This window comes from Tateyamaria sp. syn59 (genome assembly GCF_007995245.1).
In the GTDB taxonomy this organism is placed as follows: Bacteria; Pseudomonadota; Alphaproteobacteria; order Rhodobacterales; family Rhodobacteraceae; genus Tateyamaria.
This window is the reverse complement of sequence record NZ_VCBA01000007.1, coordinates 1-113438: the sequence shown is the minus strand read 5'-3', so window position 1 is coordinate 113438 and position 113438 is coordinate 1. Positions and strand designations below refer to the sequence as shown.

General features: G+C 61.2%; 111 protein-coding genes and 2 tRNA genes (1 of these 113 running past the window's edge). 41 read left to right on the top strand and 72 right to left on the bottom strand.

Annotation, left to right across the window (positions count from 1 at the left end; translation table 11 throughout):
• Window positions 1–483, top strand: the 3' portion of a protein-coding gene (locus FD715_RS14710; RefSeq protein WP_147111200.1) for an SCO family protein. 81 nt of this gene lie to the left of the window's left edge; only the last 483 of its 564 coding nucleotides appear in the window; its start codon lies beyond the left edge, outside the window; its stop codon occupies window positions 481–483.
• Window positions 484–486: 3 nt separating this feature from the next.
• Here the strand turns inward: FD715_RS14710 and FD715_RS14705 are convergent, their stop codons facing one another.
• Window positions 487–1248, bottom strand: coding sequence for an NAD kinase (locus tag FD715_RS14705; RefSeq protein ID WP_147111196.1), 762 nt, complete (start codon window positions 1246–1248; stop codon window positions 487–489).
• 182 nt (window positions 1249–1430) lie between these two features.
• Between FD715_RS14705 and glyA the strand changes: the two genes are divergently transcribed.
• Entirely contained in the window at window positions 1431–2726 is a 1296-nt protein-coding gene (gene glyA / locus FD715_RS14700; protein ID WP_147111192.1) for a serine hydroxymethyltransferase, read from the top strand.
• Between the two features lie 18 nt (window positions 2727–2744).
• Here the strand turns inward: glyA and FD715_RS14695 are convergent, their stop codons facing one another.
• Window positions 2745–3701, bottom strand: a complete 957-nt coding sequence (locus FD715_RS14695; protein WP_147111579.1) for an NAD(P)H-binding protein — start codon at window positions 3699–3701, stop codon at window positions 2745–2747.
• A gap of 51 nt (window positions 3702–3752) precedes the next feature.
• On the bottom strand, window positions 3753–4127 hold the full coding sequence (locus FD715_RS14690; protein WP_147111190.1) for a hypothetical protein: 375 nt from the start codon (window positions 4125–4127) through the stop codon (window positions 3753–3755).
• A 76-nt stretch (window positions 4128–4203) separates the two neighbouring features.
• Between FD715_RS14690 and FD715_RS14685 the strand changes: the two genes are divergently transcribed.
• Together FD715_RS14685 and FD715_RS14680 are read left to right on the top strand one after the other, a co-directional pair.
• On the top strand, window positions 4204–4968 hold the full coding sequence (locus FD715_RS14685; protein WP_147111187.1) for an alpha/beta fold hydrolase: 765 nt from the start codon (window positions 4204–4206) through the stop codon (window positions 4966–4968).
• Between the two features lie 65 nt (window positions 4969–5033).
• Complete coding sequence (locus tag FD715_RS14680; RefSeq protein WP_147111184.1) at window positions 5034–6278, top strand: cyclopropane-fatty-acyl-phospholipid synthase family protein; 1245 nt, start codon at window positions 5034–5036, stop codon at window positions 6276–6278.
• Here FD715_RS14680 and FD715_RS14675 read toward each other — a convergent pair.
• Entirely contained in the window at window positions 6275–6946 is a 672-nt protein-coding gene (locus FD715_RS14675; protein WP_147111180.1) for an HAD-IA family hydrolase, read from the bottom strand. The two genes, FD715_RS14680 and FD715_RS14675, sit on opposite strands and share 4 nt — an antisense overlap.
• A gap of 173 nt (window positions 6947–7119) precedes the next feature.
• On the opposite strand from FD715_RS14675, the gene carB reads away from it, so the two are divergent.
• On the top strand, window positions 7120–10452 hold the full coding sequence (gene carB, locus FD715_RS14670; RefSeq protein WP_147111177.1) for a carbamoyl-phosphate synthase large subunit: 3333 nt from the start codon (window positions 7120–7122) through the stop codon (window positions 10450–10452).
• A gap of 3 nt (window positions 10453–10455) precedes the next feature.
• On the opposite strand, the gene FD715_RS14665 is transcribed toward carB, so the two are convergent.
• Window positions 10456–11247 carry a hypothetical protein gene (locus tag FD715_RS14665; RefSeq protein WP_147111174.1) on the bottom strand — a complete coding sequence of 264 codons (792 nt, stop codon included), beginning with the start codon at window positions 11245–11247 and terminating at the stop codon, window positions 10456–10458.
• Between the two features lie 131 nt (window positions 11248–11378).
• Here FD715_RS14665 and FD715_RS14660 point away from each other — a divergent pair.
• Together FD715_RS14660 and FD715_RS14655 are read left to right on the top strand one after the other, a co-directional pair.
• Window positions 11379–11454 (top strand) — tRNA-Thr (locus FD715_RS14660).
• 261 nt (window positions 11455–11715) lie between these two features.
• Window positions 11716–12645, top strand: a complete 930-nt coding sequence (locus FD715_RS14655) for a 3-keto-5-aminohexanoate cleavage protein (RefSeq protein ID WP_147111171.1) — start codon at window positions 11716–11718, stop codon at window positions 12643–12645.
• Here the strand turns inward: FD715_RS14655 and ccoS are convergent.
• The 10 genes from ccoS to fnrL all read right to left on the bottom strand — a co-directional run bounded on the left by ccoS (window position 12642) and on the right by fnrL (window position 21822).
• Window positions 12642–12782, bottom strand: coding sequence for a cbb3-type cytochrome oxidase assembly protein CcoS (gene ccoS / locus FD715_RS14650; protein ID WP_076626637.1), 141 nt, complete (start codon window positions 12780–12782; stop codon window positions 12642–12644). The two genes, FD715_RS14655 and ccoS, sit on opposite strands and share 4 nt — an antisense overlap.
• Complete coding sequence (locus FD715_RS14645) at window positions 12779–14911, bottom strand: heavy metal translocating P-type ATPase (protein WP_147111168.1); 2133 nt, start codon at window positions 14909–14911, stop codon at window positions 12779–12781. Before FD715_RS14645 ends, ccoS begins: the two co-directional genes overlap by 4 nt.
• Entirely contained in the window at window positions 14908–15363 is a 456-nt protein-coding gene (locus FD715_RS14640; protein ID WP_147111165.1) for a FixH family protein, read from the bottom strand. Before FD715_RS14640 ends, FD715_RS14645 begins: the two co-directional genes overlap by 4 nt.
• A 3-nt stretch (window positions 15364–15366) precedes the next feature.
• Window positions 15367–16800, bottom strand: coding sequence for a cytochrome c oxidase accessory protein CcoG (gene ccoG, locus FD715_RS14635; RefSeq protein WP_147111162.1), 1434 nt, complete (start codon window positions 16798–16800; stop codon window positions 15367–15369).
• 189 nt (window positions 16801–16989) lie between these two features.
• Window positions 16990–17862 (bottom strand): cytochrome-c oxidase, cbb3-type subunit III, encoded by an 873-nt coding sequence (ccoP, locus tag FD715_RS14630; RefSeq protein ID WP_147111159.1) that lies wholly within the window; start codon window positions 17860–17862, stop codon window positions 16990–16992.
• Entirely contained in the window at window positions 17855–18058 is a 204-nt protein-coding gene (locus tag FD715_RS14625; protein WP_147111156.1) for a cbb3-type cytochrome c oxidase subunit 3, read from the bottom strand. The genes ccoP and FD715_RS14625 overlap by 8 nt, the downstream gene beginning before the upstream one ends.
• A 9-nt stretch (window positions 18059–18067) precedes the next feature.
• Window positions 18068–18799: a cytochrome-c oxidase, cbb3-type subunit II gene (ccoO, locus tag FD715_RS14620; RefSeq protein ID WP_147111152.1), complete on the bottom strand. Its 732-nt coding sequence runs from the start codon at window positions 18797–18799 to the stop codon at window positions 18068–18070.
• A gap of 12 nt (window positions 18800–18811) precedes the next feature.
• Complete coding sequence (ccoN, locus tag FD715_RS14615) at window positions 18812–20437, bottom strand: cytochrome-c oxidase, cbb3-type subunit I (protein ID WP_147111150.1); 1626 nt, start codon at window positions 20435–20437, stop codon at window positions 18812–18814.
• Between the two features lie 155 nt (window positions 20438–20592).
• Window positions 20593–21000, bottom strand: coding sequence for a universal stress protein (locus FD715_RS14610; protein ID WP_147111147.1), 408 nt, complete (start codon window positions 20998–21000; stop codon window positions 20593–20595).
• Between the two features lie 81 nt (window positions 21001–21081).
• Window positions 21082–21822: a transcriptional regulator FnrL gene (gene fnrL / locus FD715_RS14605; RefSeq protein ID WP_147111144.1), complete on the bottom strand. Its 741-nt coding sequence runs from the start codon at window positions 21820–21822 to the stop codon at window positions 21082–21084.
• 59 nt (window positions 21823–21881) lie between these two features.
• Between fnrL and hemN the strand changes: the two genes are divergently transcribed.
• The gene (gene hemN, locus FD715_RS14600; protein ID WP_147111141.1) at window positions 21882–23234 is read left to right on the top strand and encodes an oxygen-independent coproporphyrinogen III oxidase; all 1353 of its coding nucleotides are present in this window, start codon (window positions 21882–21884) and stop codon (window positions 23232–23234) included.
• Here the strand turns inward: hemN and iolG are convergent.
• The 5 genes from iolG to iolD form a co-directional block, all read right to left on the bottom strand.
• A complete protein-coding gene (gene iolG, locus FD715_RS14595) occupies window positions 23231–24226 on the bottom strand; it encodes an inositol 2-dehydrogenase (protein ID WP_147111138.1) in 996 nt (331 codons plus the stop codon). The two genes, hemN and iolG, sit on opposite strands and share 4 nt — an antisense overlap.
• A 4-nt stretch (window positions 24227–24230) precedes the next feature.
• Complete coding sequence (locus FD715_RS14590) at window positions 24231–25058, bottom strand: class II fructose-bisphosphate aldolase (RefSeq protein WP_147111135.1); 828 nt, start codon at window positions 25056–25058, stop codon at window positions 24231–24233.
• A gap of 124 nt (window positions 25059–25182) precedes the next feature.
• On the bottom strand, window positions 25183–26037 hold the full coding sequence (locus FD715_RS14585) for a 5-deoxy-glucuronate isomerase (protein ID WP_147111132.1): 855 nt from the start codon (window positions 26035–26037) through the stop codon (window positions 25183–25185).
• 13 nt (window positions 26038–26050) lie between these two features.
• On the bottom strand, window positions 26051–27031 hold the full coding sequence (gene iolC, locus FD715_RS14580) for a 5-dehydro-2-deoxygluconokinase (RefSeq protein ID WP_147111128.1): 981 nt from the start codon (window positions 27029–27031) through the stop codon (window positions 26051–26053).
• 4 nt (window positions 27032–27035) lie between these two features.
• The gene (gene iolD / locus FD715_RS14575; protein WP_147111125.1) at window positions 27036–28904 is read right to left on the bottom strand and encodes a 3D-(3,5/4)-trihydroxycyclohexane-1,2-dione acylhydrolase (decyclizing); all 1869 of its coding nucleotides are present in this window, start codon (window positions 28902–28904) and stop codon (window positions 27036–27038) included.
• A 119-nt stretch (window positions 28905–29023) separates the two neighbouring features.
• Here iolD and FD715_RS14570 point away from each other — a divergent pair, with 119 nt between their 5' ends.
• Genes FD715_RS14570 through FD715_RS14560 form a run of 3 tightly spaced genes read left to right on the top strand, consistent with a single transcriptional unit; the run spans window position 29024 to window position 32205 of the window.
• Window positions 29024–30139, top strand: a complete 1116-nt coding sequence (locus FD715_RS14570) for a Gfo/Idh/MocA family protein (RefSeq protein WP_147111122.1) — start codon at window positions 29024–29026, stop codon at window positions 30137–30139.
• Between the two features lie 12 nt (window positions 30140–30151).
• Window positions 30152–31048: a TIM barrel protein gene (locus FD715_RS14565; protein WP_147111120.1), complete on the top strand. Its 897-nt coding sequence runs from the start codon at window positions 30152–30154 to the stop codon at window positions 31046–31048.
• A gap of 2 nt (window positions 31049–31050) precedes the next feature.
• On the top strand, window positions 31051–32205 hold the full coding sequence (locus FD715_RS14560; RefSeq protein WP_147111117.1) for a Gfo/Idh/MocA family protein: 1155 nt from the start codon (window positions 31051–31053) through the stop codon (window positions 32203–32205).
• A 74-nt stretch (window positions 32206–32279) separates the two neighbouring features.
• On the opposite strand, the gene FD715_RS14555 is transcribed toward FD715_RS14560, so the two are convergent.
• The 6 genes from FD715_RS14555 to FD715_RS14530 all read right to left on the bottom strand — a co-directional run bounded on the left by FD715_RS14555 (window position 32280) and on the right by FD715_RS14530 (window position 36966).
• The gene (locus FD715_RS14555) at window positions 32280–32801 is read right to left on the bottom strand and encodes a GNAT family N-acetyltransferase (RefSeq protein ID WP_147111114.1); all 522 of its coding nucleotides are present in this window, start codon (window positions 32799–32801) and stop codon (window positions 32280–32282) included.
• Between the two features lie 56 nt (window positions 32802–32857).
• A complete protein-coding gene (locus tag FD715_RS14550; RefSeq protein WP_147111111.1) occupies window positions 32858–33859 on the bottom strand; it encodes a LacI family DNA-binding transcriptional regulator in 1002 nt (333 codons plus the stop codon).
• Window positions 33860–33862: 3 nt separating this feature from the next.
• Window positions 33863–34057 (bottom strand): hypothetical protein, encoded by a 195-nt coding sequence (locus tag FD715_RS14545; RefSeq protein ID WP_147111108.1) that lies wholly within the window; start codon window positions 34055–34057, stop codon window positions 33863–33865.
• 11 nt (window positions 34058–34068) lie between these two features.
• On the bottom strand, window positions 34069–34845 hold the full coding sequence (locus tag FD715_RS14540) for an ATP-binding cassette domain-containing protein (RefSeq protein ID WP_147111105.1): 777 nt from the start codon (window positions 34843–34845) through the stop codon (window positions 34069–34071).
• An 11-nt stretch (window positions 34846–34856) separates the two neighbouring features.
• On the bottom strand, window positions 34857–35939 hold the full coding sequence (locus tag FD715_RS14535) for an ABC transporter permease (RefSeq protein ID WP_147111102.1): 1083 nt from the start codon (window positions 35937–35939) through the stop codon (window positions 34857–34859).
• 88 nt (window positions 35940–36027) lie between these two features.
• Window positions 36028–36966, bottom strand: coding sequence for a sugar ABC transporter substrate-binding protein (locus FD715_RS14530; RefSeq protein WP_147111099.1), 939 nt, complete (start codon window positions 36964–36966; stop codon window positions 36028–36030).
• A 351-nt stretch (window positions 36967–37317) separates the two neighbouring features.
• On the opposite strand from FD715_RS14530, the gene FD715_RS14525 reads away from it, so the two are divergent.
• The 7 genes from FD715_RS14525 (at window position 37318) to FD715_RS14495 (ending at window position 45037) form a co-directional block, all read left to right on the top strand.
• Window positions 37318–38349 carry a LacI family DNA-binding transcriptional regulator gene (locus FD715_RS14525; protein WP_147111096.1) on the top strand — a complete coding sequence of 344 codons (1032 nt, stop codon included), beginning with the start codon at window positions 37318–37320 and terminating at the stop codon, window positions 38347–38349.
• Window positions 38350–38464: 115 nt separating this feature from the next.
• Entirely contained in the window at window positions 38465–39760 is a 1296-nt protein-coding gene (locus FD715_RS14520; RefSeq protein ID WP_147111093.1) for a sugar ABC transporter substrate-binding protein, read from the top strand.
• Window positions 39761–39927: 167 nt separating this feature from the next.
• On the top strand, window positions 39928–40866 hold the full coding sequence (locus tag FD715_RS14515) for a carbohydrate ABC transporter permease (protein WP_147111089.1): 939 nt from the start codon (window positions 39928–39930) through the stop codon (window positions 40864–40866).
• A 5-nt stretch (window positions 40867–40871) separates the two neighbouring features.
• A complete protein-coding gene (locus FD715_RS14510; protein WP_147111086.1) occupies window positions 40872–41705 on the top strand; it encodes a carbohydrate ABC transporter permease in 834 nt (277 codons plus the stop codon).
• Between the two features lie 49 nt (window positions 41706–41754).
• Window positions 41755–42759: an ABC transporter ATP-binding protein gene (locus FD715_RS14505; RefSeq protein WP_147111083.1), complete on the top strand. Its 1005-nt coding sequence runs from the start codon at window positions 41755–41757 to the stop codon at window positions 42757–42759.
• Complete coding sequence (locus tag FD715_RS14500; protein WP_147111079.1) at window positions 42756–43535, top strand: L-iditol 2-dehydrogenase; 780 nt, start codon at window positions 42756–42758, stop codon at window positions 43533–43535. Before FD715_RS14505 ends, FD715_RS14500 begins: the two co-directional genes overlap by 4 nt.
• On the top strand, window positions 43535–45037 hold the full coding sequence (locus tag FD715_RS14495; protein ID WP_147111076.1) for a mannitol dehydrogenase family protein: 1503 nt from the start codon (window positions 43535–43537) through the stop codon (window positions 45035–45037). Before FD715_RS14500 ends, FD715_RS14495 begins: the two co-directional genes overlap by 1 nt.
• Before the next feature lie 15 nt (window positions 45038–45052).
• On the opposite strand, the gene FD715_RS14490 is transcribed toward FD715_RS14495, so the two are convergent.
• The 7 genes from FD715_RS14490 to FD715_RS14460 form a co-directional block, all read right to left on the bottom strand.
• Window positions 45053–46177: a Gfo/Idh/MocA family protein gene (locus FD715_RS14490; protein ID WP_147111073.1), complete on the bottom strand. Its 1125-nt coding sequence runs from the start codon at window positions 46175–46177 to the stop codon at window positions 45053–45055.
• Window positions 46178–46188: 11 nt separating this feature from the next.
• Window positions 46189–46944, bottom strand: a complete 756-nt coding sequence (locus FD715_RS14485) for a sugar phosphate isomerase/epimerase (RefSeq protein ID WP_147111070.1) — start codon at window positions 46942–46944, stop codon at window positions 46189–46191.
• An 11-nt stretch (window positions 46945–46955) separates the two neighbouring features.
• Window positions 46956–49346, bottom strand: coding sequence for a glycoside hydrolase family 2 protein (locus FD715_RS14480; protein ID WP_147111067.1), 2391 nt, complete (start codon window positions 49344–49346; stop codon window positions 46956–46958).
• Between the two features lie 5 nt (window positions 49347–49351).
• Window positions 49352–50425 (bottom strand): ABC transporter ATP-binding protein, encoded by a 1074-nt coding sequence (locus tag FD715_RS14475; RefSeq protein WP_147111064.1) that lies wholly within the window; start codon window positions 50423–50425, stop codon window positions 49352–49354.
• 3 nt (window positions 50426–50428) lie between these two features.
• Window positions 50429–51319 carry a carbohydrate ABC transporter permease gene (locus FD715_RS14470; protein ID WP_223274895.1) on the bottom strand — a complete coding sequence of 297 codons (891 nt, stop codon included), beginning with the start codon at window positions 51317–51319 and terminating at the stop codon, window positions 50429–50431.
• Complete coding sequence (locus FD715_RS14465) at window positions 51312–52214, bottom strand: carbohydrate ABC transporter permease (protein ID WP_147111061.1); 903 nt, start codon at window positions 52212–52214, stop codon at window positions 51312–51314. The genes FD715_RS14470 and FD715_RS14465 overlap by 8 nt, the downstream gene beginning before the upstream one ends.
• A gap of 70 nt (window positions 52215–52284) precedes the next feature.
• A complete protein-coding gene (locus FD715_RS14460; RefSeq protein ID WP_147111058.1) occupies window positions 52285–53511 on the bottom strand; it encodes an ABC transporter substrate-binding protein in 1227 nt (408 codons plus the stop codon).
• 187 nt (window positions 53512–53698) lie between these two features.
• Here FD715_RS14460 and FD715_RS14455 point away from each other — a divergent pair, with 187 nt between their 5' ends.
• Window positions 53699–54754 (top strand): LacI family transcriptional regulator, encoded by a 1056-nt coding sequence (locus FD715_RS14455; RefSeq protein ID WP_147111056.1) that lies wholly within the window; start codon window positions 53699–53701, stop codon window positions 54752–54754.
• Window positions 54755–54757: 3 nt separating this feature from the next.
• Here FD715_RS14455 and FD715_RS14450 read toward each other — a convergent pair whose 3' ends face one another.
• From FD715_RS14450 to FD715_RS14415, 8 genes are all read right to left on the bottom strand, one after another.
• Window positions 54758–55903, bottom strand: coding sequence for a M56 family metallopeptidase (locus FD715_RS14450; RefSeq protein ID WP_147111053.1), 1146 nt, complete (start codon window positions 55901–55903; stop codon window positions 54758–54760).
• Window positions 55890–56285: a BlaI/MecI/CopY family transcriptional regulator gene (locus FD715_RS14445; RefSeq protein WP_039683054.1), complete on the bottom strand. Its 396-nt coding sequence runs from the start codon at window positions 56283–56285 to the stop codon at window positions 55890–55892. The genes FD715_RS14450 and FD715_RS14445 overlap by 14 nt, the downstream gene beginning before the upstream one ends.
• 81 nt (window positions 56286–56366) lie before the next feature.
• Window positions 56367–56636: a DUF2160 domain-containing protein gene (locus tag FD715_RS14440; RefSeq protein ID WP_370455411.1), complete on the bottom strand. Its 270-nt coding sequence runs from the start codon at window positions 56634–56636 to the stop codon at window positions 56367–56369.
• A 128-nt stretch (window positions 56637–56764) separates the two neighbouring features.
• Entirely contained in the window at window positions 56765–57562 is a 798-nt protein-coding gene (locus FD715_RS14435; RefSeq protein WP_039683056.1) for a carbohydrate ABC transporter permease, read from the bottom strand.
• On the bottom strand, window positions 57559–58422 hold the full coding sequence (locus FD715_RS14430) for a carbohydrate ABC transporter permease (protein ID WP_039683058.1): 864 nt from the start codon (window positions 58420–58422) through the stop codon (window positions 57559–57561). Before FD715_RS14430 ends, FD715_RS14435 begins: the two co-directional genes overlap by 4 nt.
• Window positions 58419–59501 (bottom strand): ABC transporter ATP-binding protein, encoded by a 1083-nt coding sequence (locus FD715_RS14425; RefSeq protein WP_147111047.1) that lies wholly within the window; start codon window positions 59499–59501, stop codon window positions 58419–58421. Before FD715_RS14425 ends, FD715_RS14430 begins: the two co-directional genes overlap by 4 nt.
• The gene (locus FD715_RS14420; RefSeq protein WP_147111044.1) at window positions 59501–60565 is read right to left on the bottom strand and encodes an ABC transporter ATP-binding protein; all 1065 of its coding nucleotides are present in this window, start codon (window positions 60563–60565) and stop codon (window positions 59501–59503) included. Before FD715_RS14420 ends, FD715_RS14425 begins: the two co-directional genes overlap by 1 nt.
• 96 nt (window positions 60566–60661) lie before the next feature.
• Complete coding sequence (locus FD715_RS14415) at window positions 60662–62395, bottom strand: ABC transporter substrate-binding protein (protein WP_147111040.1); 1734 nt, start codon at window positions 62393–62395, stop codon at window positions 60662–60664.
• A 394-nt stretch (window positions 62396–62789) separates the two neighbouring features.
• On the opposite strand from FD715_RS14415, the gene FD715_RS14410 reads away from it, so the two are divergent.
• Genes FD715_RS14410 through FD715_RS14400 form a run of 3 tightly spaced genes read left to right on the top strand, consistent with a single transcriptional unit; the run spans window position 62790 to window position 65401 of the window.
• Window positions 62790–63536: an ABC transporter substrate-binding protein gene (locus tag FD715_RS14410; RefSeq protein WP_147111037.1), complete on the top strand. Its 747-nt coding sequence runs from the start codon at window positions 62790–62792 to the stop codon at window positions 63534–63536.
• Between the two features lie 3 nt (window positions 63537–63539).
• Window positions 63540–65012: an ATP-binding protein gene (locus FD715_RS14405; protein ID WP_147111034.1), complete on the top strand. Its 1473-nt coding sequence runs from the start codon at window positions 63540–63542 to the stop codon at window positions 65010–65012.
• Window positions 65009–65401, top strand: coding sequence for a response regulator (locus tag FD715_RS14400; protein ID WP_147111032.1), 393 nt, complete (start codon window positions 65009–65011; stop codon window positions 65399–65401). Before FD715_RS14405 ends, FD715_RS14400 begins: the two co-directional genes overlap by 4 nt.
• Window positions 65402–65407: 6 nt before the next feature.
• Here the strand turns inward: FD715_RS14400 and urtE are convergent, their stop codons facing one another.
• Genes urtE through urtA form a run of 5 tightly spaced genes read right to left on the bottom strand, consistent with a single transcriptional unit; the run spans window position 65408 to window position 71411 of the window.
• Entirely contained in the window at window positions 65408–66115 is a 708-nt protein-coding gene (gene urtE, locus FD715_RS14395; protein WP_147111029.1) for an urea ABC transporter ATP-binding subunit UrtE, read from the bottom strand.
• Window positions 66105–66845 carry an urea ABC transporter ATP-binding protein UrtD gene (gene urtD, locus FD715_RS14390; protein ID WP_147111026.1) on the bottom strand — a complete coding sequence of 247 codons (741 nt, stop codon included), beginning with the start codon at window positions 66843–66845 and terminating at the stop codon, window positions 66105–66107. Before urtD ends, urtE begins: the two co-directional genes overlap by 11 nt.
• Window positions 66842–68098, bottom strand: a complete 1257-nt coding sequence (gene urtC, locus FD715_RS14385; RefSeq protein ID WP_147111023.1) for an urea ABC transporter permease subunit UrtC — start codon at window positions 68096–68098, stop codon at window positions 66842–66844. Before urtC ends, urtD begins: the two co-directional genes overlap by 4 nt.
• Window positions 68099–68101: 3 nt before the next feature.
• On the bottom strand, window positions 68102–70081 hold the full coding sequence (gene urtB / locus FD715_RS14380; RefSeq protein WP_147111020.1) for an urea ABC transporter permease subunit UrtB: 1980 nt from the start codon (window positions 70079–70081) through the stop codon (window positions 68102–68104).
• A gap of 52 nt (window positions 70082–70133) precedes the next feature.
• On the bottom strand, window positions 70134–71411 hold the full coding sequence (gene urtA, locus FD715_RS14375) for an urea ABC transporter substrate-binding protein (protein ID WP_147111017.1): 1278 nt from the start codon (window positions 71409–71411) through the stop codon (window positions 70134–70136).
• A gap of 197 nt (window positions 71412–71608) precedes the next feature.
• Here urtA and FD715_RS22545 point away from each other — a divergent pair, with 197 nt between their 5' ends.
• Window positions 71609–71770, top strand: a complete 162-nt coding sequence (locus tag FD715_RS22545) for a hypothetical protein (protein WP_189799503.1) — start codon at window positions 71609–71611, stop codon at window positions 71768–71770.
• A 15-nt stretch (window positions 71771–71785) separates the two neighbouring features.
• On the opposite strand, the gene FD715_RS14370 is transcribed toward FD715_RS22545, so the two are convergent.
• The 5 genes from FD715_RS14370 to FD715_RS14350 all read right to left on the bottom strand — a co-directional run bounded on the left by FD715_RS14370 (window position 71786) and on the right by FD715_RS14350 (window position 76711).
• Complete coding sequence (locus FD715_RS14370) at window positions 71786–73387, bottom strand: ABC transporter transmembrane domain-containing protein (RefSeq protein ID WP_147111014.1); 1602 nt, start codon at window positions 73385–73387, stop codon at window positions 71786–71788.
• Complete coding sequence (locus FD715_RS14365; protein WP_147111012.1) at window positions 73384–74448, bottom strand: DUF1611 domain-containing protein; 1065 nt, start codon at window positions 74446–74448, stop codon at window positions 73384–73386. Before FD715_RS14365 ends, FD715_RS14370 begins: the two co-directional genes overlap by 4 nt.
• Window positions 74445–75272, bottom strand: a complete 828-nt coding sequence (locus tag FD715_RS14360) for an alpha/beta fold hydrolase (RefSeq protein WP_147111008.1) — start codon at window positions 75270–75272, stop codon at window positions 74445–74447. The genes FD715_RS14365 and FD715_RS14360 overlap by 4 nt, the downstream gene beginning before the upstream one ends.
• Before the next feature lie 3 nt (window positions 75273–75275).
• The gene (locus FD715_RS14355) at window positions 75276–75878 is read right to left on the bottom strand and encodes an aspartyl/asparaginyl beta-hydroxylase domain-containing protein (RefSeq protein ID WP_189799502.1); all 603 of its coding nucleotides are present in this window, start codon (window positions 75876–75878) and stop codon (window positions 75276–75278) included.
• 757 nt (window positions 75879–76635) lie between these two features.
• A tRNA-Thr gene (locus FD715_RS14350) sits at window positions 76636–76711 on the bottom strand.
• 133 nt (window positions 76712–76844) lie between these two features.
• On the opposite strand from FD715_RS14350, the gene FD715_RS14345 reads away from it, so the two are divergent.
• A complete protein-coding gene (locus tag FD715_RS14345; RefSeq protein WP_147111002.1) occupies window positions 76845–77720 on the top strand; it encodes a hypothetical protein in 876 nt (291 codons plus the stop codon).
• Here the strand turns inward: FD715_RS14345 and FD715_RS14340 are convergent.
• Window positions 77717–78133 carry a GFA family protein gene (locus FD715_RS14340; RefSeq protein ID WP_147111000.1) on the bottom strand — a complete coding sequence of 139 codons (417 nt, stop codon included), beginning with the start codon at window positions 78131–78133 and terminating at the stop codon, window positions 77717–77719. The two genes, FD715_RS14345 and FD715_RS14340, sit on opposite strands and share 4 nt — an antisense overlap.
• A 57-nt stretch (window positions 78134–78190) precedes the next feature.
• Here FD715_RS14340 and FD715_RS14335 point away from each other — a divergent pair, with 57 nt between their 5' ends.
• Complete coding sequence (locus FD715_RS14335; RefSeq protein WP_147110997.1) at window positions 78191–78658, top strand: helix-turn-helix domain-containing protein; 468 nt, start codon at window positions 78191–78193, stop codon at window positions 78656–78658.
• Window positions 78659–78681: 23 nt separating this feature from the next.
• Here FD715_RS14335 and FD715_RS14330 read toward each other — a convergent pair whose 3' ends face one another.
• Window positions 78682–78945 carry a DUF2312 domain-containing protein gene (locus FD715_RS14330; protein WP_147110994.1) on the bottom strand — a complete coding sequence of 88 codons (264 nt, stop codon included), beginning with the start codon at window positions 78943–78945 and terminating at the stop codon, window positions 78682–78684.
• Between the two features lie 106 nt (window positions 78946–79051).
• Here FD715_RS14330 and FD715_RS14325 point away from each other — a divergent pair, with 106 nt between their 5' ends.
• The 4 genes from FD715_RS14325 to FD715_RS14310 are packed head-to-tail and all read left to right on the top strand — an operon-like array spanning window position 79052 to window position 80601.
• Complete coding sequence (locus FD715_RS14325) at window positions 79052–79294, top strand: hypothetical protein (RefSeq protein WP_147110991.1); 243 nt, start codon at window positions 79052–79054, stop codon at window positions 79292–79294.
• A gap of 12 nt (window positions 79295–79306) precedes the next feature.
• Entirely contained in the window at window positions 79307–79726 is a 420-nt protein-coding gene (locus FD715_RS14320) for a YeeE/YedE family protein (RefSeq protein WP_147110988.1), read from the top strand.
• Entirely contained in the window at window positions 79726–80157 is a 432-nt protein-coding gene (locus FD715_RS14315) for a DUF6691 family protein (protein WP_147110985.1), read from the top strand. Before FD715_RS14320 ends, FD715_RS14315 begins: the two co-directional genes overlap by 1 nt.
• A gap of 9 nt (window positions 80158–80166) precedes the next feature.
• Window positions 80167–80601 carry a TIGR01244 family sulfur transferase gene (locus tag FD715_RS14310; protein ID WP_147110982.1) on the top strand — a complete coding sequence of 145 codons (435 nt, stop codon included), beginning with the start codon at window positions 80167–80169 and terminating at the stop codon, window positions 80599–80601.
• On the opposite strand, the gene FD715_RS14305 is transcribed toward FD715_RS14310, so the two are convergent.
• The 5 genes from FD715_RS14305 to FD715_RS14285 all read right to left on the bottom strand — a co-directional run bounded on the left by FD715_RS14305 (window position 80598) and on the right by FD715_RS14285 (window position 86635).
• Window positions 80598–81845 (bottom strand): FliM/FliN family flagellar motor switch protein, encoded by a 1248-nt coding sequence (locus FD715_RS14305; protein WP_147110979.1) that lies wholly within the window; start codon window positions 81843–81845, stop codon window positions 80598–80600. The genes FD715_RS14310 and FD715_RS14305 overlap by 4 nt on opposite strands.
• A 61-nt stretch (window positions 81846–81906) precedes the next feature.
• The gene (locus FD715_RS14300) at window positions 81907–84588 is read right to left on the bottom strand and encodes a sensor histidine kinase (protein WP_147110977.1); all 2682 of its coding nucleotides are present in this window, start codon (window positions 84586–84588) and stop codon (window positions 81907–81909) included.
• Window positions 84585–84866: a hypothetical protein gene (locus FD715_RS14295; protein ID WP_147110974.1), complete on the bottom strand. Its 282-nt coding sequence runs from the start codon at window positions 84864–84866 to the stop codon at window positions 84585–84587. The genes FD715_RS14300 and FD715_RS14295 overlap by 4 nt, the downstream gene beginning before the upstream one ends.
• Window positions 84863–85237, bottom strand: a complete 375-nt coding sequence (locus FD715_RS14290; protein ID WP_147110971.1) for a response regulator transcription factor — start codon at window positions 85235–85237, stop codon at window positions 84863–84865. The genes FD715_RS14295 and FD715_RS14290 overlap by 4 nt, the downstream gene beginning before the upstream one ends.
• Before the next feature lie 90 nt (window positions 85238–85327).
• Entirely contained in the window at window positions 85328–86635 is a 1308-nt protein-coding gene (locus FD715_RS14285) for a helix-turn-helix transcriptional regulator (RefSeq protein WP_147110968.1), read from the bottom strand.
• 229 nt (window positions 86636–86864) lie between these two features.
• Here FD715_RS14285 and FD715_RS14280 point away from each other — a divergent pair, with 229 nt between their 5' ends.
• From FD715_RS14280 to aat, 9 genes are all read left to right on the top strand, one after another.
• The gene (locus FD715_RS14280; protein WP_147110965.1) at window positions 86865–88202 is read left to right on the top strand and encodes a substrate-binding protein; all 1338 of its coding nucleotides are present in this window, start codon (window positions 86865–86867) and stop codon (window positions 88200–88202) included.
• Window positions 88203–88329: 127 nt separating this feature from the next.
• A complete protein-coding gene (locus FD715_RS14275; protein WP_147110962.1) occupies window positions 88330–89361 on the top strand; it encodes a branched-chain amino acid ABC transporter permease in 1032 nt (343 codons plus the stop codon).
• Window positions 89362–89364: 3 nt separating this feature from the next.
• Window positions 89365–90564: a branched-chain amino acid ABC transporter permease gene (locus tag FD715_RS14270; RefSeq protein WP_147110959.1), complete on the top strand. Its 1200-nt coding sequence runs from the start codon at window positions 89365–89367 to the stop codon at window positions 90562–90564.
• 12 nt (window positions 90565–90576) lie between these two features.
• Window positions 90577–91341, top strand: coding sequence for an ABC transporter ATP-binding protein (locus FD715_RS14265; RefSeq protein ID WP_147110956.1), 765 nt, complete (start codon window positions 90577–90579; stop codon window positions 91339–91341).
• Window positions 91342–91353: 12 nt separating this feature from the next.
• Window positions 91354–92109 (top strand): ABC transporter ATP-binding protein, encoded by a 756-nt coding sequence (locus FD715_RS14260; protein WP_147110952.1) that lies wholly within the window; start codon window positions 91354–91356, stop codon window positions 92107–92109.
• A gap of 166 nt (window positions 92110–92275) precedes the next feature.
• Window positions 92276–93466, top strand: coding sequence for a calcium-binding protein (locus tag FD715_RS14255; protein WP_189799501.1), 1191 nt, complete (start codon window positions 92276–92278; stop codon window positions 93464–93466).
• A 172-nt stretch (window positions 93467–93638) separates the two neighbouring features.
• A complete protein-coding gene (gene accB / locus FD715_RS14250) occupies window positions 93639–94136 on the top strand; it encodes an acetyl-CoA carboxylase biotin carboxyl carrier protein (protein ID WP_147110946.1) in 498 nt (165 codons plus the stop codon).
• Window positions 94137–94148: 12 nt separating this feature from the next.
• Entirely contained in the window at window positions 94149–95495 is a 1347-nt protein-coding gene (gene accC, locus FD715_RS14245; protein ID WP_147110943.1) for an acetyl-CoA carboxylase biotin carboxylase subunit, read from the top strand.
• A 108-nt stretch (window positions 95496–95603) separates the two neighbouring features.
• A complete protein-coding gene (gene aat / locus FD715_RS14240; protein WP_147111571.1) occupies window positions 95604–96239 on the top strand; it encodes a leucyl/phenylalanyl-tRNA--protein transferase in 636 nt (211 codons plus the stop codon).
• On the opposite strand, the gene FD715_RS14235 is transcribed toward aat, so the two are convergent.
• From FD715_RS14235 to FD715_RS14210, 6 genes are all read right to left on the bottom strand, one after another.
• On the bottom strand, window positions 96203–96571 hold the full coding sequence (locus FD715_RS14235) for a DUF2155 domain-containing protein (RefSeq protein ID WP_370455407.1): 369 nt from the start codon (window positions 96569–96571) through the stop codon (window positions 96203–96205). The two genes, aat and FD715_RS14235, sit on opposite strands and share 37 nt — an antisense overlap.
• Window positions 96568–97020 (bottom strand): outer membrane lipid asymmetry maintenance protein MlaD, encoded by a 453-nt coding sequence (gene mlaD / locus FD715_RS14230; protein WP_147110940.1) that lies wholly within the window; start codon window positions 97018–97020, stop codon window positions 96568–96570. The genes FD715_RS14235 and mlaD overlap by 4 nt, the downstream gene beginning before the upstream one ends.
• 1 nt (window position 97021) lies before the next feature.
• Entirely contained in the window at window positions 97022–97405 is a 384-nt protein-coding gene (locus tag FD715_RS14225) for an NADH:ubiquinone oxidoreductase subunit NDUFA12 (protein WP_039683162.1), read from the bottom strand.
• 94 nt (window positions 97406–97499) lie between these two features.
• Window positions 97500–97862: a RidA family protein gene (locus FD715_RS14220; RefSeq protein ID WP_147110937.1), complete on the bottom strand. Its 363-nt coding sequence runs from the start codon at window positions 97860–97862 to the stop codon at window positions 97500–97502.
• A 112-nt stretch (window positions 97863–97974) separates the two neighbouring features.
• The gene (clpX, locus tag FD715_RS14215; RefSeq protein WP_147110934.1) at window positions 97975–99240 is read right to left on the bottom strand and encodes an ATP-dependent Clp protease ATP-binding subunit ClpX; all 1266 of its coding nucleotides are present in this window, start codon (window positions 99238–99240) and stop codon (window positions 97975–97977) included.
• A gap of 162 nt (window positions 99241–99402) precedes the next feature.
• Window positions 99403–100044 (bottom strand): ATP-dependent Clp protease proteolytic subunit, encoded by a 642-nt coding sequence (locus FD715_RS14210; protein ID WP_147110931.1) that lies wholly within the window; start codon window positions 100042–100044, stop codon window positions 99403–99405.
• Between the two features lie 132 nt (window positions 100045–100176).
• Between FD715_RS14210 and FD715_RS14205 the strand changes: the two genes are divergently transcribed.
• Entirely contained in the window at window positions 100177–101403 is a 1227-nt protein-coding gene (locus tag FD715_RS14205) for an FAD-binding domain-containing protein (RefSeq protein ID WP_147110928.1), read from the top strand.
• 15 nt (window positions 101404–101418) lie between these two features.
• On the opposite strand, the gene FD715_RS14200 is transcribed toward FD715_RS14205, so the two are convergent.
• From FD715_RS14200 to FD715_RS14165, 8 genes are all read right to left on the bottom strand, one after another.
• Window positions 101419–102108: an ABC transporter ATP-binding protein gene (locus tag FD715_RS14200; RefSeq protein WP_147110925.1), complete on the bottom strand. Its 690-nt coding sequence runs from the start codon at window positions 102106–102108 to the stop codon at window positions 101419–101421.
• On the bottom strand, window positions 102105–102860 hold the full coding sequence (locus tag FD715_RS14195) for an ABC transporter ATP-binding protein (RefSeq protein WP_147110922.1): 756 nt from the start codon (window positions 102858–102860) through the stop codon (window positions 102105–102107). The genes FD715_RS14200 and FD715_RS14195 overlap by 4 nt, the downstream gene beginning before the upstream one ends.
• Window positions 102853–103836 carry a branched-chain amino acid ABC transporter permease gene (locus FD715_RS14190; protein ID WP_147111569.1) on the bottom strand — a complete coding sequence of 328 codons (984 nt, stop codon included), beginning with the start codon at window positions 103834–103836 and terminating at the stop codon, window positions 102853–102855. The genes FD715_RS14195 and FD715_RS14190 overlap by 8 nt, the downstream gene beginning before the upstream one ends.
• Window positions 103836–104753 (bottom strand): branched-chain amino acid ABC transporter permease, encoded by a 918-nt coding sequence (locus FD715_RS14185; RefSeq protein WP_147110919.1) that lies wholly within the window; start codon window positions 104751–104753, stop codon window positions 103836–103838. The genes FD715_RS14190 and FD715_RS14185 overlap by 1 nt, the downstream gene beginning before the upstream one ends.
• 85 nt (window positions 104754–104838) lie before the next feature.
• Window positions 104839–105966: an ABC transporter substrate-binding protein gene (locus FD715_RS14180; RefSeq protein WP_147110916.1), complete on the bottom strand. Its 1128-nt coding sequence runs from the start codon at window positions 105964–105966 to the stop codon at window positions 104839–104841.
• A gap of 84 nt (window positions 105967–106050) precedes the next feature.
• Window positions 106051–107235, bottom strand: a complete 1185-nt coding sequence (gene kynU / locus FD715_RS14175) for a kynureninase (protein WP_147110913.1) — start codon at window positions 107233–107235, stop codon at window positions 106051–106053.
• A complete protein-coding gene (locus tag FD715_RS14170) occupies window positions 107236–108072 on the bottom strand; it encodes a tryptophan 2,3-dioxygenase (RefSeq protein WP_147111566.1) in 837 nt (278 codons plus the stop codon).
• Between the two features lie 116 nt (window positions 108073–108188).
• Window positions 108189–108809: a TetR/AcrR family transcriptional regulator gene (locus FD715_RS14165; protein WP_147110910.1), complete on the bottom strand. Its 621-nt coding sequence runs from the start codon at window positions 108807–108809 to the stop codon at window positions 108189–108191.
• 115 nt (window positions 108810–108924) lie between these two features.
• On the opposite strand from FD715_RS14165, the gene FD715_RS14160 reads away from it, so the two are divergent.
• Both FD715_RS14160 and FD715_RS14155 read left to right on the top strand, forming a co-directional pair.
• Window positions 108925–109959 carry an efflux RND transporter periplasmic adaptor subunit gene (locus FD715_RS14160; protein ID WP_189799500.1) on the top strand — a complete coding sequence of 345 codons (1035 nt, stop codon included), beginning with the start codon at window positions 108925–108927 and terminating at the stop codon, window positions 109957–109959.
• Between the two features lie 3 nt (window positions 109960–109962).
• Entirely contained in the window at window positions 109963–113109 is a 3147-nt protein-coding gene (locus FD715_RS14155; RefSeq protein ID WP_147111563.1) for an efflux RND transporter permease subunit, read from the top strand.
• Window positions 113110–113438 lie beyond the last annotated feature (329 nt).

Below are 113438 nucleotides of genomic sequence, written 5' to 3'. Positions count from 1 at the left end.
GGCGGGCCCTATGAACTGCTGGACCAGTTTGGTGAGGTGAGGACGGAAGCCGACCCCGACGGTAAGTACCAGCTTGTGTTCTTTGGATACGCCAACTGCCTGAACATCTGTTCGGCAGCGATGCCCCTGATGGCACAGGTGGTCGATGATCTGGGGCAGGACGGGATCGCTGTCACCCCGGTGATGATCACGGTGGCCCCTGATCAGGACCGGGTGGAGACGATGGGTGCGCCGCTGGGCGAAATACATCCGGATTTCATCGGCCTGACCGGCGATGCAGACGCTTTGCAGGCTGCCTATGACGCCTTCAAGGTCGAGGTTGAGCCGCTTTTTGAGGATCCGGAATACGGGTGGATCTATTCGCATGGCAGCTTTGTGCATCTGCTGAACGCGGATGGCGCGCTGCTGACGCTGTTGCCGCCCGTGCTGGACGTCGGTCAGGTCACCAAGATTGCAAAAACATACATAAGCCCGCAGGACTAAGGCTCAGTTGAATTGTTCCGAGATCAGCCGCTCTTCCAGCCCGTGACCGGGGTCGAAAAGGATGCGGTGCACGATGGAGGGGTCGGATTCGATCTCGACCGACGACACGTTCGCGAAGGAGCGCGAGTCCGCCTCGGCCATCACCGGGCGCTTGTCGCCTTCGAGCACGTCGAAGCGAACCTTGGCCATCTTGGGCAGCAATGCGCCACGCCAGCGCCGGGGGCGGAAGGCGGCCACGGCCGTGAGGGCCAGCACGTCCGATCCGATGGGCAGGACCGGCCCGTGGGCCGAATAGTTGTAGGCGGTTGAGCCCGCAGGCGTTGAGACCAGCGCACCGTCACATACCAATTCATCCATGCGCAGCCGTCCGTCGACGGTGATCCGCAACTTGGCCGCTTGCGGACCCGCGCGCAGGAGGGAGACCTCATTGATCGCAAGCGCCTTGTGGCTTTGTCCTTCGGGTGTGCTGGCCGTCATTGAGAGTGGGTTCAACTCCGCCTCTTCCGCAGCTTCCAGTCGGGTGACCAGGTCCGACTCGCCGTATTCGTTCATCAGAAAGCCGATCGTGCCGCGGTTCATGCCATAGACTGGGGCATTGAGGTGCTGGCTGCTGTGCAGGGTCTGCAACATGAACCCGTCCCCGCCCAGCGCCACGATTACGTCGGCCTGGGCCGGGTCCGCATCGCCATAGCGCCCGATCAGCGCGGCCCGCGCGGTCTGTGCCACCGGCGCGCGGCTGGCGGCAAAGGCGATCTTGAGGGACATTTCAGTTTCCTATGGCGTGCGTTCTGCGCCGAAAGAACCATATCTTTTCGCCCCTTACCAGCGCGCAGGACGCTTTGTCGCTGGCGGCGCGCGTTTGGTCGGGATACATCCTTTGATCAAAGAGCCGGTTTCCGATAGGAAACGGCAACCCAAATCGACTCAGTCCATGCAGGAGAGTTCATATGAATGCGCCCCATCGCACCGACGGCTTTTTCACCCAATCCCTCGCCGACCGTGATCCCGAGCTGTTCGGCTCGATCCGGGATGAGCTGGGCCGCCAGCGGGACGAGATCGAACTGATCGCCTCCGAAAACATCGTCTCTGCCGCCGTGCTGGAGGCGCAGGGCTCGGTGATGACCAACAAATACGCCGAGGGCTATCCGGGTCGCCGCTACTACGGCGGTTGCCACTTTGTTGACGTGGCCGAGAACCTGGCCATCGAGCGCGCCAAGCAACTCTTCAACTGCGGCTTTGCCAATGTGCAGCCGAACTCCGGGAGCCAAGCGAACCAGGGTGTGTTCCAGGCGCTGCTACAACCGGGCGACACGATCCTCGGCATGTCGCTGGATGCCGGTGGCCACCTGACCCACGGGGCCAAGCCCAACCAGTCGGGCAAGTGGTTCAATGCGGTCCAGTACGGCGTGCGCCGCGACACGTTGGACATCGACTATGACCAGATCGAAGCGCTGGCGTTGGAGCACAAGCCACAGATGATCATTGCCGGTGGTTCCGCCATCCCGCGCGTCATCGACTTTGCCCGCATTCGCGAGATCGCCGACAAGGTCAGCGCATGGGTGCTGGCCGACGTCGCTCACTTTGCCGGACTTATTGCAGCCGGTGAGTACCCCAACCCGTTCCCGCATGTGCATGTGGCAACGACCACCACACACAAAACCCTGCGCGGCCCGCGCGGCGGCATGATCCTGACGAATGACGAAGCGCTCGCCAAGAAATTCAACTCGGCCATCTTCCCCGGCATCCAGGGCGGTCCGCTCATGCATGTGATTGCCGCCAAAGCCGTGGCCTTTGGCGAAGCGCTCGACCCGTCCTTCAAACTGTACCAACAACAAGTGATCAAGAACGCACAGGCGCTGGCAGATCAACTGCACAAAGGCGGGCTCGACACCGTGACCCACGGCACCGACACCCATGTGATGCTGGTGGACCTGCGGCCCAAGGGCGTGAAGGGCAACGCAACCGAGAAGGCCCTGGGCCGCGCGCACATCACCTGCAACAAGAACGGCGTGCCGTTTGATGATGAAAAGCCGATGATCACGTCGGGCATCCGTCTTGGATCACCCGCCGGAACCACGCGTGGGTTTGGTGAGCAGGAATTCCGCCAAATCGGAGACTGGATCATCGAAGTGGTTGATGGGCTGGCCGCAAACGGCGAGGACAACAACGGCGCGGTCGAGGCGAAGGTGAAGGCAGAAGTGTCCGCGCTCTGCGCCCGCTTCCCGATGTACCCAAACTTGTAAAGACCAGCGTCGGGGGTCTCAGAACACGCTGTGATCCCCGCGTTCCACGACCGCTTCGCCCCGCAGGACGGCGGCGTAGTAATCAAACAACGTGTCCGTCCCGGTGATCGGTGTCGCATCGCGGTCATAGGCGCCAGTATCCGGGTTCAGTGCCAACATCGACTCGGTCGCATAATAATGACCGATGCGCGCGAATTCCGCCTTGCCCGCCAGCGGCGGTACGATCCGACTAACGGCCCCGAGGCTGCCCGCGATCAGGCCCATCATGCCAATTGGGACGTGTTTGAACCTGGGCGTTTGACCCGACAGATCAAACAGCTTTTGCCCCATCGCCCGCGGCGTCAGGGCAGGCCCCGGTCCGCCAATAGGCAGGATCCGATTACAGCGGTCGGGTGTGTTCAAACACTCGGCCAGATACACCCCGAGGTCGCGGTCGCTGAGGGGCGTGCACGCGGTCAGCTCTCCGTTTCCGAAAAGCAGGTAGGGCTTGCCTTGCTGCACGCGCGCGATCTGGCCCGCGAGCGACTTGAAGTAGGCCGTCGGGCGCACAATCGAATAGGTCAGACCGGAGGCCATCAGCGCCGCCTCGGCCTTGAGCTTGGCGTGCTGGAAGGCGAGCCACGGTTTTTGGACGCAAATGGCAGACAAGAGCACCATCCGGGGCGTTCCTGCCGCCCTTGCCGCTTCGATGATGTTGACCGTTGCACGATGATCAATGGCCCAGGCGTCCTGCGGCGCGCCCGTGCGCGAGGCCAGACAGGAGACGACCGCGTCAAACGGGATGTCGCCAAATGCGTCGTTTTGGACGGATACCGGGTCAGTCACATCGCCATAGCGCAGCAAGGCGCCGGATATATTCGACGGCGTCCCGGCACGTTTGCGCACAAAGCAGGTGACGTCATGGCCGCGCGCGATCAGCGCGGCGGTGGTGGCACGGCCAATCGTGCCTGTCGCGCCAAAGACGAGAATGCGCATCGACTTCCGTGCAGGCGCCGCGTCTGCGCTCAAAACAGCTTGATCCTGTGTTCAGACATGCCCGGTCCACCACATCCAAACGACAACGCCCGCTATGATCAGGAGGATGTTGAACGCCACGGCACCTGCGATGCCCAGCCAGAAGCCCTTGCGCTGGTCTGCCCGGTCTATGCCCTTGAGGTATGTCACCACGCGGTCCTCGGCCGCGGCCAGCGCGGCACCGTCGACCTGCCGCATCAGCTTGGGGTGGCCGCCAAGGCCTTGCGCGTCGACGATCCTGCGCGCCTCGGCATGCAAACGCCGCGGCAACCGGCGGCCCGTCTTGCGCAGAGACGCATCAAGCGTCTTGCCGCCCACGCCAAATGCCGCATTCAGGGCGGCTTGCACGCGGTCTGCGCGACCTTGGAGACTGTCCTGGGTTTCCATGCCGTTTTCTACCGTGGTGCCGTGTGCTTCTCAATGCCTCTGGAAGAGGCCGTGCGATGCGGATAAGCGTGCGGGCATGCTGAGCTATTCCGAACATGGGGAGGCCAACGGCACCCCCCTTCTGATCGTGCACGGCCTTTACGGGTCGGGACGGAACTGGGGTGTGATCGCCAAGCGTCTGGCCGACACGCGCCGTGTGATCACGGTCGATATGCGCAACCATGGGCACAGCTTCTGGTCAGACGATCATGGCTACGCCGATCTGGCGGGCGATCTGGCGGAAGTCATCGACACACTGGGCGGGCCGATGGACGTCGTGGGCCATTCGATGGGCGGCAAGGCCTCCATGATGCTGGCACTGTCGCGCCCGGATGCGGTGCAGCGGCTGGTCGTCGGCGATATTGCGCCGGTCGGATACAGCCACAGCCAGATGGAATTTATCGACGCGATGCGGGCCGTGGATCTGAGCACCATAACCCGGCGGTCGGATGCACAGGCACAGCTTGCAGCCCAGGGCATCGACCCGGCATTGTGCAGTTTTCTGACCCAGTCGCTCGACGTGGCAGAGCGGCGGTGGCGCCTGAACCTGGATGCTTTGGCGGCCAACATGCCTGCGATCCTTGGCTTTCCCGAGGTGACCGGCCAGTTCGAAGGCCCGACCCTTTTCCTGTCGGGCGGTCAGAGTGATTACGTGAGACCAGACCACCGCCCCACCATACGCGCCCTGTTTCCCGCTGCCCGTTTTGTCAAAATTCCAAAGGCCGGGCATTGGCTGCATGCGGACGATCCGCGGGCATTCGAGGGCACCGTGCGCGCCTATCTGGACGCCACGGCCGCCTGACCCTTGACGTAACCCCAGCGCCCGCCCCAAAATTTTATGGTGGGAAAGACTGCAAGGGTGCGATCATGTGGGAGACGCTGCTTGACCGATTTCTGACCGGTATGATGGTCGAGGACCGTCTGAGCCTGACATATCCGGGCGGAACAACGCGGGACTACGGCCCCGATACGGGCGCCGCGGCGCATTTGCAGATTTCCGACACCGCCACGTTGCGCGCGCTGATCCTGAACCCCGATCTGGGCCTGGGCGAAGGGTACATGCATGGCACCATCGTGCCGCGCAATTGCACCTTGGACGACGCCCTGACCGTGATCGTGCGCAACCGATTCAAGGGACACATCCCACCCTGGGTCGTGCTTGCCAACCGCGCCCGTTTTCAAATGCGCCGCTTTATCCAGAAGAATGCGCCCAGCGCGTCGCGCAAGAACGTGGCCCATCACTACGACATTTCGGACGATCTCTATCGCCTCTTTCTGGATGCGGACATGCAGTACTCCTGCGCCTATTTCCGCGATGACGCCATGACGCTGGAAGAGGCGCAGACGGCAAAAAAGGCGCATATCGCGGGCAAGCTGTGTCTGGAACCGGGGATGCGCGTGCTGGACATCGGCTGCGGCTGGGGTGGGATGGCGCTGACGCTGGCGCGCGATTATGGCTGTCAGGTCACCGGTATCACGCTGAGCGAGAACCAGTTGGCAACGGCACGCAAGCGGGCCGAGGACGCAGGACTGTCAGGGCAGATCGAATTTCGCCTGCAAGACTACCGGCATACGACAGGCACCTTTGACCGGATCGTGTCGGTGGGCATGCTGGAGCATGTGGGCGTGCCGAATTTCGACACCTATTTCGGCCGTGTCGCCGACCTGTTGGATCCGGATGGCGTGGTGCTGATCCACACCATCGGCCGGTCGGCTCCGCCGATGGCGCATTCGTCCTGGATCAACAAGTACATCTTTCCGGGCGGCTATGTACCGTCTTTGTCCGAACTGGCGCCCGCGATGGAGCGGTCGGGCCTGTGGCAGTCTGATATCGAGGTGTGGCGCCTGCACTACGCCAAAACTATCCGTCACTGGCGCGATCGGTTCGAGGCTCATGTGGACGACATCAGGCAGACATATGACGACCGATTTGTCCGCATGTTCCGCTACTACCTGACGGTCTGCATCATCGCGTTCGAACAGCAGATGCAGGCCGTATATCACCTGCAATTGGCGCATCGGCGCGATGCGGTGCCTCTGACGCGCGACTACCTTTACGCCGCACGCCCAACGGTCGCGACTGCGACCATGCGCCAGACCGAAGACGCTTAGGCGGCGACCGCTGCCGCGCGCAGAATCGATACGTGCGGGGTCTCGATCATTTCCACACCGTCACCGAACGACCGACCGCGCGCTTGTTCGCCCGGATACCCCAGCGTGCGGATCCCTGCAGCAACGGCGGCCTGCGCGCTTTCCGGCGTATCCTCGATGGCGAGGGCGGCGTTGGCGGTGACGTCCAATTGGCGCAGCGCCTCGTTGTAGATGTCAGGCGCGGGCTTCGTCCGAGCTGCGATTGTGCGGTCACCGATGAAGTCGAACACCGACGGATCAATCACAGATTCGAGCCCCTTGAGCAGGGCAGCGACCTGGCGCGGATCGGTTGCGGTGACAAAACCGATCTTCATCTGCTGAAGCCGCGCCTCTGAAATCAGATCCGCAATGCCGCGTCGCAGATCCACGCCGTCCACAAGCACAGTCTCGAAAGCGTCCAACTTAGCCTCGTAAATTGCGTCGATATCCACCTCGACCGCCTGTGCCTTGGCGTAATAATTCAGGCGCGCCTTGCCGCCCGGCACTTCGAGCAGCGCGCGATACGTCTCGTCGTCCCAATGCCAATCAATCTCGTTCAACTCGAATGCGGTATTGAAGGCGCGACGTTGGATGTCGGATGTTTCGGCCAGAACGCCAATAGATCCCAAAAGCAGTGCAGAATAGGCCATGTTCGATCTTCCCCTGTGACTGGTTGTGGTGGCGCACGTTCGGGAAACTGTGGCGATGGACAAAGAGTTCCACCCCACACCGCAGATTTACGGCAGCAAGGCCCGCACGCCCTCTTGCACCTTCTTGCGCCATCCCTATAAGGCAGGACAATTTGCACATTTGGGGGGCCAAGATGCCAAAGCGTACCGACATCAAGTCGATCATGATCATCGGCGCGGGCCCCATTGTGATCGGGCAAGCCTGCGAGTTCGACTATTCCGGTGCACAAGCCTGCAAGGCCCTGCGCGAAGAAGGATACCGGGTTATCCTGGTCAACTCGAACCCCGCCACGATCATGACCGACCCCGGGCTAGCCGATGCGACCTATATCGAGCCGATCACGCCCGAGGTTGTCGCCAAGATCATCGAGAAAGAGCGCCCCGACGCGCTGCTGCCCACCATGGGCGGGCAGACCGGGTTGAACACATCCCTCAGTCTCGAAGAAATGGGTGTGCTGGAAAAATTCGGGGTCGAGATGATCGGCGCCAAGCGGGACGCCATCGAGATGGCCGAGGACCGCAAGCTGTTCCGCGAAGCGATGGACCGGCTGGGCATCGAAAACCCGCGCGCAACAATCGTCACCGCCCCCAAGGATGACAAGGGCAACAAGGACCTGGCCGCCGGTGTTGCGCTGGCGATGGAAACCTTGGAAGAGATCGGCCTGCCAGCCATCATCCGGCCCGCATTCACATTGGGTGGGACAGGCGGCGGCGTCGCCTACAACCGAGAGGACTACGAGGCGATCTGCCGGTCGGGCATGGATGCCTCACCCGTGGGCCAGATCCTGGTGGACGAGTCCCTGCTGGGCTGGAAGGAATACGAGATGGAGGTGGTGCGCGACACCGCCGACAATGCCATCATCGTCTGTTCCATCGAAAACGTAGACCCGATGGGCGTGCACACGGGCGACTCGATCACCGTGGCCCCTGCCCTGACGCTGACCGACAAAGAATACCAGATCATGCGCAACCACAGCATCGCCGTGCTGCGCGAGATCGGGGTGGAGACCGGCGGGTCGAACGTGCAATGGGCCATCAACCCCGAAGACGGGCGCATGGTGGTGATCGAAATGAACCCGCGCGTGTCACGGTCCTCGGCGCTTGCATCAAAGGCCACAGGCTTCCCCATCGCCAAGATCGCGGCGAAACTGGCGGTGGGATACACACTTGATGAGTTGGACAACGACATCACCAAGGTCACGCCCGCCTCGTTTGAGCCGACGATTGACTATGTCGTCACCAAGATCCCCAAATTCGCGTTCGAAAAGTTCCCCGGCTCCGAAGCATCGCTGACAACGGCCATGAAGTCGGTGGGCGAGGTCATGGCGATTGGGCGGACGTTCCACGAGTCGCTGCAAAAGGCGATGGCGTCGATGGAATCGGGCCTTGTGGGCCTCGATGACATCGACATTCCCGGCGCGCCGGACAAGGCCGCAGTGGTCAAAGCGATCTCGGCCCAGACACCGGACCGGCTGCGCCTGATCGCGCAGGCCATGCGGCACGGGTTGAGCGACGATGAGATTTTCGGAGCGACCAAGTTCGACCCGTGGTTCCTGGCCCGCATCCGCGAAATCATCGACGCCGAAGCGCGGGTGCGCGATGCCGGATTGCCAGTGACAGAGGAAGGTCTGCGCGCGCTCAAAATGATGGGCTTTACCGATGCCCGGCTGGGCCAGTTGACCCGGCGGGACGAGGACCAGATCCGCCGCGCGCGTGAGAACCTGGGCGTACGTGCGGTCTTCAAACGCATCGACACGTGTGCGGCCGAGTTCGAGGCGCAGACGCCCTACATGTACTCAACATATGAAACGCCCGTGTTCGGCGACGTCGAATGCGAAGCACGCCCGTCTGACCGCAAGAAGGTCGTGATCCTCGGCGGCGGCCCCAACCGGATCGGCCAGGGGATCGAATTCGACTATTGCTGCTGTCACGCCTGCTTTGCCCTGACCGACGCGGGCTACGAGACGATCATGATCAACTGCAACCCGGAAACGGTCAGCACCGATTATGACACCTCAGATCGGCTGTACTTTGAGCCGCTGACATTCGAACACGTGATGGAGATCCTGCGGGTCGAGCAGGACAACGGCACGCTGCACGGCGTCATCGTTCAATTCGGTGGTCAGACGCCCCTCAAGCTGGCCAACGCGCTTGAGGATGCAGGTATCCCGATCCTCGGCACCACGCCGGATGCCATTGACCTTGCCGAAGATCGTGAGCGCTTCCAAGCGCTCGTGAACGATCTGGGCCTCAAGCAGCCCAAAAACGGGATTGCACACTCGGACGCTGAAGCGCTTGAAATCGCCGGCGATATTGGCTTCCCCCTGGTGATCCGCCCGTCCTATGTCCTTGGCGGTCGCGCCATGGAGATCGTGCGGGATCAAGCAAGCCTTGAGCGGTACATCTCGGAGGCCGTGGTCGTGTCGGGCGACAGCCCGGTGTTGCTGGACTGCTATCTGGCCGGTGCGGTCGAACTTGACGTCGACGCCCTGTGCGATGGCAGCGACGTGCATGTCGCGGGCATCATGCAGCACATCGAAGAGGCAGGCGTACACTCGGGCGACAGCGCCTGTTCCCTGCCCCCGTATTCGCTGCCATCTGACGTGATTGCAGAGATCGAGACCCAGACCCATGCTTTGGCCAAGGCGCTGAACGTGGTCGGCCTGATGAACGTGCAATTTGCGATCCAGGGCGACGACATCTACCTGATCGAAGTGAACCCGCGCGCGTCGCGCACCGTGCCGTTCGTGGCGAAATCCACCGACAGTGCCATTGCATCCATCGCCGCCCGCGTGATGGCGGGTGAGCCGCTGTCTAACTTTCCGCAACGACCGCCCTATGACGCGGACGCAAGCTATGACAGCGTGTTGCCCCTGGCCGATCCCATGACGCTAGCCGATCCGAACATGCCGTGGTTCTCGGTCAAAGAGGCGGTGCTGCCCTTCGCCCGGTTCCCCGGCGTCGATACGATCCTTGGCCCCGAAATGCGGTCAACAGGTGAGGTTATGGGCTGGGACCGCACCTTTGGCCGCGCCTTCCTAAAGGCGCAGATGGGCGCCGGGATGGTGTTGCCGAACGCGGGCTGCACCTTCATCTCGATCAAGGATATGGATAAGACACCGCAAATGCTGGACGCCGCGCATATCCTGCACGGGCTTGGCTTTACGGCTGTCGCAACGCGCGGAACGGCCGCCTGGCTGGAACAAAACGGTGTACCCTGCGGTATCGTGAACAAGGTGTACGAGGGGCGTCCAGATGTCACCGACATGATGAAGGACGATGGCATCCAGCTTGTCTTCAACACCACCGAAGGCGCGCAGGCGGTCGAGGACAGCAAATCCATCCGCGCCATCGCGCTTTATGACAAGATCCCATACTTCACCACGGCGGCAGGCGCTTACGCGGCCGCACTGGCCATCCGTGAACAGGCCATGGGCGACGTGGGTGTCAAAGCACTGCAGGGCTGACTGTCACAGCGCCTCAAACCGGGCGGAGACCTCGTCCAAATTGGCGAGCATCGCGTCACCCAGCACTGACGCCAACTGAGCATCGCGTGGATCCAGAACGTCGCCGCTTGCTGCCGTTTGCAGAATGGGTTTTAGTGTTTTCCACTTGGCGAAGACCTTTCCCAGCGTCACTTTAATGTGGATATTGGGGGCCGCGGCCATACCAGCAGCCCGATCGCCTTCGATAAGCTGTGCAAGGGCGTGTTCGAAGTGGTCGATATCGTCGGAGAACACAGACGCCGCATCCTCAGGGGCCAGGTCGGTCAGAAAAAGGCACAGGTCGCGCTGAAATTTTTGCGACATCACCCGCAAATCCTGAACAAGGGCGTAAGACGGACGAAGCTGCGCCGAAACAGTTGTCGGCGCGTCTATCCGCTTATCTGCATATCGCGACGACAGACGCGGATTGGTCCTGAGCAATAGGGACACCGCTACGCTGTGCCGATCCCCCGCCGCGATCTGGCGCGCTGAACGTGTGAGCGTTGCGACATCTGCAGCCAACTCCAGATCGGCAGCGGCCATGATGCCAAGCGTCCCTGTCCGTGCCATCAACCGCGCGGAGGACTCAGCCACGTCATCCAGATGAACGGACGTGCTTGACCCGACAAACAGCAGACAAACGGATTTTGTCACCCGGTGCACCAGCACAGATTGGTCCGCCCAGTCCCGAAGGGTGATCGTATCGGCACGCACCGCAGACCCGAACACCGCCGTCATCAACGTCGCCGCCCATATCAGACATGCCAGATCTCTCACCGAGCGCTCCATAACCGCCATGACGATAGGAGTAAGCGACAAAGGTTTAAGGGTGCCTTAAGCCGCCCGTGCCATTTTCCAGTCCCACAAGCCTTGCCCTGCCCCCAGCATCGGTTATAACGCGCGCCCAAGCCGCTGTAGCTCAGATGGTAGAGCACGTCATTCGTAATGATGGGGTCGGGGGTTCGAGTCCCTTCAGCGGCACCACACTGGTTATGAGCCAGTCGCTTCATGGCCTTTTCAAAGTTGCTCCCCTTCCATCGGTGCGTGCCATCCAATGCCGCCGAAAAGCGCACGCGATCCGCTGGCGCGCGCACGCATAGCCGACCACCACGCCAATAGCGCAGGTCGCACCGCAGCACCGCCCGAACCAGACGCATTCCCTTGATAGCGCCGGAATCGTTTGTCATCGTGCTCGTGCTCACCACGATCTTTTCGTGATGACAGCCCTTTACCGGACGCGAGACAATGGCACGACCCAAGACCATCATCACATGCGCTGTCACCGGTGCCATCCACACACCCACAATGTCCGACCACTTGCCCGTGACGCATAACGACATCGCTGAGCAGGCCATCGCCGCGGCAGAGGCTGGCGCGTCCATCCTGCACCTGCACACGCGCGACCCCGACGACGGGCGGCCGTCGGTCGACCCTGATGACTACAGCGGCATTCTGGCCCGCGTGAAGCAATCCACTGACGCCGTACTGAACATCACCACCGGCGGCGCGCCCACCATGCGGATCGAGGAGCGGATACAGGCCGCCATCCGCTTCAGCCCCGAGATGTGCTCGCTCAACATGGGGTCGATGAACTTTGCCTTTCACCCGCTGGCCGATCGCTACGACACGTGGAAACACGACTGGGAAAAGGACTACATCGTCGGGTCCGAGGCCAACATCTTCCGCAACACCTTTGCCGATATCAAGCAGGCGGCGACCGCGCTGGCGCCGCACAATGTCAAGTTTGAGCACGAATGCTACGATGTCGGCCACCTCTACAACCTCAAACACTGCATGGAGATCGGGTTGTTCAAGGCGCCCGTGTTCCTGCAATTCGTATTTGGCGTTCTGGGCGGGATCGGGGCCGAGATCGACAACCTCGTCTTCATGAAACGGACCGCCGACCGCCTCTTTGGCGACGACTACCGCTGGTCCGTGCTGGGCGCGGGCGCGGCACAGATGCCGCTGGCCACGGCGGCCAGCCAGATGGGCGGCAACGTGCGCGTGGGGCCTGAAGACAGCCTGTTCATCGCGCGCGGTCAACTGGCCGAGACAAACGCGCAGCAGGTCACCAAGATCCGGCGCATCATCGAAGACCTCGGCTGCGAAATCGCCACCCCGGAAGAGGCACGAGAGATCCTCGACCTCAAGGGCAGCGATCAGGTTGCATTCTAGTCGTCGTCCAGCAGGATGCGCTGCGCGTCGCCATCAGGATCGGCGTACTGATCGCTTTTCAGCGTCCAGACAAAGGCGACCAGCGCCCCCAGCCCGAGGATCAGCGAACAGGGTACAAGTATGACAAGTACGTTCATGATTTGGCCTTTGTGCGTAGGGCGTTGACAGTCACAGTGATCGAGCTGGTGGACATCGCCAGAGCCGCCATCAGGGGCGAGGCAAAGCCGGACAGGGCCAGCGGAATCGCCACCGCATTATAGCACGCCGCAAGTCCGAAGTTCTCAAGAATCCGGCGCCGCGCGCTGCGCGCGATACCAATGGCATCGGGAATGCCCGACAGATGCTGACCCAGCAGAACCACATCCGCGGCATTCTGGCTCGCCTCCAGCGCATTGCCGGGTGCCATCGACGCCCAGGCGCGGGTCAGGGCCAGCGTGTCGTTCAACCCGTCGCCCACCATCACAACCTTGCGGCCATCGGCCTGCAAGGCCTCGATCAGATCCTGCTTGGCCTCGGGGTCCACCTCGGAATGCACGTGATCCACGCCGAGTTCGGCAGCCACCCGCGCGGCATTCTGCGCGCTGTCCCCGGTCAGCATGTGAACCTCCATGCCCATGGCCCGCAACCGCTCCAGCGTTTCATCCGCGTCGTCAAAGATCTGCTCGCGGCGCTCAAGCGCATAATGCATCTCGCCAATGCGCAGGACAGTCCCCTGCCCCACTCCAGCCCACGCAGCGTTGCCAAAACGCACCTCGGTGCCTTGCCAGAGGCCCGAAACGCCGTTCCCGCGATGCTCTGCCACCTGCTTCAAATCCGCAGCAGCCACATCCTTCAGAAGCGGTAAAACCGACCGGCTGAGCGGGTGGGCAGAGGCCTGCGCCAGCGCCTTCAGAACACCGCGCGCTTCTGCAGGCATCGCGGCGGGCGGCACCAACGCAGCAGCAGACAGCGTGCCCGTCTTGTCGAGCACAACGGTGTCCACCTCGGCCAGACGCTCCAGCGCCGTCTCGGATTTCACAAGCAGTCCCATGCGGAACAAGCGCCCCGTCGCAACCGTAGCAACCGCAGGTACGGCAAGGCCCAGCGCACAAGGGCAAGTGATGATCAGCGTTGCGATGGCAATCTTAAGCGCGTTGTACCAGTCGCCCGTCGCCAGGGACCAAACGACGAAGGCGGCAAAGGACAGCCCATGCACCAGCGGCGCATAGATGGCCCCGGCCCGGTCGGCAAGGCTGGTGTAGCGGCTACGCGCGCCCTCGGCCTGCGAGGCGATCTGGATCAAGCGGCGCAGCGTGGATCCCTTGGCCGCAACGGTGGTATGCATCGTGACCGGACCGGTCAAAACGACCTCACCCGCGGTCAGCACCTCGCCCTGTGCCACTGCAATCTCATCGCTTTCGCCGGTCAGCGCACTGCGGTCCACCTGCGCACCTGCGCTGTCGAGGATACCGTCAACCGGCACCCGCGACCCGGCGGCAAGCCACAGTGTATCGCCTTGCGCCACCTCATCGACAGGAACAGTGACGCGGGTGTCGCCCTCCAACCGCGTGACGCGGAGCGGCTCCAATGCGGCCAGATCAGCCGCGGCGGATCGCGCCGCCTGCCGCATGCGTTTCTCAAGCACGCGACCGCCCAATAGGAAGAATGTCAGCGACAGAGCCGCATCGAAATACGCATGCTCTCCACTTTGCGTCGTCTCGTAAAGCGACAGACCACAGGCCAAAATGATGGCCAGCGAAATCGGCACATCCATGTTCAGACGCCGCACGCGCAGCACCGACCAAGCCGACCAGAAGAAGGGCTGCGCACAGTAGACAGCCGCAGGCAGCGAGATCGCGGCCGCAATCCAGTGGAAAAAGTCGCGCGTCGCATCCGTGGCACCCGACCACACAGCCACCGACAGCAGCATCACGTTCATCATCGCAAAGCCCGCGATGCCCAGACGCAGTGTCAGGCCGTCATCCTGCGCATGACGGCCCGCATCGCGCGCCTCGTGCGCCTCGAACCCGATCTCGGCCAACGCGGCGATCCACGGGGCCGGGTCCATTCCGGGTTCGGCGGTGATGGACACACGCTTCCGGCTCAGGTTCACGCGGGCAGCGGCAAGGTCGGTGCGGGCGTTCAGCAGCCCCTCCACCGATCGAATGCAAGCGGCACAATGAATGCCGGGCAGGATCAACTCATGGGTGGGCAGGCCCGCATCGCGACCAGCCTGCTCGGCAATGGGGCCGCCCGCAACGCAGCCCGGACAGGATGCTGCTGTCATGGGCGCACCCTCAGCACGATGCGTTGACGGAAATCGGTGCCATCAGGGGCCACCGCCGCCAGACGCAGGTTCCAGTTGCCCGGGGCAAGTTCGGGAATAGTCGCGACAAACCGGGTTCCGTCATGGCGGAAGTCCGGGACCATATCCTGGCTCACATGGGTCGCCCGGCCCAGGGTCGCGGCCTGAATGTGGGGCACGACTGGGCCAATGTCGTCGTCAATGTAGAGGGCCAGCATGTCGCCGCGCGTCTCCAGCCGCACGTTCCAGCCCAGCGCCTCCTGCGCCTCGCGCTCTTCGTCAAACACCTGGCTGACCATGTAGGAGTTCCGAGTCTCCAGTCCCGGAAAGGTGCTCAGTGCCTGGAATGCCATCGTCAGGTTCACACTGATGATGATGCCAAAACCGACACAAAACATTGCAAGCACGTGCCAGCCTTTGAGTTCCTTGATCATGTCTCAGCCCTTTCCGTTGAAGATTGTAGCGACGCCGGCCCGGTCATCGGTTTCGACGTCTTCGACCCACAGGCGCAGGTCGGTTGTTTCTGCATCCGCCGCCGGATCCTGTGGCCGCGCCAGCACATAGACGCGCGCCTGCATGGTCTCGTTTGCGGGCACGGTGACGTGGTTGGCCACCGAGCCATCGCTTTCGACATCAATCCGCAAGATCTCCTCCGAGGTCAGCATGACCCGGAACTCGCGCGGCTCTGCGGTCAGGTTGCGGATGCGCAGGGTGTAGGCATTGCGCACCGACCCATCCGACAGGGTCACGAATTGCGGATTGCGAACCGGCTCGACGGTCAGGTCGATGTCTGACCGGACAAAGAGAGCATAGACCAGCGCAACACCAATCAGCGACCACATCGCGGTATAGAGGATCGTGCGCGGCCTCAGCACATGCTGCCAGATCGGGCGCGGCTTGGCGCCCTTGGTCTCGGCCTCTTCATCCGACAGGGCCAGATAGTCGATCAGGCCGCGCGGCTTGCCGATCCGCTCCATCACCTCATCACAGGCGTCGATGCACAGCGCGCAGGTGATGCACTCCATCTGCTGCCCATCGCGGATGTCGATGCCCGCCGGACACACGTTCACGCAGGCCATGCAGTCGATGCAGTCGCCGCGCTGATCCGCGTCCTCGGCCTTCATATGCTTGCCGCGCGGCTCGCCCCGCCAGTGGCGATAGGCGACGGTCAGCGTGCTTTCATCCATCATAGCGGCCTGGATACGCGGCCAGGGGCACATGTAGTTGCAGACCTGCTCGCGCATGAACCCGCCAAAGACCATGGTCGTCGCCGTTAGGATCAACATGGTGGAATAGGCCACCAGCGGCGCGTCAAAGGTCACGAGATCGCGCGCCAGCGTCGGCGCATCAGCGAAATAGAATACCCAGGCCCCGCCCGTGGCGAGCGCGATAAAGAACCAAACGACCCACTTGGTCATCCGCAGGCGAAACTTCTTGAACGACCACTCTGCATTCCAAAGGCGGACCCGCGCGTTGCGGTCGCCCTCGATCCAGCGTTCGACGAGGATGAATAGGTCGGTCCACACGGTCTGCGGGCAGGTGTAACCGCACCAGACGCGGCCCAGGGCGGAGGTGAAAAGAAACAGGCCAAGGCCCGCCATGATCAAGAGCCCGGCCACGAAGTAAAACTCGTGCGGCCAGATCTCGATCCACAGGAAGTAAAAGCGGCGGCCCGCCAGATCGACCAGAACCGCCTGATCCGGCAGGTTCGGGCCGCGATCCCAGCGGATCCACGGGGTCAGGTAATAGATGGCCAGGGTCACGCCCATGATCCACCATTTCAGGGTGCGGTACGTGCCCTTGACCCGCCTTGGGAAGATCGGTTCGCGCGGCGCATAAAGCGGCGGCGGAGAGGCCGGAGTCTGTGTCATATTCGGTTGTCCTGTTCGTGAGCGTACCGTGCAAATTTGCAGGGTCCACAGCCTTGATCTGAATCAAGCATCAAATAGAAAATCCCGGTCCCTGCATGGTACGAACAGGACAGAGACCGGGACCGCCGCGCATGCCTCCTTCGGGGCACCCAGGCACCCGACGCGCGGCTTGGTATGAGAGGGCGAGCGTTACTCGCCACCTCCCAACTGGTGCAGGTAGAGCGTGACCGCCTTGATCTCGTACTCGTCCAGACGCTGGCCCCAGGCAGGCATGACGCCAAACCGGGAATAGGTGATCGTCTCGTTCAAGGTGTCGCGGTCGCCGCCGTAAAGCCAGATGGCGTCGTTCAGCGTGGGCGCGCCCAATTCGCGGATGCCCTCGCCGCTGTCGCCATGGCAGGCTGTACACTGTTCCTGGAACCACACCATACCTTGCTCGGCCATGGCCGCATCATGCTCCTGACCCGAGATGGCCAGCACGTATTCGACCGTCTGTTCGATCTCCTCGTCCGACAGGATGTCGCCAAAGGCAGGCATCTCGGACCAGCGGGCATCGGGGTCGGTGTCGTTGCGAATGCCGTGGCGGACCGTGAACTCGATATCCTCGAGCGTACCGCCCCACAGCCATGCGTCATCCAGCAGGTTGGGATAGCCCGCCGCCTGCACACCCGCAGCCCCCTGTCCGTGGCATTGCGAACAATGCGCCAGGAAGACCGAGGCACCCCCGGCAACACCGAACCGGTGGGCCGGATCATCGGGCGCGAGCGTCGACAGATCAGCGGACGCCAGACGCTCTGACACCTCGGCATTGCGCGCATTCACCGCCGCAATCTCCTGCGCCACCTCGGCGCGTGTCGAATAGCCCAGCACCCCTTGCGTGGCCGAGTTGATCAGCGGCCAGGCCGGATAGGCGATGGTGTAGGCAAGACCCCAGGCCACGGTGCCGTAGAAGGTCCACAACCACCAGCGCGGCAGCGGATTGTTCAGCTCCTTGATGCCGTCCCACTCGTGCCCGGTGGTGTCGGTGCCGGTGACCTCATCAATGTCTTTCTTGTCAGCCATCTTGTTTGGCCTCCGGTTCTTGCGCCATCACCGGCGCATCAATGTCGTTTCTGAAGGGAATGTGGGCCGCGTCCTCGTTCGCCTTGCGCGCCGAGGGGCGCACCGCATAAAGGCAAGCCGAAATGTAGAACAGCATCATCGCAATCAGCGCCCAGCTGCCTGCAAACTCACGCAGAATGGCATAGGTCGTTTCCATGTCAGCCTCCTATCGGGTCGGATCCGGGGTGAAGGTCGAGAAGTCGACCAACGTGCCCAGCATCTGCAGATACGCGATCAGCGCATCCATCTCGGTCAGCTCGGGCTGGCCATCAAAGTTGGACACAACGGCCCCGGGATAGCGTTCGACCAACCCGTCCCAATCCCCGTCAGGATCGGCCTGCACCCGGAAATCGGCAGAGGCCTGCGCGATCATCTCGTCGGTATAGGGCACGCCCACAAACCGGTGGGTGCGCAGCAGATCCTCGATCCGGTCACCGTCGATGACCGCATCGGCCAGGAAGGCGTATTGCGGCATCACACTTTCAGGCACCACCGATTGCGGGTCCATGAAGTGATCGACATGCCAGGCATCCGAGTACCGGCCACCGACGCGGGCCAGGTCAGGCCCCGTGCGCTTCGACCCCCACTGGTGCGGGTGGTCGTATTTCGACTCCGCCGCCAGTGAGTAGTGGCCGTAGCGCTCCACCTCGTCCCGCAGGGGGCGGATCATCTGGCTGTGGCAGACATAGCACCCCTCGCGGATGTAGACGTCGCGCCCCGTCAACTCGAGCGGGCTGTAGGGACGCACGCCTTCCACCTCTTCAATCGTGTTCTCGATGTAGAAGAGCGGTGCGATCTCCACGATCCCGCCGACGGACACGGTCAGCAGCGAGAAGACGAACAAAAGCGTCGGGCTGCGTTCCAGGATCTGGTGGCGTTGAAGAAATCCTTGTTTCATGGCTCTTTCTCCTTACGCAGCTTGTGCGGTTTGTGCCGCAGCAACAGGCGCTGCTGGTGGGGCCACCCGGACGGGCGAACCGCCCCGGATGGTCATCCACATATTCCAGACCATGATGCAGGCCCCGGCGAGGTACAGAACACCGCCCAGCCCACGCACCACATACATCGGGAACTTCGCGCTCACGGTGTCGGCGAACGAGTTCACCAGGAACCCTTGGGCATCGACTTCACGCCACATCAGGCCTTCCATGATGCCGGTCACCCACATGGATGCCGCGTAAAGCACGATGCCGATGGTCGCGAGCCAGAAGTGCCAGTCGATGGCCTTCATCGAGTACATCTGCTGACGACCCCACAGGCGCGGCGTCAGGAAGTACAGCGCGCCAAAGGTGATCATGCCGTTCCAACCAAGTGCGCCGGAGTGCACGTGGCCAATAGTCCAGTCGGTGTAGTGGCTGAGGCTGTTGACGGCCTTGATGGACATCATCGGCCCCTCAAAGGTGGACATGCCGTAGAAGGCGAGGCTGATCACCATCATCCGAATGATCGGATCGGTGCGCAGCTTGTCCCAAGCGCCTTGCAGCGTCATCAGACCGTTGATCATGCCACCCCAGGACGGCATCCACAGGATGATCGAGAACACCATGCCAAGGGTCGAGGCCCAGTCCGGCAGCGCGGTGTAGTGCAAGTGGTGCGGACCCGCCCAGATATACAGGAAGATCAGCGCCCAGAAGTGGATGATCGACAGCTTGTAGGAGTATACGGGACGGCCCGCCTGCTTCGGCACGAAGTAGTACATCATTCCCAGGAAGCCCGCGGTCAGGAAGAAGCCCACAGCATTGTGGCCATACCACCACTGCGTCATCGCATCCTGCACGCCCGAGAACACCTGCACCGACTTCGAGCCGAAGATCGACACCGGAATGCTCAGGTTGTTGACGATATGCAGCATCGCCACGGTGATGATGAAGGCGAGCAGGAACCAGTTCGCGACATAGATGTGCTTTTCCTGCCGGCGGAAGATCGTGCCCATGTAAACGGCCAGGAACGCGACCCAGACGATGGTCAGCCAAATGTCCACGTACCACTCAGGTTCTGCATATTCCTTGGACTGCGTCGCACCCAGCAAATAGCCGGTCGCCGCCATCACGATGAACAGCTGATAGCCCCAGAACACGAACCAAGCCGTGTTGCCGCCCCACAGCCGCGCGCCACAGGTGCGCTGCACGATGTAGAACGACGACATGATCAGCGCGTTGCCCCCGAACGCGAAGATCACCGCGCTGGTGTGCAGCGGGCGCAGGCGTCCAAAGTTGGTATAGGGTTGGCCCCATTCAAAGTTCAGCCCCGGAAAGGCCAACTGAAAGGCGATGAACACCCCCGCCAGAAAGCCAACGACGCCCCAAAATCCCGTGGCGATCACGCCTGCCCTGATCACACCGTCCATGTATCCGCTGGTGTCGACCAGCGGCTTTTCGGTGTCGATCTGGCGGACCTGCCAGATGAACATGCCCAACGCGATCACAAAGATCAGCGCGGCGTGTACCTTATAGGCCAAATCGTGACCCCAATCCGCTGCGATGGCAGCGCACAGGGCGACAAGGCCAAGTAAAATGAGTTTAAAGTAGTCCCACATTCTCTTTCCTTTGCATCTTCGCACTGATCGCCGTGGCTATGGGGACCTGCGCGCGTCTGCGCACTGTCCCCGCGGGGACAACAGACCTGTTCGTATGTTTCGGGATTAGGGACGCGGCTGATGCCGCGCGTTGATCTGGATCAAGATGCGACAATTTACCGGATGACATGCACCGCGCAGGGGGCGTGCCGGGTGACCCAGGCCGCCGTCGACCCAAGCAGGATGTCCGACAAGGCCGGTTGATGCGACGGCATCACGATCAGGTCGATGCCGTGCTGTTGCGCATAGTCGGTGATACTACGGCCCGTGGCGCCTTCGATCATTGCACTTTGGCCATTGGGCAATTCGGCTGCCATGACCTGCAGGCGTGTCGCCAGACGCTCCCGATTGCCGATCACCAGATCAGAGGGCACGAATTCGGCTGCATAAACGGGGATCTGTTCCAGCACATGCAAAAGCGTGATCAGCGCGCCGTCGGATGCCAAATGCTTGGCCACCAGCTCGGCCCGTTCATGGTCGCGATCCTCTCCGAACGCGACGGGGATCAGAATATTGTTGTACATGAAAACGCCCTCCTTTGACCTTTCGGTCAGAAGGGATACGACGCGTCCTGCGCAGATGCGTTGATGTGGATCAAGCCGTGATCAGATCAGCGGGCCGCCATCGGAATCGTCACCGCTTTCCAGCAGAAGCGTTTCGAGGTCCGGCACGATCACACTGCGATTGCCGTCCAGCTCGATCACACCGTCCTTACGCAGACCGGTGAACTGACGGCTGACCGTCTCGATGGTCAGGCCCAGGAAATTCGCCATCGCCTCGCGACTGATCGGCAGTTCGATCCGTGAGATGTTGCCCAGCACATGACCATCCGGATGCACGGTGCGCTTGGCAATCAGCATCAGGAAACTCGCGATCTTTTCCCGCGCTGTCTTGCGGCCCAGCAGCAACATCCAGTCGCGCGCGGCGTCCAACTCGTCCAGGGCCATCTCCAACATCCGTTCCTGCACATGCGGGATGCGCACCAGCAGATCCTCAAACGGTTTGCGGTAAAAGCAGCACAACGTGACGTCGGTTACGGCCGTCACATCATATTGCAGGGTCGTCCGGCCGGGACGACCAATAAAGTCCGATGGCAGCAGCAAGCCCACCAGCTGCGTGCGTCCATCTTCAATGGCGCGCTCCAGCGTTGCGGTGCCACTGACCACGGACGCAACCACATCCAGAGCATCGCCCCGCATCGCGATGGTCTGACCGGCGGAATAGGACTTGTAGAACTTGATCGCGTTCAGCTCGACCAGCTCATCATCATCGCAGCGCGCACAGACCGCACGGTGGCGGATCGGGCAGCTTGAGCAGTTGTCGATGGCTGTCAGCGGCTTGTTCATCCCGCCCTCCGTTGATCTGTGTCAATGCGCGAAACCTGCGCCTCACTCAACTTGGTGGCATGAAACACGTTTCCAAACTCCGCCAACATGGGCTTTTCGACGCACGTGTGCCACGCTTCACGAGCTATCCACCGGCCAACTGGTTCAGCGAAACCGTCGATGCGGGCAGCGTGCACAGGTGGCAGTCTACGGCACCAAAGGATGCAGAGATTTCGCTCTATGTCCACATTCCCTTTTGCCGCAGATTATGCTGGTTCTGCGCCTGCCGTACCCAGGGAACGCGCAACGAAGCGCCACTCGCACCCTATGTGGAACGCGTGCTGACCGAAGCGCGGGCCATGCGCAACGGCTTTTCCAACGGGGTGCAGACCAAGCGCCTGCATTTGGGCGGAGGAACGCCGACGATCCTGCCCGCCCCCGTGCTGGATCACCTGCTGACCCGCCTACACGACATCTGGGACCTCAGCGCACTCGAAGAGTTTTCGGTCGAGGTTGACCCCACCGATGTCGGCCCCAAACGGCTCGCTATGCTCAAACAGCACGGCCTGTCGCGCGCCAGCCTTGGCATCCAGGATTTCGACCCGCAGGTGCAGAAAGCCATCGGGCGCGAACAGTCCCGTGATCTCACCGCCAGTGTCGTGGACCAGCTGCGCGCCCTGGACGTGGACGCGCTGAACTTCGACCTGCTCTATGGCCTGCCCTACCAGACCGAGCAGACGCTCGCGACGACGCTCGATGCGGCGCTCGAGATGGAGCCGGGGCGCATTGCGCTTTTCGGCTATGCACACGTGCCATGGATGTCGAAACGCCAGTCCCTGATCCCGAGCGAGGCGCTGCCCGCGCCCGAAAAACGGCTCGCCCTCTTCGACCTTGCCAGGCGCACGCTTCTGGGCCGCGGCTACGTGCAGATCGGCATCGACCACTTCGCTAGGCCCGACGACGCATTGGCGCAGGCGTTCTTCGACAAACGCCTCACCCGTTCGTTCCAGGGCTACACCGACGACACGGCCCCCTACCTCGTCGGGCTCGGCGCCTCGGCCATCTCGACCTATCCTCAGGGCTTTGCCCAGAACATCCCCGTCACCGGCAAATACGCCGCGCAGGTCGAAGCAGGCCAACCGGCCATGTGGCGCGGATACGTGCTGACAGATCTCGACCACCTGCGGGCTGATCTGGTCGAGCAACTCATGTGCTACCACAGCGCCACGCTGTCCGAGGCGCAACTGAGTGAAGAGAGCATGCTCGCCAGCATCCTGCACATCGTCGAACGGTTCGGCGACGCGGTCACCTGGGACGGGCGCACGCTCACCATCGCCCGCTGGGCGCACCCCTTGGTGCGGATGATCGCAGGTACGCTGACCAGCGATCAGAACGAACAAACCGACAAGCGCACCTACAGTGCGGCGATCTAGGTAAAGTCCAACGCGCGCGGCGCGCCCGCCTCAAACGAGGCTTGCGCCGCATCCGCCATCACCTGGGCTTTGTAGCCGTCGATCCCGCTTGGGTTCGGCGGCGTGCCTGCGGTCAGTACCTCGACAAAGTGCTGCATTTCGGCGGTGTAGGCCGCAGCATAGCGCTCCAGGAAAAACGGCTCGGTCGGCGCGCGGGTGAAGCCGCTGGCGTCCGAAACCTCGACGGTAGAGGTCAGCACATTGTCTGCGCGCAACATCCCCTGTTCCCCATGCACTTCGATCCGCTGATCATAGCCATAGGTGGCGCGGCGCGAGTTCGAAATCTGGCACAGCTTGCCCGACGCCGTGCGCAAGGACACCATCGCCGTGTCCACATCCCCCGCCTGCCCGATCTCGGGATCCACAAGGCAAGAGCCGTGGGCAAAGACCTCCACCGGATCCTCGCCCAGCAGAAACCGCGCCATGTCCAGATCGTGGATCATCATGTCGCGAAACAGCCCGCCAGACGTCTTGATGTACCCGATAGGCGGCGGCGACGGGTCGCGGGACAGGATCGTCACCATCTCGACTTTGCCGATGCGGCCCGCGTCGATCTGGCCCTTCAAGGCCCGGAAATTCGGATCGAAGCGACGGTTGAAAGCGATGAAGAAGGGCACATCGTGCTGCGCTACAACGGCCAGACAATCACGGATGCGGCCTGCGTTCAGATCAATGGGCTTTTCACAGAAAATCGCCTTGCCCGCCCGCGCGGCCCCATGGATTAGGTCGTAATGCGTGGTCGTCGGCGTCCCGATCACCACCGCGTCGATGTCCGATGCGGCGAGGATGTCCTCCACCTCCATCACCCTTGCCCCGGTGCGGGCGGCCAATGCCTCCGCTGCCTCCGGCATGGCGTCGGCCACAGCAGCGACCTGTGCATCCTCCAGCCCCATCAGGCTGCGCGCATGGACCTGTCCGATGCGGCCGCAGCCCAGAAGTGCGACGTTGATCATGGGCTTAACCTTTCATTGTGCGCAAGACAGTGCGCGTCGCTGCGACAACCGGATCGTGCGTGTCCTTGAGGATTTGAACTCGGTCAAAGCGATCCGGGTCGCGGTTCACAGCGTCCCGCAATGCGTGGCCAAAGGCCTGCCGCAGCTCGGTCCCGATGTTGAACTTGCAGATGTTGGTCCCCGTCGCCAGCTTGCGGCGCTGCGCTGCAGGCACACCGGAGCCACCATGGATGACCAGCGGCACGTCAGTGACAGCCTGAATGGCGGCGATCCGATCCTCATCCAGCCCGCCCGACTGATCGGTCTGCAAATGCACATTACCCACCGAAACGGCCATCGCGTCCACGCCCGTCTCCGCTGCGAATTGCGCGGCCTCCGCAGGGTCGGTCCCGGCAGATGCCTCGCCGTTGTCGTAGCCCACAAACCCAATCTCACCCTCGCAGGAGATGCCTGCCTTATGCGCCATGTCCACGATGGCCTTCGTCTCGGCGATATTCTCGGCCAAGGGTTTGCGCGACCCGTCGAACATGAGCGAGGTAAAGCCGCTGTCGAGCGCTTCCTTGCACTCGTCAAACGTATAGCCGTGGTCCAGATGCGCCACGACCGGCACCGATGCGCCTTCGGCCAGATGGCGGAACATTTTGCCGAGGATCGGCAGAGGCGTATGTGCCCGACAAGACGGCCCGGCTTGCAGGATGACCGGGCACCCTTCAGCCTCGGCCGCCGCCACATAGGCGCGCATGTCCTCCCAGCCCAGCGTCACGAGACCGGCCACAGCGTAGCCTTGGGCTTTGGCGGGGTGGAGAACGTCAGAGAGAGTTGCGAGTGGCATATCATTTGAACTGAGGGCGGGCCCCGACCGCGGGTGGGAGTGTAGCCCCCGCCCGTCGAACCTGCGGTTCGCCATTGGGGAATGGGCGGTCGGGGGCTGCCCGGCGGTGCCGCCGGGCGATGCATCACTTGAACTTCGCGATCATGTCCTTGATGCCCGGAATGGTCTCGATCTGGTAGGCATGGGTGGGCTGGAAGTACTGCACAAGACTGCGCTGGCTCAGTCCGCCAAGGATGGTGAAGTAATACATCTCATACCCCGGCAGCACCGCGCAGGGGTGGTAGCCATTGTCGAGGCAGATCGTGGACCCATCCACGATGTGATAGGCATCGCCCGCCTTCCCGTCCTCACGCTGCAGCATCTGCACGCCCGAGCCGTGATTGGGCCGGAAGCGGAAGTTGTAGGTCTCGTCGTGCCGCGTCTCGATGACCTCACCGCCCTCGGACCGGTCGGTGTCATGCTTGTGGCTGGGAAAGCCCGACCAGCCACCCTGCCCCACGGTGAAAAGCTCCGACACCAGCAGGCGCCCCACCTTGTCGTGATATTTGGTGCCGAGGATGTGCTTGATCTTGCGGTGGGTTTTCGTGTCGTCCGACCCGTATTGCACCAGATCTAACTCGTCATTGCGCACGGCAAAGGCGTCGAGCACCTTGTCATACTTCGCCCCTGCCACGAAGATTTCGGCTTCGTCCGAGGTACACACCATCTCGGCTTTAGCCGCCGTCGGGACATAAACGCCCTCCGGCTCGCCGTCCCACACATCCACGCCGCGTCCGCCCAAAGCATCCGCCTTGAATCCCTCGACATTCACATTAACGGTGCCCGTCGCGGGCACGATGCAGGTCTCGTATCCGGGCACGGCGTATTCAAACGCCTCACCCTTCTTCAGCTTCACGATGTTGAAATAGTTCAGCGGGACAGTCGGGTCGTCCGCGTCCACAATCGGTTTGTTCTGGTTGTCGTAAGGCGCGATATGCATCGTCTGGCCTCCTTTAAGCTTTGGTCGGACCGGGATGATTGGTCAGGAAATCATCCAGCAGGTCAGGTGTTGGCATGGCGGGCGCGCAGCCCGGTTGCGAAACGGTGATGGACGCACAGGCCGAGCCATGCAGGATGGCGGTTTTCAGGTCGTGCCCATCCGCGAGCCCTGTCATCAAACCCGCCATGAACGCATCCCCCGCGCCGTTCGGTTTGACGGCAGTGACCGGGTAGATGCCGGTCGCAATCTCCTCTCCGCCCGCATAGGTCACAGCACCTCGTTCGCCCATCTTGTAGATGACAATCTCAGCACTGCTCTCGGACAGCGCCCGCGCCTTGTCCTGCCCCTTGTCCATGCCGCCCGCCATGAAGCCAAACTCTTCGTCATTGCCGACAATCATGTCGGATGCCTCCGCCGCGCGGCTCAGCACATCGGCGGCGACCTCGGCTGAGGGCCACGAGTAAGGGCGATAATCCACGTCAAAGATGATGGGCAAACCGGCCGCCTTGGCCAGTTCAAACGCACGGAACGTGGCACTGCGCGACGGCTCGGCGGCGAAGACAGTACCCGCCGTGATCAACGCGCCGTACTTGGCGTAATCCACCGCCTCAACATCTTCTACACTCATCTGAAAATCCGCCGCCCCGTTGCGGTAGATAACGTTCCGATGCCCCTCCAGCACACTTTCATAGAATGCCAGCGAGTTGCGATACTCGCCGCCGACGCGGGCGACATGATCCGTGTTCACGCCGTAATGCTGCAACCGGTTCACGCAATAACTGCCCACCGAGTCATCACTGACAGAGGTCACCAACGCCGCCCGACCGCCCAGCTTGCAAATCCCCGCGCCAATATTGGCAGCAGAGCCACCCAGATCCACGGTCAACCGCTCCGCATCCTCGGCCCGCACGCCGACGTCGGTAAAGAAATCAATCCCCGCCCGGCCCACGATGACAAAGTCATTGGCGCGGATGCCCTGCAACAGCGCGCTCATGGCATCACACACCCTTCCGCTGCTTGGGTCGGGACGCTTCCCAATCCGCATGGGCGGCGGCAACCTTGTCATTGTCAGTCACATGCGGCGTGCCGACCTCCCACCAGGCATGACCGCCCTCGGTCCAGCCCTCATAGGCTTCCACCTTCATGCAGATGACATAAGTCTTGTCGCTGGCCTTGGCGCGTTTGAACGCTTCACCCAGTTCAGCCGGGTTCTTCACCGTCTCAGCCGCCGCCCCCATGCTCGCGGCATGCGCCTCAAAATCGACCGCAAAGGCCTGCGGAATGGTCGGCGCATCGCTCAACAGGTTGTTGAAGCTCTCGTTGCCGGTGTTGTTCTGCAGCTTGTTGATGACGGCAAAGCCACCATTGTCGAGCACCAGCACGATCATCTTTTTCCAAGACAAAACAGACGAATAGATGTCCGAATTCATCAGCAGATACGACCCATCACCGCAAAAGGTGATGACGTCCTGCTCCGGCTCCCGCTCAGCCTGCGCAATGCGCGCGCCCCAGGCGCCCGCAATCTCGTATCCCATGCAGGAAAAGCCGAACTCGACATCAACCGTCCCGATATCCAGCGTGCGCCAATTGGCCGTCACCTCGGCAGGCAAACCACCGGCAGCCGCCACCACCCGGTCACGCGGATCGCAAGCGGCATTCACGACGCCAATGGCCTGCGCGTAGGAATTGGGGCGGTTCCCGTGGGCCACATTCTCCGCCACATAGGCGGTCCAAGCGGCACGCTCACTCTTGGCAAACTCCGCCCAGCCGGACGGCGCCGTATACCCGGTGATGGCAGCCCCCAGCGCCTCCAGCCCCAGCTTTGCATCGCCCACCACTGGCAACGACCGGTGCTTGCCCGCATCGTGCCGCCCGGCATTCAGGCCAATGATCTGCGCATCATGGGCAAAGGCCGTCCAAGACCCGGTTGTAAAATCCTGCAACCGGCAGCCGACCGACAGGATCACATCCGCCTTTTCCGCAATCGCATTGGCGCTGTCCGATCCGGTCACGCCGATGGGGCCGCAATTCAGCGGATGGGTGTCCAACATATTGGCCCGGCCCGCGATGGTTTCGACCACCGGAATGCCCGTCGCCTCGGCAAAGGCGGTCAACTCCTCGACCGCGCGGGAATACTGCACCCCACCACCTGCGATGATCATGGGCCGCTTGGCAGCTTTCAACGCCGCAGCAGCATCAGCCACCTCTGCCGCGTCCGGGAACTGACGGCGGATGCGATGCACCTTTTTCGCAAACATCTCCACCGGGTAGTCATAGGCCCAGCCCTGCACGTCCTGCGGCAAGCCAAGAAAAGCAGGCCCGCAATCAGCCGGATCCAACATCGTCGCAATCGCATTCGGCAGCGACTGAGTGATCTGCGCGGGATGCGTAATGCGGTCCCAATAGCGGGTCACCGCCTTGAACGCGTCATTCACGCCGAAGGTTGGGTCGCTAAAATGCTCCAATTGCTGCAGCACCGGATCCGGAAGGCGCGTGATAAACGTATCGCCACACAGCATAAGCATCGGCAACCGGTTGGCATGGGCAAGCGCCGACGCCGTCAGCAGGTTCGCCGTCCCCGGCCCCGCACTCGCCGTACAGAACATGAAACGCTGCCGCAGCCACGTCTTGGCATAGGCGGCGGCCGCAAACCCCATGCTCTGCTCGTTCTGTCCGCGATACAGCGGCAACGCGGCGCGATGATCGTACAGCGCCTCGCCCAGACAAGTCACATTGCCATGGCCAAAGATGCCAAAACCGCCGCCGCACAGGCGCCATTCCTGGCCATCAATCTCGATAAACTGCGCCGCCAGATAGCGGATGATCGCCTGAGCCGTCGTCAGACGCACGGTGTCGCTGCCCGCCATTCAATCCTCCCTTGGCTTGCGCGATATGCTGGTGTGACGATTCTGTATTGACCCGTCCGATGGATTGACGATACCGGTATTGCAACCGGTTGCAAACACTTTTTCAGGGAGGAGCCTGGATGTCCGAAATCGGGTCAGAGATAGGCATCGGAATCGTCGGCGGCGGCTATATGGGCAAGGCCCATGCGGTCGCGTTTGGCGCCGTCGCAGCCGTGTTCGACACGGCCCTGCGCCCCCGGCTGGAAATGGTCTGTGCGACCTCTCAGGCCTCCGCCGAACACTATCGCGCCACTTACGGCTTTGCGCGCGCAACCGACGATTGGCGCGTGCTGGTGAGTGACCCAAAGGTCGAGGCCATCGTCATCGCCTCCCCTCAGGACACGCACCGCGACATCGCACTCGCTGCCTTTGCCGCAGGCAAGCCCGTGCTTTGCGAAAAGCCGCTGGCCGAAACCCCGGATCACGCCCGTAAAATGGTCGCCGCAGCGCAGGCCGCAGACGTCGCCAATATGGTCGGCTTCAACTACGCCAAGACCCCCGCGACGCAATATGCCCGCAAGCTGGTGGCCGAGGGGCGCATCGGCCAGGTCACCTCGTTCCGGGGCGAGATGACCGAGGATTTCTTTGCCGACCCCAACGATCCCGGCACGTGGCGCGCTCAAGGCGACGCCAACGGCTGCATGGGCGATCTCGCCCCCCACCCGATCAACTGCGCGCAGGCCCTCATGGGCCCGATCGAGGCGCTCTTTGCCCGTGTCGAAACCGTGCATCCCACGCGCGGCGGCGTTGAGGTGACCAATGACGACCAGGCGTACCTCACCCTGCGCTTCGCTTCGGGCATCAATGGCAGCCTCTTCATCAGCCGCGTCGCGACGGGGCGCAAGATGGGCTATGCCTATGACATTTATGGAACAAAAGGCGCAATCCGCTTCGACGGCGAGGACCAGAACGCCCTCTGGCTCTATACCGCCGAAGGGCCCGAGGCCGAGCGCGGGTTCCGCAAAATCCTGACCGGTCCGGCCCATCCCGACTACCTGCCCTTCTGTCAGGGCCCAGGCCACGGCACCGGCTATCAGGACCAGATCATCATAGAAGCCAAGGACTTCCTGACTGCGATCCACACCGGCGACCCGGTGTGGCCCACATTCGAGGAAGGCTTGCGCGTCAATCAAGTTGTGGCTGCGGCCCTCGCTTCGTCTCGGGCAGAGACATGGGTCAACGTGGCGGATTTCTGAAAGGTTCAAGACATGATCAAGATCGGCAATGCCCCCTGTTCCTGGGGCGTGGAATTCGCGGACGACCCGCGCAACCCATCCTGGCGCAAAGTGCTGCAGGAAAACGCGGATGCAGGCTATACCGGGATCGAATTGGGCCCTGTCGGTTTCATGCCCGAAGACCCCAGCAAACTGGGCGACGCGCTCGAAGAGTTCGGACAAGAACTGGTGGGCGGCGTGGTCTTTCGCCCCTTCCACGACCCAGACGCGTGGGATGATGTACTAGACGGCTCCGTACGAACCTGTAAGGCACTCAAGGCCCACGGCGCGCAGCACCTCGTCCTGATCGACAGCATCTCACCACGCCGCGCACCCACCGCAGGCCGCGCAGATGAAGCCGAACAGATGGACAAAGGCGAATGGACCGCCTTCCGCGACCGCATCGCAACTGTCGCCAAGATGGGGGCCGAAGAATACGGGCTTACCGTCGGGATGCACGCCCATGCCGCTGGGTTCATCGACTTCGAACCGGAGTTGGAGCGGCTGCTAGACGAGGTCGACGAAAGCATCCTGAAAATCTGCTTTGACACCGGCCACCATTCCTATGCGGGGTTCGATCCCGTGGCCTTTATGCAAAAGCATATCGGGCGCATCAGCTACATGCATTTCAAGGACATCGATCCCAAGGTGAAGGCCGACGTCATCGCCAAGCGGACCGGGTTCTACGACGCGTGCGGCCAGGGCATTTTCTGCAACCTCGGCGACGGCGACGTGGACTTCCCTTCCGTCCGTCAGGTGCTACTCGACGCAGGCTTCGACGGCTGGTGTACGGTGGAGCAGGATTGCGACCCGGCGGGCGACACCTCGCCCATCGACGACGCGAAGCTGAACCGCGCCTATTTGCAATCCATCGGATTTGAAGGAGCCTGAGCATGGCGAAACTGCAATGGGGCATGATCGGCGGCGGCGAAGGCAGCCAGATCGGACCGGCGCACCGTTTGGGCGCACGCTTGGACGGGCTGTTTGATTTCACTGCTGGCGCGCTAGACCACCGGCCCGAAGAAGGGCGTGACTATGGTCAGCGGCTGGGCTTGGGTGATCGGGCCTATGGGTCGTGGCAAGAAATGCTGGAAGGCGAGCGGAAGCGCGACGACAAGGTGGATCTGGTCACTGTTGCCACGCCGAATGCGACCCACTTTGAAATCACCAAAGCATTCCTTGAAGGCGGCTTTCACGTGCTCTGCGAAAAGCCAATGACCATGACGGTCGAGGAAGGGCAGGAAATCGTCGAAATCGCCCGCAAGACGGGCAACATCTGCGCGGTCAACTACGGCTACACCGGCTATTCACTGGTGCGGCACATGCGCGCGATGGTGGCGCGCGGCGACATTGGCAAGGTGCGGCTGGTGGTCGCCGAATTCGCCCACGGCCACCACGCGGATGCCACAGACGCCGACAACCCCCGCGTCCGGTGGCGCTATGACCCAGCACAGGCGGGCGTCTCGGCGCAATTTGCCGATTGCGGCATCCACGCCCTGCACATGGCCTCTTTCGTCACCGGGCAAGAGGTCGAAAAGCTGAGCGCCGACACGGTGTCGTGCATTGATGTACGGACGCTTGAAGATGACGCGATGGTCAACTTCCGGATGGATGGCGGGGCTGTGGGGCGGCTTTGGACATCGTCCGTGGCGATTGGGCGGCAGCATGGGTTGGGCCTTCAGGTCTTTGGCGAAACGGGGGGCCTGCGGTGGTCGCAGGAACAGCCGAACCAGCTATACTACATGCCCCTGAACGAGCGGCTGCAGGTGATCGAGCGGGGCGAGGCCAACTTGTCGCCCGAGGCGGATCGAACCACCCGCGTGACCATCGGGCATGCAGAGGGGATGCCGCTGGCCTTTGCCAATATCTACACCGATCTGGCCGAGGCGATCCGGGCGCGCAAGGAAGGGCGGTTGATGGATCCGGCGGCGAACCTCTACCCGCGGGCCGAGGACGGGTTGCGGTCGATGGCTGCCGTGTTCGCGGTTGCGGAAAGCGGGAAGCAGGACGGCAAATGGCTGGATGCGCGGCCGCCGATGTTCCGGTAGCGATGAGCGCCGTCAAGATGGGTACCCAGCGGTTACCCACGGGTAACTTAACTTACTGTTATTAAACATTAATTTTAGGTTACCGATGCGCCCGACGCCCCCACAGGCCGCCATGCTGTCATAGGCAGGACACGGCCCCAGCGTGTTTCTTGCGGTGGGCCGGAGGGCTGAAAACCCGCTTTGCCGTAGGCTGCGATGGCGCGGGCGTTGTCGGGATGGGGATCCGTGGCAACCGCCGGTGCCCCCTGATCAAAGAGGGTTTGCACCTGCGCTGCGATAAAGGCCGGGCCGTGCCCCTGTCCGATCATGTCGGGCCGTCCGATGAACTGGTCGATCCCCCGCGCACCGGGCGGCAGGTGGGCAAAATGGTGATCGTCCCAGCCATGGACGGTGTAGTCCTGCATATAGGCGAAAGGCGTACCGCCAAGGGACACGATCCAGCGGGCGACGCGCAGATCATCGAATTCCTCTGGCGTTTCCGGATCGAACGCATCCCACCAGCGGCTCACATGCGGCTGGCGCTGCCATCCGCGCAGCATGTCCAGATCGCCGGGTGTGGCGCTGTGGAAACTGTAGCGGGATGCAGAGGCGGACATGGACGGATGTTAGCATGCACGACCGCTTTGGCGCGACTGCCGGAATGTGGGTTCCGTCAGCCCTGGACGGGCCGCAGCGTGCCGCGTTCAACGACATGACAATCAAATGTCAGGGATTGTGCGACGGTCTCTTCCCCGTCGAGCATCGCCTCGACCAGATCGACGGAGGTGCGCACGATCTCGTCTATGGGATTGTGGATGGTGGTCAGGTCAATGAGTTCCCAGGCGGCCATTTCCATGTTGTTGAGGCCCAGGATGCCCACATCGTCCGGCACGGACAGGCCCGCTTGCCGGATCGCCGACAGGGCGCCGATGGACAACACGTCATCGCCGCAGAAATACGCCTCTGCCGGACCCATGGCGAGCAGTCGCGCCATCTCGTCCCGGCCTGCGTTGAAGGAATAGGCGGCGGCGTAGCTGACCGACAGGGAGACGTCGGGGTGCCGCCCGAGTTCCTCGGCAAAGCCGGTGTGGCGGTCGCGGGTGGAGGTGGCGCTGAGCGGGCCTGCGAGGAAGCCAACGCGCCGGTAGCCGCGCTTGATCAACTCGCGCGCGGCGATGCGGCCCGCCTCGATGTTGTCGATGCCCAGCACGTTGATCTTGGGGGCGTCTGTCAGGCGGCCAAAGGAGTGGACGACGCGCATGCCCGCCTCATCAAAGCTTTCGGCGAAGCTGACCGGGAGGGTTGATGAGGCAACGATGACCGCGTCGACCGAATACTGGCGCAGGAGGCGTACCGAGTTCGACGGGTCGGTTTCGTCGGAAAGGTTCACCAGCAAGGGACGCAGGCCGCGTTTTTGCAACTCGCGCGTGACGAGGTCGAACACCTCAAGGAAAATCGGGTTGTGGAAGTTGTTGGAGATCACGCCCACCAGCTTGGTCCGCCCGGTGGTGAGCGATGAGGCGAGTGCATTGGGGCTGTAGCCAAGCTCGGCGGCAGCCTTTTCGACCTTTTCGCGGGTCTTGCCGCTGATCGACGCGCCGGGGGTGAAACAGCGCGACACGGCGGAGCGCGAGACCCCTGCCCGTTCGGCCACATCCTTGAGGGTTACCGCCACTGCTTAGCCCCCGTCATCGTCATATTTGGACCAATCCACCCGTTTAAACTGCCATTGCGCATAACCGCCAATGCCGAAGATGAACACAGCCCAGCCGACAGCGCCAGTGGACAATTCAAAGAGGCCCCATAGGACGCAGACGGCAACGGTCATGTACCTGCGCCATGCTACGGCAAAGAATGCGTGGTCGAGGCCCATCGCGCGCGGCCTCAGGCCGCGTCCTCGTAGCCTTCCTGCGTTTTGGCGCCTGTGATGTAGGCGACCACGTCCTGTCCATCGGTGTCTTCCTTGGCCAGGTTCGCGCAAATGCGCCCGCGCCGAAAAACCACGATCCGGTCCACAAGGTCAAACACCTGCCGCATGTTGTGGCTGACGAGGATCAGCGGCTCGCCCTGTTCCTTGAGCGTGCGGATGATGTTTTCGACCTGTGCGGTTTCCTGGACGCCCAGCGCTGCGGTGGGTTCGTCCATGATGGTGAGCCGTGAGTGGAACGTCGCCGTGCGGGCAATCGCCACGCATTGCCGCTGGCCGCCCGACATGTTGCGGATGGTATTGCGGATGTTGGGGATTTTCACAGCCGTCTTTTCCAGCCCGTCCATGGTGGCCTGCCGCATCGCCTTGTAGTCAAGCAGGCGGAAGGGGCCGAGCCAGTTGAACCGCGTCTTTTCGCGGCCCAGGAACAGGTTGTCGGGCACGTCGAGATCATCAGCGAGCGCGAGGGTTTGGAACACCGTTTCGATCCCTGCCTCGCGTGCGTCTAAGGGGCCGTTGAAATGCACCGGTTCGCCGTAGAACATGATGTCACCGCGCGTGCGCTGTTCGACCCCGGTGATCTGGCGGACAAAGGTGGATTTGCCTGCGCCGTTGTCGCCCATGATCGCCACGTGCTCCCCCTTTTTCAGGGTGAAGTTGGCGTCGTTGAGGGCGTGGACCCCGCCGTAGTGTTTGGTGAGCCCGCGTGTTTCGAGGACTATGTCGTCGGTCATCGTATGCTCCTTCAACTTCGCAAGGCCGCGCGTTCCTGCCGGACCTTGTCCAGCACCACCGCGCCGATGATGATCGCGCCCATCGCCATCAATTGGTAGAAGGCGTCGAGCTTGATGTAGGTGAACCCGGACTGGATGACGCCAAAGACCATGGCGCCGAGGACCGTGCCGATGATTGAGCCGCGTCCCCCGGTGAGGCTGACACCGCCGATGACGGCCATGGCGATGGCGTAGAGTTCATAGAAGATGCCCATGCCGGATTGCGCCGTGAGGTTCTTGGAACTCAGCACGATGGCGGCGAAGGCGGCGAGCATCGAGGCGATCATGTAGACCAGCACCTTGTGCCGCTGCACATTGATGCCCGACATGCGGGCCGCGTCCTCGTTCGAGCCGATGGCGTAGGTGTGTTTGCCGTAGACCGTGTGTTTCAGGATGAAGTGGAAGAGGATCGCGAGGGCGAAGAAGAGGTAGACGGGCATCATCCCCTTGCCGATCAGCGCATAGCTTTCGGTGGGGAAGGACACGGGTTGGCCGCGCGTCCAGGCCTGTGCGATGCCACGGCAGATCAGGAACATGCCGAGCGTCGCGATGAAGGGCGGGATCTTGGTATAGGCGATGAGGGTGCCGTTGATGGCGCCGATCAGGGCTCCGAAACTGAGCCCGACGAGGAGCGGTATGATCACGGGCAAATCGAAGGCCCAGGGGCCAAACACCGCTTTGGGGTTGGGGCCGCCGTTGACCAGCTCGGTCTGGGCAAAGGACATGACGATCATCGCTGTGGCGCCCACGAGGGGGCCGGAGCTGAGATCGATGCCCCCGGAGATGATCACCTGCGTCACGCCCAGCGCGATGATGCCGATGATGGCGACCTGCAGGATGATGATGCGCAGGCGTGCTTCGTTGAAAATGGTGTCAAAGCGGTCGCGCGTGTCGAAAAGGAAGCTTTGCCCGTTCATGTAGGGCAGAAGCTGGCCTGCCGCCTCGAAGGCGAAGATGATCAGGATCAGCGCGAAGAAGATATTCAGCTCGTTTGGCCAGGCGCGTTTCTTCGTGTCGAAGGTCAGACCACCGGTGCCTTGTGTTGCATCAGCCATGGATGCCCCCTGGGTTGAGCGGTCCCGTGGCCGCTTCTTTTGTCAGGAAAAGGGTCGGGCCGCGTGAGTGCCGCCCGACCGGTTGGGTTTACTGGATGAACTCGGACACGTTGTCGGGGGTCACCAGCTTGAACGGGATGAAGACGGTCTTGTCGACGTCATCGCCATTGGCCAGCTTGATGGCGGTGTCGATGGAACCTGCGCCTTGGCCTGCGAGGTCTTGGAAGACGGTGACGTCCATGTCACCGGCCTGCATCGCGACCAGTGCATCGGGGGTCGCATCAACGCCGCCGACCTGCACCTCGTCCATTGAGATGCCCGCGGATTTCATCGCCTGAATCGCACCGATGGCCATTTCGTCGTTGTTGGCGAAGACCGCGTCAAAGGGCTCACCCGAGGCCAGCCAGTTGGTCATCAGGTCCTGCGCCTGGTCGCGGGACCAGTTGGCGGTCTGGCTGTCGATCAGGGTGATGAAGTTGCACATGTCCATGCCGAGGACATCTTCGACATCCTTGGAGCGTTGCACGGCGGCCTGGTTCGAGAGCTGGCCCATCAGCATGTAGGCAGTTGCGCCGCCAGACTTGCCCGCAGCGCGCAGGTTCTTGCAGATCTCGAACGCTTTGAGGGTGCCGGATTCAATCTCGTTCGACGCCACGAAAGCCTGACCTTCGGGCAGCGTGTCCATATTGATGGGCTGGCGGTTCACGTAGACCATTGGCACGCCAGCCGAAGCAGCCGCTTGGCTCATCGCTTCGGTCGCGTTGGTGTCGACCGCATTCACGATAATGGCGTCGACGCCCGATGCAATGAAGTTGTTGATCTGGTCAAGCTGGCGCGCCACGTCGTCTTGCGCGTCTTCCATGATCAGTTCAACGCCGTCCAGCGTTTCAACATGCTCGGTCATGCCATTGCGCATGATGGTCAGGCCGTTGTCATCAAACCGGGCCACGGACACACCGATGGTTTCGGCCATAGCCGTGCCACCCATCAGCATGGCAAGCGCGCCCACTGTCATAAATTTCTTCATGGTTTCCTCCCAAGTTGCGTGTCCGGATCACGCCGTTTTTTTGCCGGACCGCCGACCGAAAACCTTCCCTCCACGGACTGAGTCTTTGGCTGGCAACGGGGCAGATGATATGCGAGTCGCCGCATTTTGCAACCGGTTGCATTCAAAATCTTGGCAGGACGATCCGACGCAGCGCAGGGTGTTTGGTGCGCTGCCTGCCTGTTCTGTCTGCTTTATGCTGTCGCTATTGCGACGCTGCGCGACCACCGAATGCAGCACGGGCAGCAAAAATTTGCGCGCGCAAAATTTTTTGACTACCGTCGGTGCGAATGGCCCGGTTGCATCTGAGACGGGTTTGAAGTGAGGCACAGGATGGGCGAGCGCAAGATCCGCAACATGGAGGAGTTCGCATCGGTCAGCGGCATTTCCCGCCCGACCGTGTCGAAGTATTTCAATGATCCCAGCAGCGTACGCGCCTCGACCCGTGCGCGCATCGAAGCAGCGATCGAGCAATACGATTACCGGCCCAACATCTATGCGATCAACCAGAACCGGCAGCTGACCAAGAATATCGGGATCGTCGTACCCTACCTCGCCGACCCGTTTTTTGGCGAGATCGCTCGCGTGATCGAACAGCGCTGTATCGAAGCCGGATTTTCGCCGTCGCTGTTCAGTTCGCATGGCGAGGCGGAGCAGGAACGCGATATTCTTGATACCTTGCGGTCGCTGAAACCGGCGGGCGTATTGCTTGCCCCGTTGGGGCGGACATCGGACAAATCGGTGATCGAGGCGTTTTGCCGGGATGTGCCTACCGTGCTGTTTGACAGCAACATTGAAGGCATGGGCGAGGCTTTTGTCGGGTCGGACAACTACAGTTTTGTGTCGCAAACCGTTGAATACCTGAGCCGAACCGGCGAGCCGCCCTGTTTTTTCGAAATGAAGCATCCGGCCAACCCGAACGCCAACAAACGGCGGCGGGCCTATCTGGACATGATGGAGCGGCTGGGCCTTGAGCCTCTTGTTCTGCAGATCGAGGGCACGGGATGGGAGTTTGAAGAGATCGGGCGCAAGGGCGGCCACGACATCCTGTCGCGCAAAGCCATGCGCACGAACACGATCCTGTGCAGCAACGACCGCCTGGCCATCGGCCTGCTGTCGGCCTGTTACGAGGCGGGATACAAGGTTGGCCGCGACGCCGGGCACGATCTGCGCGTTGCATCCCACGACGATCACCCCTTTTCGCGCTATACCTGTCCGTCGCTGACGACGGCCGCGCATGACTACGCCAACGTGTCGGGCCACGCCGTGGACACGCTGTTTCACCTGATCGAATCGGGCGGGCGCTTTTCAACGCGAGACGAGACCCTGTTTTCGGCCCGTTTGATCATGCGGGATTCGGCTTAGCCTCTGATTTTACAGCCTTTCCTGCAAATTCTTTACGCGCGTAAAAAATAATTTGACGCGGCGACAGTTCTGACAGTAGCGTGAAGGCATAACATCCAATCAAGGGAGGAGTCGGATGTACCTTAAGAACGCACTTCGTGCGGCGACAGCGCTGTCGCTGGTCACGGCAACGGGCGCACTGGCAGACGGCCACGCAAAATCACTAACCATTGCGATCGTGAACAACGGTCACATGATCAATATGCAGAAGGTCGCCGAGGCCTACACCGAAGAAACCGGCGTGCAGCTGGAATGGGTGTCGCTGGAAGAGGGTGTGCTGCGCGAGCAGGTGACGTCCGACACGGCCACCGGTGGTGGCCAGTACGACATCATCAACATCGGCATGCAGGAAGCGCCCATCTGGGGTGCCGCAGGCTGGATCGAACCGCTTGAGTTCGGCGCCGAGTACGACGTGGACGATATTCTGCCCGCCATGCGCGCAGGTCTGTCCCATGAGGGCACAATGTATGCCGCGCCTTTCTACGGTGAATCGTCGATGGTCATGTACCGCAAGGACCTGACTGATGCGGCCGGCGTCACCATCGCCGACAATGACAGCTGGGACAACGTCAAGGCCGCAGCCGCAGCCATCCACGACCCCGACAACGGTGTCTATGGCGCGTGCCTGCGCGGCAAGCCGGGCTGGGGCGACAACATGGCGTTCATCACGACCATGGTGAACTCGTTCGGTGGCGCATGGTTCGATGCGGATTACAAGCCGACCATCGACAGCGACGAATGGCGTGCGGCCATCAACTTCTATGTTGATCTGCTGGGCACATACGGCCCGCCCGGATCGGAAGGCAATTCGTTCAACGAGATCCTCGCCCTCTATAACGAAGGCAAGTGCGGCATGTGGATCGACGCCACCATCGCGGCCTCCTTCCTGGAAGTGGACGGTGTGGCCTATGCGCAGTCGCCCAATGCCGGGAACCCGGTTGGCGCGAACTGGCTGTGGGCTTGGGCCATGGCTGTACCCGCAGGCACCGAGAACGCGGAAGAGGCGAAAGCCTTTATCGAGTGGGCCACGTCGAAAGAATACGTGCAGGCCGTGGCGGATCACCCTGATTTTGGCTGGGGCAGTGTCCCGACCGGTCAGCGTGCGTCCACTTATGCGAACCCGGACTTCCAGGCGGCAGCAGGCTTTGCTGCAGCTGAGCTGGCGGCCATCGAGTCCGCTGCTCCGGAAGCGACTGATCTGAAGCCCTATGTCGGCGTTCAGTTCGCAGCGATCCCGGAATTCCCCGAGGTCGGCTCTGCCGTCGCTCAGGAAATGGCGGCCGCCCTGTCCGGTGCGAAGTCAGTGGATGAGGCGCTGGAAGCATCGCAAGCCGCAGCCGACGCCATCATGCGCGAAGCGGGTTACTACTAAGTCTTCCCAGACTTACCGGGAGGTCCGCCTGTTCGGGCCTCCCACCCTCCCAGCGACGTGCTCAAGCGGGTTTCGCAAAACCTGAATTGGCCTAAGCTGGCACTCTGATAACGCATCTTCATTTCAATTGGCACCGCATGAGACGCGCGGCGCCGGGGTCTAGGGTCATGTCCGATAGAAAGCTTCCTCGCCTGCTCCAAACACCGGCCGTTCTGCTGCTGCTGATTTGGATGCTGATCCCGCTGGGGATGACGCTCTACTTCTCTTTCATCCGCTATGTGCTGAACAGCCTGCGCCGCCCGGAATGGACGACACCGTCGCTCAGCAACTGGCGCGGGTTTGGGAACTACCAGTTCGTTCTGAACAACAAGGACTTTTTGTTCGCCATTCAGAACAGCCTATTGATTGTGTGCAGCATTCTGTTCCTGACCGTGATCCTGGGTGTGCTCATTGCGGTCCTCATCAACAAGGCCTTTCCGGGGCGCGGGATTGTACGGGTTCTGTTGATTTCGCCCTTTTTCGTGATGCCTGCCGTGAACGCGGTGTTGTGGATCAACATGATCCTCGATCCGGTGTTGGGCCTGCAGGGTCTTGCCGTCAACGGCATCAACGGGATGATCGCCTCGCTGCAGAATGCGCCGGTCGTCGGTTGGTTCTTCTCCCTATGGCCGCAGCTTGAGCCGATTTCATTCCGCGCCACGCAGACATCGGCCTATGCGGTCATCATCATGGTGACGTGGCAGTGGACGCCTTTTGCGGTCCTGATCTTCATGACCTCGCTGCAATCTGAAGACCAGCAGCAGAAGGAAGCCGCCGTGCTGGACGGTGCCGGACTGTGGTCGCAATTCCGCTTCCTGACCCTGCCCCACCTGTCGCGCCCCATCGCCATCGTGGTGATGATCCAGGCCATTTTCCACCTGTCGCTTTATGCCGAGATCGAGATCGTCAGCCGCGGCAACGGAAACAAGAACCTGCCCTATCTGATCGGCGAATTTGCCAACAACAACATCGGCGCCGCCAGCGCCACAGGCATCTTCGCCGTCATCCTCGCCAACATCGTTGCCATCTTCCTGCTGCGGATGATCGGCAAGACATTGATGGAGTAAGCACCATGGCCATCGTTGCTGAAACCTCCCGCTTCGGAAAACTGAGCCGCCCTGTGCTGGCGTGGATCGTGGGTCTGCTGTTCTTCTTCCCCATCTTCTGGATGATCCTCACCAGCTTCAAGACGGACGCGGATGCGGTGAAGCCCGAGTTCCTGTTGTTCTTCACGCCGACGCTCGAGAACTACCTGAACATGACCGAGAACTACGACTACTGGCGCTTTGCTACGAACTCGGTCATCACGTCTGTCTTTGCCACCGTGTTCGCCCTCGCTGTCGGCATTCCATGCGCTTACGCCATGGCCTTCAACCCGTCGCGTTCTACCAAGGACGTGCTGATGTGGATGCTGTCGACCAAGATGCTGCCCGCTGCCGCCGTGCTGTATCCGATGACGTTCCTGACCAAGAGCCTCGGCGTCTTTGACACGCATTTCCTGATCATCGTCGTGCTGATGCTGATCAACCTGCCGATCGTGATCTGGATGCTATTCACCTACTTCAAGGAGATTCCCAAGGACATCATCGAAGCGGGGCAGATGGACGGCGTCAGTACATGGGGTGAGGTCAAGGAAATCCTGATCCCGCTGGCCTGGGGCGGCATCGCCTCGACCGCGCTGCTGTGCTTCATCTTTTGCTGGAACGAGGCGTATTGGACCGTCCGCCTGACGACGACCGAAGCCGCGACCCTGTCCAAGCTCATCGAAGGCAACCGGGCGCCCGAGGGGCTGTTCTTTGGCCGCCTGTCCGCCGTCTCTGCCGCCGCCGTTGGCCCGATCATCGTGCTGGGCTGGTTCTGCCAAAAACAACTGGTCCAAGGTCTCACCTTCGGCGCCGTCAAATAGGAATGCCCGCGCGCACCACGCAACGCGGAACCGCATAAAAGGAAAACCAATGGGACGTATCGTACTGGAAAACGTGACCAAGAGTTTCGGGGATGCGCAAGTGATCCCGCCCCTGAACCTCACCATCGAGGATGGAGAGTTCGCGGTCTTTGTCGGCCCATCAGGGTGCGGCAAGTCCACGCTGCTGCGGCTGATCGCGGGGCTGGAGGAAACCACATCGGGCCAGATCCTGATTGACGGCGAGGATGCCACGCGAGTGCCGCCATCAAAGCGTGGGCTCGCCATGGTGTTTCAGTCCTATGCGCTTTATCCGCACATGACCGTGCGCAAGAACATCGCCTTCCCCCTGCGGATGGCAAAGATGGATCAGGCCGAGATCGACAAGAAGGTCGAAGGGGCCGCCAAGATACTGAACCTCGCCGATTACCTCGAGCAGAAGCCGGGGCAACTCTCTGGCGGTCAGCGCCAGCGGGTTGCCATCGGTCGGGCCATTGTGCGCGAGCCTGCGGCATTCCTGTTTGACGAACCGCTATCGAACCTGGATGCAGCGTTGCGTGTGGGGATGCGGCTGGAGATTTCCGAACTGCACAACCGGTTGGCGACCACGATGATCTACGTGACCCACGATCAGGTTGAGGCGATGACCATGGCCAACAAGATCGTCGTGCTGCGGGCGGGGCATATCGAACAGGTCGGCTCCCCCCTCGATCTCTATCGCACGCCGCGGAACCTGTTTGTAGCGGGTTTTATCGGGTCGCCCAAGATGAACTTCATCGAAGGGTCGGAGGCCGAGAAGCATGGTGCCAAGACCATCGGCATCCGGCCCGAGCATATTACGGTGTCTGCGGATAGCGGCCCTTGGGAAGGCACTGTGGGCGTGTCGGAGCATCTTGGGTCGGACACGTTTTTCCACATTCACAACTCGGGGCTGGCAGAGACCATCACCGTGCGAGCGGACGGCGAGGTCGGGTTCAAGCACGGCGACCGCGTGCGCCTCGCTCCGCGCGAGGATGTGATCCACCGTTTTGACGCCGAGGGGTTGCGGATCGCATGACGCGGCTTGCAGGCAAGACAGCTCTGATCACAGGGGCCGCACGCGGGATCGGTCAAGCCTTTGCCGAGGCTTACGTGCGCGAGGGTGCGCGGGTTGTGATTGCAGATATTGATGTGGACCGAGCCGCCGAGACGGCCGCATCCATCGACAAGGATAACGTCCTGCCCGTCAGGATGGATGTGACCGACACCGGCAGTATTCGTGAGGCAATTGGCACGGCGGAAGCGGCAGGCTTTGGCCCGATTGACATCCTGGTCAACAACGCCGCGATCTTTACCGCAGCGCCCATCACCGAGATCACGGAAAACGACTTTGCCCGCTGCTTCGACATCAACGTCAAGGGGACGCTTTTTACCCTGCAAGCCGTCGCGCAGCACATGATCGACACGGGTACCAAGGGTCGGATCATCAACATGGCCAGTCAGGCGGGCCGTCGGGGCGAGCCACTGGTGGCTGTCTACTGCGCGACAAAAGCGGCTGTGATCAGCCTGACCCAGTCGGCCGGTCTGAACCTGATCCGGCACGGCATCAACGTGAACGCCATCGCCCCCGGTGTGGTCGATGGCGAGCATTGGGACGGGGTCGATGCGTTCTTTGCCAAATACGAGGGCAAGGCGCCGGGCCAGAAGAAACGTGAAGTGGGCGAGGCGGTGCCGTATGGTCGTATGGGCACGGCCGAGGATCTGACCGGGATGGCCGTGTTTCTGGCGAGTGACGAGGCCGAGTACATCGTCGCGCAGTGTTACAACGTCGATGGCGGACAATGGATGAGCTGATGGCAGATGGTTCCGAAAAGCGCCCCGCCCTTCCGCTGTCGGAGGCGACTGTAGCGGCGCTGCCCGAAAGCGTGCTGCGTCCCACCTATGACCGGCGCGCCTTGCGCCCCGGCATCGTCCATATTGGGGTGGGCAATTTTCACCGTGGGCATCAGGCGTGGTATCTGCATCGATTGATGCAGGAGGGGCTGGCGCAGGACTGGGCGATCATCGGCGCGGGCGTGCGCCCCGGTGATGCGGTGATGCGGGACAAGCTGCTGGCGCAGGATTGTCTGACCACGCTGATCGAACTGGACCCAAGCGGCACCTCGGCGGAGGTCGTCGGCTCCATGATCGACTTTCTGCCCGTTGAACATGACAACGCTGCGCTGATCGGCGCCATGGCACTGCCCGATATCCGCATTGTCGCCCTGACGGTGACCGAAGGCGGCTATTACATCGATGCGGCCTCTGGCGGGCTGGACCTGACACACCCGGACATCGCCCACGACATCGCACATCCCGGCGCACCGATCACGGCCTTCGGCGCCATGGTTGGGGCCCTGTCGCAGCGTATGGCGGCGGGCCACGCGCCGTTCACCAGCCAAAGCTGTGATAACCTGCAGGGCAACGGCGACATCCTGCGGGACGTGATCGTGTCGCTGGCGCGGGCAACGGATCCTGACCTTGCCGATTGGCTCACTGCGCACGCAACATTTCCCAATTCGATGGTGGATTGCATCGTGCCCGCCACAGGACCGAGCGAGATCGCGCTGGCAGCGCAGTTCGGAATTGCGGATGCGGCCCCGGTCACCCACGAAAACTTCCGCCAATGGGTCATTGAGGATGCATTTTGCGCAGGCCGCCCGGATTGGGACAAGGCCGGTGCGATTTTCACTGACCGCGTCCACGATTATGAGGCGATGAAGATCCGGATCCTGAACGCGGGCCACCAGGTCCTTGCCAATGCGGGCGAGTTGCTGGGCCTGCCGACGATTGCCGACTGCATGTCGCACCGCCTGATCCGCGCGTTCTTTCGCAAGGTGCAGATGGAAGAGATCGCGCCTTACGTCTCGGACGTGCCGGGCTTTACGCCCAGTGCCTATGTGGATCTGATCGAAGCCCGTTTTTCCAACCCGGAGATCCGAGACACGACGCGGCGCGTGGCCTTCGATGGCTCATCCCGCCACACAGGCTTTGTGCTGCCGATTTTGCGCGACGCGCTGGCGGCCGGTGGCACCGTCGAAGGGTTGAGCCTGGTCGAAGCGCTCTGGGCGCGCATGTGCGAAGGCACGCGGCAGGACGGCAGCGGGATCGCAGCCAATGACCCGCATTGGGACACGCTTGTTCCTGCCGCCGAAGCGGCCAGGATCGATCCAGGGGCCTGGTTGGCGCAAAGCCAATATTATCAGGACCTGGCGGATGTGCCGACCTTCAGCACATCGTTCGAAAAGTGGTTGCGTGTGATCTGGGCCGACGGCGTGGATGCTGCGCTGACCCGGTATCTGGACAAGGGCGCATAGACTGCGCCCTTTGCCTTACTTCAACAGTGCTTTCGCGGCGTCGTCCGTTAATGGCTCTGGCCGCGTACAAGTCGTGGACAGCGTGATCATTTCACCGGTCTCACCCGCCTTCAGGACCGAGGTCATCACATCAACGGCGTGCAGCGCCAGTTCCAGCGAACACCTGTGCGGACGCCCCTCGTTCATCGCCGCCGCCATCTCGGCCAAGCCAGCTGTGCGGTAGTTCGCCTTGGCGGTTCCGTTGTTCTCTTGATTGGGCACGCCCAGCGGGTGGGTTTCCGTGTCGAGCGTATGGGTTTCGCCATCCTTGCCCGTCACTTCGACCGTGCCCGAGAACCAGTTGGGATCCGGCAGGAACATCGTCCCTTCGGTCCCGTAGAGTTCCATATTGCCGTGGCGGTGCACCCAGACGTCCCAGGACGTGGACAATGTTATTGTCGCCCCGTTCACGAACTCCAGAAGCGCATGGATGTTTGTGGGTGTCTTGACCGGGATCACCTCGCCACGCCGCGGCTCAGACAGTATCGTGCGCGTTTTGGATGGCGTTGACGTAAGCGCGCCGACCCGCTGCACCGGGCCCAGAAGCTGCACAAGATTGGTCACATAGTAGGGCCCGATGTCCAGCATCGGCCCGGCCCCCGGCAGGAAGAAGAAGTCGGGATTGGGATGCCAATGCTCCATCCCGTGGCTCATCACATGCGCGGTGCCCGCGACAACGTCGCCGATACGGCCCGCGTCAATGGCCGCCCGCGCCGCCTGATGTGCGCCGCCCAGAAACGTGTCGGGGGCTGAGCCAATGCGCAGATTTTTCTCTGCAGCGAGACGGCGCAGAACCTCGCCCTGTTCTTGCGTCAGCACGATGGGCTTTTCGGAATAGGCGTGTTTGCCCGCCTCGAGGATTGCGCGCGTCACATCGAAATGCGCATCCGGGATGGTCAGGTTCACCACGATGTCGATGTCGTCGGCCGCCAGCAGCCCATCGACCGTGTTTGCGCGCACGCCGAATGCTGCGGCCTGCGCCTGTGCGGCGGCGGGGTTCAGATCGGCAACCGCGCGCACCTCGAGCCCTTTGAACAGGGGCGCGAGGGTGAGATATGCGGTCGAGATGTTGCCGCAGCCGATGATGCCAATGCCTTGCATGGCCGTCTCCTTCAAAAAGTCTGGGTCGCGTCGAATGAGCGTTGGGCAAATCGACGGTGATCGCTGGGATTGTCATGTTCGGCGGCGAAGTGCTTGGTGCCCGCGGCTTTGAGTGCATTGAACAGCGCGGGCCACGCCATCGTGCCGTGCCCCACATCCGCCCAACCATCCTCGTCCGCCGCCTCGCCTTCGGGCGCAATATCCTTGAGATGCGCAATGGCGATTCGAGCGCCGTAGTGGTCGATGGGTGCCATCGGGTCAGCGCCTGCACGCACGGCCCACGCCACGTCATATTCGAAGAGCACGTCAGGTGCGGCGTCCAGGATCAGGTCGATCGGCAAGCTGCCATCGGCAAGCGGCATGAATTCGAAATCATGGTTGTGATAGGCAAGCCTGCGTCCGGACGCGGCCAGCTTGTCAGCTACCACAGCAAGTCGCCCGCCAAACGCGCGCCATCCTGCCGCGTCTGTCGGTCGGTCATCCGGCATGATGAACGGGATCACAACCGTGTCGATCCCGAAGCGCGCGGCGATGGCGAGGACCGCATCGGGATGGCTTTCGCACATCGCCAGACCCACATGGCAGCTTGGCATCGTCAGGCCCGTTGCCTGCAGGCCCCTTTCGAGCGCATTCATTGCATCGGTATCGGCCACGAGCGCGCCATAGCCTTCGACATGGGCATAGCCAATCTCGGCAAGCATCTGGAGCGTGTCTTCGAGCGGTGGAAACTGGCGCGAACTGTAGAGCTGGTAGGACAAAGCGGTCATGTCGGGGCCTTTCAGGTATGGTATGTCGCGGAGTGAAGGTCGCGCAGGATGAATGTCGGTCGGACGGTCCCATCGCACGGTTGGAAGCGGATGCTGACAGGGCGGCCCGGGATCAGATCAAAGCAATTGTCGCTGAAGCGGCCAGGCTGATCGGCCTCTATCGCCACAAACAAGGCAAGATGCTCAGCAGTCAGCGTGATGCACCACGCCGCACCGTCCTGAGCGCTGTCTGTTGAAATGCCCGGCGCGACAAGCGGATAGGATTTGTAGCGGCGTGGCGCAAAGTGATCTGATTGCGTGCCTTTGCCATCGACCGTCCAGTCGAACCACAAAACCTCATCGTCATTGAGCGCTGTCCGGAGGATCGACAGGATCTGGACCGCGTGATCTGTGGGCGCGGTCAATGAAGCGCTCTCAAGCTGGCGCATAGCGCCCGATGGCGCAACGGCGAAGGCATCGACAGCGACAGTGCATGGCGCCAGTGTATCGTTCACGGCGCGCAGAGTGATCTGGTCCCCTTCCGGAACGGCCATCACAGTCACATCCGCATAGAACCGGCGTGCCGCATGATGCAAGAGCTTCCAGCCCCCGCCGTGATCAAGGCTCGACCAGGAACAGACCGGCCAAGTGTCATTGAGCTGCCAGTAGAGCGTGCCCATGCAGTGCGGCTTGAGCCCGCGCCAATGGGTGACGGCGGTCTTGATGGCGAGGGCCTGTTGCACCTGGCTGAGATAGACGAAATCCTCGAACCCGTGGGGAAATCGGAAGTAGCGGAACATCGTCTCGGCGATCCGGGCGTTGCCGCCTGCGTTCTTCTGATGGCTTTCCATGACCGGTGAGGCGATGTTGAAGTCGGCAGGATCGGCAAAGCGGCGGATGACGTCCATCGACGGGTAGGACTGGAAGCCGAACTCGGAACAGAAGCGGGGCCGCACGTCGCGGTAGTGTTCAAAGTCGCGGCCCTCGTGCCAGACTGACCAGAAGTGCATGTCGCCTGACCGGTCATCGTGCCAGTTGTCACTGAAATCCATCAGGCCCGGTGACGGGCTGGAGGGCCACCAGATCGCGGTGGGCGCTGTCTCTTTCAGGGCGGTTTCGACTGTGCGGTTCAACCTGTCATAGGCGACAAGGTAGCGGTCCCGGTTCGCCCGGCTCTCCGGGTACCAGTTGAGGGCCCCGAGCAACTCGTTGTCACCGCACCACAGCGCAATGCAGGCGTGGTGGTTCAACCGGGCCACCTGTTCGCGCACCTCATCATCAATGTCGGCGAGAAACGCGTCGGTCGACGGGTAGAGATGGCAGGCAAACATGAAATCGTGCCAGATCAGCACGCCCATCTCGTCGCACAGGTCGTAGAACCAGTCGGGCTCGTACCGGCCGCCGCCCCAGATGCGGATCATGTTCATGTTGGCATCGACCGCCGACTGCAGGAGATCGCGACACCGCTCCTGTGTGATCGCACCGGCAAGCGCATCGGCCGGGATCCAGTTGGCGCCTTTCATGAACACCGGGTTGCCGTTGACGTGCAAGGCAAAGGATGCGCCGCTGTCGTCAGGCACGGTCACCAATTGAATGTCACGCAGGCCGATACGGCGCGTGGTCTCGACCCCGGCAACGGACACCACCAGGTCATGCAAAACCTGCGCGCCCAGCCCCACGGGCCACCACAGGTCCGGCGCGCTGAGTTCGACGGAAAGCATGGCCCGCCCAGCAGACATCTGCCCCAGGGTTGTTTCACCACATAGGGAGATGGATACATCGCTGGCCTCATCGAAGCCTTCGCCATGGACGGTGCAATCGACGACGACCCGTCCCTCGGCATGGCGCTGCGCCACGATCACATCGGTGATGCGCGGGCCGTGCGGATCCAACCGGATGTCGCCATAGAGCCCAAATGGCGCGAGCGCGATGTTCCAGTCCCAACCGAAGTCGCATTCGGGTTTGCGCAGCATATTGCCATGCGGGATCGGGCAATTCTCGGCCTGAAAGGGGACGGGAAACGGCTGCGCCTCGGCCCGTGCCTTGGCCATGCGGGGCGCGGACCGGAAGTGCAGGGTTATGACGTTTTGGCCCAGAACCAAGGCGTCCGATACGTCCACGCGATATGTGCGGAACATGCTGTCAGCACGCAGCACCGTCTGGCCGTTGAGTGAGACATCGACCACCGTGTCCAGCATCGACAACACCAGCGTCATGCGCCGACCGGTTGCGCGGAAGGTGCGTGTCAGCAACCAGTCCCGATCGCTGATCCAGCGCAAGTCATGTTCGTTGCGCCCCCAATACGGGTCTGGAATGACACCTGCATCGCGCAATGCGCTTATCCCGTCACCGGGCAGCACCATCGGCGCGGTGTATTGCCCTGTCTCATCCGACAGGTGCCAGGTGCCGCTCAGATCCAGCATCGAGGTCAGAGCCTTTCCTCGGTCGTCTTGTCAAAGAGCGACGCGCGGGCGGGATCAAAGCCGATCTGGATGCGGTCACCGGTTGCGACGGCTGCCTGCCCGTCCATGCGAATGCGCAGCGGCATGCCGGCAAAAGTGGCCCAGGCCAGTGTGTCGGAGCCCATCGGCTCAACCAGGTCTATGGTGACCTCGGCGGTCACAGGCAACGATGCGGCGGCCTCGCCCGACACGATGTGTTCAGGTCGAATGCCCAGCCAGGCCGGACCGCCCGGCGCCCCGTTCTGAAAGGTGTAGCCCTGAAGCGAAAACCGCTCTGCGCCAGTGACAAAGCCACCGCCCTCGACCGCACCTTCGAAAAAATTGATCTCCGGGCTGCCGATGAACCCGGCGACGTATTTGTTGGTCGGGCGGTTGTAGATCTCGGTCGGGGTGTCGAGTTGCTGGATGATCCCGCCTTTCATGATCGCGATCCGGTCAGCGAGGGTCATCGCCTCCACCTGATCATGGGTCACGTAGATCATCGTGTTCTTCAGGCTGTGATGCAGGCGCTTGATCTCGACCCGGAGGTCAGCGCGCAGTTTGGCGTCGAGGTTCGACAATGGCTCGTCAAACAGGAACACGTCGACATCGCGAACCAAGGCACGCCCGATAGCAACCCGCTGGCGCTGTCCGCCGGACAAGGCCGCTGGCTTGCGCTGCAACAGAGGTTCGATCTGCAGGATCTCCGCCGCCCGCGCCACGCGCTTTTTTATCTCGTCCTTGGGCATCCGCGCGTTTTTCAGGCCAAAGGACAGGTTTCCCTCGACCGTCATCTGTGGGTAGAGCGCGTAGGACTGGAACACCATCCCGATGCCCCGACCCGACGGCTCTTCCCACGTCACATTGCGGTCGCCTATGTGGATTTCCCCGTCCGAGACGTCGAGCAGCCCGGCAATGCAGTTCAGCAGCGTGGATTTTCCGCAGCCCGACGCACCCAGAAGGACCAGAAACTCGCCTTCGGGGATGTCTATGTTGAGGTTGTCGAGCACGGTGAGCGCGCCGAAATTCAGGGTCAGGTCTTTGACGAGAACAGAGGTCATGGATCAGCCTTTCACCGCGCCTGCGGCGATGCCCCGGACAAACAGTTTGCCGGATGCGAAGTAGATGATGAGGGGGACGAGACCGGTTAACAGCGTGGCGGCCATGTTGACGTTGTATTCCTTCACGCCCTGCACCGAGTTGACGATGTTATTGAGTTGCACGGTCATCGGGTAGTCGGCGGGCTTGGTGTAGATCACGCCGAACAGGAAGTCGTTCCAGATGCCGGTGACCTGCAGGATGATCGCCACCACGAAGATGGGCAGCGACATGGGCAGCATGATGCGGAAATAGATGCCCCAGAAGCCTGCCCCGTCCACGCGAGCGGCCTTGAACAACTCCTCTGGCACGGATGTGAAGTAGTTGCGGAAGAGAAGCGTCAGGATCGGCATACCGAAGATGGTGTGCACCATCACGAGCCCCCAGATGTTTCCGTAAAGGCCCATCTCGCGCAGGATGATCACGAGGGGGTAGATCATCACCTGGTATGGGATGAAGGCCCCGACGATCAGGATGGTGAAGAAGACCTCAGACCCTTTGAACTTCCAGTTCGCAAGTGCGTAGCCGTTCACCGAGGCAATCGCGATGGACAGGATCACGGATGGGATCAGGATCTGGACCGAGTTCCAGAAGCCACGGCTCAGCCCCTCGCAATTGATGCCTGTGCACGCTTCGGCCCATGCCTTGACCCACGGCTCGTAGGTCACCTCGACCGGCGGGGCAAAGATGTTGCCGATGCGGATTTCCGGCATCCCCTTCAGCGACGTGACGATCATCACGTAAAGCGGCAGAGCATAGTAGGCGGCCACGACAATCAACGTGCCATAGAGCATGATGTTGGTGCGGGAAAAACGGGGGCGGGGCTTGGGCCCGCGCGGGATCACTGCATCAACCACGTTTCTTGCCTCCGAATTCGAGGTAGGCCCAAGGGATCAGGATGATGACCACGCTCAGCAGCATCATCGTCGAGGCGGCAAAGCCCTGGCCCAGGTTTTGGGCACGGAACATGTAGTTGATGACGTATTTCGCGGGCACCTCGGACGCGATACCTGGGCCGCCATTGGTCTGGGCGACCACCAGATCGTAGATCTTGATGATCCCGCTGGCGATGAGGACGAGCGCAGTGATGAAGACCGGACGCATCATGGGAATGACGATACGGACATAGGTTTTCACCGTTCCAATCCCGTCCACACGCGCAGCTTTCCAGATCTCCTGGTCAATGCCGCGCAGGCCCGCGAGCATGATGCACATGATCAACCCGGTGCCTTGCCACAGACCGGCAATCAGGATGCCATAAATCACGATGTCCGGGTCGTTGAGCGGGTTGAAGGTGAAGCTTTCCCAGCCCATCGAGCGGACCACGTTCTGCACACCCAAATCGGGGTTCAGGATCCACTGCCATGCGAGACCCGTCACCACGAAACTGAGCGCGAAAGGGTAGAGGAAAATGGTTCGAAAGACGTCCTCGCCCCTGATCTTGCGGTCGAGTAACGCCGCGAGGGTGAAGCCAATCAACAACGTGAAGATCATCGAGAAAAAGCCATAGACCGCCAGGTTCTCAATCGAGATCAGCCAGCGCCGCGTGCTCCACAGCCGCTCGTACTGGTCCAGCCCGACAAAGTTCGCCTTGGGCAGCAGCTTGGACGAGGTGAAGGAATAGACCACCGTCCATGCCGTACCGCCGACGAACACCACCAGTGCTGTCAGCACCATCGGGATCGACGCGATCTTGGCCGACAGGTTGCGGAACAGGCCCGCAGGCCGCCGCGCTTTGGAAGAAGAAGACATAACAGGACCCCCGCCCTATGCCGCACTGCACCTGCCCGGTGACCCGGGCAGGTGACTGGGAGGTGCGCCCTTAGTCGGCGGACGCAATGATGTCTGCGTAACGCTCTTGCGCGTCGGCAGCAGACATATCGGAGGTCCAGAACTCGGCCATCAGGTCCTCGATCTGGGTTTGCGTATCTGCGGTCAGGTTCATGTCACCCGACGGCATGATCCCACCGGCCTTGAGGATATCGAGGCCCTTCTGCATGCAGTCATTCGCAGCCGTCAAATCAACATCACCGCGCACCGGCAGCGACCCTTTCTTGAGGTTGAACGCCACCTGCACCTCGGGTGAGATCAGGGTGGAGGCCAGCGCCATCTGCGCCTTCTTCGTTTCCTCGTCATCAATCACGGGGAAGTAAAACGCGTCGCCGCCCGTATCGAGGATTTCGTTCACGCCCAGACCCGGCAGGCAGGTGTAGTCCTCACCCGCGACCTGACCGGCCATCTGAAACTCGCCCTGCGCCCAGTCGCCCATGATCTGCGCGCCAGCCTTACCGGTGATGACCATGTTGGTGGCCAGGTTCCAGTCCTGCACGTTGGAATCCGCCGCAAAGGTGCGGGCGTCCACGGCCGCCTCGAACACGGCGGCATATTCCGGCCCACGGGCCGCATCAGCATCCTTGTCGACCACGACCTTGCGCCACGTTTCAAGGCCCGCAATGGCAATGGTCATCACGCCAAAGGCGCCGTTTTGTTGCCAGCCCTGCTGCCCCATGGCGAGCGGCACGATCCCGGCCTCTTCGAGCTTGGGTGCCGCTGCGGCAAATTCGTTCCAGTTCGACGGTACGGGCGTGTCGATCTGGGCAAAGGCATCGTGGCTGAGCCAGATCCACTGCCATGAGTGGATGTTCACAGGCACGCAGTAGATGCGCCCCTCATACGTGCAGGCATCGAGCAGCGCAGGCGGGTTCACCAGATCGGTCCACCCTTCCGCCTCGGCCAGTTCGGTGAGGTCGGTCATCAGACCAGCCTCAATCAATTCTTCGGCTTGGCGGCCGTGGTTGAGTTGCGTGGCACCCATCGGGTCGCCACCCAGGATACGGCTGATGATGATGGGGCGCGCCGTGCCGCCCGAGCCGGCGATGGCACCGTCCACCCAAGTGTTGCCCGTCGCATCAAAGGCCTTGGCAAATTCCGACACAGCCGCGGCCTCGCCACCGGATGTCCACCAATGGGTGACCTCTAACTCGCCTGCATGGGCCACCGACGCACCCAGCAAGGCGACTGAGCCCAGCAGTTTTGAAAAAGTCTTCATTTTGAGTCCTCCCTGACTTCTAAATCGTTATAGTAATTGCTACAACGATTTAGATTTTCCGATCAAGGTAGAATTTTGCTGTCACTCGAATTAATCATCAACATACGGCCAACGGTTTGATTCCGCTGGCAATCCGCGCGACGCATAGGCGCCAAAAGGCCGTGTCGCGCATGAGAAAGGGCCACCCATGACCAAGTCAGGCACTGAAAACGCGCCCAAGGACATCGTCCTTGCGCCGGGTGAGCGGCCCACTCTCAAGACGATTGCGCGGCTCTCTGGGCTGGCGGTGCCCACCGTCTCGCGTGCCCTTGCCGACGCCCCGGACATCCGCAAGGACACCAAGGAACGGATCCGCAATATCGCGCAACAGATCGGCTACCGGCCGAACCGCGCAGGTGTCCGGCTGCGCACGGGGCGCACGAACGTGATCTCGCTTGTCATGTCGACCGAGCACGACGCGATGAACAACACGGCCCGCCTGATTTCTGCCGTCACATCAGCCCTGCGCGGCACGCCCTATCACGTGATTATCACGCCCTATTTCCCCGATGAGGATCCGATGACCCCGATCCGCTATATCGTGGAAACCGGCTCAGCCGATGGGTTGATCATCAACCAGACCGAACCGGATGATGCGCGGGTGCGCTATATGATGGAGCAGAAGTTTCCCTTCGTGACCCACGGTCGCACCGTGCTGTCGCCAGAGCACGCATATTTTGACTACGACAACACTGCGTTTGGCGCCCTCGCCGTGGAGGCGTTGGCAGACCGCGGCAGACAGCACGTGGCGCTGCTGGCGCCACCCAAAACCCAGACCTATGCCAAGAACATGATCGAAGGCGCCCGCAAAATGGCGGCAGACAAAGGGGTGCGGTTTTCGATTGTCGAAGGTGCGACGTCACACAGCACGATTGCCGATGTCGAACGGGCCATCACGGCCCTTTTCAATCGCTCTGACCGCCCCGATGCCCTGATCGCGCCCAGCATTGGCGGTTGCGTCACAATGGTGTCGGCTCTCGAACAGTTGGGCCTGGTCCTGGAACAGGATTTTGACATCGCAGCCAAGGAAGCGGTCAGCTTCCTGCGCCGCTTTCGCCCCGGCATTCTGGTGTTGGAAGAAAACGTGGACATCGCCGGTGACTTTCTTGCCCGCGCCCTGATGCACAGGATCAGTCACCCGGATAAGCCGCCCATGCAAAAGCTGGTGCACCCAGATGCGAACGCGTGGAAGATCGACCGCTAGGCTTTAATTCCGGATGCGCCCGAACGTGGACAGGCGATTGATCTCGTCCAGCCGTTCGAGGTTCACGACAGTCGACAGCATCAGACGATCCTGACTCCAGTCTCCGGGGCGTTGAATGGCAAAGGCGGTCAGCATGATGGCCGCAGCCAGCGGAACAAGTGTCGCAAGATACAGCAAGCGGGGCCGACGCAAGCGGCGCATGTCCAGCAGGGATAGGATGCGCCGTTCCAAAAAGCTCATACGCCCATCGCGCAACGCAGACCGGTCAGCGGTAACAAGCGTCACCTTCGGCACCGCCACCACGAACATCCGATCCCGACGCAGCGTCTGCTGGCACACGGCCAGAAGCGTGTCGCAATAAGCGCGCACATCAATCCGTCCGCGCGTCAGGACCTGGGCGTCACAAGACAACTCTCGCAGGTTTTCGACCTGCCGCTTCCACGCATGAAAGGCCGGATTGAGGAAAAAGAACGGCTTGAGCGCTTCAAGCACGATTTCCCACTCGATATCGCCCTGCCGCAGATGCTGGAACTCATGGGCGAGCGACACGCTCAACTCTCGCGATTGCCCCAACATGTGGGACGGAACGACGACATAGTAAAACCACACGCCGCGCGTAGAAAAGGGCACCAGGGTATTGTCAGACAAACGCAAGCGGACGCGCCCGAATTGCCGCCACGCATAGCTCGCCGACACGATCCGGAACAAGCAGAACGTCGAAAACACCAAGCGCCCGACACCAACGGCAAGCCCAACGAAAAACGCAGCGATCACCAGCCACGCGACCCACCCTGCCGCGTTGATCACATTGTTCAAAAACGTGTCCCGCAGATTGACCAACCGTTCAAACTCGGTCGCCTGCATGCTGAAGCCGCCATTCAGGTAGTAAGCCACCACCATGTCCGACAGGTTCACATTGACGGTCTGGGCATATCCGTTTGATTGCAGCGCTGTGAACCCGAGGATCACGAATGGTGACAACACGATCACGACAAAAACACTGTTCAGAAGCTGCAATTGCGTTGCAAAACTGTGTGCCAGTCCAAATCGGTGAAACAAAAATCGCGCAGCGGACCAAAGACCATACGCGACAACCAGAAGAATATTGGCATTGATGAAAGCGTCGAGCAGCGCGTCACCCGGAATCATTTTTCAACCTCCGATCCACAAGTGCCCGGATTTGCCCCAATGCTTCCTCTGTCAGCGCATCATCATTGACAAGCCGTGCGACCAAAGACGCAGGCGTGTCGTCAAACAGCTTCATCGACAGATCCTTGAGTGAACGTGTCTGGTACGCATCCTTGCCCAGCGTCGGCTTGAAGACATGGCGCTTGCCATCCTTGCGGCTGGTCACAAATTCCTTTTGCTCCAGTATGCGCAGGATGGTCGCGGCCGAGGTATAGGCCAGGTTCCGGTCTTCGGGCAGCTTGTCCAGAACGTCCCGTACGGTGCCCTCACCCAGGTCCCAAAGCTCTGTCATGAACTCCAGTTCCACCTCGGTCAGCAGGTCGCTTTTTTTCTTTTGTCTCATGCCGTCCTATCCAAGACGTATCGCTCACTCATTACGCAGGAGTAAGTAAATACGAATTCTTTCGTTTCACAAAACGCTTTCTCACACCTTCCAGAAGACAAACAGGCCCCACAGGATGGCCAGCCCCAGCGGCCCCCAAAGCGGCTGGCCCACCAACCCCAGCCACGCCAGAAAGATATAGGCCGAGCCGAGAAGCGAGATGAACAGCCGGTCCCCCAGCGTCGTGGTCAGGCCCAGAATGCCGCGGCGTTCGACCCCGTCGCGATATTTGAACCCTTCGAGCAGGCCAATAATCGCAATCGCACCGAAAATGCAGCAGAACAGCGCAAAGGTCGCCGGCGTCCAAGCCATCCAGAACGCGGGCCACAAGGGGTCGGTCCACGAAAACCCGGTGTCCTCCTGCTGGTTCGCCACATTGCCCCACCCTTGCGCCCACGCCGTCGCTGGCATCAAGGCAAACAGATAGATCAGTCGTTTCATCACACCCTCCCTAGGGCAAAGCCCTTGGCGATGTAGTTGCGCACAAAGTAGATCACGATGGCCCCGGGGATGATCGTCAGCGTCCCCGCTGCCGCCAACAATCCCAACTCATACCCTGCAGACGACGCCGTCTTGGTCATCTCCGCCGCGATGGGCTTGGCTTGCACGGCTGTCAAAGTCTTCGCCAGCAGCAGTTCTACCCATGAGAACATGAAGCAGAAAAATGCGGCCACCCCGACCCCCGCCTTGATCGTTGGCAGGAAGATCACGACGAAGAAATGCGGAAACGAATAGCCATCGACATAGGCCGTCTCGTCCAACTCCTTCGGCACCCCGCCCATGAACCCTTCCAGGATCCAAACTGCCAACGGGATGTTGAACAGGCAATGCGCCAAGGCCACCGCGATATGCGTGTCGAACAGCCCGACCGAGGAATAAAGCTGGAAGAACGGCAAAGCGAACACCGCCGCAGGCGCCATCCGGTTGGTCAGCAGCCAGAAAAACAACTGCTTGTCGCCCAAGAACCGATAGCGCGAGAAAGCATAGGCCGCGGGCAACGCAACCGCTACTGAAATCACAGTGTTCAGTGACACGTAGATGATCGAGTTGATGTAGCCCCAGTACCAACTAGGATCGGTGAAAATGACCTTGTAGTTGTCCAGCGTAAAGGTCTGCGGGAACAGGCTGAACCCCGACAGGATCTCGTTCGTCGTTTTGAACGACATCGCCACCAGCCAATAGATCGGCAGCATCAGGAAGGCGATATAGAGGATCGGGATAAGGGACCGCTTTCTCATTTCGCGTCATCCTTCGTCATCAGGGTATAGAACAGCCACGACACCAGCAGCGTGATCGCGAAATAGATCAAGCTCATCGCCGCCGCTGGTCCCAGATCGAACTGCCCCAAGGCAATCTTGACCAGATCAATAGACAGCAAGGTCGTAGAATTCCCCGGCCCCCCGCCGGTCAGAACAAACGGCTCCGTATATATGTTGAAGCTGTCCATGAACCGCAGAAGGATCGCGATGGTCAGCACCGTCTTCATCTTCGGCAACTGGATGTAGCGGAACACTTTCCAGGGAGACGCCCCGTCAATCTTCGCCGCCTGATAGTAGGCATCCGGGATCGACACGAGGCCAGCATAAGACAGGAGCACCACAAGCGACGTCCAGTGCCACACATCCATGACAATGATCGTGATCCACGCCGCCAGCGGGTCCTGCGTCATGTCATAATTCACGCCAAGCACATCGTTCATGAAGTACCCAAGCAGCCCGATCTTCGGCAGGGTAAAGATGTTCCACATCGCGCCCACGACGTTCCAAGGGATCAGCATGGGCAGCGCCATCAGGACCAGACAGACAGGCACCCACATGCCCTTCTTCGGCATCGACAGGGCGATGATGATCCCCAGCGGGATCTCGATAATCAGGATCAGGAAGGTGAACAGGAACTGCCGCCCCAAAGCCGCCTGAAAACGGTCCGACCGCAGGATTTGCTCGAACCAATCAAGCCCCTGCCAGAAAAACACGTTGTTCCCAAATGTCTCCTGCACCGAGTAGTTGACCACGGTCATGATCGGCACCAGCGCGTTGAACGCCACCAGCAGCAGGACAGGCAGGACAAAGAACCACGCCTTTTGATTTTCGGTCTTCACTGCGCCGCTCCCTCAACCTCAGTAGAAAGCCAACCATCTCGATACAGGCGCGTGTGAGATGGCCGGAATGCCAAATGCACCTCTGCACCTTGTTCAGGCAGTTCACCTTCAATGATCGCCTTGACCGGCGTGTCGCCCACCATTGCTTCGACCACCGCGTGCCGTCCGACGTCGGACACTTTGCGCACGCGCGCAGGCAGACCCGCGTCGGCAAGGGACACAAATTCCGGCCGGATACCGATCTGGGTCGTGCCCCCCTGCCCGGTCACCGCCCCTTCAAGCGCGACATGTCGCCCTTGGAAACGGGCGCCGCCACCATGTTCCTCGGCAGGCAACACATTCATGCCGGGTGAGCCGATAAAGTGCCCAACAAACGTATGCTGCGGCCGCTCGAACAACTCGACCGGCGTGCCGATCTGCACAACCTCGCCCTCCTGCATGACCACCACCTGATCGGCAAAGGTCAGCGCTTCGGTCTGGTCGTGGGTCACGTAAATCATCGTAGCCTTCACCCGCTGGTGCAGCTCCTTCAGCTTTGACCGCAGCTTCCACTTCAGATGCGGGTCGATGACTGTCAGCGGCTCGTCAAACATCACGACATTCACGTCATCGCGGACAAGGCCCCGGCCCATTGAAATCTTTTGCTTGTTGTCCGGGCTCAGATGGGATGCGCGGGTGTCGAGCATCTCCTCGACCTCAAGCATCGCCGCAATCTCGGCCACACGGGCCGCAATCCGCGCCTGATCCACTCCGCGATTGCGCAAGGGAAACGCGAGATTATCCCGCACCGTCATCGTGTCGTAGATCACCGGGAACTGGAACACCTGCGCGATGTTGCGTTGATCGGGCGGCAGATCGGTGACGTCGCGATCATCAAACAGGATGCGCCCTTCGGACGGGACCAGAAGCCCCGAGATGATATTAAGCAACGTGGATTTCCCGCAGCCCGAAGGGCCCAGCAGCGCGTAAGCGCCACCGTCCTGCCAATCGAGGTCGATTTCCTTGAGCGCGTAGTCCACCGGACCCGACGGATTGGGCAGATACGAATGGCGCAGGTTCGAAAGCGTGATCTTCGCCATCAGGCCACGAGCCTCCCGTCTTCGGAGAAATAAAATGCCTGGCTGGCGTCCATGTAGAAATCATGCGCCTCGCCAACCTCGTAGGGGTGCACCCCGTGGGCCAGGGAAACCCACCCTTCTGCGCCCAATTCGAAATGCGCACTGGACTCGGACCCGGACAATTCGGTTACCAAAACCTTACCGGATAATTTCACATAATCTGTCCCCGCGGGGACAGGTGTGACGTGATGCGGGCGAATGGCGAGCGTGTAATCCCCATCAGCCAAGTCCGCCGCAGCCCCCGAAACAGTCCAACTCGCGCCCGTATCCAACGTCGCGGTAGTCCCCACCTTCGACATCCGCGCAGCATTGATCGGCGGGTCCGAGAAAACACGGGCTGCTGTCAGATTGCCAGGTTTGCGGTAAATCTCCGCCGTCGGTCCGAACTGCGTGACAACCCCGTCATCCATCAGCGCAGTCCTACCGCCGAGCAGCAGCGCCTCTTCCGGTTCGGAGGTCGCATAGACCACCACGGCACCCCGCTCCGCAAACAGCTCGGGCAACTGCTCCCGCAACTCCTCGCGCAACTTGTAGTCAAGGTTCGCCAGCGGCTCATCCAGAAACACTGCCCGGCTTTCCTTGGCAATCGCACGGGCCAAGGCACAGCGCTGCTGCTGCCCGCCCGACAGTTCCTGCGGGCGGCGGTTCAGCATGGGGCGCAATTGCAGGATGTCGGCCGCCTCTTCCACACGGCCCTGAATTTCGGACTTCGCCATGCCTGCAACCCGCAAGGGGGAGGCGATGTTATCGAAGACTGTCATCTGCGGATAGTTGACAAAGAACTGGTGCACGAGGCTGATGTTACGCTTCTGCGTCGACAGTTTCGACACGTCGCGCCCGTCCATCCAGACCTCGCCCGACGCCAGCGGATCCAGGCCAGCCATCAGCTTGATCAGGGACGTCTTGCCCGATCCGGTCTGCCCGAGCAGGACATTGAAATGCCCCGTCTCCAGCACCAGTGAGGTCGGCTTGATATGGGTGATCCCGCGGATCGTCTTGACCGCCGATTTCAGCTCGATTGTCATTTTTTGGAAACCTTGTGTCCGTAAAAGGCCGGGGCTTCGTCATGCCCCGGCCCAAGTCGGCCCGCCCCCACTCGACAGGGGCGGGCCCACGGGGAGTTACTGCTGCCAGCGCGCGACCAGCTCGTCGTAGTTGACGGTCTCGCCCTGCGGCTTTTCGTTCTCCAGCTTCGGCTTGGCGCCGCCATTGGCGAACCACCACTCCGCGTCGCGCTCTTCGTTCAGGCGCGGGCCGCAGCCACCATAGACACCAGCGGCTTCATCCGCTTGCTGCATCCGGGCCATTGTGATGTCCATCTCCTCGGCCAGACGGTCCATCGCTTCCTGAGGCGTGAAGGCGCCCGAGTTCACGTCACCGATCTGCTGCCACCAGATTTGGGCCAGCTTCGGATAGTCCGGCACGTTGATGCCAGTGGGCGACCAGGCCACGCGGTCGGGCGAACGGTAGAACTCAACCAGCCCCCCCAGTTTGGGGGCACGTTCAGTGAACGACTCATGGTTGACCGAGCTGTCGCGGATGAAGGTCAGACCCACGTGGGACTTTTTCACGTCGACAGTCTTGGACGTCACGAACTGAGCGTACAGCCAGGCCGCTTGCGCGCGGTCCGAAGGTGTGGATTTCAGGAAGGTCCAAGACCCAACATCCTGGTAGCCAACCTTCTGCCCTTCGGTCCAGTATGGTCCATGCGGGCTGGGCGCCATCCGCCAGAGCGGCATGCCATCCTCGTCCACCGTGTTGTTGCCTTCGGATTGCGGCTTGACCATGTCGGCGGTGAAGGCCGTGTACCAAAAGATCTGCTGGGCCACGTTGCCCTGGGCCAAGGCGGGCAGCGACTGGTAGAAGTCGTAGGAGGCCGCTCCGGGTGGCGCGTAGGCGCGCAGCCATTCGTCCCACTTGCGGATCGCGTAGACCGCCGCCGGCCCGTTTGCAGCACCACCGCGGGTGACGCTTGCGCCGTTGGGGTTGCAGGATCCGGCTTCCATGCGGATGCCCCATTCGTCGATGGGCACGCCGTTGGGCTCACCCACAGAGCCGGCACCGGCCATCGACAGCCAGGCATCGGTCATGCGCCAGCCGAGGTCGGGCGCGCGTTTGCCGTAGTCCATGTGGCCGTAGATCGCGACGCCGTCGATTTCCTTGACGTCCTCGCTAAAGAACTCGGCGATGTCTTCGTAAGCGGACCAGTTGACCGGAACACCGAGTTCATAGCCGTACTTGGCCTGGAACGCGGCCTTGTACTCCTCGTTGTCGAACCAGTCCTTGCGGAACCAGTAGAGGTTTGCGAACTGCTGGTCGGGCAGCTGGTAGAGGTTGCCGTCGGGGCCCGTGGTGAATTGGATGCCCATGAAGTCGTCAAGGTCTAGAGTTGGGCTGGTCGTATCCGCCCAATCCCCCGCCATCTGTTCGGTCAGGTTGTAGGCCAGTTGCAGGCGCGAATGCGTGCCGATCAGGTCGGAGTCGTTGACATAACCGTCATAGAGGTTCCGTTGCGTCTGCATCTGCGTCTGGACGGCCTGCACCACTTCGCCCTCACCGAGGATCTGGTGATTTACCTTGATCCCGGTGATTTCTTCGAACGCCTTCGTCAGCACTTCGGATTCGTACCCGTGGGTCGGAATGCCCTCGGACAGCACGTTGATTTCCATACCGGAAAACGGCTCAGCCGCCTGAATGAACCACTCCATCTCCGACATCTGCTCTTCTTTCGTGAGCGTGGATGGCTGGAATTCCTGATCAATCCATTTCTGGGCTGCTGCCGTGTCGGCAAAAGCAGTCCCATGCCCCGCAATGACTGCACAAACAGCCGTCGCGGAGAGAAGATACTTGCGCATCTTTAATCCTCCCAGATTTCTATGTGAGCCGGTTTTTGCCGACTGTCTTTACGTTAGGCGCAAAGTAAAATTTCTGTCAAACTAAAAAGTTAGTAGAAATTTCTAAATTAAATACAGTACCTTGTGCCCTTCCAGCATCTCCAAAGCCCTTTGAAGGACACAGATCATGTCCAAGATGCAGCGGCCTGCGCGCGTGGGCACCGCAGCACCGGCGCTTGTTTTCGGACAGGCAGATGGCCGGGCCTCCGGCTGGGATGTGGGTGCGGCGGCGATGTCCTTAAGATCACGCTGTCCCCACTTTTCGCACACGCACCTGCCACCTTTAATTGAAAATTAAGCGAACATAGCGTTTTCATGTCACCACTTCTCCAAACGATTTCGGGGATCGGACGACATGAGACTTCTCTACCTTTCGCTGGCGGTTTGGGCCTGCCTTGTGACAGCCATCCATGCGGACGACGGCAAGCCGACCATCCGCGTCGTTGCAGATGAATGGCCGCCCTTTTCAGGGGCCGAACTGCCGGAACAAGGTATGTCTTTGCATGTGATTTCGGCCGTTTTTGAACATGCCGGATACACCGTCGTCAGCGATGTCCTCCCCTGGGCCCGCATCATGGATGGTGTGCGGCGCAACGAATATGATGTTGTGGGCAGCCTGTTCTTCGATCCGGGTCTGACCGAATTTCTTGAATACTCGCAGCCGTTCTATGCAACGGATGTGCAACTGGTCCAACGGATCGGAGGCAGCCACAGTTTCACAAGCGTTGCAGATTTGGCCCCCCACTCCATCGCTGTAGGCGACGGTTTTCTGTACGAGGATGAGTTCGACAAGGCGGATTACCTGAACAAGGTCACCGTCACGACAACCCTGCAAGCACTGCAGATGGTTGCGTTTGGCCGTGCGGATTTGACGTTGGACAGTGTGGATGTGGTGAACTACGCCATGCGCACGCTTGACCCATCCTTGGACGACCAGCTCGAATTCGTGCCGGGCGTCATGACATCGCAAGAGGTTCACATGGCCATGAGAAAGGACTTCCCGAACCGCGACCAAATCCTGTCCGACTTCAACGCATCATTGCAAGCGATGCAAAGCGACGGAACACTTTCCGACATCCTTGCCGTGCATGTTGATCCGTAACTGATGACGTTCGTTCGCAGAGCGCTGAGAGACAGGCTGGGTCTGCGCCTGGTGGTGATGACCCTGCTGGTCAGCACTGTCTTTTCGGCCTTTGCCGCCGGAATACAGCTATACCTCAGTTACCAACGCCAGGTCGGGGCCGCCTTTCAGATCGTGGATCGTGTCAGTGCCACCTCCGTGGATCCGTTGCAGAACGCGCTATGGCAATTCGACTTTGACCAGGTCGATATCATTTTGCGCGGCATCCAGTCGGATCCGGCGGTCGCCCATGTCCAGTTGCAATCCACGACCGGACACATGTTCGAATATGGCGATCCGGAATACACCGAACGGCGCAATGAATTTGACCTCGTCCGCGATTTGAACGGGCTGAACGAACCCATTGGAACTCTGACGATCTACCTGTCGCTCGACAGCATATGGGCAGATCTGTGGGCGCAGTTCTTTGCACTCGTCGGCACCAACCTGATCAAGGCTTATCTCGTCGCCTTTGCGCTCCTGTTACTGTATTATTGGACGGTGACGCGCCATCTGACGGACGTGGTACGTCAGGTCGATGCATCGAAATCGCGGGCCACTGCGCTTGATCTGACGCTTGACCGCAGTCCACGGCATCGAACCGATGCCATCGACAGAATTGTTCTGGCGCTGAACGACATGAGCCGACGCTTGACGCAGCAGATTGACACGCTCGAAAACGAAGTATCCCAGCGCAAGAAAGCCGAGAGGGACGCCGTTGCCGCGTCCATGGCTCGCAAAAGGTTTCTGGCAAATATGAGCCACGAGGTGCGCACGCCCCTGAATGCAATGATGGGCCTGTTTCAACTGATCGAGATGTCGGATGTGCCAGAACGCCAGAAACAGCAGGCCGCAACGGGGCTGGAGGCCGCGCAAGTGCTGCTGGCGCAACTGACGAACGTCCTGGAGGTGTCCCGGCTGGAGGCGAACGCGGTGAAGCTCCACCCGAAAGAGACGAACCTGGCCGCGATTGCGCAACAATGGTGTGACACCGCGAACGGGTCCGTCAAACGCTATGGCAAGGAGATCGAGGTCAAGGTCGCTGTCGCGGACGATTTGCCTGAAACGGTGTGTATGGACAACAAACGGGTCAGCCAGATCGTGCACAATCTTTGCGACAATGCAGCGAAGTTCACGACCAGCGGTACCATGCTGATCGACCTGCGTCGGGGCCAGCATGGCGAGGGCCATCGGGGTATGATTGAAATCTCTGTGTCCGACACGGGCCCTGGGCTGTCGCCCGAAGATGCAGGCAACGTTTTTGAACGATTTCTGCAGGTCGATGACAGCCTGACACGCCGCTACAGCGGCACTGGCCTCGGCCTGTCCATCAGTTCTGACCTTGCGAAACTGATGGGCGGACATCTTGAGGTTGCAAGCCCATCGCACTATCTCAACTATACCACAACGTTCACTCTACGAATCCCCACGCAGGATATTGAGGAGGCAGCGGCATGACTGCACCATCCAAAAAGGTCCTTCTGGCGGAGGATGACAGCTTTACCCAGTACATGATGAGTGAGATTTTTCACACGTTGGGCTATGAGTTCGAAATCGCCAAGGATGGCCAGGAGTGCCAGGAAAAGGTGCAAGCGGACCCAGACGCCTATGGCGTGATCCTGATGGACATTCATATGCCCAAAGTGTCCGGTCTGGACGCCACCCGCAGCATTCGCAGCGCACTCTCGGACCCGCCAAAGAATATTCCCATCATCGCGGTAACCGCCGACGCCGATTACCATGATGATGGCGCCATTTCATCGAACGGCATGAATGGATACTTGCGCAAACCGATCGTTGCGTCAGAGATCAACGCCATCGTCGATCGGTACTGCGTGGCGAGCTAGGCGCGATCAGACAGAAACAGCGCGCAAAAGCGCGGCGCGTTCGATACCCGACTTGGGTCCTGCCAGTTTGACGGCCCCGCGTTCGAGCACTGTGAACCTGTCACCCAAGTCAAAGGCGAAATCGAAATACTGCTCGACCAGAACAATTGCCATCTCACCCCGTTCGCGCAGGGTAGAGATGACGTTACCGATTTGTTTGATGATGTTGGGCTGAATGCCCTCGGTGGGTTCGTCCAGCAACAAGAGTTTGGGCTTCGTCACCAACGCCCTTGCGATGGCAAGCTGCTGCTGTTGCCCGCCCGACAGGTCGCCACCGCGCCGGTGGAGAAACTCCTTTAGAATGGGGAACAGCTCGAAAATCTCGGACGGCACGCGCCGTTCTGCGCGCGGCAGGCAGGCAAAGCCGGTTTCTAGGTTTTCCTGAACGGTGAGAAAGGGAAAGATCTCGCGCCCCTGCGGGACGTATGCGACGCCCCTCTGGGCCAGCGCGTGCGCGCTGAGCTTTCCGATGTCCTGCCCACCCAGACGGTAGTGCCCGCTGCTGCGCGCATGGGTGCCCGAGATCGCCTTGAGCAGACTGGTTTTCCCGACCCCGTTGGTGCCCATGACGCAGGTCACTTCGCCCGTCTGCGCCGACAGATCCACGCCGCGCAGGATTTCGCTGCCGCCATAATGCAGCGTCAGCCCTTCAATTTCCAACAGGTTACCGGCCAAGATACACCTCGATCACCGCTTCGTCCGATGTGACATGGTCGATGGACCCTTCGGCAAGCACCGACCCTTCGTGCAGGACCGTCACTTTGCAATTCAGGCGGCGCACGAATTCCATGTCATGCTCCACCACAACGACGGCCCGCGTCTTGGCCGCTTCCACCAGAATTTCAGTCGTGTGTTCACGTTCCGCCGGGGTCATGCCTGCCGCGGGTTCATCAACCAGCAACAGTTTGGGCTCCTGTGCGAGCAACATCCCGATCTCAAGCCACTGCTTCTGGCCGTGGCTCAGCTCCCCCGATTTACGGTCGAGGGCGGCCGACAGACCAATCTCTTCGGCCAGTTCGACGACGCGCTTTTGATCTGCGCCAGACGCTCGGAAGCCCAGCACGGCCAGAGGCCCCCGTTTTTTCTTCAGCGCCAACATCAGGTTTTCAGCGACGGTCTGATCCTCGAACACGGTTGGGCGCTGGAACTTGCGCCCCACCCCTGCCTGCGCGATCTGGCTTTCGGACATGGACAGCAGCGATTGCGACTTCTCGCCCCAAAGCACGTGTCCCTCATCCGGCCGGGTCTTGCCTGTCACGATGTCCATGAAGGTCGTCTTTCCGGCACCGTTGGGTCCGATCACGGCGCGCATTTCGGCCTCGCCGATCTGGAACGTCAGGTTGTTGATGGCTTTGAACCCGTCAAAGGACACGGACACGCCCGAGACTTCGAGAAGAGTACTCATTTCTCTGCCTCCTTCTCGCGCAGGGCACCGACGTCGGGCCCAAGGTCCGCGCCGTGACGATTGGGCGAGGTGCGCGCCGCGATCAGGTCAAACAGCCCGCCCAGCCCCTTGGGTGCAAAGAGTGTCACGACCACGAAGGACAATCCCAACAGAACGGTCCACCAATTGACCCACTGGATCGTATAGAAGCCCAAGTTGATGTCCGGCGCCTGTCCCCCGGTGAAATAGGTAGACAGCAGCGACACGAAAGCGGCGCCGATGACCGCCCCGTAGAGCCGCCCCCTGCCCCCGATGGCGACCCAGACGGCGAGGTAAATCGAAGCGATGGGCGCAATCTCTGCCGGGTTGATGATGCCGGCCTGCGGATAATAGAGCGCGCCGGCGATTGCGGCGATCACCGCTGTCAGCGTGAACACGAAAAGCTTGTACGCCTCTACCGGGTAGCCGAGGAACCGAACGCGGCTTTCGTCGTCGCGGATGGCGCGGATGACCGACCCGAACTTGCCTGAAACGACCCACGTACACAGAACAAAGCCGAGGCCCAGCGCCAGTGCAGAGGCCCAGAAGAACCAGATCGATACAGTCGACTGCGGCACGTGACCGAGGCCCGGCAGGTTCTGCAGGCCCGACAATCCGTTGTTGCCGCGCAAGCCGCTGTCATTCTGGAAGAGATACAGCGCCAGCGCGAGCGTCATGGCTTGGGTCAGAATCGAGAGGTACACGCCCGTGACCCGGCTGCGAAAGGCGAGCCAGCCAAAGACCAGTGCCAACAGGCCCGGTACCAGAACGACTGCGGCCAGTTGCAGCGGCAGAGAGTGCGCGAATGCCCAGATCGGCGGGAATTCGGAGGCACCGACCACACCGAAAATCTGTGTCGCAATGCCGTCCGAGATTTCCTGCGCGGTGGGTGGTAAGGGTGCGGCAGCCAGGCTTTGCACCACGATAATTTCGGTGCGGGCATACATCAGCCACATTCCGATAGCGTAGCCGCCGATGCCGAAGAATGCCATGTGCCCGAGGCTGAGGATACCGCAATACCCCCAGACAAGGTCCATGGCGAGCGCCACGAGGCACAGGCACAGCGTCTTGCCCAGCGTCTTGATGAAGCTGGTCGAAATGACGCCGATCCCAAACCCTTCGGACAAGACGGTGATGCCAAGTGTGAAGAGCGCGAGGCAGCCCAGAAACACCAGCACGACCGGGTAGCGTTTGACGATGGGCTGGCGTGCGGGGGCGAGCGTTGTGTCTGTCATCGCTTACGCCTCCGCCGCGCGGCCCTTGAGGGCGATGATGCCCTTGGGCCGGAACTGGATGAACAGGATGATGAAGAGGATCATATAGGTTTGTGCGGCCAAAGTGTTGGACGGGTTCAGCCACTCGATCCCCTTTTGCAATGTGCCCACCATCGTGGCGCCCAAGAGCGTGCCCCAGATGTTGCCGACCCCGCCCACGACCACGGTCATGAAGGATTGCACGATGTAGTCGCTGCCCATCTCGGATGTGACCTTGGCGTAAAGCCCAATGGCAACACCCGCGATGCCGGCGATGCCCGAGCCAAAGCCGAAGGTCAGCATGTTAATGCGGTCGGGGTTGATGCCCATAGACGCAGCCATGCGCGGGTTCTGGGTGACCGCCCGCACCTCGAGCCCGAGCCGGGTGCGGTTCATCACGATCAGGAACAGGGCAAGGAACAGGAGCGCGAGGACGAAGATTGCAATACGAATGTAGCTGATCGACACGATGTCGTTGAAGACCAGCGAGCCGTCGAGCCAGCCTGGGGCCGTGAGTGGGCGGGCTTGCGTGCCGAAGATGTTTTTGGCGAGTTGCTGCAAGGCGATCGAGATACCGAAGGTTGCAAGCAGCGTTTCCAGCGGGCGGTGGTAAAGCCAACGGATCACCAGCCGCTCCATCGCGACGCCTGCGCCGAAGGTGACAATGAAGGCGAGCGGTATGGCGAGGAGGATGCTGAGCGTGTAGTCGGGCACGAAAAGCTGCACGACGTAGCCGGTGTAGGCGCCCATCATAATAAACTCACCGTGGGCCATGTTGATGACGCCCATCACACCAAAAGTAATGGCCAGGCCAATGGCCGCGAGAAAGTAGATCGACGCAAGTGACAGGGCGTCTAAGCCGAGGTCGATGGTCTGGTTCACAGCGACCTTGTTTTCGATGCCGGTCAGGACGGCTTGAGCGGCGAGTGCGATCTCAGGCGGCACAGCGCTGTAGCGTTCAAAGAAAACGAATTGCTCCAGCACTTCGCTCACTTCGGCGTCTGTCGCGGCGGGTTCCACGGCGCCCAGCCGTACCAATTCCGCATAAGCGAGGTCACGGCTGGCTTCGGTGTCGAGTGACGCCACCTGGATGCCGCCCACGCGGTCCCCGTCGATATTGGCGATCAGCGCTGCCTTCTGTGCGTCGCGCGAAATGCGCTCAACGGCCAGTTCTCTGGACACGAGCAGGCCGTAAGCGGCATCGACGCTCAGCGCCTCGGAGCCTGGGGTCAGGGTGCGCACGACGTCAGCGTCTTCGGGAACGGTCGTGTCAACGTCCAGCTTCGTGACGACCAGGGGGTTCAGCGCCGCGCGCACTTCCACGCTCAGGTCACCCGAAAAGCTCTCGATCGCGGCGATGCGTTGGGCTTCGTCCTTGTCGAACTGGATGGTCAGAAGCCGTTCGAGGCGCGCCATTCTTGCTGCTATGTTTGGGTTATCCTCGGCCTCGACCACAGCGCGCAGCGCGGCGAGGTGAGTTTCGTCAGCATCCCGTTCAATGGCGTTCAAGGCCGCCCTGCGCGCCGCCGGATTTGGATCGGTCAACTGGAACCGCACAAGCGCCGCGTTGATCAGCCCACGAATGCCGCTGTTGGGTTTGAGTTGCTTGTAGGCTTTGTCTTCGAATTCGCCCAGCGCCTCACCGGTTGCAAAATCGAAGGTGCGGATCGTGCGGCGGTCGATCTCTTCCGCGTAGACGAACAGTCCGGTTTCCTCGTTCAGCCACATTTCCTTGTCGCGCCAGCGTTCCAGCACGGTCTGCGCCTCGTCGAGACCACTGGCGGCGAGCGCATCAATGGCGGGGCCGATGGTGCGGCGCGAGCTTTTGGCGATCACCTCACCATGGTCTTGCAACAGCCGTTGTATAGGGGCGTCCACCTGCTGAGCAGAGACGGACAGAGCGGCCAAGGTCGCCGCAAGAGACAAGGCCGCAACAAAGAGATGGCGGAAAACCGACATTGGCATCCAATCCTAGATGGTGATCGGGGGCGGCGATCCGCCCCCGAAAGGTGTCAGGTCAGTAGTTCGACTTGATCTGCACGCAGCTGGATGTCTCGGTGTTGTACATCCCGCAGCCCAGCTCTTTCCAATCCGACACCAGAACGGCCGATTCTGGCAGGAAGTCGGTCCAGGCATCGCCGGGCACTTCTTCGGTCTGGCTGATGATGTCGAACTGGCCATCCTCGAGGATCTCACCGATCAGGACCGGTTTGGCGAGGTGGTGGTTCGGCAGCATGACAGCCGTGCCGCCTGTCAGGTTCGGGAATTCCTGGCCGTACATGGCTGTGCGCACAGCGTCCACATCGGTGGTGCCCGCCTCGGTTGCCGCGTTAACCCACATGTTGAAGCCGATGTAGTGCGCTTCCATTGGGTCGTTGGTCACACGGTCTTCGCCCATGCGGGCCTTCCATGCTTCAACCCAACCCTCGTTGGCTTCGGTGTCAGCGGACTGGAAGTAGTTCCAGGCCGCGAGGTGACCGACCAGGTTCGACGTATCGAGCCCGGACAACTCTTCTTCACCGACGGAGAAGGCCACGACCGGGATGTCATCAGCCGAGATGCCGGCAGCGGCCAGCTCTTTGTAGAAGCCAACGTTCGCATCGCCGTTGATGGTCGAGATCACGCCAACCTTTTTGCCGTCAGCGCCCAGCGCCACTACGTCAGCCACGATCTTGGACCAGTCGGAGTGACCGAAGGGCGTGTAGTTGACGAAGATGTCTTCGGCCGGGATGCCCTTTTGCTGGAGGTAGGATTCAAGAATGTTGTTCGTGGTCCGCGGATACACGTAGTCGGTACCGAGCAGCGCGAATTTCTCAACTTCCAGTTCTTCGAGGAAGTAGTCGGTCGCCGGGATTGCCTGCTGGTTCGGTGCGGCACCGGTGTAGAAGACGTTTTTCGAGCTTTCCTCGCCCTCGTACTGGACGGGGTAGAACAGCAAGCCGTTCAGTTCTTCGATCACGGGCAGCACGGATTTGCGCGACACGGATGTCCAGTTGCCGAAGATCACGTCGACCTCGTGCACGGTCAGCAGCTCGCGCGCCTTTTCAGCAAAGAGCGGCCAGTCAGAGGCCGGATCGACCACCACGGCTTCAAGCTGGCAACCCAACACGCCACCGGCGGCGTTTTGCTGCTCGATCAGCATTTCCATTGTGTCTTTGAGCGTCGTTTCCGAAATCGCCATCGTCCCGGACAGCGAGTGCAGAACGCCGACCTTGATCGGGCAGTCTTGTGCAACGGCAGGCAGTGCTGCCATGACGGCCAAGGCAGCGGTTGTGGTGAATAGTCTTTTAGACATCTGTGTCCCCTTGCGTGTCGCGCAGGGCGTTGCATTCGGAATTCCAAACATCCATATGCCCCCCTACGCATCTGATGCGGAGTGCGATGGTGTTCCACGGTTTCCTAGGCCGACGCCATCGCACAATCTTTGAGCGTTGCCGCCCGCCGCAAGTGGTATCGTTCTCACCTGTATTCTCACGCGCTATCGCACAATAAATGAGCCAAAATGGTCATTTTTGCACTATTTTTGCGCTCTCAATTCTCGTTCGCATAAAAAATCAGCGCTTCTGGCTTTTTGCCAATCTGCAATGTGCGCCGGATACGCCTGCCCAAGTGAATGCCGTTTGGGTCAAACGTATCGGCTCCAAGGAAATGTGAGTTTTGTCATTCGCATCACGCTGCCGCGGCAGTCCCATCGGACTTCAGTTCCAGGTGCAGCGGTGCGCCCAGTTTCAGCTGAGCCTTCTTGTCGGACGTCACGATCAGAAGGCCAGCGCCCAGATTGTCGAAATGCGCAATCAGATCGGCTAGCGCTGCACCCTCCAATCCGATCTCATCCGCGTCAACCAACGCAAGATCGGGACGGGCGATCAAGCCGCGCGCCGCAAACAGGCGCCCGCGTTCAGTCGCAGTCAGGTTGCGCCGTCCTTCGGCGACCTTGCCGTCCAGCCCGCCAAGACGATCTGCGGTGGCGCAAAGGCCCGCGCGGCGGATCACATCTTGCAACACGTCATCTTTGGGGGTGCGGCCTGTACCGAGCGTCAGCTCGCGGCGCAACGATCCCTTCAAAGTCGGCGCATGCGCCCCGAGGTAAAGGATGCGACCACCACGCAGCGCTTCGGGCGTACTGCCCAGCACCGTGAGCGTGCCGTCACTTGGAGGCGCTTCGAACCCGGCCAAGGTCAGGAGCAAACGGCTCTTGCCAGAGCTTGCGGGGCCACACAGACGCCGCATCGCGCCGCGCGGCAGGTGAAGATCAACGGGCGCAGTACCGGGCCATTGCACGCCGTCCATTTCAATGGCCGGTGCCTTGGGGTCAGCCTTCTTCCTTTTGACGGTAGGCATCCGAGGGGTGGCCAGCACCGCATCCAGTTTCGCACGCGCGACACCAAACGCTTTCTGCCGGTCGCGCGCATCCGCGAGGTGGCGCAGCGGCCAGACAACCAGCGCAAGGGAGGTGAGCGCCGCAACCGCATCGGCAACGCCGAGGCCGAGGTCCAGACAGACCCACAGGCACAACGCCCCTGCAATACCTGCCGCCGCATCGGGCATGGCGCGCACAGTTTCGGCAAGCCAGGCACGCCAGACCGCGGCGCGCGCGATCTTGCCCGATTTGGCGTCAAGCGCACGCAATTCTGTCTTGACCCGGCCCGAGCGGCGCAGGGCAATCCCTTGCGGCAGGCGTTCGGCCATATCTGCGGCCATGCGGGCCCGCTTGGAACGGAGCGTGGCATGGGCAGCGGCCAGGGGGCGGCCAAGCCAGAAGATAGCGACCATGACGATGCCGATCGGAACGGCGGCGGCGAGCGCGAGACGCGGCTCGAGCCAGTAGAGGATGAGAAAGGCCGCGGGAATCGTCGCCCCGGCCGAAATGAAACGGACAAGACCGCGCGCAACCCAGCCCTTGAAGGCCGTCAGGTCGCCGACATAGCGCAAGGCTGTCGCGCCCGCACGGCGGCGCGCCATGGCGCTGGCAGGCATCTTGGTCATGTGAAGAAACAGGGTGCGACGGATCGCGGCCGCATAGCTTTGGCCGGTGCGCTCTCCAATTGCGCCTTCGGCTGAACGGAGCGCGAAAATCGCAAATCCCGCCACGACCATGGCCACAAGGGCCTGCATGGGAACAACACCGCTCCCGTCCCGCAACGCACCGATCACGTCGCGGGTCGCAAAGGCGGTTACAACCATGGTGACCGCCTGTCCGATCGCCAGGAAGACCAGGGCGCACAGCCCCATCCACCGGCGATCGGCTGTTATGGCCGGTCTGCGGCTCATGCCACATGCTCCTGGCAGGCTTCTGACAGCAGGTTGTGCAGCGAACCGGCCGTTGCCGGGTCGGACAGATCCTCCCGCGACAGGACGGGCAGACCAAGCGTTTCCGCCTCTCGTGCGGCCAGCGGCGCCTGCGTCATCAGGCCGGTCTGCGCAATCGGCGTGATGTCGTGTTCCGCGAGCCAGGCCAGCGCGCCGCGCGATGCCAGCGCGCCGGGTGCAGCCAGAACAAACGCGTCAAACAGGGCACAGTAGTTGGGACGGCTCAGCAGCTCTGCCGTTTCGACCTGGGTGACGCCATCAGCAAGCTCAACGATTGCGATGTCGCAATCCGATGCCGCAGACAGCAGGGTGCGGGTCAGTGTCTCGATCTTGTCCACCGGCTGACGGAACGTCGAGGCAAAGCCTGCATCCGTGAAGTCGAGCGTGCGTGCAGCGCCCGCCGCTTCGTATTGATGCACATCACCGAACGAACCCGTGCCCGTGGCCTTGATCGCAGCCACCTTGTCGCCGTAGCGGGTGAACCCGTTCACCAAACCGGCTGCGGCAGCCGTCTTGCCTGCGTTCATGCCGGTGCCAAGTACGCCAATCACCCGTGCAGGCGCAGGCCCATGGCTGGGGGCGAGGGCAAACTGATCAAGGTTCAGCACTTTGCCATCTGCATCCGCCAGACGTCCGATCACAGACAGGCTCGTCGGGCATTTGACCCGGCCATTGCGCGACAGCATCGTGCCGATAACGCCGCCACCAGCGAGCAGATCGGCACTTTCCAGTGAGAGTTCTGCAATGCCCTCGAACTGATCCTCGGCAAAGCGGTCGCCACAGGCCAGCACGATGCGATCCTTGGGATACAGTGCGGAATAGCGCCCGTCGCTCAGCTGCAGCCGCTTGTGGCTGCCGATGTCCTGAACCTCGGCCAATACAAGGTCGCCGGACCGTACGGCACTCAGGTCTCCATCCAGTTTTTGCACGGCCCCACGGCGCACGCGACGTGTGACAAAGCTCCATTTGGCGCCCGCGATCTGCGGGCCCGCGTCAGTATTCATATCAAGAAGATGCATCATGCCACCTTTTTAAGTTGGGCCTGCCCGCGAAAGGGCAGGGTTTGGGGTTGGGGAGTGAAATCAGGGACGAATGCGCGATCCAGCCGCGCATTCGCGACACAGTCTGAAAAGCTGTGAACGCAGTTAGGCATCAGTTCAAAGACCACGCGCGGCTGCACACCGACCCGCCGTGCGGCACGGATGACCGCTGCGCTCCAGCGACGCGCACGCGCCACCCGGTTCGCGCCTTGCAGCGCGTTGAGCTCCGGAGTCTGGCGCAGGTTCCTGTCCTGTTGGACATCAAGGGACCCCACGGAAACGCGGATATCGCGATCCAGGAAGCGTTTGAGGTTGGCACGAAAACGAAACTCGTGCGCATTGCATCCATCACCGATGGCCAGGGGAAAGGAGCCGCGCGCATCGGGAAAGGTCCACCAGCCCGGCGCCACAAGGCATAGCCCCGCGACGTGATCAGGATGGAGCCAGGCAAAGCGGTGCGCGAATTGGGCGCCGCCGGAAAAGCCCGACATATCCGGACGGCCTTCGCCGATTGCACCGTCATCCCGCAGCACGCGCAGCAGGGACAGCAGCGCCCAGTCCGACCGTTGCTTGCACGCCGCGCGCTGATACCGGCGCCAGGACGTGAGGTCGAAGATCGGCAGGACAATGGTGCGCCCGGTTGCGTCCGCCCGCGGTGCAAGCAGGTTTGCCATAACTTCCGTCTCGCGGTTCAGACCGTGGACCGCGACCACGGGGGGCCGGCCCTTGTCACCCGCGTCGGGCTGAATAACCCAGGCGCTTGGAACAGCGCCCGGAATACCATGTCGAAAGTGAATACGTGACATCGCTCAGGCCGCCTTTTCGAGCTTGGCACGCGCGCGTTCGGTCGCGGCAGCGGCCTTGGCACGCATGTCAGCGGGCAAGAGGTCGAAGATGATGTGGATACGATCCTCGTCGCCATCGTTGAACGCTTCGTGCATCTGGTCGTTGTCAAACCACCACAGCTCACCCTCTTTCATCCGGACCTCTTCGTCGCCCGCCTTCATGAACGACCCGGCAGAGGACTTGAGAACAAAGTGGTAGCGGCCGCGGAACCGGTAGTATTCACCACGGTCGATATGCGGATAGACACGGCGACCCGCAGGCAGGCACACGATCTTGGCACGGCTCATATCCGCGTCGAGTTCGGTGGCCACATCCTCGATAAAGGCCCGAGCGATGGGAAACCGGATGGAACCGGTGGTCCAGCGGCTTTCATGAACGTCCCGGCGCTTGCGGCCCAGAAGCATCGACTTGCGCAGCCCGCGCAGGGGAACAGCCAGTGCCTCGCGCTGCACGGCAATCTTGTCCTGGCGGCCGGTTGCCTGTGCCCAGGCATCATCGACGCTGGCGATCTCGTTCAGGAACGGTGTGACGTCAACGTCGCTCCGGATCCGCTTGAAGTATTTCATGTCTTTCTCCTTGGTGCTGTGCACGGACCACCGCGGTGCGTGCTGTGAAAATGAGGGGGATGCAGGGCGTGCACCGGGCTGTTCCAATACCTGAAGCAGGCGCTGGCACTTCGATCCGCATAGGGCGGCACGCGGGCAATCGGGAACGGGATGAAGGGTGTTGCACATCACGCGACCGCCTTTTGCTGATCGTGACGCGCAAGACCGCTCTCGGTCGTAAAGGCCCGGGGTCCGCAATCCGGGACCCCGGTGTACCGCGCGCTCAAGGTCAGAAACAGGTCCGTGAGTGATGGACGCGCAGCGTAGGCAATGGTGTTCATGTGCAGTTGCATTTGCGATCAACCTTTCTTGGTCACAGCGACGTGATGCGCCGTTCGTTGATCAACAGATTGTGCAGAGCTGTGACGGGGTCGATAGCTTGGCGGTTTACGAACTGGCTTGGTTCGCCCCTATACCTTTGGTTTATGGGTCTTTCGGCTGATAGAATGATAGTTAGAATATTGAATTTTATATACTTTTTCAAAACCACGCCGAGGCCGCACAGCGCCTGGCACCAAGAAGAAATCTGCCAGTTGCAAACCGCGGCGTGGGTGCGGAAACCCACCTTACATCGCGGGTTTACACGGGGTTTATACCGACCGTGTTTTCGGCAGTGCCCGGCACTTGACAAATGTCAATTCGAGGGGGTTCTTGGCATACGAAATCAGCACCTCTGCATGCGTTAGCACGGGCGCATCGAGCTACTGATTCTGGAAAATGGTGCCCCCACACGGACTCGAACCGCGGACCTACTGATTACAAATCAGTTGCTCTACCAGCTGAGCTATAGGGGCCTTGGACGCATCGTCTACTCTGTGCGCTTGGCGGTGGCAAGATCGTTTTTCCAAACAGGTCAGAGGTTTTATCCCAACGCGTTTTTCGTTTATCTACCGCCAGTCGCTCACAGTTCCTGGCAGGTCGATCCGCATGCAAATTGTCCTTCACGCAGGTGCCCACTTTACCGAAGAGGACCGACTTGTCCGCTGCCTCCTGCGCAACAAGGAGGATTTTTCGAAGCGCGGGATCGCGGTACCCGGGCCGGGCAAGTACCGGAGCCTGTTGAAACAGACCATGGCCGCCCTGCAGGATGCACCCCCTGCCCCCGATGCGCGCGACGTCCTGTTGGACCTCATCCTTGATGACGAAAGCGCAGAACGCATGGTTCTGAGCCACATGTTCCTGTTCGGCGCACCGCGATCATGCGTCCGCAATGGCTTTATTTACGAAGCCGCACCCGAACGGATCTCGCAATTGTCGGCGCTGTTCGAACATGACCAGGTGCAGGTGTTCCTCGCCATGCGCAACCCGGCAACGTTCCTGCCTGCGCTTTTCAACCAGGCACCCCAGGATGACATGGACGCGTTTCTGCGCGGTGCCGATCCTTATGCCGTCCGTTGGTCCGATACGATCGGAGCGATACGCTCAGCCGCGCCCGACGTCACGATCACCACATGGTGCTTCGAAGACATGCCCATCCTGTGGGCGCAGATCGTCCGCGATCTGGCAGGGCTGCCAACAGGCGAGAAGATCATCGGCGGCTTCGACCTTTTGGCCGAGATCATGTCCAAGGAGGGCATGCAGCGCTTCCGATCCTACCTCAAGTCCCACCCGACCATGACTGAGGCGCAAAAGCGCCGCGTGATCATCGCCTTTCTCGACAAGTTTGCGATCGAGGAAGAGATCGAGGAAGAACTGAATGCCCCCGGCTGGACCGAAGAGACCATCGACAGGATGACCCAGCTGTACGAGGAAGACATGGCGCGCGTGGCGGCCATTCCCGGCGTCACCTTCATCGCGCCCTAGCCGGTCGGCAGATCATCAAAGACAGGGATGCCATCTGGCACGTGATGAAATGATTGTGCCTGCGCATGGCAGATGGCCACACGCGGCTTGAACTCGCTTGGATCGTCAAGCACACCAACTTTTACAACGAAAGCCGGATTGTCCTGCCGCACTGTGACCAACTGCGTCCCGCAATCGGGGCAAAAATATCGGGTCACGGCATTTTCGATGTCCTGTCTTGTGTATGTGCGGGGTTGCCCCTGCGTCCACGCGAACCCGGTCGGCGGCACAAGCAGGAAGTATTGCGGCGCGCCACCCGCCATATGCTGACAGGCGCGGCAGTGGCACTGTCCTTTCACCAGCGGTGCCGCGGTGATGGCAAAACGGACCGCACTGCAATAACAGCCGCCCGTCTGTGTTTCTGTGGCCTGCACCGCCGTCTCCCGCTACGCTTGGCACGATACAAATGACGGTGGCAGAGCAGAGTTCGAATGTCAAACCCAGATAGGCCGCTCATACGCAAGGCGCCCGTCCCCCTCAACGAATGCGGCGCGGCTTTGGCGATCAACCAGATCCCGGATCGGTGGACATGGCTGATCCTGCGCGAAATGCTCTACGGGGTAAGCCGGTTTGCCGATTTCCAGGCAGACATCGGTATTCCCAAGTCTGTGCTTTCGGTGCGTCTGTCGGAACTTGTGAACAACGGCCTCGCCAAGAAAAAGCCCTATCGTGACGGATCAGCGCGGACGCGGCACGCATATGTTCTGACGCAAAAGGGCCGCGACCTCGCTCCGGTCATTTTGGCGCTGATGAAATGGGGCGACAAACACATCAAGGATGGAGCGTCCGCCCTCGCTTTGACAGACACGCAGTCTGGCGCTCCAGTCGAAATCGGCATCGTTCAGACCAAGGACGCTCTGCCTCTGTCGCGGCTGACCTACAGGGTCAAGGATCACTAGTCGCCGGAAAGCGCCCGCGGCACTCAACTCATTCCAAGCGCTTCCTTGTACAACTCCAGTACCGCTTCTTCTTCGGCGATGTCATCGCTGTCGCGCTTGCGCAGGGCGATCACCTTGCGCATCACCTTGGTGTCATAGCCCCGCGCCTTCGCCTCGGCCATCACTTCCTTTTGCTGCTCTGCGATGTCCTTCTTTTCGGCCTCAAGCCGTTCGAAGCGTTCGATGAACTGACGCAATTCGTCCGCCGTGACACGGTAGCTTTCTGCGTTGGTGGCGGTGTCGGTCATGGCGCGCTCCTTGGCTTCAGTGAGCCTGCTGGATAGCTGTGCAGGCAGAGTGTCGCAAGAGGCTTGATCCCTTGTCTTCCGAACGGCGCTCGGATAGCCCGAGGGCATGGAACAGGATAGTGGTTTTACCGTTTTCGACGGCATCATCTGGGGCGGGGCCGCGCTGTCGGTTCTGGGTCTTATCGGACTGGTTTGGTGCATTCTGAAGGTGTGGCTCGCGCGCGGCGCAGGGCTGGAGGATGCAGAGATGCGCGCCGTCATGGCGCGGGTTCTGCCGCTGAACCTCGGGGCGCTTTTCGTATCAGTCCTGGGTCTCATGCTCGTCATTGTGGGCATCTTTCTGGCGTAGGAGGGCAGTCACATGCCAATCGACTGGATCTGGGGACTCGTCGGCGGGCTGATGATCGGCACCGCCGGGGCTGTTTTACTTCTGGGCACCGGGCGGATCATGGGCGCCAGCGGCATGGTGGGCGGCCTTGTTGACCGCACAGGTGCCGACAAAGCGACAACGGGCGCTTTCCTTCTTGGCCTCATTGGCACGCCCGCGGTGATGAGCATGGCCGGATGGCAGGTCAGCACACATGCGACCTCCCTGCCTTGGCTCCTCGTCCTGGGGGGCCTCTGCGTGGGTGTCGGCACGCGGTTCGCAAACGGCTGCACATCGGGGCATGGAGTGTGCGGCATGTCGCGGCTGTCCGTGCGCGGCTTTGCGGCGACCGCCGCTTATATCGGCGCTGGCATCGCGACCGTAACCGCGTTGCGCGTGGGGTTGGGCCTGTGATGCGCGCGCTGATCGCACTCGTCAGTGGCGCGCTCTTTGGCGCTGGCTTGCACGTTTCGGGCATGACCGACACGACCAAGGTGCGCGGGTTTCTCGACATCGGCGGCGCGTGGGATCCGACACTGGCCTTCGTGATGGGCGGCGCCCTGCTGCCCATGTTCATCGCCTGGCGGCTGACCCATGGCCGCACACCGGTCGCAGGCACAGCCTTTCCTGCGCCGCCAAGGTCCGAGATCACGCGCCCACTGATGCTGGGTTCGATCCTCTTCGGCATAGGCTGGGGTCTTGTGGGGCTTTGCCCCGGCCCCGCGCTCGCGTCGATAAGTTACGGGGGTTGGCAAGGCGCGCTGTTTCTGGCGGCGATGCTCACGGGGATGTGGGCGGTGCCGCCACTGCGCCGTCTGCTGGACAGCGACAGGCGCGCAGCATAAACCAAGCGCATGGATATCAGACAGATCACACCCAGCTATTTTGTTGCGCCGCAACTCGATCCTGCGGACATGCCGGCCATCGCGGCCGCAGGGATAAAAACGGTGATCTGCAATCGCCCCGATGCCGAGGTGCCGCCCGCCTTTCAGGCAGATGCGCTTGAGGCGGCTGCTCAAGCTGCAGGGCTGACCTTTTACCGGCTGCCCCTCACCCACCAGACCATGACGCCAGACAACGTGGCGCAACAGATGGCGTATGCGGAAGAGGCCGAATTGCCTGCGCTGGCCTACTGCGCCTCTGGCACCCGATCGACGGTTGTGTGGTGCCTTGGTCAAGCTGGGCGCATGTCCTGCGATGACATTCTGCAGGCGGCGCGTACGGGCGGCTATGATCTGGATACGCTTCGGCCCACGCTCGAAGCAATGGCCGCACAAAAGAACGCCTAGCCGCCAGTCGAAGCCAAATCAGGCAAGTCGGCCAAATCAGGCAAATCCTCCAGGTCAGGCAGGTCGGCGAGGTCAGGCAGCGCGTCAAGATCGGGCAATTCCGTCAGCGCGGGCAGGTTTGCCGCCGGATCGGCGTCAACCGCCGCCGCAATATCCACCCCCGGCTGCGCCGGATCGCCAATCGTTACCGCGTCGGATGCCACCGACGCGGGACCGGGCGCCGCTTCCAAGGGTGCTGCCTTTGCCTCACCCGTGCGCCGTGCGGGCCCTTCAATCTCTTCGACCCGTGGCATTTCGACCATTGGCTCATCCGATACGCGCCGCAGGGGTTGCGTTGCGTGGCTTGGCTTGCGCTGAGGTTTGACCGCGCGCACACCCTTCACATGTCCGACAATACCGCGCCCAACGATGCGGCCGGTATTGGTCACAATCTGGACGTTCGGAAACGCGCCCGGTGTCAGGGGCAATTCGTCACCGGGCGACAGGTTCTGCAAAGTCCCGAGGGGCAAATGCAGACTGCACAAAACCATCTTCAAGTCGGCGTTCAGTGCCATCACGGTGTCAGTCATGTTCGGCGCGTCAGGCGCCGCCTCTTCGCCCTCATCATCATGCGACTGGTCCTGTAGATCCGGCAAGGGCAGCACAATCAGAATATCACCCTGCCGGGCACCGCGTGCCACATCCACTGTCAGGCGGATCACACTGTAGTCCTGCGCATCCAGCGCCATGGCAAGGGTTCGGGCATCGTCCGCCTTGGCACCGAAACGAAACCCGTCGACAAGCGACCTGTCCTCCGGTTGATCGAGGACGGGAAGGAGGCGGTCAAACATCATGTCGATCAGCGGCGCACAGATCGCGGCGTCGGTTCGGGTCATGGCCCGTTGGATGCCTGTGTCCGGCTGCACGTTACCCATCGTCTGTTGCTGGATCAGCCCACCCACCAGCACGGGGTCAAAGGCGGCAGCACCGACATGGCCATCCGGCCCATCCAGCAGCATCAGCAACGCGTCGTCCTTGAATTGCGCCTCAATCTCATCGCCAGATGCCGTGTCGACAACCGCACCAATCACTGCCATCGGCAGATCCATCAGCGCATCCGCGACCTTTGCCAAGGTCAGGCGAATGGCCTTGGGCAACGTCATAGCACGCGCCTGACGCACGTCGCGCCCCGCAGCAGCGATGCGTCCCAGAACACTTGTTTTTTCGGTTTCGCCCATAAACTCCGCCGTTTCTACGGCCTGCACATGCCGTTCCGGTCTAAGGGCGATAGGTTACCAACCGCTTTATGCGGTCCAAGGTTTTGGCCTATTGGGCGGCGAGAGCGACGCGCCCTGGCAAATGTACGATAAACGCGTTGCCATCCGCGCGCGGCTCATACGTGATGTCACCGCCCAGACGCGTCATGATTTCGCGGCAGATCGCCAGACCCAGGCCAGCACCCGACCCGTCCTTGTCATTGATCCGCGAAAACTTTTCAAAAATCAACGCACGTGCCTCGGAGGGGATCGGCACGCCATTGTCGTGGAAAACGACCTGAAGTCCCCCGCCTTGCTGCAGAATTTCGACGGTCAATTCCGGGGTGGCGGCAACACAATACTTCTGCGCGTTTGTGATTAGGTTGATGAACACCTGCCGCAACCGGTCAAGATCGGTGCTGAGCGGAACGTCTTGATCCGACTGCATGTGATGGATACGCAGCCGGGTGGTGTGAGCGCCACCCGCCGACAGAACCGCCTGCGCAATCACGTCATTCAGGTTTCCGTTTTCGAGGTTCAGGCTCACCTGACCATTTTCCAACACACTCAAATCCAAAAGATCATCAAGAAGGCGCGTCAGGCGGATCGTCTCGCCATGAATGATCGATGCGTATTTCGTCTTTTCGGCCTGATCCAGCGTGTCGGTGTCCCGCAAGATCTCGGAAAAGCTGCGGATCGAGGTCATGGGCGTGCGCAGCTCGTGACTGATCTGGCCCAGGAAGGCGTCCTTTTGAACGGACAGCGCCGTCAGCTTCTGGTTGGCCTCGCGCAATTGGCGGGCGGTGCGGCTCAACTCAGCGGACTTCGCCTCAAGCCGGTTGGAGTATTCCAGGATTTGCGCAGACTCGTCGGCCACCGCCATCAGGTCTTCGACCGACACCGACGTACCTCCAACAAGCTGACTGATCATGGCGTGGGCCGTCGCCGAACCGACAGATCCCGACAACTCGCGCTCAAGGGTCTGAAGAAAGCCTTGGGTCGGCTCTGGCAGATGCCCTGTCAGCCCCTGCCGCTTGGCCTCGGCCCGAAAGAGCGACAGCGCATCCGCCGGGCCAAGGATGCGTTGCGCCATAATCATCAGGTCCTCGGACGTGGCAAGGGCCGCGTCCCAGCCCCGCGCCTGCGTTGAGTGGTCAAAGATATTGACGAATTGGGCGCCCTGAAGCCGCTCCAGTGGCGTGGGGAATGTGGCCAGGGACACCGCAACGAACACGGCCAGGTTCAGGGAAAGCGACCAGACCATCGCATGCACCGTTGGATCAATCCCTTCGATCCCGAACAGCGCCTGCGGACGCAACCAGCTTACACCGCCGATCCCCTGTTCGAACACCGCAGCACTCAGAACGGCGTCTGGCCCAAAGCTGGGCAGGAGCGAGCAGAACACCCACACCGCAAAGCCGACGATCAAGCCCGCCAATGCGCCCCACCGCGTTGCACCGCGCCAAAAGATACCGCCCAGCATCGCCGGCAGGAACTGGGCCACACCAACGAAAGAGATCAACCCGATCGCGGCGAGGGCCGCGCCGCCGCCCGACAGACGGTAATATACATAGCCAAAAAAGATGATCATCAGAATCGATGCGCGGCGTGCCAAGATGACGACATTGCGCACATCGCCCGACACCTGCGCCCCGGTGCCCTGCGTGCTTAACCAGACTGGCATCACCACGTGGTTCGACACCATAGTGGACAAGGCCAGCGTCGCCACGATGACCATCGACGTGGCCGAGGAAAAACCGCCCAGAAAAGACAGCGTCGCCAGCCCGCCCTGCCCCTCGGCCAACGGCACGGTAAGCACGAACAGGTCCGGGTTCGATCCGGCAGGCAGGATGTCGAGGCCGATAACGGCAATCGGCACCACGAACAGGCTCATCAGCATCAGGTAGAGCGGGAACGCCCAGCTTGCGATCTGCAGGTGGCGCTCGTCCTCGTTCTCGACGACCATGACCTGAAACATCCGGGGCAGCGCCAGAAACGCCGCTGCAGACAAAACCGTCAGCGCGGCCCAGCGGCTGCGGTCCATGCTCCACTCGCCGATGGTCGAGTTGTCGATCCGCTCCATCATCGGGCCGATGCCGCCCGCCACGCCCCAGACCACGAAAACGCCGACGGCCAGCAACGCCACCAGCTTGACGACGGCCTCTACCGCGATGGCGATGACGACGCCGTCATGGCGCTCGTTTGCGTTCAGGTTGCGCGTGCCGAACAGCACGGTGAACAGCACCAGACCCACGGCCACCCAGAACGCAGCGGCCGCCTGGCTCAGACTGTCGGGCTGGCCCGGCTCGGAAAAGATCGACAGGGACAGGGTCACCGATTGCAATTGCAGCGCGATGTAAGGGGTCACGCCGATCACCGCCATGACTGTCACCACGATGGCCAACAGGTTCGACTTGCCATACCGGGCCGAAATCAGGTCCGCGACCGACGTGGCCCGCTGCGCCCGTCCAATACGCACCAGCTTGCGCAACACCCACCACCAGCCGATCATCACGAGGCTGGGGCCGAGGTAAATGGTCACAAACTCCATCCCGGACCGGGCGGCGTATCCCACGGCACCGTAAAACGTCCAGGCCGTGCAGTAGATTGACAAAGATAGGGTGTAGACCATCGGCGAGCGCAGCCAGCTGCCTTTCCCGCGGATCGACGCACGCTCGGCGAAAAAGGCGATGGCGAAAAGAAAGGCGACGTAAGCGAGACTGACGCCCAGAAGCTGGTTGACCGATATCATGGGTCGGTCTCCGCGCTGCCACGCTCTCCGATTACCCACCACAACGCCGCGGCGGCCAGGATCAACAGCACCCAGACGACAAAGACGTAGGTGATGGCACTCGACATGGCGACGGGTGTCGGATCAGCCGGATGGCTGGCGCCGCTGGGCCACAGCACCGGCACCATCCACAACAGCACCCCAACGACCGGCAACAGGCGCAGCGCATCTTTCAGCCGACGGCGGCGATAGCTGCGCTTTTCCAGAAACAGTGTCGCATTGGGGGCGGAGTCGCTCATTGTGCGAGCTGCACAAGGTCGCGTACGGCCGTCATCACCTCGGTGTTGGAAAAGGGCTTGGTCATGAACCGGCTGACACCAGCCTTTTCGGCTTGTTCACGGTCGCGGCCCTGACCACGGGCGGTGAGCATGAGGATCGGCAGCCGGGCGAACTCAGGATCAGCACGCAGTTCTGACAGGATGTCGATGCCGTTCTTGCCGGGCAGCATGTAGTCGAGAACCACGAGGTCGGGTTTCATGGCGCGCACCTTGTCCACTGCAGTGGCTCCGTCGGAATGCGTATCGACATCCCAGCCTTCCCGGCTCAGCAGAAACTGCATCGCCTCTATAATGTTAATCTCGTCTTCGACGAGCAGGACATGCTTGCCCATGTCTGCGTCTCCTCCCCAAAATGCGCGGGCCGGTGGATGTGTCTCCGCCTGATCCGCGCAGGTCAACTATGTGCGGAATTGGCGGACCTGTCAAAAACCACTGAACCCCTCGCTCAGGATCGAGGGTTCTCTACGACCCCTGCAACCGGCGCGCGGGCAGATATGGCATGCGGGCCCCACCTCTTCCATGGGCATATCAGACATGCCTGGCCGCTCAGGCGCAGGCAGGATCAGCATGGTTGCCTCCAGAAGCGGCGGCGCGTTCAAGACGACAGGACCGACCGGCTCGGCGGCGGCGTAGCAATCGAAGATAGCCGTGTCGCGTGTGGGCATCTGAACCTGCGCGCGGATGACCTGACCCGGCTGGCCCATTACCTGAAATAGCGGCCAGAGCGGGCACGCCGCACCATGGCGCGGGATGGCGAACCCCTCAGTATCCTTGCGAAACAGCAGGCTACCAGCCCGGTCTGCCACCACCAGCCCGGCCTCAAGCTCCGGCACAGCTGCCAAGCGGCGCATGATATGGGGCACTGACACCTCGAAATGCGCTGCAAGGGCGACGACATCCGGCCCCAGCGACGACAACGCCCCCCTCAGATCAGCCAGACCAACCTGCGCGCTGTCCTGCATCATGCGATCCAAGATTGTGCGGGCAAGATGGCGCGACTGTTCCGACGCCAGCTCGGGGGCGTCGGCCACCAGGCGCTCCACACCCTCCGCTCCCTGCTCCACCGCCTCTAAAGCCTGCGCATGCGCACCCAGAAACGTCGCGACCTCCTCCTGCGGGGACCCGGACGGTGCAGCTTCGCCGGTTTCGGCGTCCAGAAAGCCCACCAACGCCTTGGAACTGTCGGCCAGGCGGCGGCTGTCGGCATCAATATTGGCATGAAAGCGGTCGCGCCATTCCGGCGTGATGGTCTTGTCCTCTGCCAGAATAGATGCCGTGGACCGGATGGAGGCTGCTGTCGACAACACCTCGTGAACCGATGCGGCCAATTCGGGGTCATGGGCCAAGCGGTCGCTCAGGGTTTCGACCGTGCGCTGCAAATCGGCAATTTTACGATGAGCTGCGGCCAGCGCCTCGGCCCAGCCCGGAAAGCGGCCCGCAAATTCCTCGGCCCGCACGCTTTCCTCCTCGGCCAGACGGGCGCGTTGGGCGGCCTCCTGCAGGGACGCAATCAACGCGGCCTCCGCCCCCTCGCTGAGAACAGTCGGTTCGACATCCAGCACGGCGGCAATATCGAGGAGCAGCTTGCCCCCGATTCTGCGCCGATTATGCTCGATTAAGTTGAGGTAGGACGCCGAAATCCCGATCTGCCTGGCCAGGTCAAACTGCTTTAGGCCACCCATCGCACGCCTTTCGCGGATCCGGGTGCCTGTCAATGCGTCGCGCGCCATCTTCCATTCCCCTGCGTTTGTCAGTCATTTCAACGCGTTTCTGCGCTGCGACATAAGGAAGTTTACAAAGTATACCGTGGTGTTGTGCAATTGTTTACAAAATAATTCTGCAAAACAAAGGGTTTATTGCGCAATTTTCCAACCATACGCGATAGTGGCTTTGCACAAAGTGCGCGCGCGGTCCGGTTGAGGAGCAGGTCCGCGCATTTCAACAAATGGGAGGATATTCATGTCCAAAATGAATCTGACGCGCCGTGGCGTGCTCCAGACAGGTGCCGTTGCTGGTGCCGGCTTTGCGGCACCAACGATCTTTACGGCGCAGTCGGCCGCTGCTTTCACGAACGAGCCCACCGGCTCTTCCGTGACGCTGGGCTTCAACGTGCCGCAGACCGGCCCCTACGCTGACGAAGGTGCGGACGAACTGCGCGCCTACGAACTGGCGGTCGAACACCTGAACGGTGGTGGCGACGGCGGCCTGATGAACACCTTCTCGTCCAAGGCCCTGCAAGGCAACGGTATCCTGGGCAAGAAAGTCGAATACGTCACCGGCGACACGCAGACCAAGTCTGACGCCGCCCGCGCATCGGCCCGCTCGATGATCGAAAAAGACGGCGCTGTGATGATCACGGGTGGTTCGTCCTCCGGCGTGGCCGTGGCCGTGCAGGCACTCTGCCAAGAGGCAGGCGTGATCTTCATGGCGGGCCTGACCCACTCCAACGACACCACCGGCAAGGACAAGAAGGCCAATGGCTTCCGCCACTTCTTCAACTCCTACATGTCCGGTGCGGCGCTGGCGCCGATCCTGGCCAACAACTACGGCACGGACCGCAAGGCCTATCACCTGACGGCGGACTACAACTGGGGCTACACGACCGAAGAAGCCGTGCGCACCTCGACCGAAGCCATGGGTTGGGAAACCGTCGCCGCCGTGAAAACGCCGCTGACGCAAACCGACTTCTCGTCCTACATCGCGCCGGTTCTGCAATCGGGCGCAGACGTGCTGGTTCTGAACCACTATGGCGGCAACATGGTGAACTCGCTGACCAACGCGGTTCAGTTCGGCCTGCGTGACAAGCTGGTGAACAACAAGAACTTCGAGATCGTTGTTCCGCTCTACTCCCGCCTGATGGCGAAGGGTGCGGGCGCCAACGTGAAGGGCATCTTCGGTTCCACCAACTGGCACTGGTCGCTGCAGGACGAAGGCTCCAAAGCGTTCGTCAAATCCTTCGGCACCAAGTACGGCTTCCCGCCGTCGCAGGCCGCGCACACCTGCTACGTCCAGGCCCTGCTCTATGCAGATGCCGTGGAACGCGCAGGCTCGTTCAACCCCTGTGCGGTTGGCGAAGCGCTCAAGGACTTCGAATTCGACGGCATGGGCAACGGCCCCACGCTCTATCGCGGCGAAGACCACCAGTGCTTCAAAGACGTGCTGGTCGTGAAAGGGAAAGAGAACCCGACATCCGAGTTCGACCTTCTGGAAATCGTGGAAGTCACGCCGGTCGAGCAAGTGACCTACGACGCGTCGATCTTCGGTGGCGAGCTGGGCACCTGCAACCCGGGCGCGTAAGCCATTGAAAATACTGGGTGGGCCGCGCTTGGCCCACCCTTCCCTGGCACCAGATCCCAGGCATCCAAAAAATTTAACATAATGTGTCCCCGCGGGGACAGATGCCCCCAACCCAGAGGTTCGGCCGATGGAAGCGATCATCCTTCAAATTCTAAACGGGCTCGACAAGGGCTCGGCCTATGCGCTGATTGCGCTGGGTCTCACGCTGATTTTCGGCACTCTGGGCGTGGTCAACTTCGCCCACGGCGCGTTGTTCATGATCGGCGCGTTCTGCGCGGTCACGCTAGGCCGTCTTCTGACCCTCAGCCGCACAGTCGTGGACGACACGCAAACCGACTTTCTGGGCAACCCGCTTCAGGTCGAGATCCCGTATGTCTATGACATATTCGGCGAGAGCGTGGGGGCTGCAATCATTGATTGGAACGTGCCGCTCGCCATTCTTTTTGCCATCCCGGTGATGATCGCCATAGGCGTGATCATGGAGCGGGGCTTGATCAAGCACTTCTACAAGCGCCCACACGCCGACCAGATCCTCGTAACCTTCGGCCTCGCTATCGTGCTGCAAGAGATCATCAAGTACTACTACGGCGCCAACCCGATCCCGACCCCTGCCCCTGCGGCCTTTGTGGGTTCGTTCGACTTCGGCGCCATGCTGGGCTTTGATCCCAACACGATCATCTATCCCTACTGGCGCATCATCTACTTCGCCTTTGCCGCCGTCATCATCGGCGCCGTGTTCGCCTTCCTCCAGTTCACCACCTTCGGGATGGTTGTGCGGGCCGGCATGGCCGACCGCGAGACGGTGCAGCTTCTGGGCATCAATATCGACCGCCGCTTTACCCTGATGTTTGGCATCGCGGCCGCCGTCGCAGGGCTTGCGGGCGTCATGTACACGCCGATCAACTCGCCCAACTACCACATGGGCATGGACTTCCTCGTGCTGTCTTTTGTGGTGGTCGTTGTGGGCGGCATGGGCTCCCTGCCCGGTGCTGTCGCCGCAGGCTTCCTGCTTGGCATCCTCGAAAGCTTTGCATCCATGCGCGAAGTCCTCGCCGTGCTGCCGGGCCTCAACCAGATCATCATCTATCTGGTCGCCATCATCATTCTGTTGACCCGTCCTCGGGGCCTTATGGGCCGCAAGGGCGTGATGGAGGAGTAATCCATGTTTGGTCTCGACAAAAAAGACACCCGCCTCCTCATCCTGGTGGCCATACTGGTGGCGCTGGCCCCCTTCCTGCTGAACCCCTTCCCCGAGGGCTCCGCCATGGCGCAGTTCAATGCGGGCTATCCCGACCTGATGCAGCGCTTTGTGATCTTTGGCATCTTCGCCATCGGGTTCAACATCCTCTTCGGGCTCACGGGCTATCTGTCCTTCGGCCACGCAGCCTTCCTGGGTGTCGGTTCCTACGCCGCGATCTGGATGATGAAACTGCTGACCATGAATGTGATCCCGGCCATTATCGTGTCGGTGATCGTGGCGGGCATCTTCTCGCTCGCAGTCGGCTGGATCAGTCTGCGCCGCTCAGGCATCTACTTCTCGATCCTGACGCTGGCCTTTGCACAGATGTCTTACTCGCTCGCCTACTCGGTGCTGACGCCGATCACGGGTGGCGAAACGGGCCTGCAGCCCAAGATCTTTGACCCGCGCATCCTCGACGGCGCACTGGCCGAAGGCGCGACACCGAAAGCCAACCTGTTCGGGTTGGAAATGGGGTCGAGCTTTGAATGGAGCGTGGGCGGTTGGCTCTTCACCTTCAACGCGGGCTACTACCTTGCGGCGGTCGTGATGCTGCTGGCCTTCTACATGTCGATCCGCATCTTCCGCTCACCGTTTGGCATGATGCTGCGGGCCGTGAAGTCGAACCAGCAGCGGCTGAACTACACCGGGCTGAACGCCAAGCCCTACACCCTCGCGGCCTTTGTCATCTCGGGCATGTATGCCGGGCTGGCCGGTGGTCTGATGGTCGCGATGGACACACAAGTGGGTGCGGAACGCATGTTCTGGACGGCCTCGGGTGAAGTGGTGCTGATGTCCATCCTTGGCGGTGTCGGCACGCTGATCGGGCCGGTGCTGGGCGCGGGTGCGATCAAGTACATGGAAAATATCCTGTCCAAGATCAACAAAGAGATCCTGCACCAGTGGTTCGCCTTCATGCCTGACGGGATCGAGGACATCCTCGTGTCGCTTGTCTACCCCTTCATCGGCAAGGGCTGGCACCTGACGCTGGGCATCATCTTCATGCTGGTCGTGATCTTCCTGCCCGGTGGGCTTGTCGAAGGGGGCCAACGTGTGGCCCGCCTGTTCAAGCGCAAGAAACCGGCCGAAGACGGGCCGGACGGCAAAACCACGCCTGCGGAATAAGGAGAGAAACCAATGGGTATCCTTGAAGTCAAAAACGTGGGCAAACGGTTCGGCGGTCTGCAAGCGCTGGGGGACGTGAACCTCAGCGTGGCAGAGAACTCGGTCCATGCCATCATCGGCCCCAACGGGGCGGGCAAGTCCACGCTGCTGAACTGCCTCGTGGGCAAGCTGATCCCCGACACCGGGTCGGTCATGTTCGACGGCCAGTCCGTGCTGGGGCGCAAGCCATTTGAAATCAACCAGATGGGCATTTCCCGGGTGTTCCAGACGCCTGAGATCTTTGGCGAGCTGAGCGTCATGGAAAACATGATGATCCCCTGCTTTGCCAAGCGCGACGGGGCGTTCACGCCCAACGCCTTCCGCGACATGTTCAAGGACCGCGAGATTGTCGAGCGGGCCGAACAGATGCTGGAAGAGATGAACATGGCAGACGCGCGCAACGACAACGCGGCCACCATGTCGCGCGGCAACAAGCGGCGGCTGGAGATCGGCATGTGTCTAGCGCAGGAACCGCGCCTGCTGCTGCTGGACGAGCCGACGGCGGGCATGGCGCGCGCTGACACCAACAACACCATCGACCTGCTCAAGCAGATCAAGGACGAGCGGGACATCACAATCTCGATCATCGAACACGACATGCACGTGGTGTTCTCCCTGGCCGAGCGGATCACCGTTCTGGCACAGGGCACCCCGCTGGTCGAAGACACGCCAGACAATATCAAGGGCCACCCCAAGGTGCGCGAAGCGTATCTGGGCGAAACCCAAGATGCCGCTTAAGGAGCCTGACCGATGAACGTCAAACCCGACTTTTCCAAAGGCGTGAACCACGCCGCCACGGCCCCCGCATTCCTGAGCGTCTGGGACATGCACGCCTATTACGGCGAAAGCTATATCGTGCAGGGCATCAGCTTTAACGTCCACGAAGGCGAAATCCTGGCGCTGCTGGGCCGCAACGGCGCGGGCAAGACATCGACCCTACGGTCGATTGCGCGGATCGGCGACCCGGAAGTCACCCATGGCGAGATCTGGCTGGACCACCAGCCCCTGCACAAGATGTCGAGCCACGAGGCCAGTCAGGTTGGTCTGGGCCTCGTCCCTGAAGACCGCCGGATCATCCCCGGCCTGACCGTCGAAGAGAACCTGAAGCTGGCGCAGATCGCCCCGCCCATCGGCTGGTCCATCGAACGGCTATACGACCTGTTCCCGCGTCTGGGCGAGCGCCGCACACAAGAGGGCACCACCCTGTCGGGCGGCGAACAACAGATGCTGGCCATCGCCCGCGCGCTGGCCCGTGACATCAAGGTGCTGCTGCTCGATGAACCTTATGAGGGATTGGCCCCGGTGATCGTGGACGAGATCGAGAAGACCCTGACCGTGATCAAGGAACAGGGAATCACCACCGTCATCGTCGAACAGAATGCCGTTCGGGCGCTTCAGCTTGCTGATCGAGCCGTCATTCTGGATACGGGCGGAATTGTTTTTGATGGAACCGCTGCGGAAGTCCTTGAAAACGAAGAATTACGGTCCGAATACCTGGCGATTTAGATCGCAATTACCAATCTCAGGTTGAAAAAGGGGCTCACGGCCCCTTTTTTTCATTAATTTCCAACCGTTTGAGACACTGTATCTATTTCAGAAACCTACGCGCGCGTCTGTAGAAACTATGGCAGAAATGCGGCATACCCCATTTGCTAACCTGGGGGTTTTACCAATGACAACTGACGCACGCGGTCTCTTTGACCGCGCCTCTTTCCTGTACAATAACGTCTTGCTGCCTGCCGGCTTCGTGTTCGACTTCGATCCGATTGCGGAGATTGAACAGACCGACGCACAGGCGCGCAATTTTCTGTTTCTCGAAGATGATGAGGCACTGTTCCTGAATGACGGTTTCGTGCGCGATTTCGTCGAGGGCGACGGATCGTCCGATGTGGTGATCAGCAACACCGGCGTTATCGGAAGCAGCGGGCGCGCCGACACATCCATTTCGCTGACCGGAACGGGACAACGCGCCATCCTGAACGAAGGAGACGTTATCGGAGACGTCCAGCTGGGGCTGGGCGACGATTTCGTCTACACGGCCGGACTGATTGATGGGAATGTTAACACCGGTGGCGGAGACGACATCGTTCTCGTCGCGAGTTTCGATCTGGGGCTGGACGTATTCGACGGCAAAATTGCAGGACGCCTGCATACCGGCTCCGGTGATGATGTTGTGATCAATACCGGAACGATTGGCGACGTAAACCTGGGCAGCGGGAACGACCTGTATCTTGCACTGCCCGGCGATGGTCAGCTCGGCGCCAGCGGTCGTGTCCTGGGTGGTAGGGGCCACGATACGATGCGCGGGAGCGAAGGTAACGAAGAGTTCTTTGGTGGTCAGGGCCGTGACGAGCTGGAAGGCAATGACGGTGATGATTTGCTGGTCGGCAACGCCAGCAAGGATACGCTGCGCGGGGGCGAAGGTGATGATGTTCTGATCGGCGGCCGTGGCAGCGACTTGCTTTTCGGCGGGCAAGACGATGACACGTTGATGGGCAAAAGCGGGCGCGACAGGCTTTTGGGCGGGCGCGGTGACGATACGTTAGAAGGCGGGTCCGGAGCGGACACGTTCCTTTTCAGTCTTGGCAGCGGTGAAGACGTAATCGTTGATTTCACCGATGATGACGTGATCCGGCTGCCGCAGGAAACGCGCGCGGGGGCAGAGCCTGGTGCATTCGCGCCAGTCATCGGGTTTGACGACATCGAACTGTTCATCACCTATGCCAACGGCAATGCGGTCATTGATCTGGATGGCCTCTATGCGTCGGTCGATCTTGCCGATCTGAGCAACGGGCAGATCAACTCGATCACCCTGCTGAACATCGTCGAAAACAGTCTGACCGCCGACGATTTCGGTCTCTGATCGGGGCCTTACCTATCGTGATGGGCGCACGCACCATGCCGGGCGCCCATCCGCCACTGTCCTTACGTCAGCAACTGCGCTTCCCACCGCGAAAAAGCCCGGCTATAAGCGGCGCTGAGCATGCGCCTTGCCCGGTTCGGGGGGTGCCGCCGCCCACCGGTTGAGGACAAAAATGACAAAAAGCAATCATGACGCGGACGTGGCCTTTATCCAGGCCCTGGCCGAACTGCTTCGGGAAAACGATCTGACCGAACTGCAGGTCAAACGCGAATATGGTGAAGATGACAGTCTGAACGTGCGTGTGTCGCGCCATCAGGCCCAACAGGTCGTGACCCAGGTGGCCGCACCGCAACCTCAGGTCGCCGCCAGCCCGGCACAGACCGCCGCGCCCGCGGCGGAGCCGGCAGCAGAAGCACCCGCGGACCCCGCGAACGACCCCGGCGCGGTTACCTCGCCCATGGTCGGCACTGTCTACATGCAGGCTGAACCGGGTGCGCCGTCCTTTGTCAAGGTCGGTCAGCAAGTCAGCGAAGGTGATACGTTGCTGATTGTCGAAGCCATGAAAACCATGAACCACATCCCTGCCCCGCGCGCAGGCACGGTCAAGCGCATCCTCGTCGATGACGGTTCTGCCGTGGAGTTTGGCGCCCCGCTCGTGATCCTCGAATAAGGATCCGGACCCATGTTCAACAAAATCCTGATTGCCAACCGCGGAGAGATCGCGCTGCGCGTCATCCGTGCGGCCCGCGAGATGGGCATTGCCACTGTCGCCGTACACTCGACCGCTGATGCGGACGCCATGCATGTCCGTATGGCAGACGAAAGCGTGTGTATCGGCCCGCCCGCGTCGCCACAGTCCTATCTGAGCTTTCCCGCGATCATTTCGGCGTGCGAGATCACCGGGGCCGAGGCCATCCACCCCGGCTATGGTTTCCTGTCGGAGAACGCGCAATTTGTGCAGATCGTCGAAGATCACGGGCTGACATTCATTGGCCCCACGGCTGAGCACATCCGCGTCATGGGCGACAAAATCACTGCCAAGGACACGATGAAGGCACTTGGCGTGCCCTGCGTGCCCGGTTCGGACGGTGGCGTCGCGACGTTGGAAGAAGCCAAGGCCATCGGCGAAGAGTTCGGCTATCCGGTGATCATCAAGGCCACCGCTGGCGGTGGCGGACGTGGCATGAAGGTGGCGCAGACCGCAGCTGATATGGAAAGCGCATTCATGACCGCGAGGGCCGAGGGCAAGGCCGCCTTTGGCAACGACGAGGTCTATATTGAAAAGTACCTGACCACCCCGCGCCATATCGAGATTCAGGTCTTTGGCGATGGGAAGGGGCGTGCCGTGCATCTGGGCGAGCGGGATTGTTCGCTACAACGCCGTCACCAGAAGGTGTTCGAAGAGGCCCCCGGCCCCGCGATCAGTCCTGAAGAACGGGCCGAGATCGGGCGCATCTGTGCGGATGCGGTGGCCAAGATCAACTATATCGGCGCGGGCACCATCGAATTCCTTTATGAGAAAGGCGAGTTCTATTTCATCGAGATGAACACGCGGCTTCAGGTGGAACATCCCGTGACCGAGGCCATCTTTGGTGTCGATCTGGTGCGCGAACAGATCCGCGTGGCATCCGGCATGGACATGTCGTTCAATCAGAATGATCTGGAGATCAACGGCCACTCGATCGAAGTGCGCCTGAACGCGGAAAAACTGCCCGACTTCTCGCCCTCGCCGGGGCGGATCACACAATACCACGCGCCGGGTGGCCTGGGCGTGCGCATGGATTCCGCGCTGTATGACGGATACTCTATTCCGCCGTATTACGACAGCTTGATCGGAAAACTGATCGTACATGGCCGCGACCGGGCCGAGGCACTGGCCCGTCTGAATCGCGCCCTGGGTGAGTTGATCATCGACGGCATCGACACAACGGTGCCGCTGTTTCATGCGCTTCTTGCCGAGAAAGACATTCACACCGGTGCATACAACATCCACTGGCTGGAAAAGTGGCTTGAGGCGCAAGCAGACTGAGCAAAGCCCGAACACAAGATCAGGGATCGCCACGGCGGTCCCTTTTTTGTGGGGCGCGGGCACTGTAGTCTACGCGCATCACCGCGGGATCCGCATATGAAGGACGACATCAGACTGACCCCTGACCTGCTGCTGCAGGGATACGCCGCAGGCATCTTTCCGATGGCCGAGGGGCGCGATGACCCCGAGGTGTTCTGGGTCGATCCTCGCATGAGGGGGGTGTTGCCACTGGACAGGTTCCACATCTCGCGCTCGCTGGCGCGCGCCATGCGGAGGACCGATTGGATTTTGCGGATGGATGCGGATTTTGCTGGCGTGGTGGACGGCTGTGCGGACCGTGTGGACACATGGATCAACTCTGAAATCCGCCGTCTTTATCTCGATTTGCACAGGCGCGGTCAGGCGCGGTCCATTGAGGTTTGGGACGGCAATGCGCTGGTCGGTGGCGTCTATGGTGTCGTTTTGAAAGGCGCGTTTTTCGGTGAAAGCATGTTCTCGCGCCGAACAAATGCATCGAAGATGGCGCTTGCCGCGGCTGTCGATCACTTGCGGCGCACCGGATTTACCCTGTTCGATACGCAGTTCCTGACGCCGCACCTGGCCACGTTGGGCGCTCAGGAAGTGTCACGCGCAACATATCACGCGCGGTTGAGCCATGCGCTGAGTGTGCATTCAGCGGATTTTACCGCTGCACCCGTTGGCAGTTTTCAGGATGTGGTGCAGCGCATGACCCACACGTCATAGCGCGCGTGTTCCATGGCGTTCAAAGCCGGGGCAGAGGCGATCATCCAGCCGGAGAACACAACCCCCTCTCGACCCACTTCTGAGATTTGCAGCCCGGCATAGGCGTTGCCGGACGGGTTACCAGACGGATAGCGGCATTCGGTGAGCGTGATGTTGAGCCGTTCGAAACGCACTGTTCGACCCGCGAGCATTTCGATGTCGACGACTTGTCCACTGAATTTATCAAGACCGCGCAGGACAGCGCCTGGTGCGCTTTCCGTGGGATCTTCGGCCATGGCGCCCGTGGCGATGCAAACCGCCAGTGCCGCAATGCGTGCGGCGCGGCGCATCATTCGCCTTCGCCCCCGGAGACGAATTTCAAGAGAAGCGAGATCAGGCTGACCGACCCTTGGGTGTCGGTGATTTCGTCGCCCTCCTCGAAGTAGAAAGGGGACCCGCCGGGAACGATCTCGACGAAATTGCCGCCCAGCAGCCCTTCGGAGCTGATGACGATAGCACTGTCGTCCGGAATCTGCGTGTTCGACCGCACGGACACGACAGTGTCGGCGCGGAAGGTTTCAGGGTTCAGGGCGACATCCGTAACTGTGCCGATCTTAACGCCCGCAAGGCGGACATCAGTGCCGACATTCACCCCTTCAAGGCTGCGGAAGCTGGCCGTGAGCGGGTAGGATGCCCCGCCGCTGTTGCCCAGACCTGCGACTTGCGCGCCGTAGACCGCAAACCCGATCGCCGCAGCAAGCACAACGCCGCCTACAAGAACCTCGGTCGTGTTCTCGGCCATGTTATTCCGGCGTCCAGGCTTCGTAGTCGGATCGGTCGGCCGGTTTTTCCCGGCGGATCGACCCAGCCGGCGCATAGGCCAGTGCCGTACCGGTCAGGTTCGGCTGGTGCGGCTTTTCCCAGTCCTTACGCTTCAGCGGCTTGTCTGTGGGCGGCTCGTCCCAGGTGCGGTGCAGCCAGCCGTGCCATTCCGGGTCTACGCGACTCGCCTCGGCCTCACCGTTGTAAATGACCCAGCGTTTGCTGTCGTCCTGCGTCTTGTAGAAGACGTTGCCCTGGCTGTCTTCGCCTACCTTCACGCCCTTGCGAGCCGTGAAAAGCTGCGTGTTCAGAGTTTGGCCGTTCCACCAAGTGACCGCCCGCAGCAGCGTGTTGAGAATGCCCATGTTTCGCCTCCAGCGCTTTGGACTGTCTATGCCGCATCATGCCAGCGTCGTCCAGTGGACACGGACGCACAGGCGCGTTCCGGCATGAAGGTGATCATGCCCCCTTGTAAGCCGTCACTTCGATTTCGATCCGGTCCTCGGGAGTGATCAGGCCGCATTCGATCATCGTGGCCGCCGGTGGGTTGTCACCAAAGGCCTCGCGCAGCATGGGCCAGCACGGCGGGAATTCAGTGCGGTCGGGCAGCATATAAGTTACGCGGACCACGTGGTTGAAGTCGGCCCCGCATTCCTTGAGGGCGTTGCCGATGATCTCCAGTGCAGAGCGGCATTGTTCGACCGCAGTGGTGCCGTGACCGACCGTGCCTGCGACGTGGATCCAGTCGCCTGCCGCCACGGCCCGGCAATAGCCGACCTTGGGTTCGAATTCGCCACCGGAGTGGATGCGTTGGATGGACATGGCGCCTCCTTTGAGTTTGGGCGCACACATAAGTGCGCCTTACGATTGCGACTATGGAAAAATGAAAAAGGCGGGTGTGACACCCGCCTTTCATTTGCATTTGGTGATAGGATCAGCCTGCTGAAGCCGGTTCTTTTTCTGCTTCGGCGTGGATCATCAACGGTGCTGCGTCAGACGTCACCGCTTCTTCGTTCACGACCACTTCTGTCACGGATTCGAGACCCGGAAGCTCGAACATGGTGTCGAGCAGGATGTCCTCGAGGATGGACCGCAGGCCGCGGGCACCGGTTTTGCGCTCGATGGCGCGTTTGGCGATGGCACTCAGCGCGTCTTCGGTGAAGGTCAGCGTTGTGTCTTCCAGCTCGAACAGACGCTGGTACTGCTTGACCAGCGCGTTCTTGGGCTGGGTCAGGATGGTGACAAGCGCATCTTCATCGAGATCTTCGAGTGTTGCCAGCACGGGCAGACGGCCGACGAATTCGGGGATGAGGCCGAATTTCAGCAGATCCTCTGGTTCCAGATCGGTGAAGATCTCGCCCACGCCGCGTTCATCGTTGTCACGCACGTCAGCGCCAAAGCCCATGGCCGAGCCCTTGCCGCGCTGCGCGATGATCTTGTCGAGACCGGCAAAGGCACCGCCGCAGATGAACAGAATGTTGGTGGTGTCCACTTGCAGGAATTCCTGCTGCGGATGCTTTCGCCCGCCCTGCGGCGGAACCGAAGCCACGGTCCCTTCCATCAGTTTCAACAGCGCTTGCTGCACGCCCTCGCCCGACACGTCGCGGGTGATCGAGGGGTTTTCAGACTTGCGCGTGATCTTATCGACCTCATCGATATAGACGATGCCACGCTGCGCGCGTTCGACGTTGTATTCCGACGCCTGCAGCAATTTGAGGATGATATTTTCAACGTCCTCACCGACGTATCCGGCCTCTGTCAGCGTTGTCGCATCCGCCATGGTGAACGGCACATCAAGGATGCGCGCTAGTGTCTGGGCCAGCAGCGTTTTACCGCAACCCGTGGGACCGATCAGCAGGATGTTGGACTTCGCCAGTTCGATGTCTCCGCCCTTCTGGGCGTGGTTCAGGCGCTTGTAGTGGTTGTGCACGGCGACCGACAACACGCGCTTGGCCATGGCCTGGCCGATGACGTAGTCGTCTAGCACCTCGCAAATGTCCTTGGGCGTCGGCACACCGTCGGTCGACTTCAGACCCGATGCCTTCGTCTCTTCGCGGATGATGTCCATGCACAACTCGACGCATTCATCGCAGATGAACACGGTTGGGCCCGCAATCAGTTTGCGGACCTCGTGCTGGCTCTTGCCGCAGAAGCTGCAGTAGAGGGTATTCTTGCTGTCGCCGCTCGAATTCGTCGCCATATCGCGTCCTTCCCGGCCTATCCCGCCATCCTAGGCGCCGGTGAGTTTCCGGTCCGCCCCGCGTTGCCCGTTAGCTTAGGACAGGCCCGCGGGGTCCACAATCGTCTTTTTGCCTGACCTCGCGGTCAGATCACACTGGCCGTGACGTCCAGCGCGAATGCCTTATTTTTCGTCATCATCGGACTTGGTCCGCTGTTCCACGATCTCGTCAATGTGGCCCCATTCCTTCGCCTCTTCCGGCGTGAGCCACGTGTCACGGTCCAGCGCCTGTTTCACCGTCTCATAGTCCTGACCGGCATGCTTGACATACAGCTGATAAAGGCGCTCGCGCGTTTTCTCGATATGCCGGGCAGAGATCAGAATGTCTGCGGCTGTCCCTTGCGATCCGCCTGAGGGCTGGTGAACCATGATTTCGGAGTTGGGAAGGGCAAAGCGCATCCCCGGCTCACCGCCGATCGCAATGACCGATCCCATCGACGCTGCCATGCCACAGATCAAGGTCGAAACCTTTGGTTTGATATACTGCATCGTGTCGTAGATCGACATGCCCGCCGTCACCTCGCCACCGGGCGAGTTGACATACATGCTGATTTCCTTGGACGGGTTTTCCGCCTCAAGGTGCAGAAGCTGCGCCACCACAAGGTGGCTCATGCCGGAGTGGATCGGGCCGTTGATGAAAACGATCCGCTCCTTCAGCAGGCGGGAAAAGATGTCATAGGCCCGTTCGCCACGGCTGGTCTGTTCGACCACCATGGGCACGAGATTGTTGTTGATGTGTGCATATTGATCAATGGGATCGCGCATAAGTCCTGCCTCGTGAGACGTCTGCGAGACCATACCCGCAGAGGTGTTACCCGAGTCTTAGTATTGGCTCTCGGGGGCTGCAAGGGCATCCCTACGCTTGAAGACGGCGCAAGCTCGTCTAGCTGGACCTGCATGACTGACGCTTTGACCCGATTTCCTCCGACCCGCACTGTAGCTCTTGAGCGGCTCAACCGCTTTATTCCCCATGCCGGGCGCGACTATGCCGCGCGGCGCAACTACGACCTGGGCCGCGACGGCCACGATGGGGTGTCGACCTTGTCCCCGTACATCCGTGCACGCCTGCTGACCGAAGCGGAGGTGTTGGAAGCGACCCTCGCCCGGCACAGCGCCAGTGCCGCAGAGAAGTTCATTCAGGAGGTGTACTGGCGGACCTACTGGAAAGGCTGGCTGGAGATGCGACCCGCAGTGTGGGGGCAGTACAAAACGTCGCTCAAGGGTGCGATGGACAACGTGCAGACACAGTCCGGCCTGCGCGACCAGTGGGAACAGGCCTGCAAGGGCGAGACGGAGATCGACTGCTTCAATGCCTGGGCGCGTGAGTTGGCCGAGACGGGATATTTGCACAATCACGCGCGCATGTGGTTTGCGTCGATCTGGATTTTCACGCTGCGCCTGCCGTGGGAGTTGGGCGCCGACTTTTTCTTGCGGCATCTGCTCGACGGAGATCCGGCATCGAACACGCTGAGTTGGCGCTGGGTGGCGGGGATCCAGACACCGGGAAAGACCTATCTGGCGCGCACCTCGAACATCTCGAAATACACCGAGGGGCGGTTTGCGCCGAAATGGCAGTTGGCGGGAGAGGCGCCTGCCCTGTCCGGTCCGCCAAAGCCGGACGCTATGCCGCTGCCAGAGGCCGATCTGCCGATCCCGAGTGCCCGAACAGGTTTGATCCTTCATGATGACGACTTGAGCCCCGGTTTCATTCTGGACACCGGAATCGCACCTGTCGCAACGGCTGTGATCACGACGCGGTCAGCGATGTCCCCGCTGAGCGTGGCGCCGCATGTGGCCACCTTTACAGAGACCGCCGCGCAGGACACGGTTGAGCGCTTTGGCGAGCGTCTGGGCACGGTGTCTACTATTGCCCCGACGGTCGATGCATTGGCGGCCTGGGCGGAGGAAGCGGGCATTGATCAGGTCATCACACCCTATGCGCCTGTCGGGCCTGCCGCCGACGTGCTGGCCGGTTTCGGCAATCATGAAAGTGCCCCACCGCTGCGCCGGGTCCGCCGCAGCTATGACAGCGCGGCCTGGCCACATGCCACGCATGGGTTCTTTCGGTTCAAGGACAAGATCCCGAAACTGCTGGGGGAATTGCGCGGGTTGCGGGCAGCGTAGCAAGTCTTTTTGCTGTCAGACACCGAGATAGGCGTTTGCAACATCTCCGGCCACATCACACATCGGCCCGGTCCACACGGATCGGCCACGTTCAAGCACGGTGGCGCGGTCGGCGATGCGTCCTAACTCAGCCAGCGATTTGTCCACCACGACCAGCGCCAGCCCTGTCTCGCGCCGCACGGCGTCCAGCGCGTCCCAAATTTCCTGCCGCACCACCGGCGCCAGTCCTTCGGTCGCCTCGTCCAGCAGCATCAAGCGCGGGTTCGTCATCAGGGCGCGACCGATGGCCAGCATCTGCTGCTCGCCGCCAGAGAGGTGGCGGGCCACCTGGCCCTCACGCTCAGCCAACCTGGGGAACAGCGCAGTGACCTTGGCAAAGTCCCATGGACCCTGCCGCGCCGCCGCGATCAGGTTCTCTCGCACCGTCAAGGGGCCAAAAACGCGCCGTCCTTCGGGGACCAGCCCCAAGCCCGCCCGCGCCGCGACGTGGGGCGGCACCTGCGACAGATCACGACCGGCGAACTGTACCCTGCCGGCCGAGTGCTTCATCAAGCGGCAAATCACGCGGATCGTTGTCGACTTGCCCATCCCGTTGCGACCCATCAGGGCAAGCACTTCGCCCTCTTCGACGGTCAAATCGACACCAAAAAGCGCCTGCGCCGCACCGTAGGCGGCCTCGACCCTTTCAAGGTGCAACAGAGTCACAGCGGCACCTCGTCACCGAGATACGCGGCGCGCACATCGCTGTTGCCGCGGATCTCATCCGGGGTGCCGGTTGCGATGACCTTGCCTGCGACGAGGACAGAGATACGGTCAGCAAGCGCGAACACGGCGTCCATGTCGTGTTCAACCAGCAGGATCGGCGCCTCGCGCCGTAACTCGCTCAGGAAAGCTGTCATGCGCGCCGTGCCTTCGGCGCCAAGCCCCGCCATCGGCTCATCCATCAGGAACAGCTTGGGGCTCAACGTCAGGGCGATGGCCACTTCGAGAAGGCGACGCTGGCCGTGACTGAGAGTGCTGACGCGGGCATGCGCGACGTCCTCCAGGCCAACCCGTTCGATGGCCGCTTCCGCTTGGACGCGCAGCTGCCCGTCCTGCATGATTGGTGTCAGGAACCGCCAAACACTGCGCGTCGCCCCGACCGTGCCTAGCATCGCATTTTGCAGGACCGTGTTTTCCATGGCCAGCGCGCTGATCTGGAAGGTGCGCCCCAGCCCGCATTTCACCCGTTCTGCCGTGCTCAGGTCTGTCACGTCCCGACCGTTCAGCATGACGCGCCCGGCGTCCGGGGCCAGACCGCCTGCGATCTGCTGGATCAACGTGGACTTGCCCGCCCCGTTTGGACCGATCAACGCGTGGATTTCGCTTGGCAGCAGGGTCAGCGATACGTCGTCGGTGGCGTGCAAGGCGCCGAAAGACTTGGTCAGCCGCCGGATGTCGAGAAGCGGCTCAGTCATGTACGCCCCTCCCGTTTGCAAGCGCACCGATCACGCCGCCGCGCGCAAAGAGCACGACCAACAAAAGGACCGCACCAAGGTAGATCAACCAGAAGTCGCTGACCCCGCTCAGCATATGCTCCAAAAGCACAAACAGGCAGGCGCCCACGACCGGACCGTAGAGGCGCCCGATCCCGCCCAGAACGATAAAAACGATAAACTCGCCCGACATCTGCCAGCTGAACATGGTGGGCGATACGAAGCGGTTCAGGTCGGCAAAGAGCGCACCGGCCAATCCAGTGACAGCGCCGGAGATGACAAAGGCCACCAACCGCAAACGAAACGGGCTGAGCCCGACAGTCTCAACCCTGACCGCATTTTGCCGGGCGGACCCAAGCGCAAGGCCGAAAGAAGACCTTTCGATCCGCCCCATCAGCCACAGGACCGCCGCCAGAACGCCAAAAACGAGCGCAAAGAACTGAATGGGGTCGAGCGTGTTGAGGCCCGGAAAGCTGTTGCGCACATAGATGCTGAGACCGTCCTCGCCCCCGTAGGCAGGCCAGGAGATGGTGAAGTAGTAGAACATCTGCCCGAAGGCGAGCGTGATCATGATGAAGTAGACACCCGCCGTGCGCAGGGCGAGCAGGCCGATCAGCAACGCGGCGAAAGCGCTGACGGTGACGGCTACCAGCCAGATGATGGGCATCGACTTGGTTCCGTCCAGCGTGAAAAGCCCCAGGTCGAGCGGCGTAAAGCTTTGTGCGTGGCTGGCGAGAATCCCCATCGCATAGCCCCCAAGTCCGAAGAATACGGCGTGACCGAGGCTCACAAGCCCGCCCAATCCCAGCGCGAGGTTCAGCCCGACCGCGGCAAGGGCAAGAATGGCAGCGCGGGTGGCCAACGTAATGATGAAAGGCTCGTCCAGGGCCAGAGCAATGACGGCAACGAGAGGCAGTGCGAGAAACAGGATGATGTTGAGCGTGCGTTCAGGCAGCATCATGCGGTTCCATAAAGGCCAGTGGGCCGAAAGATCAACACGACGGCCATCAGGACGTAGATCAGCATCGACGCAACCGCCGAACCGATGCTCGTGGCAGAGGATGCGTCCATGAGGCCACCCAGTGCCAGAGGCAACAGGACGCCCCCGAGCGTGTCGGTCAACCCGACCAGCAACGCGCCCACAAGTGCGCCCTTGATGGATCCGATCCCGCCGATCACGATCACCACGAAGGCGAGGATCAGGACAGGCTCGCCCATGCCAACCTGTACCGACTGGATGGCCCCCACCAACGCCCCTGCGAGACCGGCAAGTGCAGCACCAAGTGCGAAGACCATCGTGTAAAGCGCGGAGATATTCACGCCCAGCGCGGCAATCATCTCGCGATCCGCCTCGCCCGCGCGAATCTGGATGCCGATGCGGGTGCGACCAATCAGAAGGAAAAGGCCAGCCGCGACGGCAAGGCCCACAAGGATGATCACCAGTCGGTAGGCCGGATAGGCGATACCGCCGGGCAGTATGACGGGGCCGGAAAGGATAGTCGGCACATCGAGATAGAGCGGGAACGAGCCGAAAAGCCATCGCGTGCCTTCGGACAGGATCAGGATCAAGGCGAAGGTGGCCAGCACCTGATCGAGGTGATCCCGGTCATACAGCCTGCGGATCACGGCCAACTCGATGACGACCCCTGCTGCCGCAGCCGCCACGAGGCTTGCAAACAGCGCCAGCAGGAACGAACCGGTGGCAGCGGCCACCGCAGCAGCGGCGAATGCGCCGATCATGTAGAGCGACCCATGCGCCAGATTGATCAGGCCCATAACGCCGAAGATCAGCGTCAGGCCAGCCGCCATCAGGAACAGCATGATCCCGGCTTGCAGACCGTTCAGCACCTGCTCTATCAACAGAAGCGTCGTCATTCGCCCCGCCCCGCATGGCGACGTCCGCCACGCAGGCCCCATTTGATTGGAAAAGGACCCCGGAAGGACACCGGGGCCAACGTGCTTACAGGTTGCAGTCCGCGCCGTAGGGATCGCTGTGATCCGTCGCAGCGGTGCCCACGATCCGGTTGGTGACCAGGTCACCTTCCTTGATCACTTCACGCAGGTAGATGTTCTGCAGCGGGTGATGGTTCGACGCAAAAGAGAACTTGCCGCGTACCGACTGAAAGTCTGCCTCTTTTAAGGCGGCGCGGAAAGCGTCGGCGTCGTCCACATCGGCCTTGGCCGCGGCGGAGGCCAGCAAAAGCCCGGTGTCATAGCCTTGTGCGGCATAGATCGACGGCAGGCGTCCGAACTCTTCCTGAAAGGCTGCGACGAATTCGGCGTTGCCTGGAACATCCAGATCCTTGGACCAGTGTGCCGTGTTCTTGGCCCCGATAGCGGCGTCACCGATGGCACCCAGAATACCTTGATCAAAGCTGAAAGCAGGGCCGGACACGGGCTTGTCCACACCCGATCCGGCGTATTGCTTCATAAAGGAAATGCCCATGCCGCCCGGCAGGAAGAAGTAAATCTGGTCGGCATCGCTTGCGCGCATTTGTGCAATTTCAGCGGCATAGTCTGTTTGGCCGAGTTTGGTATAAACTTCGGCCGCGATCTCGCCCTGATAGGTGCGCTTGAAGCCTGCCATGATGTCCTGGCCCGCGGGATAATTCGGCGCCATCAAAAAGACCTTCCCCGCCTCATTGCTGAGCGCCGTGCCCGCAGCCTCGGAAAACGCATCGTTTTGCCAGCTGACGTTGAAATAGTTCTGGTGACAACCTTTGCCGGCCAGCGCCGATGGTCCGGCATTGGGCGACAGATAGAATTTGCCCTGCGCTGTTGCCGCCGGCACGACCGCCATGGCGAGGTTCGACCAGATGATCCCGGTCATCACATCGACCTTTTCGGACTGGATCATCTTGTCGGCCAACTGCACCGCGATATCGGGTTTGCGCTGATCATCCTCGATCACCACCTCGATGTCGTCATTGCCCTTCACCGCCAACAAGAAGCCATCGCGCACGTCAATGCCAAGGCCCGCGCCGCCGCCCGACAGCGTCGTGATCATACCGACCTTGACCCCCTCGGCCTGCGCGCCCGCACCGAGCGCCGCGACGCAGGTCGCAGCCAGAAGCTGTTTGAAATCCATTGAAGTCTCTCCCTTTTACGTCAGGCTCTTGCGGCCCGCCTGTTGGTCTTATCTGGCGCCTATCCACCCCGGCTCTGTCAAGCCCTAGGTCACGCGCTGGCGCGTCATAAAGGCCGGATCGTCCCACAAACGGTCACGCATGACCGTTTCGATGTGATCGACGGCCGCAAGCACATCGCCTTTGTCAATGTAGAGGGGCGTAAAACCAAAGCGCATGATATCGGGTGCACGGAAGTCTCCGATCACACCGCGTGCAATGAGGGCCTGCATGGCGGCATAGCCATGCTCGAACCGGAAGGACACCTGGCTGCCGCGTTCTGCACTGTTGCGTGGGCTGGCGAGTGTCAGGGCGGGCACGCGCGCTTCGACTTCGTGAATGAAGGCTTCCTGTAAAGCCACTGAAGCCGCGCGTATTTCTGACATATCCACAGCCTCCCAAACCTCCAGCGCAGCTTCCAAGGCCGTCAACTGGATTACCGGCGGCGTGCCGACGCGCATCCTCTCGATGCCGGGTGCAGGCCGGTAATCGAGGTCAAAGGCAAATGGCGCGTCATGGCCGAGCCAGCCGGCCAAAGCAGGTTCAACACTGTCTGCAAGGTCTTGCCTTGCATAGATAAAGGCGGGCGCACCCGGACCACCATTAAGGTATTTGTATGTACAGCCAACGGCAAATTCGCAGCCGCATCCGGCAACGTCCACCGGCACAGCCCCGGCCGAGTGGGCCAGATCCCAGATCATTACGGCGCCTCCGCTGTGCGCTAGCTCAGTGAGCGTTTTCATGTCGTGCATCCGCCCGGTGCGATAATCGACCTGCGTCAGCATCACCGCGGCTATGCTGTCATCGATGGTATCGGCGACCGCTTCGGGCGCAACCACCCGCAACTCATAACCGCTGCCGAGCATCTGGATCAGGCCCTGCGCCATGTAAAGATCGGTCGGGAAGTTCCCGGAATCGCTCAGGATTACCTTGCGGTCAGGCCGCATCTTGAGCGCAGCGGCAAGCGCCTGAAACACTTTGACGGACAGCGTATCGCCCATAACAGTCGTGCCGGACGGTGCACCGATCAAACGACCCACAGCATCGCCCACGCGGCTGGGTTGCGCCATCCAGCCTGCGCTGTTCCACCCCTTGATCAGTTGGGTGCCCCATTCGTCCTGCATCATGCTTGCAACCCGGTTCTTCGCAGCCTTCGGCAGTGGACCCAGGGAATTGCCGTCCAGATAGATCACCCCATCCGGCAAATTGAAAAGCTCTTTCTTCAGAGGCATCTACAGGGCTCCTCTCACGTTCCAAAGCTCGGGAAACAACACGACGTCCAGCATCTTGCGCAAATAGCTGACCCCTGCGGTCCCGCCTGTACCACGCTTGAACCCGATGATCCGTTCAACTGTCGTGACGTGGTTGAAGCGCCAGCGGCGAAAGTAGTCTTCGAGGTCCACCAGCTTTTCGGCAAGTTCATAGAGTTCCCAATGCATTGCGGGATCTTCGTAAACCTTTTGCCAAAGATCCTGCACCGCGTCGCAGTGCGCCCACGCCCCAGTGTGACGGCTGGGTTCTGCAGTGTTGGTCCCAAACACGGCGTCCAGCTGCGTCAGTGAAACCTGATACAAGCTTGGCCTCTCCAACTCATCCGACAGGATTTGAAACGCCTCGGGCTTGTGTTCGTGCACCTTTGACACCGCAAGTTGCCGATTGCCCAGGATATACTCGATCTGACGGTACTGGTGCGACTGGAAACCCGACGAGTTGCCAAGGCTGGGGCGAAAGGTCGTGTACTCGCTTGGCGTCATGGTCCGCAGGACATCCCACGCGCCGTTCAACTGTTCAAAGATGCGTGCCACGCGGGTCAACATCTTGAAGGCCGGGGCCAGGTTGGCGGACGCAATCGCATCACGTGCCGAATTCAGTTCGTGTATGGCCAGCCGCATCCACAACTCGGACGTCTGGTGCTGGATGATGAACAGCATTTCGTCATGCGCATCGGATAAAGGGTGTTGCGCGGCAAGGAGCGCATCAAGTCCCAAGTAGTCGCCGTAAGACATATCGCCCGCGAAATCCAATTTGGCGCCATGGTGCCCTGCGTGCTTGTTGTCTTTGCTCTGCATCATCCCTCTCCGTCTAGCGATAATGCCCAGCAGCGGGGCGAAGTCCACATTAGGCACACGCATTTTTCAGTAGTGGCCTGTCGGTTAGGCGACACATGGCGCGGCGCGGCGTGCCTTCACTCCGGCGCCAGAATTTTCAGCAGAACAGCAGCGTGCCCGTCGCGCAGGTCATCGACAGGAAAATGGTCATCCAGATCATCGAAAGTGGCAAACATCTCTCGCGACAGCGACAGGGTGACCATTGGTCCAAAGGCCAGGTGGAAGAACTGGTTCTTGTCGAAGTTTCGAAAGGCGCCGCTGTGCTGCCCCTCTTCCACGATACCCCATAGGGTTGCGCGCTGCGGCTCAACGTATTCGGTGTGAAAGGACCGCGCGACACTGGGAAACGCGCGCGACACTTCTGCGATCAAGGGGGACATCCGCCCGACGGGCGATATGATCATCGTGGTGTAAAGAGCATCGACCGCTGCACGCAGCTTCTGCTCCGCGGACAACGATCCGTCGGCGGCAATCGCGGCCAATGCCTCTAGGGCGTCCGCGTATCCGTAGGTGACGCAGGCAATAAAGAGGTCCTCTTTGCCCTGAAAATGGTGGTAAAGGCTCGCTTTCGTCATGTTGCAGGACTGCGCAATGGCACTCATCGAGGTGCCGGAGAACCCGCGAAGCAGAAACATGTCGGTAGCCGTTTCGATGATCCGCGTGCGCGTGTCCAGTTGAGTTTTTTCCAGTTGGTTCATTGACCCTGTCACTCTGCCCCCTAAATGCCTACCGAACGGTCGGTTGATGCCCGCCCAAGCAGTGCACAGTTAGGAATGTAATGTGATGTCGCAAGTCCAAACCAGCCTGAAAGTCATGGCATTCGCGCTTATCTTGCCCGCGGCGCTTGCGGCCGAACCGGTCAGTGAAGCTGAGCCAATCTTTGTCCAGACCGCCATAGTGCCATCCGCAAATCAGTCTGTATCACGCACATTCTTTGGCCGGATCGCGGCGCTGGAGACGGTTGACATCTCCTTCGAGGTGGGTGGCTATCTTCAAATCCTGAACGCCCGAGAAGGCGCAACAGTTCCACGCGGCGCTGTGTTGGCGGAACTTGCTCGTGCACCGTTTGAACGCGCCGTGGAACGCGCCGAGTTGAACCTGCAACAGGCCGAGCGTGACTTGGACAGGGCGCAAACGCTCGCCGCACGCAACGTCGCCTCTGCCGTCCGCGCGGAAAATGCGGAGACGGCGCGTGACCTGGCCGACGTGGCGCTGCGTGAGGCGCGCGATGCCCTGTCAGATGCACGGATCACGGCGCCCTTTGACGCACTCATTGCCGACCGGTTGGGAACGCCCTTTACGACAATCGAGCCAGGCGTTCCGCTTCTGCGGCTGCACAACATGTCAGAAATCCGGGTCGAATTTGACATCCCGGAGCGGCTGTTCGGAACGATCAAAGACCCCACTCACGTAACCTTCACCGGTCAAATTGCTGGTCAAAGCGATCCCGTCCCACTCATTTTCCGCGAATTTCGCGCGGAAACTGGGCGCGTCGGCCAAAGCTACACGGTGTCCCTGGCGGCTGACCTGCCGCAAGGGGACGTTCTGCTGCCCGGACGTGCGATCACGGTCAAGGCAGAGGTTGAGCGCGACCTAGGTGGCATTGTTTTGCCCTCCACTGCGATCGCGACGCGACCGGGTGGCGGAAATGTTGTCGTCGCCGTGGACCAAAGCGAAACCGGGCTGACGGCGAGGTACATCGACGTGACCGTGTCATCGCGCAACGGGACGCAATTCGCAGTGCAAGGCGTGACGGCCGGAACCGAAATCGTCGAGATTGGCGCGCATCTGATCGAAGATGGTCAACCTCTGAAACGGTTCACCGGCCTGACGGTGGAAGGGTCGTAAATGATGCAGATCGCCCGCCTTGCCATCCAGAAACCGCTCTATACTTGGCTGCTGATCCTGTTCTGCCTGTTCGGCGGTGCCGCCGGTTACATCAGCGTGGGCAAGCTTGAGGATCCGGTCTTCACGCTCAAATCCGCGCTGGTCATCACAGCCTACCCCGGTGCGACAGCCGCCGAAGTTGCCATCGAAGTGTCTGAAGTCCTCGAGGCTGAAATCCAGCAAATGGACGAGGTGGACTTCATCACCTCGAACAACACGCCCGGCCTGTCGGTGATCGAGGTCACGATCCAAGACACCTACGATGGCACGGAGTTGCCACAGGTCTGGGACGACATGCGCGACAGGATCGCGGACGCAACGGGCGACCTGCCCGCAGGTGCCTTGCCCCCCGTCGTCAATGACAGCTTTGGGGATGTGTACGGGCTGCTTTATGCCGTCAGCGCACCCGGCTACGACGATGCAACGATCTGGGACATCGCGACCTTCCTGCGGCGCGAGCTGTTGATCGTGGACGGCGTGGCGAATGCTGAAGTGCTGGGCCTGCCGGAAGAGGCGATCTTTGTCGAACCGGCAAGTGACGTGCTGACCGCACTTGGCGTGCCGCCCGATGTGGTGATCGGCGCGGTGTCATCCGCCGACACCGTGGTAGCAACCGGAACCGCAGACAACGGGCGCAGCGACGTCCGGATAAACGCGCCGCAACCCGACGACAGCGTGGGCGAGATCAGCGCGCTCACCTTCGGTTTTCAGGGCGAAGTGCTGAACCTGACAGACGTGGCAGACGTCTACCGCGGTCGGGTGGACACGCCACGCCAGATCATCCGGCACAACGGGACCGAGGCATTTACCATCGGCATCGCCGGGCTGACATCGGAAAACATTGTCAATGTTGGTGCAAGGATCGAACAGCGCGTGGCCGAGATCACACCGCTTTTGCCCGCAGGCGTGACGCTGGAACCAATCTACGAACAGCACCGTGTCGTTGATACGGCAAACCAGGACTTTCTGCTGAACCTCGCGATGTCGGTCGGCACCGTTATCGGCGTTCTGGCACTGTTTATGGGATGGCGGGCAGCCATCGTCGTGGGTGGCTCCCTCCTGCTCACCGTCAGCTTCACGTTCTTTTTCATGTACCTCTTCGATATCAAGGTCGAGCGGATCAGCCTGGGCGCACTGATCATCGCCATGGGCATGCTGGTCGACAACGCCATCGTGGTTGCAGAAGGAATGCAGGTCCAGATGCGCCGGGGGCGCAAGGCAGTCGAGGCGGCAGCAGAAGTTGCGCGCCGCACGCAGGTCCCACTGTTGGGGGCCACGGTGATCGGGATCATGGCCTTTGCAGGGATTGGGCTTAGCCCGGACAGTTCAGGCGAATTTCTGTTTTCGCTTTTTGCCGTGATCGGTATCTCTCTGCTCCTGTCCTGGGTGCTTGCCGTGACGGTCACACCCCTCCTTGGCAGCTACTTCTTCCGCACGGACACAAGTGGCGCGCCGAAGGATCCGTATGACACGATGTTCTTCCGAGGTTACGGCACCATCGTGCGGGTGGCGTTGCGCCTGCGCTGGCTGGTAATCATCGGCCTTGTCGGCGCCACTGTCGCGGGCGTTGCCTCCATGGGGATGGTCAAACAACAGTTCTTTCCTCCTGCGACGACCCCGCTGGTTTACTTGAATTACAAGGGGGCCGAAGGCACGTCGATCGCCGCCGCAAGCGATGATCTGGGAATCCTTGAGGATTGGTTGCTCAATCATCCATCGGTTGAGGCTGTCACCACCACGATTGGCGGCAGCATGACCCGGTTCCTGCTGACATACACACCCGATGACCCTTCGCCGTCATACGGTCAACTGGTCATCCGGGTGGCAGATCACGCGCAAATCCCAGCGTTGCGGAACGAGTTGACAGACTTCGCCTCGCAAGCTGTGCCTTGGGCGGAGACCCGGGTCCAGCAAATCATCTATGGCCCGCCCGTGGGTGCAGATGTTGAGGTGCGATTGTCCGGTCCCGACCCCCAAGTCCTGCGTGGCTTGGCCGAGGATGCGCGACAGATTTTCGCTCGCGAGACAGATCTTTTAGTGACGGAGCGCACCGATTGGCGTGAACCGCAACTGACCACGCAACCCATCTTTGCGACTGACCGTGCGCAGGCCCTTGGCATCAGCCGCCAGGATGTGTCCCAGGCCATCGCCCTTGCGACCGATGGTTTGCGGGTCGGTACGTTCCGGGAGTTTGACCGGCAGGTGCCTGTTCTGGTCCGGACACCGCGGGCGGAACAGGACACAGCTGACTACCTTCTGGATCAGCCAATCTATGCGCCCTCGGCCGGTATGTTCACCCAACTGGGCCAAGTCATTGACGGGTTCGAGGTGGTCACGCGCGACACCCTGATCCAGCGCCGCGACCGCAGCCCGACCGTTAGCGTGCAGGCATTCACGGTGCCGGGTGTTTTGCCGCCGCAAGCCTTTGCAGAGGTAAGGTCAGCCATCGAAGCCATCCCGCTTCCCCCAGGATACCGCATGGAATGGGGCGGCGAGTTCGAAAGTGCCAGCACGGCGCAACAAAGCCTAGGGCGGCAAATGCCTCTGGCCTTCGGGACCATGCTGCTGATCACGATCCTGCTCTTTGGGAAACTGCGTCAAACAGCCGTGATCTGGACCGTGGTGCCCATGGCCGTCACCGGCGTTGGCTTGGGGCTGTTGTTTACCAACCTGCCCTTCAGCTTTACCGCACTTCTTGGCCTGCTCAGCCTGTCCGGGATGCTGATCAAGAACGCCATCGTTCTGGTCGAAGAAATCGACACGCAGAAGGACGAGGAAGGCATGGGCCAGTCTGAGGCCGTCGTCACCGCGTCGGTCAGCCGTTTGCGCCCCGTGGTTCTTGCCGCTGCGACGACGATCCTTGGCATGGTGCCGCTTTTGGGTGACGCCTTCTTTGCCTCCATGGCCGTGTCAATCATGGCTGGCCTGGGCTTTGCGTCTGTCCTGACGTTGATCGGCGTTCCGGCCCTTTACCATACGTATCTACGGAAGGAGCGACACGCGGAGCAGAAGACGGCAGGCGACGAGCCTCGTAGCGCAACCGCAGTAAGAACGTTCGGAGACGGTTCCGACAAAAAGCAAAGACCACCCGAAAAAATCGCGGCGGAATAGCCGATAGATGTCTGGAAAAAGACTAGAGTAGTGCGCTCTAGGCGTCTGTGCCGACGAAAGAACCGAGGACATGCAGTAGCTTTCTGACATTGAGTGCGTCTGGATGGAATGTGACGCCCGAACGTGTCTTTGTTGCGCGAAGCCTCTAGTGCCTCGTCTCGCTCTTCCAGGACGTTAGCTGGCGTGTTTGAGCAGTTGGGGCCCCGCAAAATACGAGATCACGAACTGGTCGGTTTGTACCTCCAGCCTGAAGCGTCGCACACTGCAAGAAGGCCGTTCGCCTCTGGCCATTGGTCATCCTTTAGTACAAACACTTTCTCATTCAAAGG

Coding starts and splice junctions, on each gene's coding strand:
- FD715_RS14535 (WP_147111102.1), bottom strand. CDS start 35,939: ATGGCTGATGCAACACAAGGCACCGGTGGTCTGACCTTCGACACGAAG.
- FD715_RS14320 (WP_147110988.1), top strand. CDS start 79,307: ATGCCAATCGACTGGATCTGGGGACTCGTCGGCGGGCTGATGATCGGC.
- FD715_RS14235 (WP_370455407.1), bottom strand. CDS start 96,571: ATGATGCGCCGCGCCGCACGCATTGCGGCACTGGCGGTTTGCATCGCC.
- FD715_RS14365 (WP_147111012.1), bottom strand. CDS start 74,448: ATGATGCATCTTCTTGATATGAATACTGACGCGGGCCCGCAGATCGCG.
- FD715_RS14520 (WP_147111093.1), top strand. CDS start 38,465: ATGTACCTTAAGAACGCACTTCGTGCGGCGACAGCGCTGTCGCTGGTC.
- FD715_RS14555 (WP_147111114.1), bottom strand. CDS start 32,801: ATGTCCGCCTCTGCATCCCGCTACAGTTTCCACAGCGCCACACCCGGC.
- FD715_RS14275 (WP_147110962.1), top strand. CDS start 88,330: ATGGAAGCGATCATCCTTCAAATTCTAAACGGGCTCGACAAGGGCTCG.
- FD715_RS14515 (WP_147111089.1), top strand. CDS start 39,928: ATGTCCGATAGAAAGCTTCCTCGCCTGCTCCAAACACCGGCCGTTCTG.
- FD715_RS14170 (WP_147111566.1), bottom strand. CDS start 108,072: ATGCAGAGCAAAGACAACAAGCACGCAGGGCACCATGGCGCCAAATTG.
- hemN (WP_147111141.1), top strand. CDS start 21,882: ATGAAACACGTTTCCAAACTCCGCCAACATGGGCTTTTCGACGCACGT.
- FD715_RS14225 (WP_039683162.1), bottom strand. CDS start 97,405: ATGGGCATTCTCAACACGCTGCTGCGGGCGGTCACTTGGTGGAACGGC.
- FD715_RS14415 (WP_147111040.1), bottom strand. CDS start 62,395: ATGCGCAAGTATCTTCTCTCCGCGACGGCTGTTTGTGCAGTCATTGCG.
- FD715_RS14280 (WP_147110965.1), top strand. CDS start 86,865: ATGTCCAAAATGAATCTGACGCGCCGTGGCGTGCTCCAGACAGGTGCC.
- FD715_RS14335 (WP_147110997.1), top strand. CDS start 78,191: ATGTCAAACCCAGATAGGCCGCTCATACGCAAGGCGCCCGTCCCCCTC.
- ccoP (WP_147111159.1), bottom strand. CDS start 17,862: ATGGCTGACAAGAAAGACATTGATGAGGTCACCGGCACCGACACCACC.
- urtA (WP_147111017.1), bottom strand. CDS start 71,411: ATGTCTAAAAGACTATTCACCACAACCGCTGCCTTGGCCGTCATGGCA.
- urtC (WP_147111023.1), bottom strand. CDS start 68,098: ATGACAGACACAACGCTCGCCCCCGCACGCCAGCCCATCGTCAAACGC.
- FD715_RS14695 (WP_147111579.1), bottom strand. CDS start 3,701: ATGCGCATTCTCGTCTTTGGCGCGACAGGCACGATTGGCCGTGCCACC.
- accB (WP_147110946.1), top strand. CDS start 93,639: ATGACAAAAAGCAATCATGACGCGGACGTGGCCTTTATCCAGGCCCTG.
- FD715_RS14505 (WP_147111083.1), top strand. CDS start 41,755: ATGGGACGTATCGTACTGGAAAACGTGACCAAGAGTTTCGGGGATGCG.
- FD715_RS14540 (WP_147111105.1), bottom strand. CDS start 34,845: ATGACCGACGACATAGTCCTCGAAACACGCGGGCTCACCAAACACTAC.
- FD715_RS14370 (WP_147111014.1), bottom strand. CDS start 73,387: ATGAGCCGCAGACCGGCCATAACAGCCGATCGCCGGTGGATGGGGCTG.
- FD715_RS14500 (WP_147111079.1), top strand. CDS start 42,756: ATGACGCGGCTTGCAGGCAAGACAGCTCTGATCACAGGGGCCGCACGC.
- FD715_RS14450 (WP_147111053.1), bottom strand. CDS start 55,903: ATGATTCCGGGTGACGCGCTGCTCGACGCTTTCATCAATGCCAATATT.
- FD715_RS14490 (WP_147111073.1), bottom strand. CDS start 46,177: ATGCAAGGCATTGGCATCATCGGCTGCGGCAACATCTCGACCGCATAT.
- FD715_RS14185 (WP_147110919.1), bottom strand. CDS start 104,753: ATGACGACGCTTCTGTTGATAGAGCAGGTGCTGAACGGTCTGCAAGCC.
- FD715_RS14265 (WP_147110956.1), top strand. CDS start 90,577: ATGGGTATCCTTGAAGTCAAAAACGTGGGCAAACGGTTCGGCGGTCTG.
- FD715_RS14195 (WP_147110922.1), bottom strand. CDS start 102,860: ATGACTGAGCCGCTTCTCGACATCCGGCGGCTGACCAAGTCTTTCGGC.
- urtD (WP_147111026.1), bottom strand. CDS start 66,845: ATGAGTACTCTTCTCGAAGTCTCGGGCGTGTCCGTGTCCTTTGACGGG.
- FD715_RS14565 (WP_147111120.1), top strand. CDS start 30,152: ATGATCAAGATCGGCAATGCCCCCTGTTCCTGGGGCGTGGAATTCGCG.
- accC (WP_147110943.1), top strand. CDS start 94,149: ATGTTCAACAAAATCCTGATTGCCAACCGCGGAGAGATCGCGCTGCGC.
- ccoN (WP_147111150.1), bottom strand. CDS start 20,437: ATGTGGGACTACTTTAAACTCATTTTACTTGGCCTTGTCGCCCTGTGC.
- FD715_RS14675 (WP_147111180.1), bottom strand. CDS start 6,946: ATGGCCTATTCTGCACTGCTTTTGGGATCTATTGGCGTTCTGGCCGAA.
- ccoG (WP_147111162.1), bottom strand. CDS start 16,800: ATGACACAGACTCCGGCCTCTCCGCCGCCGCTTTATGCGCCGCGCGAA.
- FD715_RS14355 (WP_189799502.1), bottom strand. CDS start 75,878: ATGAAATACTTCAAGCGGATCCGGAGCGACGTTGACGTCACACCGTTC.
- FD715_RS14445 (WP_039683054.1), bottom strand. CDS start 56,285: ATGAGACAAAAGAAAAAAAGCGACCTGCTGACCGAGGTGGAACTGGAG.
- mlaD (WP_147110940.1), bottom strand. CDS start 97,020: ATGGCCGAGAACACGACCGAGGTTCTTGTAGGCGGCGTTGTGCTTGCT.
- ccoO (WP_147111152.1), bottom strand. CDS start 18,799: ATGAAACAAGGATTTCTTCAACGCCACCAGATCCTGGAACGCAGCCCG.
- FD715_RS14410 (WP_147111037.1), top strand. CDS start 62,790: ATGAGACTTCTCTACCTTTCGCTGGCGGTTTGGGCCTGCCTTGTGACA.
- FD715_RS14510 (WP_147111086.1), top strand. CDS start 40,872: ATGGCCATCGTTGCTGAAACCTCCCGCTTCGGAAAACTGAGCCGCCCT.
- iolD (WP_147111125.1), bottom strand. CDS start 28,904: ATGGCGGGCAGCGACACCGTGCGTCTGACGACGGCTCAGGCGATCATC.
- FD715_RS14255 (WP_189799501.1), top strand. CDS start 92,276: ATGACAACTGACGCACGCGGTCTCTTTGACCGCGCCTCTTTCCTGTAC.
- FD715_RS14330 (WP_147110994.1), bottom strand. CDS start 78,945: ATGACCGACACCGCCACCAACGCAGAAAGCTACCGTGTCACGGCGGAC.
- iolG (WP_147111138.1), bottom strand. CDS start 24,226: ATGATCAACGTCGCACTTCTGGGCTGCGGCCGCATCGGACAGGTCCAT.
- FD715_RS14475 (WP_147111064.1), bottom strand. CDS start 50,425: ATGACCTCTGTTCTCGTCAAAGACCTGACCCTGAATTTCGGCGCGCTC.
- FD715_RS14530 (WP_147111099.1), bottom strand. CDS start 36,966: ATGAAGAAATTTATGACAGTGGGCGCGCTTGCCATGCTGATGGGTGGC.
- FD715_RS14690 (WP_147111190.1), bottom strand. CDS start 4,127: ATGGAAACCCAGGACAGTCTCCAAGGTCGCGCAGACCGCGTGCAAGCC.
- FD715_RS14425 (WP_147111047.1), bottom strand. CDS start 59,501: ATGGCGAAGATCACGCTTTCGAACCTGCGCCATTCGTATCTGCCCAAT.
- FD715_RS22545 (WP_189799503.1), top strand. CDS start 71,609: ATGAGCCAAAATGGTCATTTTTGCACTATTTTTGCGCTCTCAATTCTC.
- FD715_RS14220 (WP_147110937.1), bottom strand. CDS start 97,862: ATGTCCATCCAACGCATCCACTCCGGTGGCGAATTCGAACCCAAGGTC.
- FD715_RS14155 (WP_147111563.1), top strand. CDS start 109,963: ATGCAGATCGCCCGCCTTGCCATCCAGAAACCGCTCTATACTTGGCTG.
- FD715_RS14610 (WP_147111147.1), bottom strand. CDS start 21,000: ATGTACAACAATATTCTGATCCCCGTCGCGTTCGGAGAGGATCGCGAC.
- FD715_RS14655 (WP_147111171.1), top strand. CDS start 11,716: ATGGCACGACCCAAGACCATCATCACATGCGCTGTCACCGGTGCCATC.
- FD715_RS14295 (WP_147110974.1), bottom strand. CDS start 84,866: ATGAGCGACTCCGCCCCCAATGCGACACTGTTTCTGGAAAAGCGCAGC.
- carB (WP_147111177.1), top strand. CDS start 7,120: ATGCCAAAGCGTACCGACATCAAGTCGATCATGATCATCGGCGCGGGC.
- FD715_RS14260 (WP_147110952.1), top strand. CDS start 91,354: ATGAACGTCAAACCCGACTTTTCCAAAGGCGTGAACCACGCCGCCACG.
- FD715_RS14180 (WP_147110916.1), bottom strand. CDS start 105,966: ATGGATTTCAAACAGCTTCTGGCTGCGACCTGCGTCGCGGCGCTCGGT.
- FD715_RS14455 (WP_147111056.1), top strand. CDS start 53,699: ATGACCAAGTCAGGCACTGAAAACGCGCCCAAGGACATCGTCCTTGCG.
- FD715_RS14485 (WP_147111070.1), bottom strand. CDS start 46,944: ATGACCGCTTTGTCCTACCAGCTCTACAGTTCGCGCCAGTTTCCACCG.
- glyA (WP_147111192.1), top strand. CDS start 1,431: ATGAATGCGCCCCATCGCACCGACGGCTTTTTCACCCAATCCCTCGCC.
- FD715_RS14440 (WP_370455411.1), bottom strand. CDS start 56,636: ATGGCTTGGACGCCGGCGACCTTTGCGCTGTTCTGCTGCATTTTCGGT.
- FD715_RS14300 (WP_147110977.1), bottom strand. CDS start 84,588: ATGATATCGGTCAACCAGCTTCTGGGCGTCAGTCTCGCTTACGTCGCC.
- FD715_RS14205 (WP_147110928.1), top strand. CDS start 100,177: ATGACTGACGCTTTGACCCGATTTCCTCCGACCCGCACTGTAGCTCTT.
- FD715_RS14270 (WP_147110959.1), top strand. CDS start 89,365: ATGTTTGGTCTCGACAAAAAAGACACCCGCCTCCTCATCCTGGTGGCC.
- FD715_RS14585 (WP_147111132.1), bottom strand. CDS start 26,037: ATGCATATCGCGCCTTACGACAACCAGAACAAACCGATTGTGGACGCG.
- FD715_RS14625 (WP_147111156.1), bottom strand. CDS start 18,058: ATGGAAACGACCTATGCCATTCTGCGTGAGTTTGCAGGCAGCTGGGCG.
- FD715_RS14360 (WP_147111008.1), bottom strand. CDS start 75,272: ATGTCACGTATTCACTTTCGACATGGTATTCCGGGCGCTGTTCCAAGC.
- FD715_RS14570 (WP_147111122.1), top strand. CDS start 29,024: ATGTCCGAAATCGGGTCAGAGATAGGCATCGGAATCGTCGGCGGCGGC.
- fnrL (WP_147111144.1), bottom strand. CDS start 21,822: ATGAACAAGCCGCTGACAGCCATCGACAACTGCTCAAGCTGCCCGATC.
- FD715_RS14685 (WP_147111187.1), top strand. CDS start 4,204: ATGCTGAGCTATTCCGAACATGGGGAGGCCAACGGCACCCCCCTTCTG.
- FD715_RS14315 (WP_147110985.1), top strand. CDS start 79,726: ATGCGCGCGCTGATCGCACTCGTCAGTGGCGCGCTCTTTGGCGCTGGC.
- FD715_RS14165 (WP_147110910.1), bottom strand. CDS start 108,809: ATGAACCAACTGGAAAAAACTCAACTGGACACGCGCACGCGGATCATC.
- FD715_RS14495 (WP_147111076.1), top strand. CDS start 43,535: ATGGCAGATGGTTCCGAAAAGCGCCCCGCCCTTCCGCTGTCGGAGGCG.
- iolC (WP_147111128.1), bottom strand. CDS start 27,031: ATGAGCGCGCTGTTGCAGGGCATCCGCGCCAATGACTTTGTCATCGTG.
- FD715_RS14210 (WP_147110931.1), bottom strand. CDS start 100,044: ATGCGCGATCCCATTGATCAATATGCACACATCAACAACAATCTCGTG.
- FD715_RS14480 (WP_147111067.1), bottom strand. CDS start 49,346: ATGCTGGATCTGAGCGGCACCTGGCACCTGTCGGATGAGACAGGGCAA.
- FD715_RS14285 (WP_147110968.1), bottom strand. CDS start 86,635: ATGGCGCGCGACGCATTGACAGGCACCCGGATCCGCGAAAGGCGTGCG.
- ccoS (WP_076626637.1), bottom strand. CDS start 12,782: ATGAACGTACTTGTCATACTTGTACCCTGTTCGCTGATCCTCGGGCTG.
- FD715_RS14190 (WP_147111569.1), bottom strand. CDS start 103,836: ATGCTGCCTGAACGCACGCTCAACATCATCCTGTTTCTCGCACTGCCT.
- FD715_RS14590 (WP_147111135.1), bottom strand. CDS start 25,058: ATGCCACTCGCAACTCTCTCTGACGTTCTCCACCCCGCCAAAGCCCAA.
- FD715_RS14345 (WP_147111002.1), top strand. CDS start 76,845: ATGCAAATTGTCCTTCACGCAGGTGCCCACTTTACCGAAGAGGACCGA.
- kynU (WP_147110913.1), bottom strand. CDS start 107,235: ATGCCTCTGAAGAAAGAGCTTTTCAATTTGCCGGATGGGGTGATCTAT.
- FD715_RS14325 (WP_147110991.1), top strand. CDS start 79,052: ATGGAACAGGATAGTGGTTTTACCGTTTTCGACGGCATCATCTGGGGC.
- clpX (WP_147110934.1), bottom strand. CDS start 99,240: ATGGCGACGAATTCGAGCGGCGACAGCAAGAATACCCTCTACTGCAGC.
- urtB (WP_147111020.1), bottom strand. CDS start 70,081: ATGCCAATGTCGGTTTTCCGCCATCTCTTTGTTGCGGCCTTGTCTCTT.
- FD715_RS14310 (WP_147110982.1), top strand. CDS start 80,167: ATGGATATCAGACAGATCACACCCAGCTATTTTGTTGCGCCGCAACTC.
- FD715_RS14525 (WP_147111096.1), top strand. CDS start 37,318: ATGGGCGAGCGCAAGATCCGCAACATGGAGGAGTTCGCATCGGTCAGC.
- FD715_RS14560 (WP_147111117.1), top strand. CDS start 31,051: ATGGCGAAACTGCAATGGGGCATGATCGGCGGCGGCGAAGGCAGCCAG.
- FD715_RS14160 (WP_189799500.1), top strand. CDS start 108,925: ATGGCATTCGCGCTTATCTTGCCCGCGGCGCTTGCGGCCGAACCGGTC.
- FD715_RS14290 (WP_147110971.1), bottom strand. CDS start 85,237: ATGGGCAAGCATGTCCTGCTCGTCGAAGACGAGATTAACATTATAGAG.
- FD715_RS14545 (WP_147111108.1), bottom strand. CDS start 34,057: ATGGGCCTCGACCACGCATTCTTTGCCGTAGCATGGCGCAGGTACATG.
- FD715_RS14645 (WP_147111168.1), bottom strand. CDS start 14,911: ATGACAGCAGCATCCTGTCCGGGCTGCGTTGCGGGCGGCCCCATTGCC.
- FD715_RS14460 (WP_147111058.1), bottom strand. CDS start 53,511: ATGAAGACTTTTTCAAAACTGCTGGGCTCAGTCGCCTTGCTGGGTGCG.
- FD715_RS14465 (WP_147111061.1), bottom strand. CDS start 52,214: ATGTCTTCTTCTTCCAAAGCGCGGCGGCCTGCGGGCCTGTTCCGCAAC.
- FD715_RS14680 (WP_147111184.1), top strand. CDS start 5,034: ATGTGGGAGACGCTGCTTGACCGATTTCTGACCGGTATGATGGTCGAG.
- FD715_RS14705 (WP_147111196.1), bottom strand. CDS start 1,248: ATGTCCCTCAAGATCGCCTTTGCCGCCAGCCGCGCGCCGGTGGCACAG.
- FD715_RS14640 (WP_147111165.1), bottom strand. CDS start 15,363: ATGATCAAGGAACTCAAAGGCTGGCACGTGCTTGCAATGTTTTGTGTC.
- FD715_RS14405 (WP_147111034.1), top strand. CDS start 63,540: ATGACGTTCGTTCGCAGAGCGCTGAGAGACAGGCTGGGTCTGCGCCTG.
- FD715_RS14400 (WP_147111032.1), top strand. CDS start 65,009: ATGACTGCACCATCCAAAAAGGTCCTTCTGGCGGAGGATGACAGCTTT.
- FD715_RS14435 (WP_039683056.1), bottom strand. CDS start 57,562: ATGAGAAAGCGGTCCCTTATCCCGATCCTCTATATCGCCTTCCTGATG.
- FD715_RS14420 (WP_147111044.1), bottom strand. CDS start 60,565: ATGACAATCGAGCTGAAATCGGCGGTCAAGACGATCCGCGGGATCACC.